This window comes from Micromonospora sp. DT46 (assembly GCF_049841735.1).
Classification (GTDB): Bacteria; Actinomycetota; Actinomycetes; order Mycobacteriales; family Micromonosporaceae; genus Micromonospora; species Micromonospora reichwaldensis.
In genome coordinates this window covers 296,635-411,977 of sequence record NZ_JBNCKW010000001.1, presented here as the reverse complement: position 1 = coordinate 411,977, position 115,343 = coordinate 296,635, and the positions used below count along the sequence as shown (strand labels likewise).

The window sequence follows — 115,343 nt, the reverse complement described above, 5'->3', positions numbered from 1 at the left end:
CGGTGCCCTTGACCTTGGCGATCCGGCGCAGGTTCTCGGCCACCCCGGCGTTGATGTCCACCACGTCGGCGTAGGCCGGGCCGACGGCGAGCTTCTCCATGTAGAAGACCGCGCTCGGATCGAACATCGCGCCCCGCTCGGAGACGGCGAGCACCGCCACCGCGTTCGGCATGCCCTTGCTCATCAGCGTGGTGCCGTCGACCGGGTCGACGGCGACGTCCACCTCCGGGCCGGTGCCGTCGCCGACGTGCTCGCCGTTGAAGAGCATCGGGGCGTTGTCCTTCTCACCCTCGCCGATCACCACGACGCCCCGCATGGGGATCGAGTTGATCAGCTTGCGCATCGCGTCGACGGCGGCTCCGTCGCCGCCCTCCTTGTCGCCCCGACCGACCCAGCGCCCGGCGGCCATCGCCGCGGCCTCGGTGACCCGGACCAGGTCGAGGGCGAGGTTGCGGTCGAGATCCTGTGGGATCCGCGTCCTGGTGTTCGTCATGACGGCTCCTCCTCGCGACGTTGCGGGGCGGCAGGGTGCGGCGTCGCCGCTGCCGGGTTTGTCGCTGATCCTCACACGATCGCTCACCCGACGCGGGGTCGGGGCGGTGATGGCCCGGATACGGCCGGTCGGGAGGCTGCGAAGATGGTGGGGTGGAAGCCGCACAGCCTGCCGAACGCGTACCCGCCGACTCGACGCCGCCGGACGGCCAGCCGCCGGTCGCCCCGACCCGGGCCGCCGCCGTACCGGAAGGGGAGCCGGCGCTGGTCGAACCCGCCGGCGCCCCCGGGGCGGCCCCGCCCGACGGCGGGGCGGAGACGGGCGAGCGGCCCGCGCCGCCGCCGGCGGTCGACACCCGCAAGTCGGAGCGCTCGCCGAAGGACATGGCGATCTCGCTGCTCGTGCTGCTGATCCCGATCGCCCTGCTGCTCGCCTTCTACCGGGGGTTCCTCGGCGGCGACCAGCCGACGACCGTCGACCCGGCGCCCGCCCTCGAATCGGCGCGGGCCGCCAACGCCTTCCCGGTCAGCGAGCCGGCGGGGCTGGACGACGGCTGGCGCACCGTCAGCGCGAACTTCCAGACCGTCGAAGGCGGGTCGAGCCTTCGCCTCGGCTACCTCACCCCGGAGGGGCGGGCCGCCCAGTTGGTGCAGAGCAGCGTGCCTCCGGAGCGGCTGCTGCCCACCGAGCTGACCGCCGAGGGGCAACCGCAGGGCCAGACGGACCTGGGCGGGCGTTCCTGGCAGCGGTACACCGCCCGCGGCAACGAACAGGCCCTGGTCCTGCTCGAACCGAACCGGACCGTGATCGTGGTCGGCGACGCCCGGGACAACGAACTGCGGCACCTGGCCTCGGCGATCCGGTAGCCCGCTTCCACGGCTGCCCCCCGGGTGTCGGTCGGATCGGCTACGCTGCCCCGGCTCACTGCCCGGCGGCTGAAGTCCGCCAGGTGCTTACCGTTTCGCGTGAAGAGAGACAACTGACTGTGAACATTCGACGGTGGAGCGTCGGCGTGCTCGCCGCCACCCTGCTCGTTCCCGGCCTGACTGCCTGCAAGGCGGACGATCCCGCGCCGACCGCCGCGGGCTCGGCAGCGTCGGCGGTGCCCGCCGACCCCAAGGAGGCGCTGCTCGCCTCCACCAAGGAGATCGAGAAGGGCAACTTCACCTTCACCCTCACTGGTGCCGGGCTGAGCGGCAAGGGCCTGGTGCACAAGCCCAGCAACAGCGCCCAGTTCAGCATGAAGTTCGACGACGAGTCCGGCGGCATGTCGATGGGCATGGAGCTGATCTACATCGAGCCGGACAGCTGGGTGATGCTCGACCTCGGCGAACTGGGCGCCATGATCCCGGGCGCGGAGAAGTGGAAGGGCAAGTACCAGCACCTCGACCAGTCCAAGGTCAAGGGCGCCGGCGAGCTCAGCCGCTACATGGAGGAAGTCGACCCGGCGGGCAGCGCGAAGCTGACCAAGGGCATCACCGAGGTGCAGAAGACCGCCGAGGGCAGCTACACCGGCAAGCTCGACGTGTCCGCCGCGGGCGACGCCGCCACCCTGGACGCCGACCTGGTCAAGGCCCTCGGCGCGCAGGCCAAGACGCTGCCCTTCACCGCCAAGCTGGACGCGGAGGGCCGGCTCACCGAGCTGGTGATCTCGGTGCCGGCCGCCGGTGAGACCAAGGCGCACGACATCAAGGTCACGTACGCGGACTACGGCAACGCCGCCGCCGCGCAGAAGCCGCCGGCGGACAAGGTGGTCGAGGCGTCCCCCGAGACGTACGAGATGTTCAAGAAGTAACAGCGACACGCGGAAACGGGGCGGCTCCGGCCGCCCCGTTTCCGCGTTCCGGGGTCACCCGTCCGGGGCAACCGGACATCCCGGTGATTGTGCGACGCGGCGACAGGGAACAGGAGTGGGGCGGACCCGGACCGGTCGCCCCGGCAGCCGGCCTCAGGGGGTTCGCGCGGCGCAGCCGACGTGGTGCGTCGCCCGGTTTCCGGCCGCCGCCAGGTGCGTCGGGTGACCCATGTGGGAGACACGTATGACTGTTCGACGCCTGAGCGCCGGCCTGGTGGCCGCCGCCCTCTTCACTCCCGGCCTGGCGGCCTGCAACTCCTCCGGGACCCCGACGGCGGGCTCGTCCGCCTCCCCGACCGTCTCGGCGTCCGGCACGCCCGCGCCCTCCGGCAGCGCGGCCCCGGCGTCCGGTGACGCCAAGCAGGCGCTGCTGGCCTCCACCCGTGAGATCAGCAACGGCAACTTCCGGTTCACCATGTCCGGCGTCGGCTCGACGGCCGAGGGACGGGTGCACGAGCCCACCCAGAGCGCCGAGATGCGGGTGACGATCGGCAAGCCGACCGACGACCTGTTCATGAAGCTCGACCTCGTGCACTACAAGCCGGACAGCTGGGTGAAGGTCGAACTCGGCGGCACGACCGCCAACAGCGTGCCGGGGGTGCAGAAGCTCAACCTCGGCAAGTACCAGCACCTGGACCAGACCCGGATCAAGGGCAACCGCAACCTCGGCTTCGACTTCGACAAGGTCGACCCCGCCGGCAGCGAGGTGCTGACGCAGGGCATCACGGAGGTACGCCAGACCGGCGACGGCGCGTACGCCGGCACGATCGACGTGTCGAAGGCGGCGGAGGCGGGTTCGGTGGACCCGACGGTGATCACGGCCCTCGGGGCGCAGGCGAAGTCGGTGCCGTTCACCGCGAAGCTCGACCCGCAGGGCCGGCTCAGCGAGATGGTCGTCCAGATCCCGGCCGCCGGCCAGAACCAGGCGCAGGACATCAAGATCACGTACTCGGACTACGGCAGCGCCACCGCCGCCCAGAAGCCCCCGGCGGACCAGGTCGTCGAGGCCCCCGCCGAGCTCTACAACCTCTTCAACTAACCCCGTTCCCCACCCCCGCGCTCCCGCCCGCGCCCCCGCTCCCGCCCGCGCCGATCATGCAGTTGTGGTGGGTGACACAAGGTGCAGAACGCCCTGTATCGCCCACCACAACTTCATGATCGCCGGGCGAGCGGGGGCGCGAGGCGCGAGCCGGGTCCCGAACGGAGCGCGAGCCGGGGTCCGGGCGGGGGCGCGGGCGGGGGAGGTCAGGAGGCGGGGTCCTGGCGGGCGGCGTCGATGCGGGCGCGGGCGCCGTCCAGCCAGCGCTGGCAGGTCTCGGCGAGCTTCTCGCCGCGCTCCCAGAGCGCCAGTGACTCCTCCAGCGTGGTGCCGCCGGTCTCCAGCCGCTCGACCACCGACGCCAGCTCGGCGCGGGCCTGCTCGTAGCTGAGCTGTTCGGCCTTCTTCTCGTCAGTCATCGCTGCCATCCCACCACATCGTGATCCCGTCGCCGTTCAGCGTCGACCGTCGCGGCCGGCCCGCCATCGTGTGTTCCGCTTCCGTTCAGCCGTCGACCGTCGCCGCCAGCTCGCCCTCGGCGAGGCGTACCCGGAGCGGGTCGCCCTTGCCCACCTCGGACGCGGCGCGCAGGACCTGGCCGTCGGCACGCTGGACGATCGCGTAGCCCCGGTCGAGGGTGGCGGCGGGGGAGAGGGCGCGCAGCCGGGCCAGGGTGTGCCGCAGGTCGTCGTCGGCGGCGGCGAGCCGGTGGTCCAGGCAGCGCCCCGCCCGCTGGCGCAGCCCGGTCAGGTCGGCGAGCCGCTGGTCGACCATCACCTGCGGGCGGGCCAGCACCGGTCGGGAGCGCAGACCGTCGAGCCGGTGCGACTCGCGGTCCACCAGGTTGCGCACCGCGCGTTCGAGGCGGTGCCGGGCCTGCCGGATGACGCGCACCTCCTCGGTGAGGTCCGGGACCACGCGCTTGGCGGCGTCGGTCGGCGTCGAGGCCCGTACGTCGGCGACGTAGTCGACCAACGGCGCGTCGGTCTCGTGGCCGATCGCACTGACCACCGGCGTGCGGCAGGCGAAGACGGCCCGGCAGAGCGCCTCGTCGGAGAAGGGCAGCAGGTCCTCGATGCCGCCCCCGCCCCGGGCGATGACGATCACGTCGACGGTCGGGTCGGCGTCCAGCACCTTGAGCGCGTCGACGATCTGCGGGACGGCACTCGGCCCCTGCACGGCCACGTTGACCGTGCGGAACTCCACCGCCGGCCAGCGCCGGCGGGCGTTGGTCAGCACGTCCCGCTCGGCGGCCGAGGCGCGACCCGTGATCAACCCCACCCGGTTGGGCAGGAACGGCGGCCGGCGCTTGCGCGCCCGGTCGAACAGCCCCTCGGCCGCGAGCAGCTTCTTCAGCTTCTCCAGCCGGGCCAGCAGCTCGCCGAGGCCGACCTGCCGGATCTCGTCGGCGCGCAGGCTCAGCGTGCCCCGGGCCGCGTAGAACTCCGGCTTGGCGTGCAGCACCACCCGGGCGCCCTCGCGCAGCTCAGGGGCGCCGACGTCCAGGACGTCCCGGTTGGTGGTGACCGTCAGGCTCAGGTCGGCCGACGGGTCCCGCAGCGTGAGGAAGACGGTGCTGGCGCCCGGTCGGCGGCTGATCTGCGCCACCTGCCCGTCCACCCACACCCAGCCCAGCCGGGCGATCCAGGCGCCGACCTTCTGGCTGACCACCCGGACCGGCCACGGCTCCTCGGACGTGCTCCGCCCCACCTCGCCTGTGCTCACCCGCCCACCCTACGGCCCGTCCCGGACAGTTCCGTGCGGCTCGGCCGGGGGTGGGCGGCGTGCGGCCGGCATCGCGCCGTGGTGGCGGTCGCGGCCCGTGTCGCCCTCCGGGACGGCACGTACGATGGGCGGGTGACTCAGGCTGAAGTGACGTCCCGGACCGGCAAGCGCGTGATCCTGGCCAAGCCCCGCGGCTACTGTGCGGGCGTGGACCGCGCGGTGCAGACCGTGGAGGAGGCACTCAAGCTCTACGGCGCCCCGATCTACGTACGCAAGCAGATCGTGCACAACAAGCACGTCGTGCAGACGCTGGAGGCCCAGGGCGCGATCTTCGTGGAGGAGAACGAGGAGGTGCCGGAGGGCGCCACCGTCATCTTCTCCGCGCACGGGGTGGCCCCGGAGGTCTACGAGCAGGCCCGGACCCGCTCGCTGCGGGCGATCGACGCGACCTGCCCGCTGGTCACCAAGGTGCACCAGGAGGCGAAGCGGTTCGCCGCCGAGGACTACGACATCCTGCTCATCGGCCACGAGGGGCACGAGGAGGTCATCGGCACCTCCGGCGAGGCCCCCGAGCACATCCAGCTCGTGGACGGCCCCGAGGACGCCGACCGGATCACCGTCCGCGACCCGAACAAGGTCGTCTGGCTCTCCCAGACCACCCTCTCGGTCGACGAGACGCTGGAGACGGTGGCCCGGCTCAAGAAGCGGCTGCCCATGCTCCAGTCGCCGCCGAGCGACGACATCTGCTACGCCACCTCCAACCGGCAGCACGTGGTCAAGGAGATCGCGCCCGAGTGCGACGTGATGATCGTCGTCGGCTCGGCCAACTCCTCCAACTCCGTACGCCTCGTCGAGGTCGCCCTGGACGCCGGGGCGCGCGCCGGTCACCTCGTCGACTTCGCGCACGAGATCGACGACGCGTGGCTGGAGGGAGCGCGCACGGTCGGCCTGACCTCGGGCGCCAGCGTTCCCGACCAGCTCGTCCAGGAGGTCCTCGCCCACCTCGCCGTGCGTGGCTTCACCGACGTCGACGAGGTGGTGACCGCCAACGAGCGGTTGACCTTCTCGCTGCCGCAGGAGCTCAAGCGGGACATGAAGGCCGCCGCCGCGGCCCGTGGCTGACCGGCGGGAACGGTGGGCGGTCCCGCTGCGTCAGACCAGGGTATGAGGACTCTTCGGCTCGCCGTCTCCGCGTTGGCCGTCTGCGTGGCGCTGAGCGCCTGCGGCGGGCAGGACGGTACCGGCGACACCCCCACCCCGACCCCGACGGGAGCGCAGCCGGTGACCAGCCCGCCCAGCCCTGATCCGAGCAGCCCCGCGGTCCCGCCGACCCCTGGCGACCCGGTGGACCCGACGGGGCCGGCCCTGCCCCCGCCCACGAGGCCCAGCGGCGGGCCGACGAAGACGCCGCCGGCCGGCGGCACCACCCTGAACGGGACCGTCACCTCCGGGGTGGAGCCCAACTGCCTGCTGCTCGACAACTACCTGCTGATCGGCGGCCCGCGTGACCTGCTGAAGCCGGGCGCCAAGGTCACGGTCACCGGCCGGGTCCAGCGCGACCTGCTCACCACCTGCCAGCAGGGCACGCCCTTCCTGGTCGAGACCGCCCGCCGGGGCTGACCGGCTCCGCCCGCAAGGGCTGACCGGACGGCCGTCCGCCGCACGTGGGTGTGCCTGCCCGCCAGGGGCGAGGGTGTCCGTCCGTGGCCGCGTCGGGCGGCCCGAGCCTCCTGCGTCGCGACGGACGTGGCGAGCGCGTCCGTCCGTGCTGTGTCGGGCGGCCCGAGCACCCCGCGTCGCGACGGAGGTCACCGCAACGGGCGGAGCCCGCCCCCGGGTGGGGACGGGCTCCGGTGTTCCGGTGCGGGACGGGTCAGTTCACGGCGCCGATGGAGACGGCACCGCGGCCGACGACCGCGCCCTCGGTGGTCACCACGGACAGCTCACCGAAGAGCGCCCGACCGGCGACCGGGGTGGACTGGGCGGTCACCGTACCGGTGAGGGTGGCGGTGGCGCCGTGGGCCAGGTTGAGCGGGGTGGCGGGCGCCGAGAGGGTGCCCAGCGCCGCCGCGGAGAACGAGTCCCGGTAGTCGTAGGCGGTGCTGCCACCGGCCCCGTCCACCGCGTAACCCTCGACGACCACCCGGTAGGTGCCCGCCGGCGGGTTGTTGATGGTCACGGCCTCCTCGGAGTCGCCGTCGGCGGCCCGACCGACCTCCGCGGTACCGCGGAAGACGTAGAGGTCGAGGTCGGCCGCGGCGCTGGCCGGGTTGCCGATCCGGGCGGTGAAGCGGGTCGCGCCCGCCGGCACCTCCACGGTGTACTCCTGCGACGTGCCCTCGGTGATGGTGGGCCGCTCAGCGTGGACGCTGGACAGCGGGCCGCCCTGACCGGTCACCGCGACCGGGCCGAAGGTGTTGGTCAGCGACCAGGTCACCGGGGTCGCCGCACCGGCGGTGACCGACGGCAGCTCGACCACGGCCGGCTCGACCGCGACACCCTGCACCCGCGCCGTGAGCTGGAACGGGTTGTTCAGCGACGGCGAGGTCCGACGGGACTCCACCTCGATCTCCCAGACCCCGGCGATCGGGTTCTGGTAGTCGCGCTCCTGCGGCTTGCAGGCGTTGGCGTCGGAGAAGTTGGTGTAGCAGGCGAGGCTGGAGGTGCTCTCCACCGGAACGCCGTACGGGTTGAAGGCGATGAACCGGGTCTGCGAACCGGTGGCGATGCCGGAGAGGTTCACCTGGAGGGCGCCCGTGCCCGGCGGAACCGTCACGAAGTACGAGGTGAAGCCGTTCCGGTCGACCGAGCCCTCGGTCGAGAAGGAGAAGTTCGGCTTCTTCACGTCGTTCGAGGCGACGACGACGGTGGAGACCTCGAAGTCGATCACCGAGGTGGCCGGGTCGTCGATCGTCATGATCGCGCCGTGCGCGCCAGCGGTGGCGGGCTTGGCGGTGACCGAGACGGTGACGGTCTTGTTCAGCGGGAGCGAGACGGTCTTCGGCGCCGTGAAGGTGCCGTCGTTGCCACGCAGACCCACGTTGTGCTTCACGGTGCCGGCCGGCCCGCTGGTACGGGTGACCTTGACCTGGTAGCTCTTCGACTGGCCGATCCGCTGCCCACCCTCGGTGGAGGCGCAACGGTTGTAGAGGCCGGTGCCCAGGTTCGGGGTGCCCAGCTGACCGGACAGGACGGTGCAGACCGGGGCCTCGGAGGTGTAGGAACGCGTCTCCACGCCCTTACGCAGCAGCTTCCACGCGCCCGGCACGTCGAACATGCCGTAGCCCTGGCCGTACGTCGGGACGTCCTTGATCGGCTTGGCCGAGCTGTAGATCGCCCGGCGCAGCGCGGCCGGGGTGACGCCCTTGTCGGTCGCCTTGGCGGCCGACAGCAGCAGCGCGGCGGCGCCGGCGGCCTGCGGGGAGGCCATCGAGGTGCCGTTCAGCATCGCGTAGCCCGGGGGCAGCGGGTAGCCGGCCTCGGGGACGGCGTTGCCGGGCTGCCAGGTCGGGGCGGTGGAGATGGCCGAGCCGGGGGCGGCGATGTTCGGCTTGATGCCGCCGTCCTCACGCGGGCCCCGGGAGGAGAAGTTGAACAGCGCGTTCTTCGTCTTCACCGCGGAGCCGTAGTTGGCCAGCCAGGTGTCCTTGCTGATGCTCGCCGCGACGCTGACCACGTTGGCGGCCACCGACGGGTCGCCGATGGTGTTCAGGCCCGGGCCGGAGTTGCCGGCCGAGATGAACATCTGCACGCCGTAGGTGGTGATCAGGTTGTTGTACAGCTCGGCGCGGGCGTTGTTGCCGTCGTTCAGCGCCGGCAGACCGCCGATCGACATGTTGACCACGTCGACCTTGCGGTTGATCACCAGGTCGGCCATGCCGGTGGTGAGGGCGGCGTAGGTGCAGCCGCCACCCCACGAGCAGGCCCGGGCGGAGACCAGCTTGGCACCGGGCGCGGCACCGTCGAAGGCGCCGTTGCCGAGCATGTCGTTGGCGGCGGTGATGCCGGCGACGTGGGTGCCGTGGGTGCTCTCGACGATGCCGATGTTGACGTAGTCCACCAGGCCGGGACCGCCGATGGGGGCGGTGTCCACGTCCTCGCGGTACTCGACCACGAACGGGATCCGCTCGACCACCGGGGTGGCCGGGTTGTCGGTGCCGAAGTGCCCGACGTCGAACTTCTCCTTGTACGGCCGCATCAGGGCGTCGTCGGTGAAGTCGTTGTTCTGGTTGACGTCCACCCAGATGTTGTGGGTGGCCGGGTCGTAGAGGATGCCGAACGTGTCGGTCCGGTCCCCGTCGCGGTTGACGTCACCCGCCGGGTCGCTGGCGGCCGTGATCGACTCGCTGAACCGGTTGAACCGGTAGGTGCCCGCCGGGGCCTTCCAGGTCGCGCCACCGGAGGTGAACGTCGGACCGGTCACCTCGGTGAGCATCGGGCGCCAGGTGGCGTCCTCGAACGGGTCCGTCGCGGTCACCCAGTCGACGATCTTGCGCTCGCCCGTGGTGGTCTTCTGCAGCGCCGGGTGACCGAGGTCCACACCGGAGTCCATGATGCCGATCGTGACGCCGCGGCCGTCCCACTGGGGGTTCTTGGCGACGAAGTCGACCGCGCCGATCTCGTTGGTCGGCATGTAAGGGTTGGCAGCCGGGGTGTCGGCCCCCGGGCCGGTCAGCGTCGTGGCCTGCTTCGCCGCCTTCTTGCCGGAGGGGGCGACCTCGGGCGTCGGGTCGGGCAGCTGGATGGTCTCGTCCAGGTCGACGGCGGAGACGCCGGGCAGCGTGGCCGCCTTGACCACCTTGGAGGTGGGGACCTTGGCCAGGACGTAGCCGATGCTGTCGTACCGCTCGGTGACGGCCGCGCCCAGGTTCTTGAGGTCGGCGGCGACGTCCTTCGCCTCGCCCTTCTTGGTGGCCACGATCAGGGTGACGGTCGGGGCCTTCTTCGCCTCCGCCTCGGCGAGCAGCTTGGCGTCGTGCGAGCCCAGCGCCTCCACAGGGGTGGCCTGGGACGCGTCGGGTGCGGCGGTCGGCGCGGCGCTCGCGGTGGCGGCACCACCGGCCACCGTCACCGCGCTGGCCGCCACGACCGACGCGAAGAGCGCGGCGGAGGTCCGCCGGCTCAGGTTTCGGGGTTTGCTCACGTTCTCTTTCCTCCAGAGAACAGGGCCCTCAGATGCAGGGCACGCGTGAGGCGAATCCTTCGCGCTGCCGCTGGTCACTGTCACTACCGTGGAGTTCGTTGTGACCACTTCGTGACATGGGTGAGCGTCCATTGTCACATCGGCGATGATAGGTATCGGCCGTCAGTCCAGTGCCGACCGACCGCTCGGCGCCCCGGCCTCAGCGTTTCCGAGAAGCTCCGGGGCCTGCGGCTGACGGGGCGCCAGCTCGACCTGCGCCGGCGCGGCCAGCTCCTGGTCGGAGACCCCGAGCTCGGCGAGCTTGCGGGCGCTGACCAGCACGCGCGCCTCCAACGACCCCACGGCCCGGTTGTACGCGGTCACCGCGCCGCCGAGCGACGAGCCGAGCTTGCCGACGTGCTCACCCAGGGTCGACAGTCGCCCGTAGAGCTCCCGGGCCAGCGAGTGCACCGCGACCGCGTTGCGCGCCAGCGCCTCCTGCCGCCACGAGTAGGCGACCGTACGCAGCAGCGCGACCAGGGTGGCCGGGGTCGCCAGCACCACGTTGCGGGCGAACGCGTGCTCCAGCAGCGTCGGGTCGCGTTGCAGCGCGACGTCGAGGAACGGGTCGGCCGGCACGAAGAGCACCACGAACTCCGGCGTGCTGTCGAACGCGGCCCAGTAGGTCTTGGCGGCCAGCGCGTCCACGTGTCCGCGCAGGTGCTTGGCGTGCGCGTCGAGGTGGGTGTCGCGGCCCCGCTCGTCGCGGGCCTCCATCGCCGTCAGGTAGGCGTCGAACGGCGCCTTGGCGTCCACCACCACCGACCGGCCACCGTGCAGCCGGACCACCAGGTCGGGACGGACCCCCTGGTGGTCGGTGGCGGCGGTGACCTGCTCCGAGAAGTCGCAGTGCTCCAGCATGCCGGCCGCCTCTACGATCCGGCGCAACTGGTGCTCGCCCCAGCGGCCCCGCACCTGGGGTGCGCGCAGGGCCGCCACCAGCTGCTTCGTCTCCGTACGCAGCTCGCCCGAGACCGTGCTCATGGAGCGGACCTGCTCGCGCAGCTCGGCGTACGCGTCGATCCGGTCGTGCTCCAGCTCGGCGACGCGCTGCTCGTAGCGGCGCAGCGTGTCGTGCAGCGGGGCGACGGCGCGGGCCACCGCCTCCTGGGACTGCGCGGTGGCCTCGTAGCTCAGCGCCCGCATGGACTGTTCGAGCCGGCCCTCGCCCTCCCGGGTGGCCCGCAGCGTGGCGTCCAGCCGGGCGATCTCGGTCGCCGAGCGGGTCCGGGCGGCGTACCAGCCCGCCGCGCCCCCGGCGGAGAGGCAGACGATCACCACGGCCAGCGTCGAGAAGTCCACCCCCGGAGCTTGCCAGACCGGCGCGCCGCGCGCCGCCGTGCCGCTCTCGTCGCACCCGCCGCCTTTGTCGCGGATGGACGTTGTGGCCGATCGTGCCGAGCGGCGCGGCGGGGTTTGGCCGTTCCGGGGCAGACAGGAAGCGACGACATGGCTCAGAGTGACGACAGGGCCTCGGAGGGAGACGGCATGGCTGGTCGGTTGCGTCCCGTACGGACACTCGTCGTGACGGCGGCGGGAGTCCTCCTCGCCGCCCTGGCCACGCCGGTCGCGGTGGTCGCCGCACCGCCCGGGGGCGCAGGCGGCTGGCGGGACCTCGGGACGCTGGGCGGCGACTGGAGCGTCCCCGTCGGGCTCACCGACTCCGGGCTGGTCCTCGGCGACAGCCAGACCGCCGACGGCCGCGTCCACGCGTTCGTGTGGCGGGACGGGACCCTGACCGACCTCGGCACGTTGGGCACGGACAGCCACGGCGTCGCCGTCAGCGAGCGGGGCGTGGTGGTCGGCACCACCGTCCTGGCCGACGGGCGGACCAGGCCGTTCCGGTGGCGCGACGGCGTCATGACCGACCTCTCCGCCGTCCACGGGCCGTCCTCGGCCCTCGGCGTCAACGAGCGCGGCGAGGTGATCGGCACGAGATACACCGACGACAGCGGCCAGTACGGCCGGGCGTTCCGCTGGCGCAACGGGATCAGCACGGACCTGCCCGGTCGCGGTGGCGACACCCTCGCGGCGGCGATCAACGACCGCGGCGATGTCGTCGGCTTCACCAACAGCGCGGACGGGTCCAGCACCGAGGCGGCGCTGTGGCGCGACGGCAGGCTGGTCCGGCTGACGCCGCCGGCCAGCGCGACAAGCATGGCCACCGGCATCAACGACCGGGGCCAGGTGGTCGGCACCATGCGGGTCGACGGCTCCGGATGGCACGCCTTCCTGTGGTACGACGGTGTCTTCACGGATCTCGGCACCCTCGGCGGCACCGACAGCTACCCGGTGGGCGTCAACGGACGCGGGCAGGTCGCCGGCAGCGCGCAGACCCCGACGGACATGCGCGCCGTGCGGTGGCACCACGGCGTCGTCACGAATCTGGGCACTCTCGGCGGCTCGTACAGCCAGGCCATGGCGATCAACGAGGCCGGCACCGTGGTCGGTGAGGCGACCGTCGCCAGCGGCGCGAAACACGGCGTGGCCTGGGTGTGGGGCCGCGGCGTCGACCTCGGCCCCCTGGATCTCGGCCGCTCCGGCGGCCGGGTGGGCTTCGTCAACGACCGGGGGCTCGTCGCCGGCCAACTGGCCGCCACCGGCGGCGACGTGCACGCCGTCGTGTGGAACCTCGGCCGACGACACTAGCCCGGCCGGAGACCGCTCCGGCCCGGGACTGCGCCCCGCCCCGGCCCGGGACCCGCCCCGGCCCGCCCCTGCCCTCGCCCGGCTGGGCCTGGCCCGGACATCCTCGGCCCTGCCTCCGATCCGCGCAGCCGAGCTGCGTCGATCGGAGGCGTGGCGCTGGCCTGGCCTGGGTAACGTCGCAGACATGAGATATCTGCCGCTGCTCATCCTCGTGGTGTTGCTGGTGGGTGCGGTCGTCTGGTGGCGTGGGGAGAGCGCCGCCCGGGCGGAGCGCCGCCTGGCCGACGCGCGGGCCGACGCCCAGCGCTGGTACGAGCGGCTCGGCGGCCAGGTGATGAACCTGCACGGCGACCACCCGGCCGTGCGCCAGGCGCTGGTCGACGCCGGGGAGCGTTACAACGCGGCCGGCAGCCAGCTGGAGCAGGCCCGCAGCGTCGAGCAGTACCGCCTGGCCCGGGAGACCGCGCTGGAGGGGCTGACATATGCCCGGGCGGCCCGCGTGGCGCTCGGCATCGACCCCGGCCCCGAGCTGCCCCCGCTGGCCGCCGCGCAGGGCGCCGGGCAGCTCACCCGGGAGCGCCAGGTCGACGTGCAGGGGCAGACCTTCAAGGCCGGCCCGCAGCCCGGCCGCGACACCCCCTACTACTACCCGGGCGGGCGCTACCAGGGCCGGCCGGTGCCGGCAGGCTGGTACTCCACCCCGTGGTGGAAGACCGCGCTGGGCGCTGGCGCGGGTGTCCTCGGCGGCGTGCTGATCGCCGACGCGCTCTTCTCGCCCGGCTTCGGCGACCCCGGGTACGGCTACGAGGCCGGCTACCAGGAGGGCTTCGGCGACGGCACCGGATTCGGCGAGCAGGGCGGCGAGGCCGGCGGCGGTGACTTCGGCGGCGGCGGGTTCGGCGGCGGAGATTTCGGGGGTGGCGACTTCGGCGGCGGTGACTTCGGCGGCGGCGACTGGTAGGGCCGACACCGACGGCAAGACTGGTACCGACAGCGCTGGCCGGCTCGGCGGTGCCGTGGGAAGGAAGGGCACCCTCCGCTGCGGGAAGCGCGGAAAGGTGCCCTTCCTCGCTGCTCAGCCCGTGTTGCGCATGCCGGCGGCGATGCCGTTGACCGTGGTCAGCAGCGCCCGCTCCAGCGCCGTACCGTCGCTCGGTGCACGCCGGCCGCCCGGCGCCGTGGCTACCGCCCGGCCCGCCGCCCCGGACTCCCGGTACTGGCGCAGCAGGGCGACCTGGAGGTGGTGCAGCGGCTCCAGGTACGTGTCGCGGACGGCCAGGGTGCGCTGGAGCACGGGGGAGTTCTCCAGCAGGGCCGGCGAGGAGGTCACCGCCAGCACCTCCTGCTTGGTCAGCTCGTACTCCTGCTCGATCTTGTGGAAGATCGGGTGCAGCTTCTTCGGCACCAGCGTCTCGACGTAGCGGCGGGCGATGCTCAGGTCGGTCTTGGTGAGCATCATCTCGACGTTCGACAGGAACGTGCGGAAGAAGTGCCAGTTGCGGTGCATCTCGGCCAGCACGTCCTCCAGCCCCGCCTCGCGGGCCGCGGCCAGGCCGGAGCCGACCCCGAACCAGCCGGGCACGATCTGCCGGGTCTGGGTCCAGCCGAACACCCACGGGATGGCGCGCAACCCGGCGAGCCCGGCCCCGGTGTTCGGCCGCTTCGCCGGCCGGGAGCCGATGTTCAGCGCGCCGAGCAGCTCCGTCGGCGTCGACGCCCAGAAGTACGCGGGCAGGTCCGGGTCCTCGACCAGCGACCGGTACGACCGGAAGGCCGAGTCGGAGACCGTATCCATCGCGGCGTCCCAGCGTTCCAGCATCTCGGCGGGCTGCCGGGGCGCGGTGTGCAGCAGGGTGGCCTGGAGCACCGCGGCCAGGGTCAGCTCCAGGTTCTCCCGCGCCAGCGACGGCAGGGAGTACTTGTCGGAGATGACCTCGCCCTGCTCGGTGACCTTGATCGCGCCGTCCAGGGTGCCGTACGGCTGGGCCAGGATCGCCTCGTGCGTCGGCCCGCCGCCGCGACCCACCGTGCCGCCGCGGCCGTGGAAGAGCCGCAGGTGTACGCCGTGCCGGGCCGCCACGTCGCGCAGCGCGCGCTGGGCCCGGTGGATGGACCACTGGCTGGTGGTGATGCCGGCCTCCTTGTTGGAGTCGGAGTAGCCCAGCATCACCTCCTGCACGTCGCCCCGCGCCGCCACCAGGGCCCGGTACGCCGGCAGCGAGAGCAGCTCGTCGAGGAGTTCGCCGCCCGTGTTCAGCTCGGCCGGGGTCTCCAGCAGCGGCACGAAGCCGATCCGGGACCGGCCGCTGTGCACGTCGACCAGGCCGGCCTCGCGCGCCAGCACCACGGCGGCGAGCACGTCGTCCACGCCGAGCGTCATCGAGACGATGTACGACTCGATGACCTCGTTGCCAAACCGGTCCTGCGCCTCGCGGATGGTGCCGAACACGTCGAACGTCTTGCGGGTCGCCTCGGTCAGCGGGGTGTCCAGCGTGGAGAGCGGCCGGCGACCGGTCAGCTCGTCGGCGAGCAGCTTCGTGCGTTCCTGCCGGCTCAGCGACGGGTAGTCGGAGACCTCGCCGACGGCCGCGTAGAGCTGGGCGAGCACCGCGTGGTGCGCCTCGGCGTGCTCCCGGACGTCCATGGTCGCCAGGTGCAGCCCGAACGCGGAGACCGTACGGATGGTCGAGGCGAGCCGGCCCACGGCGGTGAGCTGGCCGGCGTTGCGGGCCAGCGAGGCGCGCAGCAGTTCCAGGTCGGCGACCAGCTCGGCGGAGCCGCGGTAGTCCCGACCGGGCACGTGCGCGGTGCCCTGGCGCAGCCGCTGCCGGGTGTTGGCCAGCTTCGCCTTCACGCAGCGGGCCTTGAGCCGGTAGGGCTCCTCGGCGTTGACCCGGCGGAACCGGGCCGCCACCTCTGGCAGCGCGTCCAGGTCGGCGGCGAGGCTCGCGGAGAGGTCGAGCGACACCCCGCGCAGCCGCCGGGACACCGACACCTCGTCGATCAGGTGGTCCATCGCCTTCTCGGTGGCCGCGATGCCGTGCTCGTGCTGGATGGTCAGCACCTCGCGGGTCACCGCCGGGGTGACGAACGGGTTGCCGTCGCGGTCGCCGCCGATCCAGGTGCCGAAGGACAACGGCCGGGCGGTCGGGGAGGTCTCCACGCCGAGGGTGCGCAGCGTGTCGGCGAGGTCGTCGAGGACCTGCGGGGCGGCCTCGGCGTACAGGTCGCGCAGGTAGTAGATGGCGTTGCGGGCCTCGTCGGTCGGGTCCGGCCGGTCCAGCCGCAGCTCGTCGGTCTGCCACATCAGGTCGAGCAGTTCCGCGAGGCGGCGGTTGGCCGGGCCCTCGTCGCTGGCGCCGTAGAGGATCGCGTTCGCGGTCTCGGTGTCCAGTTCGTCGGCGATGGCGCGCAGCTTGGACAGGATCGACCGGCGGGCCGCCTCGGTCGGGTGGGCGGTGAAGACGGGCCGTACCGCCAGCCGCCGGGCCGCCGCGGCGATCTCCTCGGCCGGCACCCCGCGCTCGGCGATCATCTTGGCCGCCTGGTCCAGCCAACCGCCCTGCACCGCCCGGCGGCGCCGCAGCTCCCGGGCCCGGTGCACCTGCTCGGTGATGTTGGCCAGGTGGAAGTAGGTGGAGAAGGCGCGGGCCAGCTTGGTGCCGGTGGTGACGTCCAGGCCGGCGAGGCGCTGCGCGGCGGTGGGGGCGTCCGAGCGCACCTGGGCGCGGATCTCCTCGACGAGGTCGAGCAGCGGCCTGCCCTCCTGGCGGGCGAGGGTCTGCCCGAGCAGGGTGCCGAGGCGGCGGATGTCGGCCCGCAGGGCGGCGTCGGGGCCGTCGTGGTCGTGCTGGTCGGTCACGATGCGCTCCTTACGCGAGTACGAAGGACAGCGCTGTCCGACTCCCTGGATCGTATCCGCGTCCCCCGCAGGGAAGGAGGGGACCCTTGCAATCGTCTGCGGCAGAGGAAGGAGCCGTTCCTCGCGTCTCAGCCGGCGCGGGGCGCATCTTCGCTGGTGGGGCCGGGTGCGGTGCGTCGGCCGGCGCGACGGCGGGCCTGGAACGGGGTGGCGCTGAGCACACCCGCCACGCCCAGCGCCGTCCAGATGGTGAGCCCGGCGATGGGCCAACCGGTCGACCGGCGGTCGAAGTAGACGACGGACTTGAGCAGGTCGGTGGCGAGCCCCGGCACGTTCCAGCGGTGCATGCCGCGCAGCCAGGTCGGCAGGAACTCGGGGGCGTAGATGCCGCCGGAGCCGGGGTTGCCGAGCACGACCAGCAGCAGGATCACCAGCCCGGTGCCGAACAGCCCCAGCCAGCCCTGCACCGCCGAGGCGATCATCGCCGCCGCGAGGACCGCCAGCGTCCCACTCGCGGCGACGCCGAACAGGTCGTGGTCCCAGACGTCCAGGACGGGTCCCACCACGATCGCGCCGGCGGCCCCGAGCACCAGGCTGTAGCCGGCCAGCGCGGCGATCCGCAGCCCGGCGCGGCGCAGGCTGCGCGGGGCGGTGCCGTTGCCCAGGCCGAGCACGGTGGCGGCGAGGTAGCCGCCCAGTACGTACCCGACGGCCAGGTAGAACGGCACGAGCCCGCGCGGATCGGTCGCGGCCACCGGCACCTCGTCGGTGACCCGCAGCGGCATCTCCGCCTGCCGGGCGGCGGTGTCGAGGACCCGGACGACGACGTCGGTCGCGGCCGGCGCTGCGGCGCTCGCGGTGGTCAGCACCAGCCCGCCCTCGGCGCCGGTGGCGAGCACCCCGTACACCTCGCGGGTGAGCAGGCCGTCGTCGGCGGCGCGCGGGTCGGCGTACTCGACGGCGTCGAGGGTGTCGCTCTGGTTGCGTACGGCGGCGAGGACGGCCTGTGCCTTCTGGTCGCCGCGCACCACCCCGACCGGCACGTCGCGGGGCGTGGGACGGTGCAGCGCGCCGACGTACGCGGTGATGAACGCGGTGGCGAGCACCAGGGTGCCGAGCAGCAGCGCGGCGGTACGCGGCAGCCCGTCGCGCATCTCCTGGTCCACGCCGCCAGCCTAGGGCGGCTCGTGCCCGGAATGTGACGTTTCCCGGCCTGGGCCGCCGGTGCCGCATCGGTCAGGTGAGCTGGCAGCGGCCCGCGCTGTAGTGGGCGACCGCCGCCATGATCTCCGCCTCGGACCGGTCCGCGAAGTTGAGCGTGGCGACCAGCCCCGAGCCGTAGAAGGCGCTCAGGGCCGCGCTGTCGAGCGCCGTGAACGCCCCGAGGTGCTGGAGCGCCCGCGCGTCGCGTGGCGTGACCACCAGCATCTTCTCCAGGCTCCACCGGCGCCGGGAGATCCGCGCGACGCCCTCCCACGGCAGCCAGATCGCCTGGCCCCGGGTCGGCCGGGTGCGGATCCAGAGCCCGGCCGGGCCGAGCGCCAGCACCGGGCCGCCGGAACCGATCAGCCAGAGCTGGATCCCCAGCGGCAGGGCGACCAGGGCCAGCAGGCAGCCCACCACGCCGAGGATCGCGACCACGGACTGGGAGCGCAGCTGCGGATCGGACGAGTTCACCATGCCGAGACCGGCGCAGCAGGCGATCGGGAGGATGAGGACCAGCACCACCCCCATCATCAGCAGGCCGCGTTTCGCGACGTTGGGCCGTACCACGAAGGGCTGGTCCTCCGGGATGCGCCTGGTCACCGGCGGCGGCACGGGGCCTCCCCACGGGCCGCCGTGCGGTGGGCCGTGGTGGAAGGGCTGCGGCGGATGTCCGGCGGGGGTGCTCACGCGGCCTCCGAATACTCGATCAACTTCGGCGGGGCCAGCCTAGAGGCCGTCCGCCAGCGTCCCGGCGGGCCGGACCAGCGGAAAATCGCTGGAGCCGGTCGGTAGCGTCCGATCATGACGTCGCCGAGCTATCCCCCCAAGCCCCGACCGGGAGACCGGGTCGCGGTCGTCTCGCCGTCCGCCGGCCTGCCGGCCCTCTTCCCCCACGTGTACGAGTTGGGCCTGCGCCGGCTGCGCGAGGAGTTCGGCCTGGAGCCGGTGGAGTACCCGACCACCCGGGTACTCGGCGCCGACCCGCGCGACCGGGCCCGGGACCTGACCGCCGCCTTCGCCGACCCGACGATCGCCGCCGTGCTCGCCACGGTGGGCGGGGACGACCTGATCACGGTCACCCCGCACCTGGACGACGCCGTGCTGCGGGCCAACCCGAAGCCGTACTTCGGCTACTCCGACAACACCAACGTCCTCAACCACCTGTACCGGCTGGGCGTCGTGTCGTACCACGGCGGGTCCGTGCTCGTGCACCTCGGCCGGCCCGGCAGCCCGCACCCGCTGACCTTCGACTCGCTGCGCGCGGCCCTCTTCACCTCCGGCTGGTACGACCTCACTCCCGCGCCGCAGTGGGGCGACCGGCCGAACGACTGGCAGGACCCGGCGACGCTGGCCGACGAGCCGGAGATGCTCCCGGGCGAGGGCTGGCGCTGGCAGGGGCCGTCGACGGTGGTCGAGGGGCGCACCTGGGGCGGCAACCTGGAGATCCTGCACTGGCTGCTGGCCGCCGACCGGGTCCCTGACGCCGGGGACCTGGCCGGATCGGTGCTGATGGTCGAGACCTCCGAGGAGTTGCCCCCGGCCACCGAGGTGTTCCGGATCCTGCGCAACATGGGGGAGCGCGGTCTGCTCGCCGGCTTCCCGGCGGTCCTCGTCGGCCGGCCGAAGGCGTGGGACTTCACCCGGCAGCACACCCCCGACGAGCGGCGGGACTGGGCGGAGGCGCAGCGGGAGGCGGTCACCCGGGCGCTGGCCGCCTATTGCCCCGACGCGGTGGTGGTCTTCGACGTCGACCTCGGCCACACCGACCCGCAGCTGATCGTCCCGTACGGCGGCGAGATCCGCATCGACGCGACCACCCGACACATCTCGGTCCGCTACTGACCCACCCGCGCCTTGGCGTGCGCGCGTGCGAGCGCCCTGGTGATCAGGACGCCATGGACGTTAACTGGCCGTTTTAAGGTCCATGGCGTCCTGATCAGCATTGGCCGGGGCGGCGTTCCTGGATTGCGGCAGTTACCAGCCGGACAATTCGGGCGGGGTGCCGCAGTGCGTCGTCCGCGGTGAAGCGCAGCACCAACCAGCCCGCCGCGCGGAGTGCGTTGAGCCGAGCCACGTCGCGCTGGAAGTGGGTGCGTTCCCGGTGGTGGTCACCCTCGTACTCGATGGCGATTCGCCACCGGGGGTAGGCGAGGTCGACGCGGCCGAGGAAGACGCGTCCCCGGTGCGGGTGGGTGCCGTACACGTCGTGCTGCGCGGTCAGGGGTGGCAGACCGGCGTCGTGCAGGACGAGCCGGAGCCGGGTCTCCATGGGGGACTCGCTCAGCGGCTCGGCCAGCGTGAGCACCTCCCGCAGTTGGGCGGTGCCGGGCCAGCCGTTGTGCGTGTCCAGGTAGCTGCCCAACGCCGGGAGCTTGACCACCCGCCGATGCAGCAGCGCGTCCACCGCGACGAGCGCGTCCGTCCGGGGCAACTGCCGCCCGAGGTCGAAGGCCGTGCGGACGCCGGTGGTGACCGGCAAGCCGGCGAAGCGGGTGATCTCCCGGGCGGAGAACGACCGTTGGTCGACCGACACACGCCGAGTGGAGCGTCGGCGGGCCGTCGCCGGGAGCGTGACGAAGACCGGGCTCGCGTGTGGGAGGAGTTCCACGCCCCACAGGAATGCCGCGCTGAGACCGCTGATGGCGGCCCCCGCCGGCAGGGTGAGGGCAACGGCGTCGCACCACATCCGGTGGTCGTTCTCACGGTAACCGTCGACGTGGACGTAGAGGTCGGGCAGCAGCCGGCACCAGGACGGCCCACGGAGCATCCGCCACGTGACCAGGCCGGCGGCGACGGCCCGACTGCCGGAGAACGGGAGGAACGCCAACTCTCTGGGGACGCGCGGTGCCCGTGACATTCCGGCAGCCTGCTGTCACAGCCCGCCCGCGCGCCGACCCGAAGGTTGATCCCGGGCTGTCGACGTGGCCCTCGGTCGTCGATCAGGTGGGATTGAGGACCGCGAACGCCCGTACCGGGAAGGTGCCCATGCCGGCCACCATCGGTGGGGCGGCCGTGAACCGGAAGCCGGTCGGGGGCAGCGCGTCGAGCCCGGTCAGGTGCTCCACGATCGGGACGCCGGCGGCCAGCAGGGCGCTGTGCGCCGGTCGCTCGCCGGCCGCCGCCGGGCTCATGTCGTCGATGTTGATCGAGTCGATGCCGACCAGGGCGGCGCCCGCGTCGACCAGGGCCCGGGCGCCGTCGCCGGTGAGGTAGGGCGCCTCCGGCGCGCCGTACCGGTCCGTGCCGAAGTGCGCCGACCAGCCCGTGTGCAGCAGCACCGCGTGCCCGGCGACGTCGTACGGTGCCAGCAGCAGCCGGTCCACCGCGCGGGTGCCGGCCGGTACCCGGACCACGACGCCGGGCAGGTCGGCGAGGCGGTCCAGCGGGGTGCCGGCGAGGTCGGCGCCGTCGGCGAAGCGGTGGGCGGGCGTGTCCAGGTACGTGCCGGTGTTGGCGATCATGTCGATCCGCCCCACCTGGAACTCGGTGCCGGGGGCGTAGTTGGCGCGGGACGCCTCCCGGGTCAGCCATTCGGTGATCCGTGGCGCCGGCCAGCCCGGCAGGGTGGTCATGCCGTCGGTGACGACGTGGCTCAACTCGACCAGCCGTCGCCGGGAACTGTCCCCCGGGCCGGCGGCCACACCCCGGCCGCCCTTGTGCGGCTCCTCGATGATCGTCCGGCCGGTGATCCGTACCTCGGCCACCATCAGCAGCCCGAGGTGCCGGACGAACAGCGCCGCCAGTTCGTCGTCGGCGATGTCGCGGCCGGGAATGTCCAGACGGAACCCGTCCGTCCGCAGCCCGCCGCCGTTGGCGAAGGTGACCTCCGCGTCGAACTGTGCCCGCCACTGGTTGCCCATCAGCGCAGCCGATCACGGCCGGCCACCCCCGTCAAGATCCTTCGAACGGGCTGCCCCGTGCCCACCGGAGTGCCGTACAGGGGGGTGTACGGCACCACCGGCGGGCGGCGACGGCGCCTCGCCGTCGCCGAGGTCGCAGCCGGTTGGAGCTGCGGGCCTCCCCGAACAGGTCCGCGCACCCCGCGACCGCCGATCCGGCGGCTCGATCCCGGCTGACGGATTCCATCTTCGGCCGCCGGGCGGTCCGGGTCTTGAACATCGATGCTCGGTTGACCGCCAACTCAGAACCCGCGATCCGATCCGGCCCGACCGGCCCGACCCGACCAGCCCGACCCGGCCGACCCAACCCGACGGCCCGACCCGGCCGTCCAACCCGGTTCAAACGCAGGGACAGCGGGTGGGGGGTGAGGGCGGGGTCAGGTCCGTCGGGTTTGGGTGAGGAGTCGGCGCAGGTGGGCCGGGGGGTGGCCGACGTGGTCCCGGACCACGCGGGTGAGGTGGGCCTGGTCGGCGAAGCCGTGCTCCGCCGCCACCGCGCGCAGCGGCCGCTCGTCCGACTCGGCGAGGGTGTCCAGCACCGCCCGGACCCGCAGCCGGTTGCGGTAGGCGGTGAGGCTGCTGCCGGTGACCCGGTGGAACACCCGGCTCAGGTGGTGCGGGGAGGCGCCCACCTCGCGGGCCACCTCGTCGAGGCTGAGCGAGTAGTCGCCGGCGGTGAGCACCTCGCGGGCCCGGTCGGCCAGGCGACGGTGGGCGGCCTGGGTGGCGGGCCGCCGGCTGACCGCGCGTGCCAGGTCCGTCCCCGGCTCGTCCCGGGCACCGGTACGGCTGAGCACCTCGTCGAGGAAGCGGTGCAGCCGTTCCGCCATCTCGAAGTGGTCCAGTCCCCGCCGGAACTCCGCGATGAGCATCCGGTGTGCCAGGTCGAGCGACGCGTCGGAGGTGCCCTCCCAGCCGGCGGTCTCCAGCCAGCGGGTCCCGTCCGGGCGTTCGGCCAGCACCGCCGGGTCGACCTCCAGGCAGGTGTACGAGTCGCCGCAGCCCAGCGGGTGGGACACGGACATCTCGTCGCCCGGCCGGGTGAGCAGCACCGAGGTGGCGTCCGAGAACGCCGTACGACCGTTGAGCCGCCGCCGGTACGCCCCCGACCGCCCGAGGATGAGGTTGTAGTTCAGCTCGATGGCCGGTGTCGTCCAGCCGTGGTTCTCGACGATGCAGCGGACCTCGTAGATGAGGATCCCGTCCGGGTGACCCAGCATCCGCCACCGGGCCGGCGTGGTCTTCCGGCGTGGGTCGCTGCCGGTTCCCTCAGGCATCCGTTCTCCCCCCGGGTGGCCCTGCGCCGATTGTCGACGATCCAACCTACGCGGGGGCGGTTCGTCCGACCGGAGAGATAGTGTCGACCAGTGGCCCCCCGTCCAGCCGGACGAGGGGTGATCGTCGTGTCCTCCCGCTGGAAGTGATCCCATGCTCACCGGTCTGTTCTCCGCCGCCCTGGCCGACCCGGGGCTGGCCCGGGCACGTGACCTGGCGCGCTCCGGTGCCGCGCAGGTCGACGGCCTCGACATCACCGCGCCGGCCGCGCTGCGCCCGTTCGCGGTCGCCGCGGTCGCCGCCGACCAGGCCGGCGACGGCGGGCCGGGCGGTGGCGCGGGTCGTCCGGTGCTCGCCGTGACCGCCACCACGCGGGAGGCCGACGACCTGGCCGCCGCGCTGGGCAGCCTGCTCCCGCCCGAGCAGGTGACGGTCTTCCCGTCGTGGGAGACGCTGCCGCACGAGCGCCTGTCGCCCCGCTCCGACACGGTCGGCCGTCGGCTGGCCGTGCTGCGCCGGCTCGCGCACCCCGGTTCGGCCGACGCGCACGGTCGCACCGGCCCGCTGCGGGTGGTCGTGGCGCCCGTCCGGTCGCTGCTGCAACCGCAGCTCAAGGGGCTCGGCGACCTGGAGCCGGTGCAGCTCGCCGCCGGGCAGGAGGCCGACCTGGAGGAGGTCGCCCGCCGGTTGACCGACATGGCGTACGGGCGGGTCGACCTGGTCACCAAGCGGGGCGAGTTCGCCGTGCGCGGCGGCATCCTCGACATCTTCCCGCCCACCGACGAGCATCCGTCGCGGGTCGAGTTCTGGGGCGACGAGGTGGAGGAGATCCGCACCTTCGCCGTCGCCGACCAGCGCACCATCGAGCAGGTGCCGCAGCTGTGGGCGCCGCCGTGCCGGGAGCTGCTGCTCACCCCGTCGGTGCGCAAGCGGGCCGCCGCCCTCGCCGAGGAGCACCCGGAGCTGGCGGAGATCCTCGACAAGCTGGCCGAGGGCATCCCGGTGGAGGGCATGGAGTCCCTGGCCCCGGCGCTGATCGGCGCCGACTCGATGGAGCTGCTGCTGGACGCCATGCCGGCCGGCACCCACGTGCTCCTGTGCGACCCGGAGCGGATCCGCACCCGGGCGCACGACCTGGTGCGTACCTCCGACGAGTTCCTCCAGGCGAGCTGGGCCGCGGCCGCCGTCGGTGGCCAGGCCCCCGTCGACCTCGGCGCCGCCGCCTTCCGGACCCTGGGCGACGTACGCGCCGTCGCGGCGAAGCTGCGCCAGCCCTGGTGGACGCTGTCGCCGTTCGGGCTCGTGGAGGCCGAGGCCGCCCCGGCGCGGCAGCCCTGGGAGGACGGGCCGGAGGCGTACGACGTCACTCCCGACGACGCGATCGCGGTGACCCTCTCCGCGCAGCCGGCCCCGCTCTACCACGGCGAGACCGCCCGGGTGGTCGACGACCTCAAGCGCTGGACCGGCGAGGGCTGGTCGGTCGCGCTGGTCTTCGAGGGGCACGGCCCCGCCCAGCGGGCGGTCGAGGTGCTCCGCGACGCGGGCCTCGGCGCGCGGCTGACCGAGGAGATCCCGACCGCGCCCGCCCCCGGCGAGGTGCTGGTCGCCTGCGGCAGCCTGACCGGCGGCTTCGTCGACGAGGCGTCCCGGTTCGTGCTGCTCACCGGCAACGACGTCACCGGCGGGCGGGGCACCTCGACCCGCGACATGCGCAAGATGCCGAGCCGACGGCGCAACACCATCGACCCCCTGGAGCTGAAGGCCGGCGACCACGTTGTGCACGAGCAGCACGGCATCGGCCGCTATGTCGAGCTGGTGCAGCGCACCGTCAACGGGGCGTCGCGGGAATACCTGGTCATCGAGTACGCCCCGAGCAAGCGCGGCCAGCCCGGGGACCGGCTCTTCGTCCCCACCGACCAGCTCGACCAGCTCTCCCGCTACGTCGGCGGCGAGCAGCCCACCCTGCACAAGATGGGCGGCTCGGACTGGCAGAAGTCCAAGGCCCGGGCCCGCAAGGCGGTCAGGGAGATCGCCGCCCAGCTCATCCAGCTCTACGCGGCGCGCAAGGCGTCCAAGGGGCACAACTTCGGCCCCGACACGCCGTGGCAGCGGGAGCTGGAGGACGCCTTCCCGTGGCAGGAGACGCCGGACCAGCTCGCCGCGATCGAGGAGGTCAAGCGGGACATGGAGCAGACCGTCCCGATGGACCGGCTGATCTGCGGCGACGTCGGCTACGGCAAGACGGAGATCGCCGTCCGGGCGGCGTTCAAGGCGGTGCAGGACGGCAAGCAGGTGGCGGTGCTGGTGCCCACCACGCTGCTGGTGCAGCAGCACTACAACACGTTCGCCGAGCGGATGAGCCAGTTCCCGGTGACCATCCGGCAGCTCTCCCGCTTCCAGACGCCGAAGGAGGCGGAGCAGGCCCTGGAGATGGCCGCCGCGGGCACCGCCGACATCGTCATCGGCACCCACCGGCTGCTCCAGGCCGCCACCCGGTTCAAGTCGCTCGGCCTGGTCATCGTCGACGAGGAGCAGCGCTTCGGCGTCGAGCACAAGGAGCACCTGAAGACGATGCGCGCCTCGGTCGACGTGCTGAGCATGTCGGCCACGCCGATCCCGCGCACGCTGGAGATGGCGATCACCGGCATCCGGGAGATGTCGACAATCGCCACCCCGCCGGAGGAGCGGCACCCGGTGCTCACCTTCGTCGGTGCGCACGACGAGCGGCAGGTGGCCGCCTCCATCCACCGCGAGCTGCTCCGCGACGGGCAGGTCTTCTACCTGCACAACCGGGTCGAGTCGATCGACCGGACGGCCCGGAAGCTCCGCGAGCTGGTGCCCGAGGCGCGGGTCGCGGTGGCGCACGGCCAGATGGGCGAGGAGGCCCTGGAAAGGGTCATGGTCGGCTTCTGGGAGAAGGAGTTCGACGTGCTGGTCTGCACCACGATCGTGGAGTCCGGCATCGACATCCCCAACGCCAACACCCTGATCGTGGAGCGGGCCGACCTGCTCGGCCTGGCCCAGCTGCACCAGATCCGCGGCCGGGTCGGCCGGGGCCGGGAGCGGGCGTACGCCTACTTCCTCTACCCGCCGGAGAAGCCGCTCACCGAGCACGCCCACGAGCGGCTGGCGACCATCGCCCAGCACACCGAGCTGGGCGCCGGCATGTACGTGGCGATGAAGGACCTGGAGATCCGGGGCGCCGGCAACCTGCTCGGCGGCGAACAGTCCGGGCACATCGAGGGCGTCGGCTTCGACCTGTACGTGCGGATGGTCGGCGAGGCGGTCTCCGCGTTCAAGGGCGAGCGCCCGGAGGAGGAGACCGAGGTCAAGGTCGACCTGCCGGTCGACGCCCACCTGCCGCACGACTACGTCGCCGTGGAGCGGCTGCGCCTGGAGATGTACCGCAAGCTCGCCGAGGCCCGCGACGCCGACCGGCTGAGCGAGGTGGTGGCCGAGATGACCGACCGCTACGGCGAGCCGCCCGCGCCGGTGCAGAACCTCGTCGCCGTGGCCCGGTTCCGGCTGCTGGCCCGCCGCTACGGCCTGACCGACGTCTCCATGCAGGGCAAGCACATCCGGTTCGGTCCGCTGCCGCTGCCCGACTCGAAGCAGCTGCGGCTCAAGCGTTACCACCCCGACTCGGTCTACAAGCAGGCGCTCGACCAGGTCAGCGTGCCCCGGCCCAGCACCCGGCGGGTGGGCGGCGAGCCGCTGCGCGACCAGGCCCTGCTGGAGTGGTGCGCCCAGTTGCTCAAGGACGTCCTGGGCGAGCCGGCGACGGCGGGAGCCGCCGCGCGGTGAGTGGCGGTCGACGATGGCTGACCGGCAGCCGGCGGGTGAGCAGGGGGTGGGGACCCGGGCGCGCGCGGGGCGGGCGCGCGGGGAGACCGGTGGGCGGTGTCACGGCGGCCCCGGGCGGCATGAGAGAGTGACCGACATGCGTGCTCGCCGTCTTGTCGCCGTCGCCAGCGTGGCGCTCGGCCTCGTCGCCCTCTCCGGTTGCCGTGCCGAGCCCGGTGTCGCCGCCTACGTCGGTGACCTGCGGATCACCGAGGATGCCGTCACCGGGATCGTCGACGACCTGCGGGCGAAGAACCCGATGCCGACCGGGCAGCCCGAGGCGCCCGAGGCGCCCGAGGGGCAGCCCCCGGCGCAGGTGCCGCAGCTGCCCGACCGCGGCCAGATCGTCAGCATGCTCGTGTTGACCGAGGTCTGCGAGCGGCTCTCCGCGGACAAGAACTACCAGCCGCGCGGGCAGGTCGCGCCGGAGCAGGTCGCCCAGCAGTTGCGCCTGTCGCCCGACACCGGCTACGTGCGCCAGTCCGCCGAGCTCTACAACTGCCTGTCGGGGGTGCCGACCGGGGCACCGGCCGAGCCGACCGCGCAGGATCTGGCGGACGTGGTGGCGGCGGGCCGCAAGGCGGGCGCCATCCCGGCCGACGTGCCCGACGAGGCGGCCGCCCGCCAGCTCGACGGCGAGCAGTTGCGCGGCGCGCTGGCCACCCGCAAGTCGCTGGCCGACGCGGTCGCCGCGTACGACGTGACGGTCAACCCCCGCTACCGCCCGCTGGAGTTCCCCGTGCTGAGCTTCTCCGGCAACGCGCCGGCGGTGAGCGTGCCGCTGGGCGAGGCCGGCTCCAACGGGGTCACCGACGTCTCCACCCCGGATCCGCTGCCCACCGTCGCGCCCGAGGCGGCCGGCGGGACCCACAGCTGAGCATGCCGGCGCGGATCGTCCTGCTCGTCACCTCGCCCCGGCTGCCGGCCGGGCTGCTGACCGCCGCCGCGTGGGACGTCGTACGCCGGCATCCGGTGCTGGCAGGGGCGGAGAGCGAGCTGACGACGGCGGTCCGCGTGGCGGGCGCCGAGGTCACGGTGGTCGACGGCCGGGCGACGCAGGCGCTGCTCGACGCGGCGGCGTCGCACGGCGTCGCGGTGTGGCTGGCCGGCCCGGCCGGCGACGAGTCGCTGGCCCGCGAGCTGGGCCTGCGGCTGGCCCGCGAGCCCGGCCTGGCCGAGCTGGAGCTGATGTACGGCTCCTGGGACCCGCCGGGCGCCCGGCTGCTCGACGCGGTGGCGGTGATGGACCGGCTGGCCTCTCCCGGCGGCGATCCCTGGAAGCGCGCGCAGACCCACCGCAGCCTCGCCGGCTTCCTGATCGAGGAGTGCTACGAGGCGTACGACGCGATCAGCGCCGGGGACACCGACGCGCTGCGCGAGGAACTGGGCGACGTGCTGCTCCAGGTGGTGCTGCACGCCCGCCTCGCCGAGGAACTGCCCGAGGAGCAGCGGTGGACCGTCGACGACGTGGCCGGCGGGCTGGTCGACAAGATGGTCCGGCGCAACCCGCACGTCTTCGCCGACGCCGAGGCCGGCACCCTGGAGGAGATCGAGGCCAGCTGGGAGCGGATCAAGCGGACCGAGAAGGCGCGTGACTCGGTGCTGGACGGCATCGCGCTGAGCCAGCCGGCCCTCGCCCTGGCCGCCAAGATCCTCGAGCGCGCCGGGCGGGTCGGCCTCGCCGTACCGCCGCCCCTCGCGGATTCCCAGGTGGACCCGGAGGCGCGGCTCGGTGCCGGCCTGCTCGCCACGGTCGCGGCGGCCCGCGAGGCGGGCCTGGACCCGGAGGCGGCCCTGCGCCGCGCCGCCCTCGCCTACGCGGACGCGGTCCGCGCCGCCGAAAAGGCCTGAGTCGACCCGGTAGGGTCGGCGGGTGGAATCGTTTGTGCCGCTCGCGGAGCGGATCGTCGACGCGTTGCTGGAGAGCCGGCCGGGGGTCGCGACCTCCACCGGCGACCACCGTTACGACGACCGGCTGCCGGACCTCTCCGCCGAGGCGGTCGCGGCCGACCGGACCATGCTCAAGGAAGCCGCGGACGCGCTCGCCGAGCTGGACCCGGACGCGCTGGACGTCGAGGAGCGCGTCGACCACGCGCTGCTCACCTCGTTCGTGGACCGGGAGCTGTTCGAGTCCGGCGACATCCGCGCGCACGAGTGGGACCCGCTGCGGCACAACCCCGGGCCGCTGCTGCACGCGCTGCTCGCCCGCCCGTACGCCCCGGTCGACGTGCGACTGACCAGCCTGGCGGGCCGGCTCGCCGCCGTACCGGACGCGTTGGCGACCGCGCGCGCGACGCTGCGCGACATGCCGCGCATCCACGCGGAGACGGCGGTCGGGCAGTTCACCGGCGCGGCCGCGCTGATCCGCGACGAGGTGCCGGCGCTGCTCGCGCAGGCCCCCGCCCTGCACGACCGGGTCGAGCCGGCCGCCACCGCGGCGATCGCGGCGCTGGAGGAGTTCGTCGCGTGGCTGCGTCAGGGCCTGGCCGCCGACGCCGGCCCCGGGCGGGACCCGCGGCTGGGCCGCCGCCGCTGGGAGGCGCGGCTCTGGCACACCCTCGACACGGAGCTGGGGGCCGCCGAGATCCAGCGCCGGGCCTGGGCCAACCTGGACCGGGTCGGCGAGGAGATCCGCGCGGCGGCCGTCGAGCTGGTCGGCGGCCCCGCCGACGACGAGACGGTACGCCGGGCGCTGGACCTGCTGGCCGCCGAGCACCCGGACGACCACACCATCGTGGACCTCGCCTCGGTCACCCTGGACGAGGCGACCGACTTCGTGCGCGCCCACGACCTGGTCACCCTGGTCGACGACCCGTGCGTGATCCAGGAGATGCCCCAGTTCGCCCGGGGCGTGGCGGTCGCCTACTGCGACTCGCCCGGCCCGCTGGAGACGGCGGACGTGCCGACGTTCTACTGCATCGCGCCCACCCCGGCGGACTGGCCCGCGCACCGGGTCGAGTCGTTCTACCGCGAGTACAACGACCACATGATCCGCAACCTGACGGTGCACGAGGCGATGCCGGGGCACTTCCTCCAGCTCGCCCACGCCCGCCGGCACGTCGGCCCCACCCGGGTCCGCGCGCTGACCGAGTCGGGCCCCTTCATCGAGGGCTGGGCGGTCTACACGGAGGAGCTGATGGCCGGCCTCGGCTTCGGCGGCCTGCCGGTGCGGTTGCAGCAGCTCAAGATGCAGTTGCGGATGACCATCAACGCGCTGCTGGACCAGCTCGTGCACTGCGAGGAGCTGCCGGAGGCCGAGGCGATGGCGTTGATGACCGGGCGGGGCTTCCAGGAGGAGGGGGAGGCGGCCGGCAAGTGGCGGCGCGCCCTGCTCACCTCGACGCAGCTCTCGACGTACTTCGTCGGCTACAGCGAGGTGGCCGCGATCGCCGCCGCCCGCCCGGCCGGCGTGGCGGTACGCGAGTGGCACGACGCGATGCTCGCCCACGACTGCCCGCCCCCGCGCCACCTGCGCACCCTGCTCGGCGTCTGAGGACCGCCGGCGGGGTCGGTCACGAGCTGGCCGGGCGGCGGTCCACGACGCCGGCGTCGGGCGGCAGGTCGAACACCGCGCCGTCGACCGTCTCGCGGTAGCGGCTCAGTGCCAGCTCGACCTGGCGGCCGTCGACCAGGCCGGTGAAGCTGCCCAGCACCCCGTCGGTGGTCACGCAGGCGGTGAAGTCCCCGGCCGACTGCGCCACGTCGACGCAGGTGGCGTGGTGGCCGGCGAGGGTGGTGTCGCTCTGCTCGATCACCGCGTCCGGGTCCAGCGCGGCGGTGGTGAGCAGCCCCACGACGACCGGCGGCGTCACCAGCCCCCGCTGCTTGGCCTCGGTGAACATGGTCACCGTGGGCTTCGCGTTGGGCGCGGGCGGGGCCTCCAGGGTGCAGGTCGCGCGCCCGGCGCCGGTCTCGCAGCGGGTCGTCGCCTCCGGGGTGACGGTGAGCTTGCCGCCGGGCCAGGTGTAGGCGGAGCGGGCCGGGTCCTGGGCCTGGGCGATCGTGGCTGTCTGCCCGCCGGAGAGCTGGTAGTCGGCGGAGTAGGTCAGCTCCAGCGCCCGGTCGAGCCGGGCGGCCATGTCGTTCACCAGGTCGGACCGCCCGATCGTGCGGCCGGCGTCGTCGAGGGTCTGACAACCGGTCACCGTGAGCGACGCGATGACCGACACGGCGAGCATGCGGAGGGTGGTCGAGGCGGCGGGCATGGCGACCAGCCTGGCCGATCGGGCCAACCGCGCGCAAACCCGTTGCCGGTTGAGGCACGAGAATCCGGGAATGTCCGAGTAAAGCATTGCCCGGAGGCAGGTTTCGGGTCGGGCCGGCGAGCGCCCGGACCGCCCGCGTCCGAGCGTCGCCCGATACGCTGCGTTCAACAACTGCCTCAGCCGCACCGTCGCGGCCCATACCGGACCGGAACACACAAACGAGGAGCGACTCAGTGGCAACCATCGAGGGAATCGTCGCGCGGGAGATTCTGGACTCGCGGGGCAACCCGACCGTCGAGGTCGAGGTCGGGCTCGACGACGGCACGATCGCCCGGGCGGCGGTGCCCTCCGGCGCCTCCACGGGCGCCTTCGAGGCGATCGAACTGCGCGACGGTGACGCCGACCGCTACCAGGGCAAGGGCGTCGAGAAGGCGGTCTCGAACATCGAGGACAAGATCGTCGACGAGCTGATCGGCTACGAGGCCAGCGAGCAGCGGCTGATCGACCAGAAGATGCTCGACGTCGACGGCACGGACAGCAAGTCCGAGCTGGGCGCGAACGCCATCCTCGGCGTCTCCCTGGCGGTGGCCAAGGCGGCGGCCGGCAGCGCCGAGCTGAGCCTCTTCCGCTACCTGGGCGGCCCGAACGCGCACCTGCTGCCCGTGCCGATGATGAACATCCTCAACGGTGGCGCGCACGCGGACTCGAACGTCGACATCCAGGAGTTCATGATCGCGCCGATCGGCGCGCCCAGCTTCCGCGAGGCGCTGCGCTCCGGCACGGAGGTCTACCACGCGCTGAAGTCGGTGCTGAAGAAGAAGGAGCTCTCCACCGGCCTCGGCGACGAGGGCGGCTTCGCGCCGAACCTGCCCACCAACGCCGCCGCCCTGGACCTGATCGCCGAGGCGGTGGAGAAGGCCGGTTACCGGCTCGGCACCGACATCGTCTTCGCGCTCGACGTGGCCGCCACCGAGTTCTTCGACAACGGCACCTACACCTTCGAGGGCACCGCGAAGACCGCCGAGGAGATGAGCAACTACTACACCAAGCTCGCCGGCGACTACCCGATCGTGTCGATCGAGGACCCGCTGGCCGAGGACGACTGGACCGGCTGGCAGACGCTGACCGCCTCGCTCGGCGACCGCATCCAGATCGTCGGCGACGACCTGTTCGTCACCAACCCGCAGCGCATCGCCCGCGGCATCGCCGAGAAGGCCGCCAACGCGGTCCTGGTGAAGGTCAACCAGATCGGTTCGCTGACCGAGACCCTGGACGCGGTGGACCTGGCCCACCGGGCCGGCTTCAAGTGCATGATGAGCCACCGCTCCGGCGAGACCGAGGACACCACCATCGCCGACCTGGCGGTGGCCACGGGCTGCGGCCAGATCAAGACCGGTGCCCCGGCCCGCTCGGACCGGGTCGCGAAGTACAACCAGCTCCTGCGGATCGAGGAGGAGCTGGCCGACGCGGCGCGGTACGCCGGGGCGGGCGCCTTCCCGCGCTACCGTTCGGCCTGAGACGCGCGAGGCCTCGGGGGAGGGGTGTGACGATGCAGCAGCGCCGCACACCGGGCGGTCAGCGCCCCGCCCGTCGGCCGGGTCACACCGGCCGGCCGGGCGGGGCCCGGGGCGCCCGGGCGTCGGTCCGCGAGGGCGGCGTCCGCGCCGAGTCGCGGGCCACGGCCGGTCGCGCGCCGGGGGCGGCCCGGGGCGCGGAGGGCGTACGCTCCGCGAGCCGGCCCGCCGCGGCCCGTCGTACGGCCGCCGGCACCGTCAAGCGGCTCTCCGCACCCCGCTCCCGGGGCCTCACCGGGCGGGCCACCGTGCTCTTCGCGGTGCTGATCGCGCTCGCCCTGGCCTACACCTACCCGGTGCGCGTCTACCTGGACCAGCAGGCCGACATCGAACGGATGGAAGCCGCCCAGGCCGCCCAGCGGGAGGCGATCGAGGAGCTGTCCGAGCGGGCGGCCAAGTGGCAGGACCCGGAATACATCAAGATCCAGGCCAGGGAGCGGTTCTTCATGGGCCCACCGGGCGAGACGCTGCTGGTGGTGCTCTCCGACCCGGCGGGCGCCGCCCGGGACGCCGGTTCGTCCACGGCCCCGTCGGCACCCGTCACCCCCGCTTCCTGGTACGACACCCTCTGGTCGAGCGTGCAGGCCGCCAACGGCGAGCAGCCCGACCGGTGAGCAGCACCCGAGCATCGAACGAGAGATCAGCATCGTGACTGTCGTACCACCGCAGGAGCCGGCGGCGGACTCCGTACCCCCGCCGCGGCGCGAACCGGCCACCGAGGCCGACCTGGCCGCGGTGGCCGCGCAGCTCGGACGCCCGCCCCGGGGCACCCGGGCCGTGGCCCACCGCTGCCCCTGCGGCCTGCCGGACGTGGTGGAGACGACCCCGCGCCTGGCCGACGGCACCCCCTTCCCGACGCTGTTCTACCTGACCTGCCCCCGGGCGACGGCGGCATGCAGCCGGCTGGAGTCGGCGGGGTTGATGAAGGAGATGGCGGACCGGCTGGCCGCCGACCCGGAGCTGGCCACGCGCTACCGCGCCGCGCACGAGGACTACCTGGCCCGCCGGGACGCGATCGGCGAGGTGCCGGAGATCGCCGGAATCTCCGCCGGCGGGATGCCCGGCCGGGTGAAGTGTCTGCACGTGCACCTCGGGCACGCGCTCGGGGCCGGGCCCGGGGTGAACCCGTTCGGCGACGAGACGCTGGCGCTGGTGGAGAAGTGGTGGGCGGCCGGCCCGTGCGTGGACGTGCCGGCGGCGGACTGACCATGGCGGGCGCGGACGGGGGCGTGGCGGGGGCCGACGAGATCGTGGTGCGGCGGGCCCGCACCTCGGACGTGCGCGGCATCCGGCGGCTGGTCGACACCTACACCGACGACCGGCGGCTGCTCAGCAAGGCCACCGTGACCCTCTACGAGCACGTGCAGGAGTTCCGGGTCGCGGTCCGGGCCGGCGACGGCGCGGTGGTCGGCTGCGGGGCACTGCACGTGATGTGGGAGGACCTGGCCGAGATCCGTACGGTGGCGGTCGACCCCTCCTGCCGCGGGCGCAAGCTCGGCCACCGGATCGTCGCGGAGCTGATCGACGGCGCCCGCGAGCTGGGGGTGGCCCGGATCTTCGTGCTCACCTTCGAGACCCGGTTCTTCGGCTCGTTCGGGTTCACCGAGATCGACGGCGCGCCCGTGCCGCAGCCGGTCTACGAGCAGCTCCTGCGCTCGTACGACGAGGGCGTCGCCGAGTTCCTGGACCTGGAACGCGTCAAGCCGAACACCCTCGGCAACACCCGGATGCTGCTGCGCCTCTGACCGGCCCGGTGCGGGTGACCCGTGGCGCGCCCGCCGGCGGTGCGCCGGTCGCCGGCGTGCAGCGCAGCCGTCGCTGCCAGGTCCGTACGCCCTCGGTGAAGACGTCGGCGTAGCGGTCCTGCCCGCCGATGAAGGTGATCACCGAGACCGGTCGCCGGGGCACGTACGTCTCGGGGGCCGCTGTAGCCGCCGCTGACCACGCCGATCGCCGCGAAGAGCCTCTCGCCCTCGACGGCGGCCCGGAAGCTCATGTCCCCGCCGTTGGAGATCCCGATGAGGTAGACCCGGTCCGGATCAGCCCGCCACGTCCGTACGAGGTGGGCGGTGAGGTCCTTGAGGAAGCCGACGTCGTCGGTCGTCCCGCAGCAGGTACCGGCGGTCGGCCCCGCCGTGCGCCAGGGTGAGCCGGTGGTCGCCGGCGGCGGGGCGCTCGACGGCCCCCGAAGGCGACGGGGCCGGCGTGACCCGGGACTGACCCCGGTCCCCACCGCACGCCGTGGCGACGACGGCGAAGAGCACCCCGTCAGCACTGCCACCGTCCGTCGCACGCCCCGCCCCCTCCGTGACCCCGGTCCACACTGGATGGCCCCGCCTGAACGGGGCAACCCTTTCGGTCCAGGCCGAAGAGCGGCAGTCTGCTGGCATGCTCCGTCTCCGCCTGGGACTGGCGGACCTGTGCCGGGTCCGCTTCGCCGACCGCCTGCACCCGGTCGGCATGTCCCTGCTGGCCTGCCAGGCGCTGCACGACGCGGACACGGCCCGGATGACGCCGGGCCCCGCGGCGGACGCGGCCTCCGCGTCGGGTCCGGTCCGGTCCGCCGCCTCCGTGCTGCGGCACCTGCTTCCCGCGCGCGGGCGCCTGCCCGACTTCCTCACCCCGCTGGACGGCCTCGAATCGGTCGTCGCCGGTCTGGAGGCGATCCGGGCAGCCCCCGTCGGGCGCATCCGGGCGGAGGTCACCGCCGCGTACGCGCAGTTGCCCGCGACGCCGCTGCGCAGGCGGTTCGCCGAGGCCGACGGGGAGACGATGGACCTGTTCGGCCGGGCCCTGGGCACCTGGCACGACGCGGTGCTCGCGCCGCACTGGGCCGACCTGACGGAGGCGCACCGGCACCACGTGGCGGGGGCGACCGCGCAACTCGCCACGCACGGGTTGGACGGGCTGCTGAACGCGCTGCACCCGGCGATCCGATGGCAGGCGCCGACGCTGACGGTGCGGACCTGGTGGAGCGCCTCGCTGTCCGGCACCGGCCACGGCCTGCTCCTGCTGCCCTCGCCGCTGGCCGGCCCGCATCCCCGGGTGCTGGTGGAGCCCGGTCGGCCGGTGCTGGTGGTGTACCCCGCGCCGATGCCGCGCCTGATGAGGGCCACCACCCCCGATCCGCTGGGCCGCCTGCTGGGGGCGACCCGGGCGGCGGTGCTGCGCCGCCTCGCCGGCCCCGGCCGGCACACCACCACGGCGCTCGGCCGGGCCGTCGGAATCAGCACCTCCTCGGCGTCCGAGCACGCGGGGGCGTTGCGGGCGGCGGGGCTGGTCGCCAGCGTCCGGGACGGCGGCGCGGTGCTGCACCGGTTGACGCCGCTCGGCACCGAACTGCTGGACGCGGGCTACGCCGGGTCACCTGAGCGCGCCTGACGTAGGGTTGCTGCCGTGACGACGCGTGTGGCCGCCATCGACTGCGGGACCAACTCGATCCGACTGCTGGTCGCCGACCTGCCGGACGCCTCGGCGGGTCCGGAGGCTCCGCTGGCCGACCTGAGCCGACGGATGCAGATCGTGCGCCTCGGCCAGGGCGTCGACAAGACGGGGCGGCTGGCCCCGGAGGCGATCGAACGCACGCGGGTCGCGCTGGCCTCGTACGCCGCCGAGATCGAGAAGCTGGGCGCGGAGCGGGTCCGGATGTGCGCCACCTCGGCGTCCCGGGACGCCACCAACGCCGCCGAGTTCCGGGAGATGGTCGAGCGGACCCTCGGGGTCGCGCCCGAGGTGGTGACCGGCGACGAGGAGGCGCGGCTCTCCTTCACGGGCGCGGTGCGCGGGCTGCCCGCCGACGCGCGCGAGCCGTACCTGGTCGTCGACATCGGCGGCGGCTCGACCGAGTTCGTCGTCGGCACCCGCGCGGGCGGCGTCGAGGCGGCCATCTCGATGGACATCGGCTGCGTCCGGATGACCGAGCGGCACCTGCACGGCGACCCGCCGGGGCTGGACGAGGTCGCCGCCGCGCAGGCCGACATCGCGGCAGCGGTGGACCGCGCGCTGGAGGCCGTGCCGGGCCGGCAGGCCGCCACGCTGGTCGGGCTCGCCGGGTCGGTCACCACCGTGGTCGCGATCGCCCAGGGCCTCCAGGAGTACGACCCGAGCCGCATCCACCACGCCCGGGTGTCGTACGACGCGGTGGCCGCGACAACCGCCGACCTGCTCGGCAAGAGCCGGGAGCAGCGGCTGGCGATCCCGGTCATGCACCCGGGCCGCGCGGACGTGATCGGGGCGGGCGCCCTGGTGCTCCGGGTGATCATGGAACGGGCGGGGATGGACTCGGTGGTCGCCTCCGAGCACGACATCCTCGACGGCATCGCCTGGAGCCTCGTGTAGGCCTCGGCGTCCGTTCCCCACGCCCGCTGTCGCCACGGGCATGGGGTGCCGCCTGTGGCGGACCCCGAAGGGTCAGCGGAGCCGTTGCCGCGTGCCCGTCGCGGCGGAGCGGGCGATGGCGTCGATGAGCCGGTGGGTGCGTTCGGCGGTGCCGAAGTCCGGTTCCGTCGGGTGGCCGGCGGCCAGGTCCGCGTAGACCTGCCGCACAGGCTCATCGCGGAGTCACAGCACGACGCCGGGCTCGCGGCGGCCCTGACCGAGCAACTGGTCGGCCCCAGGGTCGCGGTCGCGAAGCAGCGGCTCGCGCGGGCCCAGCAGCAGGGTCAACTGCCCGTCGACGCGGACCTGCAGTTGATCGTCGAGCTGTTGTACGGCCCGGTCTACTACCGGCATCTCCTGCACCTCGGGCCGTACTCCCGCGACCGGCTGCGCGAACTGGTCGACCGGGTCCTCGACCGCTGGTCGTGAGCGTGCCGCCGTGAGGACGGGCGGTCGACGTCGTGGGTCAGGCGCCGGGCCGGGCGATCCCGGTGACGAAGCGGGACCAGGCGGCCGGGTCGAAGGAGAGCGCCGGGCCCGAGCGGTCCTTGCTGTCGCGTACGAGCACCACGCCGGGCAGGTTGTCGGCGACCTCCACGCACGAGGCGCCGCCGTTGTCGCTGCGCGTGGACTTGCGCCACCGGGCGCCGGTCAACTCCATGTCTTCGCCACTTCCTGCATCAGCACCAGCGACTGCCGTCGGGGCAGCGCCTCCGAGCGGACACTTTCCCACCTGCGGTGCAGGCTGGCAATCTCCTCGGCGCGATCCAGCACCTGGGCGCGCAGCGGGCTGTCGAGATGCGCCACCCAGCCCCCTTCGGCGTAGCCGGCGAGGATGAACGGCCCGGCAAGGCCCGGGTAGACACCGACCTCTGTCGGAACGATGTGCAGGTGCACATGCGGACGTGTGGCCAGTGAGATCAGATGGTCGAGCTGCTCCCGCATCACCCCGAACTGGTCGGCCACCGGCCGACGCAGGATGCCCTCGTCGAGAACCACGACCAGTTGCGGCGGCTGGGCGCGATCGAGGATCTGTTGCCGCTGGAGTCGTGCGGACACCCGCTGCTCGATCTGTTCCGGAGGATGAAGGCCACCGCCGCTGAGGACCGCGTGGGCGTACGCCTCGGTCTGGAGGAGGCCGGGCAGGACCGAGATCTCGAACCACCACAGCGTGGCTGCCTCCTGTTCGACGGCCACCCACGGCCGGAACCAGGCCGGCGCGGTCTCCAGGCTGACCAGCGGCAGGATCCGCCCGAGCAGGCCGCCGCTGTCGAGCGCCTCGTCCGCCCGGCGGACGAAGTCGAGCGAGGGCGTACGCCGGCCGATCTCGACCATGCCGACCAGCGAGCCGGAGTAGTTGATCCGCCGGGCCAGCTCCTCCTGGCTGAGCCCACGCTCGGCGCGCAGCCGCCGCAGCTCGCCGGCCAGCAGATCCAACGCCGACAGTTGCGATCCGGTCATCACACCTCGCTCACCTGGCCTCACGTGACGGGCCGCGCCGACCACCGTCGGGCGGTGCCCCGCGCGTGACTTCCGACCGTAGTCGGACGGTAACGAGAATGGGAACCGGCGTGGGCCCACAGTGCCCTCACAGCGCGAGCGAGGAGCGACGACGTGGCGATCCGAGGCCCCCACCCGGCGTGGTGCGTACCCGAGAGCGGCTGCGGAGCCAGCGCGCTGCACCTGTCCCGCCTGCGGCCCGTGGCGCCCCGCGGTGACGAGGTGATCCAGGTGCGCGCCGGGCTCTGGCTGATGGACGTCGGGCGGTTGCGCCCGTCCGGAGTGCTGCTGGAGCTGTCCGCCGGCGACGAGCCGGAGCGTTGGCCGATCGACCTCGCGCAGGCTCGCGCGTTGGTGCACGTACTCCGGGATCTGCTGCGGACCGCGGACGACGCGGCCCGCCGCGCGGCCTGATCCGGCATCCGTTCCTCGTGCCCGATGTCGTTGACGCTACTGTGCATTGCGCACTAGTGTGCAATGCGTGGACACCACACAACTGCTGAAGGGCGTGCTGGATCTCGCGGTCCTCGCCGTGCTCCGCGAGGAGGACGGCTACGGCTACGACATCCTGCGCCGGCTGCGCGACGCCGGGTTGGAGGAGGTCGGCGACGCCTCGGTCTACGGCACGCTGCGCCGGCTCTACGCCGCCGGCCTGCTGACCACCTACGTCGTGCCGAGCGAATCCGGCCCGCACCGCAAGTACTACTCCCTCAACGCCGCCGGCCGGGACCAGCTCACCCGCTCCGGCAAGCTCTGGCGCTCGTTCGCCACCACCATGGACGCACTGCTCGACGATCGGGGGATGGCGGCATGACCGTCACGGAGCAGGAGATCGCGGACTACGCCGCACGGGTCCGGGCCGCGCTGGCCGACCTGCCGCCGGCGCAGCGCGACGAGTTGACCGAGGACCTGCCGGAGCACCTCGCCGAGGTCGCCGCCGAGGCCGGCGGCTCGCTGGTCGACCGGCTCGGCGAGCCCGAGGCGTACGCGGCCGAGCTGCGCGTCGCGGCCGGGGTCGGCGCCACCAGCGGCGGCGGGCGCCGCAACCGTCGCCTCGGTGTCGCCGTGGACCGGCTCCGCGCCCGGGCGCACCGCTGGGACGTCCAGCTTGGACCACCCCTCGGGTACGCCTCAGCGAGCGAGTTCCTCCGGTTGCTCCGGCCGGCGTGGTGGGTGCTGCGGGGCTACCTGGCCGCCATGCTCGTCACGGTGGTCACGACCGGCGACACGTTCGGTGTGCTGCCCGAGCTCAACGGCAGCCTGCTGGCCGGCCTGGTGCTGCTCGCCGGCAGCGTGCTCGCCTCGATCTGGCTCGGCCACCACACGCCGGGCCTGACCCGGCCCAAGCGGCGGGTGCTGCACGTCGGCACGGCGGTGCTGGTGATCTTCGGGCTGGTCGGCCTGGCGGACATGAACGACCGGGTCGGCAGCGGCGACCTCGACTACGAGCAGATCTCGATCGACGGCCGGTACGACCACATCCGCGACGTTTTCGTCTACGACCGGCAGGGCCAGCTGGTGGAGAACGCCCGGCTCTTCGACCAGAACGGCGACCCGATCCGGCTCGGTCGTCCGATGTGCCCGAACCCGCCGGACCTGAACCTGGCCAACGCGCTGCTGCGCCCGTACCCGTACTGCCCGGAGTTGGCGCCGTTCGGGCCCCGGCCGGGCGCGAGCACCCCGCCTCTGCTGAACCCGCCGGGGCTGTCCGTACCCGCCCCCTCGGAGGCCGCGCCCGCACCGGGCGGCAACCCGACCCCGACGCCCACGCCGACCGGCACCTCGACCCCCGCGCCCGCATCGACGGGCATGCCGGCCGGCACCCCCGCGCCGAGTCGGACGTGAACAGGATCATGGAATGAAGCTGGGAAATAGCTGAACGGATGAGTCCAGCGGGGCAACGGCTGTCGGTCCCGGTCGCTACGGTGTCGTCTGCTCACTCACCCCCCGGAAGGAAAACGCGTGTCAGAGCAGGTCGCACCGCCCCCCGCGCCGGACGCCGCCCAGCCCCCGTCGGCCGTCCAGGCGCCGCCCCCGGCGGAGCCCCAGGCCGAGAAGTCCGGTTCCAAGAAGCTGCTCGGCATCGTGGGCGCGATCGTCGTGTTCCTGGTCGTCGCGGGCCTCAAGTTCGGCATCGGCTCGGCGATCGGCAACTTCTTCAACAAGGACGAGACCGCTGAGGCCAAGGTCGGCGACTGCATCGCCGAGCTGCCCGAGGTGACCGGCACCAAGGAGGAGAAGGTCGACGGCGCGAAGGTCGTCGAGTGCACCTCCACCGACGCCGTCTACAACGTGGTCGGCCGCGTCGACGGGCAGACCCAGGCGCAGGCCCGCTCCGGCGAGGCGTGCGGGCAGTACATCAAGGAGGGCCAGGAGGGCTACGTCTACTACAGCATCGAGCCGGGCAAGACCGGCTACCTGCTGTGCCTGACGAAGAAGGCCTGATCCCCCGGCACGACAGGACCGCCGACGGCGGCGCGGACATCGTCCGCGCCGCCGTCGGCGTCCGTGGCTAGGGCGTAGACAGGAGGTGTATGCCACTGTTCCGGCGTCTTCCCCGGGGCGCTCACGGCGTGGCAGGCTACCGACACGTAGCAACACTGTGCGACCAGCCAACGATGACTGACCGCTAGGAGGACGGCCGATGGGCGAGATGGTGAGCTACCGCGGCAACGGGGGGACGAGCGAGGGGTATCTCGCGATACCCTCCGGCGGTGCGACCAGCCCTGCGGTCATCGTCATCCAGGACTGGTGGGGCCTGGTGCCGCACGTCCGGGCGGTCGTGGACCGCTTCGCCGAGGCCGGTTTCGTCGCCCTCGCCCCGGACTTCCGCCACGGCGGCCCGGCCAGCAAGCCGAGTGAGCCCCGGCAGATGCTGAACAGCCAGCAGATGGACGAGGCGGCGGCGGACATCGCCGGCGCGGCCGACTACCTCGCCAGCCGGCCCGAGGTCGCCGGCAAGGTGGGCTGTGCGGGCTTCTGCGCCGGGGCGAGCCTGGCCCTCTGGGCGGCGACCCGGTCCGAGCGGATCGTCGCCACCACCGCCTTCTACCCCCGGCTGCCGTGGGACGGGATGCGCCCCGAGTGGCCCGACTACGCGGGCAAGGCGGCGCTCATCCACTGCTCCGAAGAGGACGGCACCTCCGCCGCCGACGGCGTACGCACCGTCCGCCGCGCCATCGAAACCTCCGGCGGCACCTGCCAGGTCCACGACTACCCCGGCACCTCGCACGCCTTCTTCAACGAGGACCGGCCGGAGAACTTCGACCAGCGCGCCGCCGCCACCGCCTGGGCCCGCACCCTCGAACTCTTCCGGGCCAAGCTTGGCTGAGCCCCGTACGCCCGACGAGGTGGTCGCCCGCGCCGCGCGGGCGACCGGCCTGGCCGACCTCGACGCCGCCGTCAGCGACTGCTTCGCCTGCCCGCGGCTGGTGCGGTGGCGCGAGGAGGTGGCCCGCGTCCGCCGGGCGGCCTTCCGGGACCAGGAGTACTGGGGCCGGCCGGTGCCCGGCTTCGGCGTCCCCGACGCGCGCATCGCCATCCTCGGCCTGGCGCCCGCCGCGCACGGCGGCAACCGCACGGGCCGCATCTTCACCGGCGACCGGTCCGGCGACGTCCTGTTCGCCGCGTTGCACCGGGCCGGGCTGGCCAACCAGCCGACCAGCGTCGCCGCCGACGACGGGCTGACCCTGCGCGACCTGCGGATCTTTTCCGCCGTGCGCTGCGCCCCGCCGGACAACAAGCCCACCCCCGAGGAACGGGACACGTGCGCGCCGTGGCTGCACCGCGAGGTGGCGCTGATCCGGCCCACCCTGCGCGTCGTGGTCGCGCTGGGAGCGTTCGCCTGGGCCTCGTGGTGGCCGGTGCTGCGCCAGGTGTACGGTCTGCGCCCGCCCAGCCCGCGACCGGCGTTCGGCCATGGGGCACACTGGTCCGGCACGGGCGCACCGGCGCTGCTCGGCTGCTACCACGTCAGCCAGCAGAACACCTTCACCGGGCGGCTGACACCAGGGATGCTGGACGATGTGTTCGCCCGGGCGAAGCAACTGGCCGGGGCGGACTGAGGCGTGGGGGCGGTGGCGATGACGGACGGAACGCGTCGAGTCGTGGGACACGCCCCGGCGACCCGGAGGTAGCCTTCGATGGAATTCAGCGCCCTGCGCAGGTGGTGGCCGGTCGCGGCGGTGGTGCTCCTGCTGGCCGTCGCCGCGTTCTCGTCCGCCCACTCGTCGATCGGCGCCAGCCGGATCCCGCCCGCCGCCGACAGCATCCCGTACGTGCCGGAATATCCGAGCGCCGAGCCGGCCGAGTCGATCCCCGTCGAACCAAGGGACGCCGGCCAGGCCACCCAGGCGTCGATCCCGCAGTGGATCGCCACCGTCGCCATCGTACTGCTCGGGCTGGCGATCCTCGTCGTCTTCGGCTATCTCACCTGGACGTTGGTCCGGGGCGCGATACGCCGCACCACCCGGGCGCTGCCAACGCAGCGGTCCCGGCGGACACCCGAGGGCACCGCCCGCGAGGTGGCCGCCGCCCTCGACGCCGGCCTGGAGGAGTTGGACGACCGCGACACCGATCCGCGTACGGCGGTGATCGCCTGCTGGGTGCGCCTGGAGCAGGCCGCCGCCGGGGCCGGCGTGCCCCGGCTGGCCGGCGACACCCCCACCGACCTGGTCACCCGGCTGCTGCGGGGCGACCCGTCGGTGGGCATCCCGGCCATCGCCAGCGCCGACGTGCTGGCCGAGTTCGCCCACGTCTACCGCGAGGCCCGCTACGCCACCCGTGAGGTCGACGAGCGCACCCGCGACCAGGCCCGGGCGGCGCTGCGCCGGCTGCGCGGCGAGTTGACCGTCGCGGTCGCCGACGACACGGAGGTGCCGGCGTGACCGGGGCACCCACCGGCGTGACCGGGGCGCGGCCGGCGCCCGCCCGACGTGGCGAGGTGACGCCGTGAGCAGCACCAGCATCGACGACCTGCTGAGCGTCGAGGACGAGCGACCGGCACGCGCCGAGCCCCGGCGGGGCGGGCGGGTCGGTCGGGTGCTCCGTCCCCTGGCCGGCGTCGCGGCCGTCGTGATCGTGCTGGTCGCCGGCCTGCGCCTGGTGGGCCTGCGGGTCTCGCTGCCGATCCTCGTGGCCGGGGTGGTCGCGCTGTTCGTGGTGCGTCGCGTCGTCGCCGCCCTCACGCCCCCGCCCCCGCCCCGCGGCGGCGGCCGGGCCCCCGTCTCCGACGACGACGGCACCTGGAACTGGGGCGCCAGGGACGCGCTGCGCACCGCGATCAACGGCTGGGAACTGCCGCTGGACTGGTCGGCCACCCGGCCCGAACGCTTCACCACCGTGATCCTGCCCCGGCTCGGGGAGTTGGCCGACGAGCGGCTGAGCCAGCGGCACGGCGTGACCCGCGAGTCGGATCCGGCCCGGGCCCGGGTGCTGCTGGGTGACCAGCTGTGGAAGTTCCTGGAGACCCCGCCTCGCCGCACCCCGTCGCCGCGCAACCTCGCGGCGATCGTCGCCGAACTGGAGAGACTGTGATGAACGACGTGGACCGCAGCATGCCCGCCGCCGAGGTCGGCCCCCTCGCCCGGTCGGTGCTGGAGGCGGTCGGTCAGGTCGTCGTCGGCAAGCGGGACGCGCTGGAACTGGTGCTCGCCGGCATCCTGGCCGGCGGCCACGTGCTGCTGGAGGACCTGCCGGGCCTCGGCAAGACGCTGACCGCGCGGTCCTTCGCCCAGGCGCTCGGGCTGGACTTCCGCCGGCTCCAGTTCACCCCCGACCTGCTGCCCGCCGACGTGACCGGTTCGTTCCTGTACGACCAGCGCAGCGGCGACTTCTCGTTCCGGGCCGGGCCGGTCTTCACCAACCTGCTCCTCGCCGACGAGATCAACCGGACCCCGCCGAAGACCCAGTCGGCCCTGCTGGAGGCGATGCAGGAGAAGCAGGTCTCGGTGGAGGGCGTGACGTACAAGCTGGACGAGCCGTTCCACGTGCTGGCCACCGCCAACCCCATCGAGTACGAGGGCACGTACCCGCTGCCGGAGGCGCAGCTCGACCGGTTCCTGCTCCGGGTCTCCTTCGGCTACCCCGAAGCCGAGGAGGAGTGGGAGGTGCTGCGCCGGCGGATGTCCCGCCGCCGCGAGGAGGCGGACATCAAGCCGGTGGTCGACGCGGCGACCCTGCGCGCCATGCAGGCCGCGCTGGAGGACGTGGTCGTGGAGGACTCCGTCGGCCGCTACATCGTCGCGCTGACCGCCGCCACCCGGGAACACCCGTCGGTGCTGGTCGGCGCCTCGCCGCGCGGCTCGCTGGCGCTGCTGCTGCTGTCCCGCGTACGGGCCGTCATGGCCGGGCGCGACTACGTCGTCCCGGAGGACGTCAAGGAGGTCGCGGCGCCCGCCCTGGCACACCGGATCACGTTGCGCCCCGAGATGTGGCTGCGCCGCGTCGATCCGTCCTTCGTGGTCGGCGAGGTGCTGGAGGCGACCCCGGCCCCCGCCAGCGGCGCGCTGCCCAGCTACGCCGCCGGGCACTGATGGTCGCGCCCGCCGTGTCGCCCCGCGAGTCGCCGCCGCAGGAGCCGGAGCCCGCGACCGGCTGGGTGCCCACGTGGGCGCTCGGCCGGGCGGTGCTCCTCACCGGGCTGCTGCTGATCGCGGGGGTGCTGCTCGGCCGGGTGGACCTGGTCGTGCTGGCCGCCCCGTTCGCGCTGGGCACCGCGTACGCGCTGCGCCGCCGGCCGACCGCCCTGCCGCAGATCTGGATCTCCGCCGACGAGGGGCACCTGGTCGAGGGCGGCGAGCTGACCGGCACGGTCACCGTCGGCAACCCGGACCTGATCGACTACGACGTGGCGGTGGTGCGCAGCCGGGTCTCGCCGTGGCTGCGGGTGCAGCAGGTGACGATCGCCGGGGCGACCACCGCGTCCGGGGCGGCTTCGGCCGTCGCCCCGTCCGTCGCCGACCGGCCGTTCGTGACCGCCGTCCCGACGGCGGCGGCCGTGGACCTGGAGCTGACCGGCACGGCGCTGCGCTGGGGCCGGCACCCCATCGGCCCGGCGGGCGCCCGGGCGGCCGCCGCGCAGGGACTGCTGGTCTCCCGCGCCGTGATCGCCGAGCCGTCCCGGTTGCGGGTCTACCCGAGGACCGAGCCGTTCGACGCCGTCGAGGCGATGCCCCGGGCCGCCGGCCTGGTCGGCGCGCACCACTCGCGCCGGCCCGGCGAGGGCGGCGAACTGGCCGGCGTACGGGTCTTCGCCCCGGGCGACCGGCTGCGCCGGGTCGACTGGCGGGTGTCGCTGCGGGCCCGGCAACTGCACGTGGCGGCCACCCTCTCCGACCGCGACGCCGAGGTGGTGCTGCTGCTCGACGTGCTCGCCGAGGCGGGCCGTTCGGGTGGGGTGTCCGGGGCCGCCTCCGTGCTGGACACCACAGTCCGGGCCGCCGCCGCGATCGCCGAGCACTACCTGCACCGGGGCGACCGGGTGTCGATGCTCGAGTACGGCCCGGCCGCCCGCCGGCTGCGTCCCGCCGCCGGCCGCCGGCAGTACCTCACGGTCCTGGAGTGGCTGCTGGAGGTGCGGGCGGAGCACTCCCCGCACGAGCCGTACGACCAGGTGTTCGGGCCGCAGTTGCTGTCGGCGGACGCGCTGGTGGTGGTCCTCACCCCGCTGCTCGACGAGCGGTCGGCGCAGATGCTGGCCCGGCTGGCCCGCTCCGGGCGGTTCGTGGTCGCGGTGGACACCCTGCCGGCGGACCTCACCCCGCCGAAGGACCGGGGCTGGGCCGAGGTGGCGTACCGGCTGTGGCGGCTGGACCGGGACACCATGATCGGGCAGCTGCGGGAGCACGGCGTGCCGGTGGTGCGGTGGGCCGGCGCGGGCAGCCTCGACGAGGTGCTGCGGGACGTGGCCCGCCTGGCGACCGCCCCGAGGGTGGCCCGGTGAGCGCGGTCACCGAACGGGCCAGGGCGTTGCGGTACGCCGCCGCCCGGATCAGCCTGACGCCGCTGCTGGTGCGCGCTGGCATCTTCCTCACCGTGCTGGTCGGCCTGCTGCTCGCGTACCCGTCGCAGGTGCTGCTCGGGCGGCCGCTGCTCGCCCTCGTGGCGGTGGCGGTCCTGCCGGCGGTCGGGCCGCGCCGGCTCTGGCCGACCTTCGCGGCGCTGGTCACGGTCGGCGGCTGGCTGATGGCCACCGACGGGTACGGCCGGCCGATCGCCCTCTGGCGGCTGCTCGCCGTGGCGGCGGTGCTCTACCTCACCCACACCCTCTGCGCGCTGGCCGCCGTGCTGCCGTACGACGCGGTGGTCGACCCGAACCTGATCGTGCGGTGGCTGGCCCGGGCCGGTGCGGTGCTGCTGGCCACCTTCGTCCTCGGCGTCCTGCTGGTCGAGGTCGGCAGGCTCGGTGGTGACGCTGGACACCAGGCGGCGACGGTGGTCGGTCTGCTCGTGGCGGTGGCGGTGGCGGCGTTGCTGGGGTGGCTGCTGCGCCGCAGGTGACAGCCCTTTTTCGGGGTAGTCATGCAGGTCACAGGGGTTGTGCTCCGTCACAGAGAAGGGGCGCGAGCGGGATTAGCCGGGCCGCGCGGGGAAAGATAGATGACGTGAACCCGAAGCGGATCCTTGTGGTGGGTGCCGGGCACGTCGGTCTCTACGCGGCCCTGCGCCTGTCGAAGAAGCTCAGTTCCCGTGAGGCCGAGGTCGTCGTGGTGGACCCTCAGCCCCACATGACCTACCAGCCGTTCCTGCCGGAGGCGGCGGCCGGCAACATCTCGCCCCGGCACTCCGTGGTGCCGCTGCGGCGGGAGTTGCGGCGGTGCAAGGTGGTGGCGGGCGCGGTGACCCGGATCGACCACCACCGCAAGACCGCCGTGGTGCAGCCCATCAGCGGCCCCACCCGGGAGATCCCGTACGACCACGTGGTCGTCGCCCCGGGTTCGGTCTCCCGGACGCTGCCGATCCCCGGCCTGCACGAGCAGGGCATCGGCTTCAAGACCATCGGCGAGGCCATCTACCTGCGCAACCACGTGCTGGACCGGCTCGACGTGGCCGCCGCCACGCCGGACCCGGCCGTCCGCCGGTCGGCGCTGACCTTCACCTTCGTCGGCGGCGGGTACGCCGGCATCGAGGCGCTCGCCGAGATGGAGGACATGGCCCGGGACGCCCTGAAGTACTACCCGGAGCTCAAGCCCGAGGACATGCGCTGGGTGCTGGTCGAGGCGACCCAGCGGGTGCTGCCCGAGGTCGACCGGGACATGGGCGCCTACACGGTGCAGCAGCTGCTCAAGCGGAACATGGACATCCGGCTGGACACCCGCCTGGAGTCCTGCCTCGACGGGGTGGTGAAGCTCTCCGACGGCGACAGCTTCCGCTCCGACACCATCGTCTGGACGGCCGGCGTGAAGCCGTCGCCGATGCTGGACGCGACGGACTTCCCCCGCGACGAGCGGCGGCGGGTCACCTGCCTGCCGACCCTCCAGGTGGTCGACGGCGACCGGGTGGTCGACGGCGCCTGGAGCGCCGGTGACTGCGCGGCCGTGCCGGACCTGACCAAGGAGCCGGGCAACTACTGCTCGCCGAGCGCCCAGCACGCGGTCCGCCAGGCCGCCCGGATGGCCGACAACATCGTCAACGTCGTCCGTGGCCGGGAGCCGGTGGAGTACAAGCACAAGCACGCCGGCAGCGTCGCCAGCCTCGGCCTGCACAAGGGCGTGGCCCAGGTGTACGGGATCAAGATGACCGGCTGGCCGGCGTGGTTCATGCACCGGACGTACCACATGAGCCGGATCCCGTCGTTGAACCGCAAGGTCCGGGTCGTGGTCGACTGGTCGCTGGCGTTCTTCCTGAAGCGCGAGGTGGTCGCCCTCGGCCAGCTGCACGATCCGCGCGAGGAGTTCGCCGAGGCGTCCCAGCCGGTCGGCGCCGGCCGCGCCTGACGGAGCACGCGAAGCCCTCTCCGCCTGCGGCGGAGGGGCTTTTCGCGCGTTCAGCGGGTGCGGGTCAGACGCGCCAGGTCCAGGCGTCGGCGATTCGGGTGGCGGGGCCGTAGAGCTGCTCCAGCGTGCCGCGAAGGCTGTCGGCGTGCGGGGTGCCGTCGGCCAGCGCCACGCAGGAGGCGCCCCAGAACTCCGCGTCCTCCGCGGCCTGCCGGCGCTGTTCGTCCCCGATGACGGGTTGCCCGCCGCGCCTGCCGACCTCGGCCAGCAGGGCCGACGTGGGCTGCGCGTAGGTGCCCATCGCCGCCGTGCCGCCGCGACCGTAAGGGCCGATGAAGAAGCCCTCCGGCATGCCGAACGCCGCGTCGGCGGCGGTCGCCCAGCGCATCGGCCATGGTTGCTTGGGCGTGGCGAGCGGCACCGGCACCAGCACTCCGCCCGGCTCGACGCACTGGCGCCAGTGCCCGCCGGTGACGAACTCGGGCAGCGGCGGGCGCTCGGCGGTGGGCAGCGGGGTCGGCAGCAGCGGCAGCAGCGCCACGCCGACCGCCGCCGGCACCAGGCGGCGGGCCAGGCCGGTGCCGCGCAGCGCCCGGTCGACCGCCAGCACCAGCAGCGTGGCGATGAGCGGGAGCACCGCGAGGGCGAACCGCATCGGCAGCGCACCGTCCACCACGGGCAGCCCCGAGAGCAGGGCGTACGGGCCCGGGACGGCGGTGCGTTCGCCGTCGACGACCACCCGGGGACCGAGCGACAGCGCCCCCGTGACGAGCGTGCCGACCACGCACGCGGCGACCAGCGGGCGACGGCCCAGCCAGAGCGCGTAGGCGGCGGCGACCAGCAGCAGGGGCAGCCCGAGGAAGGTGTTGTACTCGGCCGGCCCGGTGGTCAGCCGGGCAGCCCCGTCGCCGCCCGCGATCGACAGCGGCGAGACGGTCCACCAGCTGCGCAGGTCCGCCGAGAAGTAGTGCGGGCTGAACATGCCGTCCGAGACGCCCTGCGGGCCGGCGAACTGGAACCACAGCGGCCAGGCCAGTACGACCAGGGCCAGCCCGGCGGCGAGCATCATCCCGGCGGCGAAGCCGGGCAGGGCGCGGCGGGCCAGGTTCCGGTCCGCCACCGCGTAGGTGACCGCCATCACCAGCAGCGTGATCGCGCAGAGGAAGAGCACCTCCTCGCCGACGAAGACCTGCGCGGTGACCGCCGCCGCCAGGCCGACGGCCGAGCTGACCACCCGCCGGCGGTCCGGCCCGTCGGCGGTGCCCGCCGGGTCGGCGGCCCGCAGCATGCGGACCACCAGCCAGACGATCAACGGCACCAGCCACTGCGCGGTCATGTGCAGGTGGCTGTTGGACTGCGAGACCATCCCCGGGCCGAACCCGCAGAGCGCCGCCCCGAGCGCGGCGGCGAGCCGGCGGGCGCGCAGGACCCGGGTGAAGAGCAGGTACCAGGCGATCGCGGTGCCGGCCAGGTTCGCCATGGCCAGCAGGGCGAAGGTCACCGGCGCGCCGAACGACAGGGTCACCGGGGCCAGGAGCACCCCGAGCGCGATGACCGTGGTGTTGGTCATCAGGTTGACCCCGTCCGGCGCGTTGAGCCGCCCGGTGAGCAGGTCGAAGTCGCCGAGCAGCGCCCGCGAGTCGACGGCGAGGAACCACTCGTAGAGGGCCTGGTCCTCCGGGTTGAGCGCCAGGACCCGGGCCGCCGGGTCGGGCCAGAGCCCGTGGGTGAGCCAGCCGGCCAGCGCCACGAAGAGCAGCACGACGGTGACGTCCGCCCGGCGACGGTGGACGGCGGTCAGCAGGCGCGCCGGCCGGAGCCGGCGGGACGGCCGGTCGACGGCGAGGACAGCCTGGTCAGGGACGGCGTCGGGGGCCGTGGGGGCTGCGCTGCTCACGGTCTCGACCCTAGTGCGACCCGCCCGCCGGGGTACGCCGGGTCGCCGCCGACCCGCTACCGTGACACTGCACCACGCGTGTCGACCCGCGCGGTGTCACCCGCCCGGGTGGTGGAACGGCAGACACGGCCGCCTTAAAAGCGGCTGCCGCAAGGCGTGCGGGTTCGACCCCCGCCCCGGGCACGCCGCACTCTCAGCTTCCGCTCAGCTTGGCGATCTCCACGGGACTGTCCTGGGCGTTTACTCTTGGGGGTGCACGTTCACGTGCAACGACCCCCTGAGGGAGGCCTGACAGTGAAGACTTCGAACCCGGTGCTCGCCCGGCTCGGCCAGGCGGCCGAGCGGGAGCGCTCCGCCGGGTACGCCCCGACCGGGCCGTACGGACAGCCCGGCTATCCACAGCAGTACCCGACGGAGGCCGGCTACCCGGCGGCCCCGCCGACCGTCAACACCATGTCGATCGACGACGTGGTGGTCAAGACCGTCACGCTCCTCGGCATCCTCGGCATCTCCGCCGCGGCCGCCTGGGTGCTGGTGCCCGACGCGCTGCTCGGCGCGGCCTGGATCGGCGCGGCGGTGGTCGGCCTGGTCCTCGGCCTGATCATCTCGTTCTCCCGGATGGCGAACCCGGCGCTGGTCGTCGCGTACGCCGTCGTCGAGGGCGTCTTCGTCGGCATGGTCAGCAAGTTCTTCAACTCGCTCTACGACGGCATCGTGGTCCAGGCGGTGACCGCCACGTTCGGTGTCTTCTTCGTGATGGCCATGCTCTACAAGGCGAAGGTCATCCGGGCCACCCCGAAGTTCGTCAAGGGCATGATCGCCGTGATGGCGGGTCTCTTCGCCGTCATGCTGATCAACCTCGTGTTCGCGCTCTTCGGCGTGAACACCGGCCTGCGCGACGGCAGCCCGCTGGCGATCGGGTTCAGCCTGGTCTGCATCGTGGTCGCCTCGCTGAGCTTCGTGCTCAGCTTCAAGGAGGTCGAGGACGGCGTCCGGATGGGGCTGCCCCAGCGCTACTCCTGGGTCGCCGCCTTCGGCATCCTGGTCAGCCTGGTCTGGCTCTACATCGAGATCCTGCGCCTGCTGAGCTACTTCCAAGGCGACGACTGACAGTCGCCCGCGACCGACCGGCGCCCGCCCCCGCATCCGCGAGGGCGGGCGCCGTCGTCTACCCCCGCCCGCCCCACCCCTCGCTCGCTCCCCCCGCTCGCCCCCACCCCCACTCGCCCCGATCTCCGCGCGAACCGTCCCTGGGCCCGGCCCTCGCCCCACCCTGGCCGCCGATCCCGCCCAACCCTCCAGCCCCGCAGCCCTGCCCCCACCTCTCGCCGTCGATCATGCAGTTGTGGTGCCCCGCGAAAGGGGCGAAAGCGCCTCAGTCGCCCACCACAAGTCCATGATCGACGGACCGGACCGGACCGGACCGGACCGGACCGGACCGGACCGGACCGGGCTGGGCTGGGGCGGGCTGGGCTGGGGCATGCCGGGGCCGGGGCAGGGCGGGCCGGGGCCGGGCGGGGCCGGGCGGGGCCAGGGCATGCCGGGGCGGGGCCAGGGCGGGGCCAGGGCAGGCAGGACCCGGGCGGGCAGGGCGGGGTCGGGGTGCGGGGCGGGGAGGCGGGGCGGGGGTTCGTAGACTTTGGGTGTGGGTGGTGGGGAGTTGGGGCGGGCGGTGGAGTTGTTGGTGCGCCAGGTCGGGCACTGGCAGCAGCCCCGCTGGGCGGCCACGGCCGCCGGTGGCAACGTGTCCCGCGCCGATCTCGTGCACCGGCTGGTGCAGGAGATCGCCAACCTGGCCGCCGACGTCGAGGGCGGACCCCGGCGGACGGTGCCCCGGCTCGACAACGACCTGGCGCTGCCCGACCAGCTCCGGGTGGTGGCCGCCGACCTGGTCGCCGCCGCCGCGCCGCCGGAGGTGCTGGCGCGGGCCGCCGCCGAGGTGACGGCGACCCGCGACGTTCTCTAGGGCGACGGCAACCCGCGACGCTCTCTAAGGGTGACGGCGACCCGCGACCCTCTCCAGGGGTGACGGCGACCCACAGCCCGCCGGAATTCACCATGACCGACGACCGCGTCCGGGCTCCGGCCGGGCGGCGAGGTCCGCTCGGGACGACCCCGGCGCCCGGCCGGGCAGCCCGTGGTGGCGCCGTCCGCTCAGCTCAGGCGCTCGACGACCATGGCCATGCCCTGGCCGCCGCCCACGCACATGGTCTCCAGGCCGATCGTCTTGTCGTGCCAGTCCAGGGCGTTGAGCAGGGTGCCGGTGATCCGGGCACCGGTCATGCCGAACGGGTGCCCGACGGCGATCGCGCCACCGGCGACGTTCAGCTTCTCCAGTGGAATGCCGAGCTGGCGGTACGAGGGGATCACCTGCGCGGCGAACGCCTCGTTGATCTCCACCAGGTCGACGTCGTCGATGGTCATGCCGGCCCGCTTGAGCGCCTGCCGGGTGGCCTCGACCGGGCCGAGGCCCATGATCTCCGGCGAGAGGGCGGTCACGCCGGTGGAGACGATCCGGGCCAGCGGCGTGATGCCGAGGTCCCTGGCCCGCTGGGCGCTCATGATCACCACGGCGGCGGCGCCGTCGTTCAGCGGGCAGCAGTTGCCGGCGGTGATGCGACCGTCCGGACGGAACACCGGCTTCAGCCCGGAGACGCCCTCCAGGGTGACCCCGGCGCGCGGGCCGTCGTCGGTGCCGACCACCGTGCCGTCCGGCGTGGTGACCGGGGTGATCTCCCGGGCCCAGAAGCCGTCGGCGATGGCCTTCTCGGCGAGGTTCTGGCTGCGTACGCCGAACTCGTCCATGTCGGCGCGGGTCACGTCGTACACCTGGGCCAGGTTCTCGGCGGTCTGCCCCATGGTCAGGTAGATGTCCGGCAGCTCGCCGGCCTCGCGCGGGTCGGTCCAGACCGGGGCCCCGCCCTGCGCGCGGGCCTTGGAACGCTCGGCCGCGGCGGCGAAGCGCGGGTTCTCCCAGCCGCCGCCGACCAGCGCCTGCGCCTCCTTCGGCAGCCCGTCTGAGTTGCCGCGGGCGTACCGGGAGACGGTCTCCACGCCGGCGGAGACGAACACGTCGCCCTCGCCGGCCCGGATCGCGTGCATCGCCATCCGGGTGGTCTGCAGCGACGACGCGCAGTAGCGGGTGAGCGTCGCGCCGGGCAGGGTGTCCAGGCCCATCAGGGTGGCGACCACCCGGGCCATGTTGAAGCCCTGCTCGCCGCCGGGCAGACCGCACCCCAGGTAGAGGTCGTCGATCTCGGTCGGGTCGAGCTGGGGAACCTTGTCCAGGGCGGCCCGCACGATGGTCGCGGCGAGGTCGTCCGGGCGGACGTCGCGCAGGGAACCCTTGTGTGCCCGGCCGATGGGGGAGCGGGCGGTGGCGACGATGACGGCGTCGCGGGACGACTCAGTCGGCATGAACCAACGTTAACCCGTCGGTAACTTCGGGCGGAAGCTGCCCGCCGGCCGGGAAATGTCACGCCCGGCGGGACAGCGGGGACAGCCGGCGGGTCACTGCCGGGAGGCGACCGCCGCGGCGGCGGCGACGGCCGGCAGCAGGGCGTGCGCCCAGACCCGGTAGCCGTCGGCGGAGGGGTGGTAGCCGTCGTGGCACAGCGTCCCGGCGTCGGCCCGGAACACGGCGCCGGTCTCGGTGGCCAGGTCGACCACCGTGCCGCCGGCGTCGAGCACCGCCGCCGCCTGGGCGCGGGCCACCCGCCGCCCCGACCAGCCGACCACGTTGCGCAGCGGCGGCGCGATGGCGCGTACGGCGCCCAGGTCGGGGCACGTGCCGACGACCACCTCCACCCGGGCCTCGCGGAGCCGGTGCACGGCCGCCCCGAGGTAGGCGGCGGCCTCCACCGGGCGACGCAGGGTGGTGGCGTCGTTCGCCCCGATCAGGATCACCGCCACGTCGGGGCGCTCGCCGAGCAGCGCCCGGGCCACCTGGGTGGCCAGGTCGGTCGAGCGTGAGCCGGAGACGCCGACGCTGGACAGGTGCACCCGGCGACCGCTCGGGCCCTCGGCGAGCAGGTTGGCCAGCTGCCCGCCGATGGTCTCGTCGAGGCGGCCGACCCCGACGCCGAGGGCGGACGAGTCGCCGAGCAGCACCAGGCGCAGCGGCGGCGCGTCGGCCCGCCCGACCGTGGCGCGCAGGGCGAGCGCCAGCTCCGGCTGGGCGTACCGGCGGTGCCGGGCGGCGAAGGCCTGACCGGCGAGGACGGCGGCGCCGCCGACCGTGCCGGCGATGAGGCTGAGCGTCGCCGCCCGGCCCAGTCGATTGGCGAGCCCCGAGGGGATGAAGCGCTCGCTCATGCCAGTCCCTCCAGTGTGGGTGAGTCGGCGGCGGGGCTGGGCTGCGGCGCCGCGCCGACACCGAAGAAGGCCCGTCGGCGCAGTTGCGCCCACCGGCCGGCGGGGCCGCGCTCGCGCCCCCTGACCCGGGTGCCGCTGACCTCGGTGCCCGCGTGGCGGGCCGCCTCCTGGGCGGCCTGCGGCAGCGAGCGCACGCCCTCGTCCCGGACGAGGGTCGGGCGGCGTTCCTGCCCCGCACCGAGCGCGGACAGCACGGTCGGCAGCAGGGCGGCGGCGGCCATCGCGTAGCCCTCCGCCGAGGGGTGGAAACGGTCCCAGGCGAACATCCGGGTCGGCTCCGCCGTGAACCGGGGACCGAGCAGGTCGCCGAGGGAGACCGTCCAGCCGCCGGCCTCGACCACGGCCACCGTCTGGGCGGCGGCGAGCTGCCGGCTCCAGTGCCGGGCCAGCCACCGCAGCGGCGGCTGGATCGGCCGGATCGCGCCCAGGTCGGGGCAGGTGCCGACGACCACCTCGCAGCCGGCCGCGCGCAGCGTGCGGACCGCGTCGACCAGGTAGCGCACCGCCAGGGCGAACGGTGCGCGGTTGGTCACGTCGTTGCCGCCGATCAGGATCACCGCGACGTCGGGCTGGCACTCCAGCGCCGCCTCCACCTGGTGCCGCAGCACCGCCGAGATGGCGCCCACCACGGCGAAGCGGTGCAGCCGGACGGGGCGTTGCAGGCGGCGGGACAGCCCGGTGGCGAGCAGGGCGCCGGGCGTCTCCCGGCGGCGGTGCACGCCGTAGCCGGCGGCCGACGAGTCGCCGAGCACGACGACGGTGACCGGCGGGCCGGGCAGCTTCGCGCCGTAGACGCCGTCGCAGCGCGGCGGGGGCGCCTCGGCCATCGGGATCGTGCGGCGGGCCTGCCGGGCCTGCCCGAGGAGCACGCCGCCGGTCGCCACCACGGCCGCGGCGGTGGCGCCCGTGCCGATCGCCGCGAGGCGGGCGACCTGCCGGGCGCGCTGCCAGCGCTGACCAACCGGGACGACGGAACCAGCGACCCCCATACAGCGACATTATCGCGCCGGCACGACACACCGCTGTCGTCGTGTCGGCTCGCGGGTGCCTGGAAGGCGACGCTCCTGGGTACCTGTACGGGTGACCGGGGGACGGTTGCGCGGGCACGCCACCCTGGCACGTGGAGAGGGGCCGAACATGGGGAAGACATTGAAGCGCACGGCGGCGTTCAGCGCGCTGGCCCGGGCACTCGCGGCCGGGTCGCGGGGCGGGCCGTCGCTCGGGGCGCGGCTTGGCGCGCTGCCGCGGATGATCCGGGCCACCACCCGGGGGGAGTACGACGGCGGCCTGCGGCTGGCCCTGATGACCGCGGCGACGGCGTACATCGTCTCGCCGGTCGACCTGCTTCCCGAGATCCCGCTGGCGATCTTCGGGCTGGCCGACGACGCGGTCATGGTGACCTGGCTGGCCGGCAGCGTGCTGGCCGAGACCGAGCGGTTCCTGGAGTGGGAGGCCCGGCGCAGCTCGGTGATCCCCGGACACGTGGCGTCCTGAACCCACGTACCCTGGGGCGTCGAGAAGACGTCTGCCCGGCCGCCGCCGGCGGCGCCGGAGGAGAAGGGCACAACGAGGTGCGGTACTACGACAACGTCGTCGAGCTGATCGGCAACACCCCGCTGGTACGGCTGCGCAACGTCACGGCCGGGATCCAGGCCACCGTGCTGGCGAAGGTGGAGTACCTCAACCCGGGCGGCTCGGTGAAGGACCGGATCGCGCTGCGGATGGTGGAGGACGCGGAGAAGGCGGGCATCCTCCAGCCGGGCGGCACGATCGTCGAGCCGACCAGCGGAAACACCGGCGTCGGGCTGGCGCTGGTGGCGCAACTGCGGGGCTACAGGTGCGTCTTCGTCTGCCCCGACAAGGTCAGCCAGGACAAGCAGGACGTGCTGCGCGCGTACGGCGCGGAGGTGGTGGTCTGCCCGACCGCCGTCGCGCCGGAGGACCCGCGCTCCTACTACAACGTCTCCGACCGGCTGGCCCGGGAGATCCCCGGCGCGTGGAAGCCGAACCAGTACAGCAACCCGGCCAACCCGCGCTCGCACTACGAGACCACCGGCCCCGAGCTGTGGGAGCAGACCGGGGGCGAGCTCACCCACTTCGTGGCGGGCGTCGGCACCGGCGGCACCATCTCCGGCATCGGGCGCTACCTGAAGGAGGCGTCGGAGGGGCGGGTCAAGGTCGTCGGCGCCGACCCGGAGGGTTCCGTCTACTCCGGCGGCACCGGCCGGCCGTACCTGGTCGAGGGTGTCGGCGAGGACTTCTGGCCGGAGACGTACGACCGGGGTGTCGCCGACGAGATCATCGAGGTCTCCGACAAGGCGTCCTTCGAGATGACCCGGCGGTTGGCGCGCGAGGAGGGGCTGCTGGTCGGCGGCTCCTGCGGGATGGCCGTCGTGGCCGCCCTGGAGGTGGCCCGCAAGGCCGGCCCGCACGACGTGGTCGTGGTGCTGCTGCCGGACAGCGGCAAGGGCTACCTGTCCAAGATCTTCAACGACACCTGGATGGCCCGGTACGGCTTCCTGGACAACTCGGGCACCGAGCCGACGGTCGCCGACGCGCTCGCCGGCAAGCCGGGCGGCCTGCCCGAGCTGGTGCACGTGCACCCGACCGAGACGGTCCGCGACGCGATCGACTACATGCGCGAGTACGGCGTCTCGCAGCTCCCGGTACTCAAGGCCGAGCCCCCGGTGGTGACCGGCGAGGTGGCCGGCTCGATCGCCGAGAAGGACCTGCTCGACGCGCTCTTCACCGGCCAGGCGCACCTGCACGACACCATCGAGCGGCACATGGCCGAGCCGCTGCCGATGATCGGCGGCGGGCAGCCGGTGAGCGAGGCGGTCGGCCTGTTGGAGAAGTCCGACGCCGCCCTGGTGCTGGTCGACGGCAAGCCGAAGGGCGTCCTCACCCGGCAGGACCTGCTGGCCCACCTCGGCGCCCGCTGACCCGGACGACGTCCGCACGAGGGCCCTTCCCCGCCCGGGGAGGGGCCCTCGCCGTGCCTGCCGCGCCCGAGCCGGAGGGCAGGCACCCCGCCGCTCTGAGCCCTCGGGCGTACCGGAGCTGGGACGTGACCGCCGGGCCGATGTGCTCGTCGCGTTCAGTGCCGGTGGGGGTCCAGCCGCCGCGCTCGTAGAAGCGCCGGGCGTGCGCGTTGTCCCGCAGCACCCAGAGGACCGCGCGGGACCAGCCGCGGGCGCGCATGGCGTCCAGGGCATCGACCATCAGGGTGCGCCCGGTGCCCCGGCCGCGTTCGGCGGGTTCGAGGTGGATGGCGTTGAGCAGGCCGGTCACCGGGTCGCCCTCGTCGTCCGGGCCGAGATAGCTGAAGCCGACCAGCCGGCCGGCGCGCTCGGCCACCGTCATCCGGTGCTCGTCCCGCTCCCACGTCCACCGCTCGGTCCAGTACGCGCCCATCGCCTCGGGCGTCGGGTCGGCCAGCGCCCGCGCCGGCAGGAAGGACGCGTAGGCGGCGACCCGGGAACGCTGGTGCAGCGCGCCCACCGCCATCAGGTCGTCGACGGTGGCGGGGCGCAGGGTGACCGTCACCCGGCCGAGGCTACCCGCCGGGGCGGAACCTGCACGGTCGTCAGGTCCTCGGCGATCACCAGGTCGCCGTCGAAGTGCGCGCGGGCCTCGTCGGCGAAGCGGGCCGGGTCGGCGTACCGCTGGGAGAAGTGGGTGAGCACGAGCCGGCGTACGCCCGACTCAGCCGCCACCCGCGCGGCCTGGCCCGCCGTGAGGTGCCCGACCTCGGCGGCCAGCGCGGCCTCCGAGTCGAGGAACGTCGACTCGATGACCAGCAGGTCGGCGTGCTCGGCGAGGGCGTACACCCCGTCGCAGAGGCCGGTGTCCATGACGAAGGCGAACCGCTGCCCGGGCCGGGGCACGCTCACCTCGTCGCGGGTGACGCGGCGCCCGTCGACGTCGAGGTGGCCGACGCGGATCAGCTCCCCGACCGCCGGCCCGGCGATGCCGTACGCGGCCAGCCGCTCCGGCAACATCCGGCAGCCGTCCGGCTCGACGAGGCGGTAGCCGTACGTCTCGATCGGGTGCCGCAGCCGGCGGGCCTCCAGCGTGCCGACACCCAGCGTGATGCGCTGCCCGTCGGACTCGATGGGCTCGACGCGCAGCTCGGCGGTCTCGTGGAAGCTGGCGGCGTGCCGCAGCCGCGCGAAGTATTCCGCGCCGCCGGCCGGGAAGTGCACCGCCACCGGGTGCGGCACCCGGTCGAGGGAGAGCCGCTGGATGGTGCCGGGCAGGCCGAGGCAGTGGTCGCCGTGGAAGTGGGTGACGCAGATCCGGGTCAGGTCGGTGGCGGTGACCGTGGTGTGCAGGAGCTGCCGCTGGCTGCCCTCGCCCGGGTCGAAGAGGATCACCTCGCCGTCCCAGCGCAGCACGTACCCGTTGTGGTTGCGCTGCCGGGTGGGGGCCTGGCTGGCCGTCCCGAGCACCACCAGCTCGCGCATCGACACGGTGACCTCCGGCTGCGTCGGCCAACCGGCCTGCGGAAAGGGTCGACCCCCGGGGCTTCCGTGCTCGCGCACGGGCCGGCTGGACTGGGCCGGCACCCCGGGGGTCGGGTGGCTGTCGTGGTTTCGCCGCACCGCTGCCACACGGTCTCGACGATGGTGCTGTGTTGCCCGCCTCGCGGCGGACGGTTTCACTGTCGAGGACAGCGGCTAGCGGACAGCCACCTCACGAGTCCGATTGCTATACAAGTCTGGACCACCTCCTTTCCCGTGTACCGCCACGCTATCCAGCCCGCGCGCCGCCGGCAACGGATTTCGATCACACAGCGCCGGGGAATGGCGGGCCGGCGCTCAGGTGTTCTCGGCGATGCCGATCGGGCCCTCGCGGGGGCCCTCCTCGCTGGCCGGCTGCACGGCCAGCGACGGGAAGTCGGCCAGGTCGCCCTCCGGCTCGGCGTCCCACTCGGGGAAGACCAGGTCGCTCTGGAGGTAGAGGCAGAGCAGCTGGGTGAGCTGGCGCAGGCCCTCCAGGTGGGTGCGCTCGTGCCCGTGGGTGGCGTCCACGCCGAAGCCGAGCAGCGCCACCCGGGCGTGCGCGCCGGCCTCCACCGCCGCCGCCACGTCCGAGCGGTAGTACTCGAAGACGTCCCGGACCAGGTCCACCCCGTGCTCGGCGGCGATCGAGGCCAGGTTGCGGGTCAGGTGGTAGTCGAACGGGCCCACGCCGTCGCCCATGGCCAGCGTGGCCGCGTCCTCGCGGGACTGCTGGCCGGGCGCCACCACCGCGGCGTCCACGGAGACGATCTCCGCCACGTCGGGGTCGAGCCCGTGCGACGCCCCGTGCCCGATCTCCTCGGTCACGGTGACCAGCAGGTGCGCGGTGACCGCCGGGCGTACGCCGGCGTCGACCATCGCCTTGAGGGCGGTGAGGACCGCCGCCACGCCGGCCTTGTCGTCCAGGTGCCGGGACTTGACGTACCCGCTGGGGGTGATCGTCGGGTTCGGCAGGAACGCCACGAAGTCGCCCGCGTCGATGCCGAGGGCGCGCAGTCCGGCGATGTCCTCGACCGGCTCGTCGACCCGGACCTCGACGTGCTGCCAGCCGACGCCCTGGAGGTCCACGTCGTCGTTGTAGCGGTGGCCGCTGGCCTTGAGCGGCAGCACCTGGCCGGTGATCACCCGCTCCAGGTCGTCGGTGAAGATCCGCACGTGCGCGCCCTCGGCGAACCGGGCGCTGTGCGTACCGATCGTCTTCAGCTCCAGCCGGCCGTTCTCCTTCAGCCGCTTCACCATGCCGCCGATGGTGTCGGTGTGCACCACGATCGCCCGGTCGGCGCCCGTCGAGCGGGGGCCGGGCAGGCAGGCGCTCAGCGCGCCGCGGCGGGTCAGCGTGGAGGGGATGCCGAGCGCGGAGAGCCGCTCGCCGACGTACTGCTGCACGTGGTCCGTACGCCCCGACGGGCTCGGGATCTCCAGCAGCTCCACCAGCACCTGGCGCAGGTAGTCCAGGTCGATCTCCAGGGGCCTCGGGCTCACGCGGCACCTCCCGGGCCGGCCGGGGTCCAGAGCCGCTGCGGCGCCCGGGTGCCGGGGAAGAGCAGGTCCACGAAGCGCTCGGCGGTCGGCTGCGGTTCGTGGTTGGCCAGGCCGGGCCGCTCGTTGGCCTCGATGAACACGTGCTCCGGGTGGTCCGGGGCGCCGACCAGCAGGTCCAGCCCGGTGACCGGGATGTCCAGCGCCCGGCTGGCCGCCACACACGCCTCGGCGATCGCGGGGTGCAGCTCGGCGGTGACGTCGTGGATGGTGCCGCCGGTGTGCAGGTTCGCGGTCCGGCGTACGGCCAGCACCTGCCCCTCGGGCAGCACGTCGTGCAGCTCGTGGCCGGCCTCGGCGAGCACGTCGCGGGTCATGTCGTCGAGCGGGATGCGGGACTCGCCACCGGTGGCGGCGGCCCGACGGCGGCTCTGCCGCTCGATCAGCTCGGCGATGTCGTGCACCCCGTCGCCGGTGATCGAGGCGGGGCGCCGGACGGCGGCGGCCACCACCTCGTGGTCGATGACGACGACGCGCAGGTCCTCGCCGGCGCGCATCTCCTCGATCAGCACGTCGGGGCAGAACCGGGCGGCCAACTCGACGGCGGCGGCCAGCGCCTCGGGAGTGCGTACGCCCACCGTGATGCCGTTGCCCTGCTCGCCGCGCGCCGGCTTCACCACCACCCGGCCGACCTCGGCGAGGAAGGCGACGTCGTCCTCGCCGCCGGTGGCGGTCCGGCCGCGCGGCACGGAGAGCCCCGCCTCGGTGAGGATCCGGCGGGTGACCCGCTTGTCGTCGCAGCGGCTCATCGCCACCGCCGAGGTCAGCTCCGACAGCGACTCGCGGGTCAGCACGGTCCGCCCGCCGCTGCTCAGCCGCAGCTCACCCCAGGCGGGGTCGGTGACCTCCACCCGGATGCCGCGCCGCATCGCCTCGTCGGCGACGATCCTGGCGTACGGGTTGAGCTGGTCGTACCCCTCGGGCATGGCGGGCAGGAAGAGCCGCTCGTTGATCGGGTTCTTCCGCTTCACACAGAGCGTCGCCGTCCGGTAGAAGCCGAGCCGCTCGTAGAGCCGGATCGCCCCGCCGTTCTCGGCGAGCACGGACAGGTCCACGTACGCCCGGCCCCGCTCGACCAGCCGGGCGGCCAGCGCGGTGATCAGCGCCTGGCCGGTGCCCGGCGGCGCGGTGTTGAAGTCGACGGTGAGGCACCACAGGCTGGCGCCGTTCTCCGGGTCGTCGAAGACCGCGACGTGGTCGACGCCGGTGATGGTGCCGACGATCTCGCCGGTGGTGTCCTCGGCGACCAGGTGCAGGAACCGGTCGGTGCGCGCGTTGGCGACGAGCACGTCGACCCCGGCGGTGACCATGCCGTTGCGGGCGTAGATCCGGTTGACCGCGTCCGCGTCGGCGGCGTCGGCCAACGGGCGGATGGTCAGCCCCGGCACGTCGCCGTCGCCGGTCGGACGGTCACCGTCGAGCGGCAGCCGGTAGGTCAGCGACGGATCGATGAACAGCTCGTCGGGCAGCCGGGACACCAGCACGTGCGGGTCGCGCAGGTAGATGCAGATGTCCCGGGAACCGGCGGCCTCGGAGCGCAGCACGGCGGCGACGGCGGCCTGGTCGACGAAGGTCTGCCCGAAGACGAGCCGCCCCCAGCCGCAGTCCAGCACCACGTCGGTGTCGCCCTCCCGGGTCGGCGGCTCCGCCGGCTCCGGCGCCATCGGATCGCCGCCGGGGCCCACCCGCTCCCGTCGCCGGCTGTTGCGCGACCGGTCGGTCCGGGCCGCGCCGGTCGCCAGGGTGTCGGTCACGGTGAGTCGATTCCGTGGCTCTGGAGCCACATTTCCAGGAGTCCGAGTTGCCACAGCTTGTTTCCGTTCAACGGGGTCAGTTCGGCGTTCGGGTCGGCGAGCAGGGCGTCGACGTAGTCGGCGCGGAACAGGTCGCGGCGGCGGGCCTCGGGCGCGGAGAGCGCGTCGCGTACCCGGTCGAGGAGCTTGCCCTCCAGGTGGGTGAGGCCGGGTACGGGGAAGTAGCCCTTCGGCCGGTCGATGACCTCGTGCGGCAGCACCCGGCGGCCGATCTCCTTGAGCACGCCCTTGCCGCCCTGGGCCAGCTTCAGCTCCGGCGGGCAGCTCGCGGCGAGCTCGACGAACTCGTGGTCGAGGAACGGCACGCGGGCCTCCAGCCCGTGCGCCATCGTCATGTTGTCCACCCGCTTGACCGGGTCGTCGGTCAGCATGACCTGGGTGTCGATCCGCAGGCCGGCGTCGACGGCGGTCTCCGCCCCGGCGCGGCCGAGGTGCGCGGCCACGAACTCCCGCGCCGGGTCGCCGTCGGTCAGCCAGGCCGGGTTCAGCACCCGGGCCAGCCCGGCCGCGTCCCGGTCGAAGAAGGCCCCGGCGTACGTGTCGAGCGCCCGGTCCCGGCCGACCCGGGCGAGCGGCGGGTACCAGTGGTAGCCGCCGAGGATCTCGTCCGCGCCCTGGCCGGACTGGACGACCTTGACGTGCTGCGACACCACCTCGCTGAGCAGGTAGAACGCCACGCAGTCGTGGCTGACCATCGGCTCGGACATCGCGGCGACGGCCGCCTCCAGCGGCGGCACCAGGTCGGCGGCGGCCACCCGGATCTGGTGGTGGTCGGTGTCGAACGTCTTCGCGACGAGGTCGGAGTAGCGGAACTCGTCGCCCTCCCGGCCGCCGACCGCGTCGAAGCCGATCGAGAAGGTGGACAGCCCGCGCTGGCCCTCGCCGGCGAGCAGGGCGACCACCAGGCTGGAGTCCAGCCCGCCGGAGAGCAGCACGCCGACCGGCACGTCGGCGACCATCCGCCGCCGTACGGCCGTGGTCAGCGACTCCAGCAGGGCGTCCTGCCAGTCCTTCTCGGACCAGCCGGCCCGCTCGACGGAGCGGGTGAAGGACGGGTCCCAGTAGACCCGCTCGGAGGTGCGGCCGTCCGCCTCGTAGACCCGTACGGTCGCCGGGGGCAGCTTGGTGACGCCGCGCAGGATGGTGCGCGGCGGCGGCACGATGCTGTGGAAGCTCAGGTAGTGCGCGAGCGCGACCGGGTCGATGCCGGTGTCGACGCCGCCCCCGGCCAGCAGCGCGGGCAGGGTGCTGGCGAAGCGCACCGCGCCGGGCGTCTCGGCCAGGTAGAGCGGCTTGATGCCGAGCCGGTCCCGGGCCAGCACCAGCCGGCCGGTGTCCCGCTCGCTGATCGCCACGGCGAACATGCCGATCAGGTGGTCGACGAAGTCGAGCCCCCACTCGGCGTACGCCTTGAGCACGACCTCGCTGTCGCCGGAGGAGAAGAACCGGTGGCCCTTGGCCTGGAGTTCCTCGCGCAGCTCGCGGTAGTTGTAGATGCACCCGTTGAAGACGCCGGTCAGTCCCGCACCGGGGTCGACCAGCGGTTGCCCGCTCGCGGCGGAGAGGTCGATGATCTTCAGGCGGCGGTGTCCGAGGGCCGTCGGGCCCTGGGCCCAGACGCCGCTGTCGTCGGGCCCCCGGTCGCTCATCGTGGCCGCCATGCGCTCCACCGCTGCCACGTCGGCGCGTGAGCCGTCACGGCGGAACTCTCCCGCAAGTCCGCACATGCCAGGCAATGCTGCCAGAGGGAAACGAGGATTGCCCGTTGAGCTGATAACAGTTTCTTGAAGTTTTGCTACACTGCGCGATTCCGTCACAGCACGTGTCGGCTCCGGTGGCGGACCGCGTCAGGAGTGGCGGATGGGGCGGTTTCCGCCCGGCGGCGGATGTGATCGATTGCTCAGTCTCGGAAGCGCCGAGGCCGGCGCGACAGGTGCCGCGCCGGCCTCCGTGACGGTGCCGGTGGTCCCGCCCCGAGCGGGGTTCAGCCCGAGGTGCGGGCGACGCCGACCGGGCAGCTCAGCCCGTTCGGGCCGTGGTCGCCGTGTCGACTCCCCACTCACTCGTCACCGGGTTGCGGGATGTGGCCGAACCGTCGGACCTCCTGGGGCCAGCCGCATGCTTCCGCGAGCCTGCCGGCCCACATCCGGGCCGTTTCCACGTCGGCCACGTCCACCACGGTCAGCCCGCCCAGCCACTCCTTGGTCTCGACGTAGGGCCCGTCGGTGAACACCAATGAGCCGCTCGTGGCGTCGGCACTGAAGACGGGGGTGTCCCCTTCCTCCAGGCCCCCGGCGAACACGTACGCCCCGGCCGCCTTCATCTCTTCCACGACCGCCATGGCGAGTGGCCCCCGCGCGCGGAACCACTCCTCAGTGTGGTCACCCACCCACTGCTGGTTGAAGTAGATGAGGTACTCGGCCATGTCTGCTCCCTAGTCTCGGGCGGACCTTTGTCTGCCACCATCTCCGCTACGAACGGCGTCGAGCGGATACGACACTCGGGCGGGAGATTTCCACCTCGATGTCGGCGGGGGAGCGGTGGCGACCGGCTCTGTCCAGGAGGCTAGTGCAGGTCGGACGGCACCCGGGCGACGCCGACCGGGCAGCTCAGCCCGTTCGGGCCGTGGTTGCAATAACCGTTCGGGTTCTTCGTGGGCGCCAAATACTGCTGGTGCATGTCCTCGGCGAAGTAGTACTCGCCGAGCCGGTCGATCTCGGTGGTGATCTCGCCCTTGCCGGCCCGCGCCACGATCGGTGCGAACGCGTCCCGGGACGCCTGGGCGGTGGCGAGCTGCTCGTCCGTGGTCACGTAGATCGTCGACCGGTACTGGGTGCCCACGTCGTTGCCCTGGCGCATGCCCTGGGTCGGGTCGTGGTTCTCCCAGAAGACCTTCAGCAGGTCCTCGTAGCTGATCGTGGCGGGGTCGTAGACCACCTGGACCACCTCGGCGTGCCCCGTCATCCCCGAGCACACCTCCTCGTACGTCGGGTTCGGCGTGATGCCGCCCGCGTAGCCGGCGGACGTGGTGATCACACCCGGCAGCGTCCAGAACAGCCGCTCGGCGCCCCAGAAACAGCCCATGCCGAACACGGCCACCTGGGCGCCTTCCGGGAAGGGACCCTTGAGCGGGGTGCCCAGCACCTCGTGCCGGTCCGCGATCGGCATCGCGATCAGGCGACCCGGCAGGGCCTGGTCGGAGGTGGGCAGTTCGGCCTTCATGCGGCGCAGGAACACGGTGGGACTCCTCTCGTAACTCTCCCAGCGTGCAACACCGCCGGATCCGCCTTCCTTACCCGCTCCACCCACACTCAGGCGACCGCCGCCCAGGAGAAGGTCACAGCCGTCCCCCGGGTAGCGGTGGCGCGCTCGGGCCGGTCACGCCTGCCACCCGCTCCGTCACTCCTGGTGACATGGCCCGCTGGCCGCGCCTCCCTCGCCTCACCCGCTTTGCTCTGCATCCCTATATGCAACAGTCACGCTGGGTGGTGACTGGTGCTGTCGCGGCGGCGCGGGCGTTTCGTGTCGTGGCAGGTCAGTGGCCTGGTGCGGATATGGCTGCAGAGCAAAGGGCGCGAGATGGCACCCCGAGCGGCCTGGGCGCCCGTCGCAGAGCGTGACGCATGGTCATCGTTACTGTATGTGACGAAGGGTGTCGAGAGGTGCGCGTCAGGGGAGTCCTGCCGCCCGCCACGCCTGCCCCGCTTCGCGTGGGCTGTCGCGTTCGCCCCGGTTCTCCGCCCGCTCCGCCCGCCTCCGGGCGGCTGGGGCGCGTCAGAGGGCTGCGGTGATGCGGGCGGCGTAGGTCTCGGCCTCGGCGTCGTCGGCGTAGCGGGTGCGCGGCCAGAAGAAGCCGCGCAGGCCGTCGCCCTTCGTGCGTGGCACGACGTGCGTGTGCAGGTGCGGGACGGACTGGGAGACCTTGTTGTTCATCGCCACGAACGTCCCGCCGGCCTCCGTGCCGGTCTCCACGGCGACCGCGAGCCGCCGCACCAGGCCGAAGTAGCCGGCCAGCGCCTCGGCGGGCAGGTCGGCCAGGGCGATCAGGTGCGTGCGCGGCACCACCAGCACGTGCCCCTTGAAGACCGGCCGGGTGTCCAGGAACGCCACCCCGTCGGGCTCGTCGGCGACCCGGAAGGCGGGAGTCTCGCCGGCCACGATCCCGCAGAACACGCACCCGCTCATCCGTCCAGGCTATGCCGGCCGCCCGGATGGGAGACGCCCCCGCGCCGGCCCGCCGCCGTGGGCGCGGACCCGACAGCACCGTTCCGTTCCAGCCTTCGGGACGGGGGATTAGCCTCACGGGATGAGTCACGGCTTCGACACGCTCGCCATCCACGCCGGCCAGGACCCCGAGGCCCGCACCGGCGCGGTGATCCCACCGATCTACCAGACCAGCACCTACGCCCAGGACGCCGTCGGCGCGCCCCGGCTGGGCTACGAGTACAGCCGCTCCGGCAACCCGACCCGCGACGCCCTCCAGGAGTGCCTCGCCGCGCTGGAGGGCGGCCCGGTCGGGCTCGCCTTCGCCAGCGGCCTGGCCGCCGAGGACACCCTGCTGCGTACCGTCTGCAAGCCGGGCGACCACGTGGTGATCCCCGACGACGCGTACGGCGGCACGTACCGGCTCTTCGCCCGGGTGGCCGAGCGCTGGGGGCTGGACTTCACGCCGGCGAAGGTCTCCGACCCCGACGCGATCCGGGCCGCCGTCGAGCCGGGCCGGACCCGGATCGTCTGGGTGGAGACGCCCACCAACCCGCTGCTCGGCATCGCCGACATCGCCGCGCTGGCCGGCGTCGCGCACGACGCGGGCGCCCTGCTGGTCGTCGACAACACGTTCGCCTCGCCGTACCTCCAGCAGCCGATCGCGCACGGCGCGGACGTGGTGGTGCACTCGACCACCAAGTACATCGGCGGCCACTCCGACGTGGTCGGTGGCGCGCTGGTCGCGGCCGACGCCGGGCTCGGCGAGGAGCTGCGCTACCACCAGAACGCGATGGGCGCGATCAACGGGCCCTTCGACGCGTGGCTGACCCTGCGCGGCATCAAGACCCTGGGCGTACGCATGGACCGGCACTGCGACAACGCCGAGCGGATCGCGGCCTATCTGGACGGGCACGCCAAGGTCGGTCAGGTGATCTACCCGGGGCTGCCCGCGCACCCGGGCCACGAGGTGGCCGCGAAGCAGATGCGCCGCTTCGGCGGCATGATCTCGTTCCGGGCCGCCGGCGGCGAGGAGCACGCCGTCGAGATCTGCAACCGGACGAAGCTCTTCATCCTCGCCGAGTCGCTCGGCGGCGTGGAATCCCTGATCGAGCACCCGGGCCGGATGACACACGCAAGTGCTGCCGGCTCGCCGCTTGAAGTTCCCGGCGATCTCGTGCGACTGTCTGTCGGCATCGAAACGGTCGACGACCTGCTCGCCGATCTGGAGCAGGCGCTGGGCTGACCGCTGGCTGGGAGGGTGGCCGTGCAGGACATCATGCCGACCTGGGTGGGGGCGACCGCCAAGCAGATCGCCCGGGGCGTACGCCGGGGCGACGTCACGGCCACCCAGGTCGTCGCCGACCACCTGGACCACATCGCCCGGGTCGACGCCGACCTCGCCGCGTTCCGCACGGTACGCGGCGGGGAGGCGATCACCGAGGCGGAGAAGGTCGACGAGCAGGAGGACCTGGCCAACCTTCCGCTGGCCGGGGTGCCGGTGGCGGTCAAGGAGAACACCGCCGTCGCCGGGCTGCCCACCTGGAACGGGTCGGCGGCGGTGCGTACGCCGGTGGCCGAGGCCGACCACGAGGTGGTCCGGCGGCTGCGCGGTGCCGGCGCGGTGATCCTCGGGGTGACCCGGATGCCGGAGCTCGGCCTCTGGGGCCTCACCGACGACGAGACGGCCGTGACCCGCAACCCCTGGGACACCCGGCGTACCCCCGGGGGCTCGTCCGGCGGCGCGGCCGCGGCCGTGGCCGCCGGCCTGGTGCCGATCGCCCACGGCAACGACGGCCTCGGCTCGATCCGCATCCCGGCGGCCTGCTGCGGCCTGGTCGGGCTCAAGCCGGGCCGGGGCGTGGTCCCGTGCCAGCTCGGCGCGGACGACTGGTTCGGGCTGACCGAGCACGGCATGCTGACCAGCACGGTCGCCGACGCGGCCGTCGGATTCTCGGTGCTGGCCGGCCGCCGCCCGGACAAGCTGGTGCCGCCGCAGCGGCTGCGGGTGGGCGTCTCGCTCCGCTCGCCCGTGCGGGGCGTGCACGCCGACGCGCCCAACCGGGACGCGGTCGCCGCCGCCGGGCGGCTGCTCGCGGGCGCGGGCCACGACACCGTGCCGGCCGATCCGGTCTACCCGACGGCCCTGGGCCTGCAGGGCATCGCCACGTGGTTCGCCGCGGCGGCCGCCGACGTCCGCGCCGCCGGGTTGGACCGGCGCGGCCTCCAGCGGCGCAGCCGCCGGCACGTCGCTCTCGGCGAGTGGGCGCAGCGGCGGGGATACGTCCGGGAGGCCGACCGGGCCGCCTGGCGTGAGCGGTCGATCGGCTTCTTCGCCGACCACTCGATCGACCTGCTGCTCACGCCGGCCCTGGCGACCGTGCCACCGGAGGCCGACGGCTGGTCCGGCCGGTCCTGGCGGGCCAACATGCTGACCAGCATCCGGTACGCCCCGTTCGCCGCGCCGTGGAACATTGCCGGCCTGCCTGCGCTGGTGGTGCCGGTCGGCCGCCGCCCGGACGGGCTGCCGGTCGCCGTGCAGCTGATCGGCCCGCCCGGCAGCGAGCTGCTGCTGCTCGGCATCGCCGGCCAGTTCGAGATGCAGGCACCCTGGTCCCGGCACGCCCCCGGCTACCCGCGGATCCCCGCCCCCGTCTGAGGGGTGGCGTGCCGCGCGTCGGCGCGGGTGGCGGGTGGCACGATCAGGGCATGACGGAACTGGTCGGTCTCGCCGACGTACGGGCCGCGCGGGAACTTCTCGCCGACGTCGTCCGCACCACCCCGCTGGAGCCCTCCCGGCCGCTCAGCGCGGCGCTGGGCGGGCCGACGTGGCTCAAGTGCGAGAACCTGCAACGCGCCGGCTCGTACAAGGTGCGCGGCGCGTACGTGCGGATCTCCCGGCTGTCGGAGGCGGAGCGGGCCGACGGAGTCGTCGCGGCGAGCGCCGGCAACCACGCCCAGGGTGTCGCGCTCGCCGCCGGCCTCGTCGGTACGCACGCCACGGTCTTCATGCCGGTGAACGCGCCCCTGCCGAAGGTCGCCGCCACCAAGGGCTACGGCGCCCAGGTCGAGCTGGTCGGCAACACCGTCGACGAGTCCCTGGTCGCGGCGCAGAACTACGCCGAGCGGACGGGCGCGACGCTGATCCACCCGTTCGACCACCGGGACGTGATCGCCGGCCAGGGCACGGTGGCACTGGAGATCCTCGAACAGTGCCCCGAGGTCAGGACGATCATCACGGGGGTGGGCGGCGGCGGGCTGGTCTCCGGCATGGCGGTGGCGGCCAAGGCGCTGCGGCCCGACGTGCGGATCATCGGGGTGCAGGCCGCCGGCGCCGCCGCCTTCCCGCCCTCCCTGGTGGCCGGCGAGCCGGTACGCCTCCCGTCGTTCGGCACCATCGCGGACGGCATCGCCGTCGGCCGGCCGGGGGAACTCACCTTCACCCACGTCCGCAAGCTGGTGGACGAGATCGTCACGGTCTCCGAGGAGGACATCTCCCGGGCGCTGCTGATGCTGCTGGAGCGGGGCAAGCAGGTGGTGGAGCCGGCCGGCGCGGTGGGCGTGGCCGCGCTGCTGGCGGGCGTCGTCGAGGTGCAGGCGCCGGTGGTGGCGGTGCTCTCCGGCGGCAACATCGACCCGCTGCTGATGCTGCGGGTGATCGAGCACGGCCTCGCCGCCGCCGGACGCTACCTGCGGGTGACGGTGCGCTGCTCGGACCGCCCCGGCCAGCTCGCGTCGCTGCTCGGCGAGATCGCCGAGCACCGGGCGAACGTGGTGGACGTGGAGCACCAGCGGGCCAATCCGCACCTGCGCCTGGGCGAGGTGGAGGTGGCCCTGTCGGTGGAGACCCGGGGGGTCGAGCACTCCGACACGCTGATCAGCGCGTTGCGGGCCAGCGGCTACCAGGTGGTCTTCGCCGGCGAGGCGTGACACCGGGACCGGTGCCACGCCTCGCGGGGTCGCTCGTCGTCGCCCGGCCGGATCGGCGCTCGGGCGGCCGTGTCGCCAGCCCGGGCCGCCCCGGCCCGGCGGCGGGGGCTCAGCCGGAGAACGGCTCGAAGCTGACCACGGTCACCTTGATGTCGGCCCCGCTGGGGGCGGTGTAGGTGCAGGTCTGGCCGGCCCGGCCGCCCAGGATCGCCTGGCCCAGCGCCGACTCCGGGCTGTAGACCGTCAGCTCGGTGGTCGACGCGATCTCCCGGGAGCCGAGCAGGAAGGTCTCGGTGTCGTCCTTGTCATCGTCGAAGTAGATCGTCACGACCATGCCGGGCGACACCGCGTCGGCGGCCTGCGCCCCGCCCACCTTGGCGGTGCGGAGCAGCTCCTTGAGGTAGAGGATGCGCCCCTCGGCCTTGCCCTGCTCCTCGCGGGCGGCGTGGTAGCCACCGTTCTCCCGCAGGTCGCCCTCCTCGCGGCGGGCGTTGATCTCGGCGGCGATGACCGGCCGGTTGGCGATCAGCTCGTCGAGCTCGCCCTGGAGCCGGTCGAACGCGTCCTGGGACAGCCAGGTGGCGGGCGCCTCGTTGCCAGTGGACACAGGCGTTCTCCTCGTTCGTGCGTGCTGGCTGACAGGTGAACTTCCAAGTTACCAGTGCGGTACGACACCGGGCGCGCTCGAACACCGGCGGTACCCCCGGTGCCCGGGCCGCCGAGGCTGTCCGGGCCGCGCGCCCGAGCCCGCGCCGTGGCCGCTCAGCCCGCGGGCCGGCAGCGCAGCACCTCGCCGACGAAGGGGCGGGCGGTGGTGGCCAGCCGGTGCTGCGCGGTCACCTGCCGCTGGTCGGGCCGGGCGGTCACCGTCACCTCTTCCCGGCCCACCTCGGCGCCGTCGCGGTCCCGGGCGCGCAGCAGGCAGACCGCCGAGCCGCCCTTCGGCACGGTGACCCGGAAGTCGACAAGCACCTGGCTGTCGGTGATCCCCGTGTAGGTGATCACCTCGGCGTCGTAGTTCGGGTCGCCGTACTGCCGGTAGAGCCGCACCGCGACCAGGGTCATGACCGCGACCAGGGCGACCACCAGCAGCGCCACCAGCAGCGGCCGGCGCCGCCCGGGCTCCCGGCGGCGGCCGTACCGACCGGGCGGGAAGGCCGGCGCGCCCGGCGGAAGTGTGGCGTGCGTCTCGGTCACCGGCGGGTATCTCCTGGCGTCGTTGTCGGGGGCATCGGCAAGAATGGCAGGGTTCCATCTTCCCAGCCCGTCACGTCGTCAAATATGACAGGTCGGCACCGGCAGGTCCCGGCGCGGGGGGAAGATTCCGGCAGGTCAGCCGGGCGGTCCCGCGGGGGGTCCGCCGGGGCCAGAGACGAGGAGCGCCGACGTTGGCAGAGCAACTGCGACTGATGGCCGTCCACGCACACCCCGACGACGAGTCGAGCAAGGGCGCCGCGACCATGGCGAAGTACGTCGCCGAGGGCGTGGACGTCCTGGTGGTCACGTGCACCGGCGGCGAGCGCGGCAGCGTGTTGAACCCGAAGATGGACCGACCGGACGTCTGGGCCAACATCGCCGACGTCCGCCGGGCGGAGATGGACGCCGCGCGGGCGATCCTCGGCGTCGAGCAGGCGTGGCTCGGCTTCGTCGACTCCGGCCTGCCCGAGGGCGACCCGCTCCCGCCGCTGCCCGAGGGCTGCTTCGCCCTCCAGGACGTCGAGGTGGCCGCCGGCCCGCTGGTGCGGCTGATGCGCCAGTTCCGTCCGCACGTCGTGACGACGTACGACGAGGAGGGCGGCTACCCGCACCCCGACCACATCATGACCCACAAGGTCAGCGTGGCCGCGTTCGAGGCCGCCGGCGACCCGGAGCGCTATCCGGAGCTGGGCGAGCCGTGGCAGCCGCTCAAGCTCTACTACGACATCGGCTTCTCCCGGGGCAAGATCATGGCGCTGCACGAGACGCTGCTCGCCGCCGGCCTGACGTCGCCCTACGAGGAGTGGATCAAGCGCTGGGAGGACCGCACCGACAAGGGCCCCCGGATCACGACCCGGGTCGAGTGCGCCGACTACTTCCCGGTCCGCGACGACGCGCTGCGCGCCCACGCCACCCAGATCGACCCGGACGGCTTCTGGTTCCAGGTGCCGATGGAGATGCAGCGGCGGGCGTGGCCGACGGAGGACTTCGAGCTGGTGCGCTCGCTGGTCGACAGCCCGCTGCCCGAGTCGGACCTCTTCGCCGGGGTGCGCGAGACGGCCCATGCCCGCTGATCCGGGCCGGGGCTACCCTGGTCACCAACCGCACACCGGAGGAACGCCATGCTGACCGCCGCAGAGGTGCTCGCCCAGAACAACTTCGGGGACACCCGCACGGGTGGCCTGGCCGGGCCGATGGGCCTCTTCCTCATCCTCGTTCTGGCCACCGCCACCGTCCTGCTGATCCGCAACATGAACTCCCGGCTGCGTCGGCTGCCCGACCGGTTCCCCCAGCAGGGCCCGCCGGCGACCCCCGACCAGGCGGACGCGGCAGTCGTCGATCCGACAGAAGGTGCGCTGACGCAGGATTCATCCTCCGCCGCTCCCACCGGGCGTCAGCAGCGTCGCAACGGCTAGTCCGCCCATGATTCACGTCGAACCCGGTCGTCGCCCCCTGTTGCGGCCACCGGGTTTGCCTTAGCCTCTCGCCGGGGGGACCAAGAGTTCCCGAGCCGTGCGCGGGAGGGGGCGCCGATGACCACCACACCACCGGTCGCCCGTCGTACCGGCGAGCGGCCCGCAGGCGGAGCGGCCCGGTGACCTCCGGCAGGGCCGGCGAGTCGACCGACCGGGTCGAAGCCCGCGGCACCCCCGCGCGGCTGCTCCTGCTCACCGCTGCCGTCGCGCTGACCGCGCTGGTCGCCGCCGGGCTGGGGTGGACCGCCCCGACCCACCTTCCCGCCGACGACCCGCTCGGCGGGCCGGCCCGCTTCGGCCTCGCCGTCGCCGTGTTCGCCGTCGCCCAGTTGGCCCGGCTGCGCTTCCGCACCGCCGCCGGGATGGTGAGCATCACCTGGGGCGAAGCCGCGCTGATCATCTGCCTTTACCTGACGCCCACCGGCTGGCTCCCCTCCGCCGCGCTCCTCGGCGCCGCGCTCGCCTGGTCGGCCATGTCGCTGCTCGGCGACCGGCGGCCGGTGCTGGAGGTCGTCCGGATCACGGCGTCGCTGACCGCCGCCACCGCCCTGGCCGTCTCCGTCGCCACCGTGCTCGGTGAGCCGCTGCTGGCGACGCCGACCCCGGCGCTCGCCCTGGCCGTGCTCGCGGGCTCGGTCGCCTACCTTCTCGCCACCGCCTGGCTCGGCGGCGCCACCCTGGCGCTGCGGCACGGCATCCCCGTGGCGCCGCCGCTGCTCGCCGCGCTGCGGGGCAAGCTGCTGATGTTCGTCGGGAACGTGGCCGTCGGCCTGGTCGTGGTGGCACTGCTGGAACTCGACGCGCGCTGGCTGCTGCTGCTCCCGCCGCCGCTCTGGCTGCTCCAGCAGACCTACCGGCACCGGCTCCGCGCCGACCAGGAGCGGCGCACCTGGCGGGCCTTCGCCGAGGCCACCGCCGCGCTCAACCAGCTCGACGAGCGGGGCGTCGCCACGGCCGCCGTGACGGGCGCGCTGACCCTGTTCAACGCCGAACTCGTCGACGTCGACGTGGCCCGGGGCGACGGCCGGTGGCGGCGCTACCGGGGCGACCCGGGCGGCCAGCTGGTCGACCGGGAGGTCGCACCGCCCGGCCGGACCGAGCCGGAGGACCACGAGCTGGTGCGTACCCTCTCCGTGGGAGCCTCCCGGGTGGGCGAGCTGCGGGTCCGGTTCCCGCGCTGCGCGCCACCCAACGCCCGGGAACGCGACGCCGTGGCCGCGTTCGGCGACGCGCTCGCCGCCGCGCTGCACGACGCCGCGACCCACCGCGAGCTGCGCCTGGTCACCGCCCGCTCGTCGTACGAGGCGGTGCACGACCAGCTCACCGGGCTGGTGAACCGGTCGGCCCTGCTCAGCAAGGGCGACCAGGCGCTGCGCCAGCTCGCCCACGACCACCCGGTGGCGCTGCTGCTGCTCGACATCGACCAATTCAAGGAGGTCAACGACACCCTCGGGCATGCGGCCGGCGACCAGCTGCTGCGGTTGACCGCCAACCGGCTGGGCGCCCTCGCCCGCCCCGGGGACCTGCTCGCCCGCCTCGGCGGCGACGAGTTCGCGCTGCTGCTGACGTCGGTCCCGGTGATCGGCGACCGGGCCGCCCCCATGGCGTACGCGCTGCGGCAGGCCCGCGAGATCGCCGAGCGGCTCGCCGCGCCGACCGAGGTGGCCGGGGTGCGGATGTCCGTCGAGGTCTCCGTCGGGGTGGTGGTCGCCGACGCCGGCACCGCCGACCTGACCGAGCTGCTGCGCCGGGCCGACATCGCCATGTACCAGGCCAAGGAGGGCGGCGGCAGCGTCGCCGCGTACGACTCCGCCCGGGACGCCGCCAGCACCGACCAACTGGCCCTGCTGGCGGAGCTGCGCGAGGCGCTGAAGACCGACGACCAGCTCGTGCTGGCGTTGCAGCCGGCGGTCGACCTGACCACCGGCGCCCCGACGGGGGTGGAGGCGCTGATCCGCTGGCGGCACCCGCGCCGGGGCTGGCTCGGGCCGCACGACTTCATCCGCCCGGTGGAGAACAGCGAGCAGCTCGGCACCTTCACCCGCTACGTGCTGGACAAGGCGCTCGCCGTCGCCGCCGGCTGGGCCCGCGACGGGCTCGACGTGCCGATCTCGGTCAACCTGTCGGCGCGCAGCCTGCTCGACCCCCGCCTGCCCACCGAGATCGCCGACGCCCTGCGCCGGCACCAGGTGCCGCCGGACCGGCTGGTCCTGGAGATCACCGAGACGGTGGTGATGAGCGAGCTGGAGGTCATCGACGAGGTGCTCGCCACCCTGCGGTCGATGGGCGTGCAGCTCGCCGTCGACGACTTCGGCACGGGCTTCTCGTCGCTGACGTTCCTCACCCGGATCGCGGTGGACGAGCTCAAGGTGGACCGTTCCTTCGTGATCCGGATGGCCGACTCCCCGGAGGCGGCGGCGATCGTACGGACCACCGTCGGCCTCGCCCACGAGCTGGGGCTACGGGTGGTCGCCGAGGGCGTGGAGACCGCCGAGCAACGCCTCGCGCTGGCCGAGCTGGGCTGCACGGCCGCCCAGGGCTACCACTTCTTCAAGCCGATGCCGGCCGACAAGATCGGCGCGGTCCTCGGCACCCTGCTCGACGAGGCCCGCCCCAACGTCTTCCCGCTGCGCGCCGACGGCGCCTCCTGACCCCACCCGCCGCACGGCCGGTCCACGTCGGAGCGCGGGCGGGCGCGTCACCGGGTGGTTATGGTCGTCGGGTGAACCGACTCGCTGACGCCACGAGCCCGTACCTGCTCCAGCACGCCGACAACCCGGTCGACTGGTGGCCGTGGTGCGACGAGGCGTTCGCCGAGGCGAAACGCCGGGACGTGCCGGTGCTCATCTCGGTCGGCTACGCCGCCTGCCACTGGTGCCACGTGATGGCCCACGAGTCGTTCGAGAACGAGCAGGTCGGCGCGCTCATGAACGACGACTTCGTCTGCGTCAAGGTGGACCGCGAGGAACGCCCCGACGTCGACGCCGTCTACATGACCGCCACCCAGGCGATGACCGGGCAGGGCGGGTGGCCGATGACCGTCTTCGCCACGCCCGACGGCACCCCGTTCTTCTGCGGCACCTACTTCCCCCGGGCGAACTTCATCCGGCTGCTCCAGTCGGTCGCCGCGGCCTGGCGGGACCAGCGCGACGCCGTCGTCCAGCAGGGCGCCGCCGTGGTCGAGGCGATCGGCGGCGCGCAGGCGGTGGGCGGGCCCACCGCGCCGCTGGACGCCGCGCTGCTCGACGCCGCGGCCGACCAGCTCGCCAAGGAGTACGACGAGGTGAACGGCGGTTTCGGCGGTGCGCCGAAGTTCCCGCCGCACATGAACCTGCTCTTCCTGCTGCGGCACCACCAGCGCACCGGCTCGCCGCGCAGCCTGGAGATCGCCCGGCACACCTGCGAGGCGATGGCCCGGGGCGGCATCTACGACCAGCTGGCCGGCGGCTTCGCCCGCTACTCCGTCGACGGGCACTGGACCGTGCCGCACTTCGAGAAGATGCTCTACGACAACGCGCTGCTGCTGCGGGCGTACACCCAGCTCTGGCGCCTGACCGGCGATTCCCTCGCCGCCCGGGTCGCCGCCGAGACCGCCGCGTTCATGATCGACGACCTGGGCACCCCCGAGGGCGGCCTGGCCTCCGCCCTCGACGCCGACACCGAGGGCGTCGAGGGGCTCACCTACTCCTGGACGCCGGCCCAGCTCGTCGAGGTGCTGGGGGAGGACGACGGCCGCTTCGCCGCCGACCTGTTCGCGGTCACCGACGAGGGCACGTTCGAGCACGGCACGAGCGTGCTGCGGCTGGCCCGGGACGTCGACGACGTCGCCCCTGAGGTGGCCGCCCGGTGGGAGCGGATCCGGGCCCGGCTGCGCGAGGTCCGCGACGCCCGACCCCAACCGGCCCGCGACGACAAGGTGGTCGCCGCCTGGAACGGGCTCGCGGTCACCGCGCTGGTCGAGCACGCCGCGCTCACCGGGGATCCCGTCACCGCCGCCGCGGCGGTCCGGATCGGCGAGGTGCTGGCCGACCGCCACATCGTGGCCGGGCGGCTGCGCCGCGTATCGCGCGGTGGCGTCGTCGGCGAGCCGGCCGGGGTGCTGGAGGACCACGGCTGCGTGGCCGAGGCGTTCTGCGCCCTGCACCAGCTCACCGGGGAGGGCCGCTGGCTGACCCTGGCCGGTGGACTGCTCGACGTCGCGCTGGAGCGGTTCGCCGCGCCGGGCGGCGCCTTCTACGACACCGCCGACGACGCCGAACGCCTGGTCAGCCGCCCCGCCGACCCCACCGACAACGCCACCCCGTCCGGGCGCTCGGCGATAGTCGCGGCGCTGGTCGCGTACGCGGCGCTGACCGGGGAGACCCGCTACCGGGAGGCCGCCGAGGCCGCCCTGTCGACCGTGGCGCCCATCGTCGGCCGGCACGCCCGGTTCACCGGCTACGCGGCCACCGTCGGCGAGGCGCTGCTCTCCGGGCCGTACGAGGTCGCGGTGGTCACCGACGAGCCGACCGGGGACCCACTGGTCGCGGCGGCACACCGGCACGCCCCGCCCGGCGCGGTGATCGTGGCGGGCCGCCCGGGCCAGCCCGGGGTGCCGCTGCTCGCCGACCGGCCGATGGTCGACGGGCGGCCCACCGCGTACGCCTGCCGGGGTTTCGTCTGCGAGCGCCCGGTGACGACGGTGGACGACCTGGTCGCCCAGCTCGGCCGGCGCTGACGCTCTCACCCGGCCCTGAGGCTTCCGGCCGTCGCTCAGGCTGCCGCTTGGGTGCGGGGGTGCCTCCGGTCCGTGCCGGTGCTCACGGCCAGAGTTGCTCGCGTTCCCAGCCCGTGCCGGTGCGGCGGTAGCGCAGCCGGACGTGCCGGCGCTGCGCGTCCGCCTGCCAGAACTCGACGAGGTGCGGCGCGACCGCGTAGACGGTGTGCGTCTTGGCGACCAGATCGGGGTCGGTGGCCAGCCGCTTCCGGATCCGGGCCAGCTCGCGGTCCAACTCGGCGCGGTCGGTGAGCACGTCGCTCTGCCGGCCGGCCAGTCCGGCCATCCGTGACCCTTCGGGCCGTGCCAGGAAGTCGGCCCGGGAGACGTCGGGGTCCGCCGGGGCGGCGATTCCCCGCACCCGGACCTGGCGGCCCTGCTCGCGCCAGTGGAAGCTGAGCGCGGTCCGGGGGTTCTCGGCGAGCTGGCGGCCCTTGGCGCTGGCCGAACTGGTGGCGAAGTGCCAGCCGGCCTCGTCGAGGTCCTTCAGGATCAGCACCCGGGCGTCCGGCATGCCGTCGGCGTCGACGGTGGAAACGGTCATCGCGTGCGGCTCGTCGACGCCCGCGTCGATCGCACCGGCCATCCACTCGACGAAGAGGGCCAGCGGCTCGGCCGGGGCGGCGGCAGGATCGAACGACGGCATGTCGTGCGCGAGCACCGGCAGGCCACGGAGCAGACTGCGAATCGTCATGCCATGATCCTTTCAGCAGCGGGGGTGGGTGTTCGATGCGCCATCCGGCGGCGCAGGTGGCGGGGCGTCCCGATAGGCTGGCGCCGCTATGGATTCCCGTACCGGTCTGCCCGTTGTCGGCATGGTGGGCGGCGGCCAGCTGGCCCGGATGACCCACCAGTCCGCGATCGCCCTCGGCCAGTCGCTGCGCGTGCTCGCGCTGGCCCCCGACGACGGCGCCGCGCTGGTCGCCGCCGACGTCCAGTACGGCGACCACACCGACCTCGCCGCGCTGCGCACCTTCGCCAAGGCCTGCGACGTGGTCACCTTCGACCACGAGCACGTCCCCACCGAGCACATCCGCACGCTGGCCGCCGAGGGCGTGAAGCTCTTCCCACCGGCCGACGCGCTGCTGCACGCCCAGGACAAGCGGGTCATGCGGGAGCGGCTCGGCGAGCTGGGCGCGCCGAACCCGGCGTGGCGACCCGTCGCCGAGCCCGCCGACCTGGTGGCGTTCGGCGACGAGATCGGCTGGCCGGTGGTGCTCAAGGCGGCCCGCGGCGGGTACGACGGCCGGGGCGTCTGGATGGTCGACGACGTGGCGCAGGCCGAGGAGCTGGCCACGACCCTGCTGGCCGGTGGCACCCGGCTGATCGTCGAGGAGCGGGTGCCGCTGCGCCGGGAGCTGGCCGTGCAGGTGGCGCGCTCGCCGTTCGGGCAGGTCGCCGCGTACCCGGTGGTCGAGACGGTGCAGCGCGACGGCATCTGCGTCGAGGTGCTCGCCCCCGCACCGGGCCTGCCGGAGGAGCTGGCGGTCGCCGCCCAGCAGCTCGCCATCGACCTGGCCACCGCGCTCGGCGTGGTCGGCCTGCTCGCCGTGGAGCTGTTCGAGGTCGCCGACCGGGCCGCGCCCGGGGGTAGCCGGATCGTGGTGAACGAGCTGGCGATGCGGCCGCACAACTCGGGGCACTGGACCATCGAGGGCGCACGCACGTCGCAGTTCGAGCAGCACCTGCGGGCGGTGCTCGACTACCCGATGGGCGACACCTCGCTGACCGCTCCCGTGGTGGTGATGGCGAACGTCCTCGGTGGCGAGCCGGGCGGGATGTCGATCGACGAGCGGCTGCACCACCTCTTCGCGGCCGAGCCGGGTGCCAAGGTGCACCTCTACGGCAAGCAGGTGCGGCCCGGCCGCAAGATCGGGCACGTCACGGTGCTCGGGGACGACCTGGACGACGTACGGACGCGGGCCGCGCGAGCCGCCCGCTGGTTGCGGGAGGGGCGGGCGTGAGCTTGCGGGCCCCGCAGTCGCGAGTGAGAGGCAGGCACGCGTGAGCACCGTTGGACTGATCATGGGCAGCGACTCGGACTGGCCGACGATGAAGGCCGCTGCCGAGGTGCTGGACGAGTTCGAGGTGCCGTACGAGGTCGAGGTCGTCTCGGCGCACCGTACCCCGATCAAGATGATCGACTACGGGCGCGCCGCAGCCGACCGGGGCCTGAAGGTCATCATCGCCGGGGCGGGTGGCGCCGCCGCCCTGCCCGGGATGGTCGCCTCGGTCACCCCGCTGCCCGTGATCGGCGTCCCGGTGCCGTTGAAGCACCTCGACGGGATGGACTCGCTGCTCTCCATCGTGCAGATGCCGGCCGGCGTGCCGGTGGCCACCGTGTCGATCGGCAACGCCCGCAACGCCGGGCTGCTCGCCGTCCGCATCCTGGCCGCCGCCGACCGCGCCCTGCTCGACCGCATGTCGGCCTACCAGGCCGACCTGGAGCAGTTGGTCGCCGAGAAGGACGCGGCCCTGCGCGCCTCTCTCGCCTGACGTCTCCGCGCCGGCCGGACCCTGGGACTCGTCGCTGTGGGTGACGGACGCCGGGGTTGCGCAGGGTTACGGTGACGGCTCGGGGAGCCAACTCCTCCTCCGCCCCTTTGCTCTGCATGCCTCCGCGCACCAGCGCCCTGAGCTGGGGTTTTCGCACAGTCACGGTGGTTGACGCCTCAAGCATTCGTCACGCACGGTGACTGTTGCATCGATGGGTGCAGAGCAAAGGGGAGACGGGGCATGTGCCCGGTCGAGCCGAGGAGTCACGCTACGTGTTCTCCGGATCGGTGATCCAATCGGTGATCCAACGGCCGGCCTCTCGACGGGGCCAATCAGCAGTGGCAACTGATCGCGGGGGACGGACCCCCGCCGATCTCATCGCATGCCGCGCAGGGCCGTCTGGAGGCGTTCCTGGGCCCGGCGCCGGCGTTCGTTGCTCGCACCGAGCGCCAGCAGCAGGATGCCGACGGGGATCAGGGCCAGCCACGGGCCCAGGCTGAACAGGGCGTGCACCGCCGCGATCGCCGTCACGGCGGCGCCCACGATCACCGGCGCCTGCTGCTGGCTCATCGACCCGAAGACGAGGACGGCCACGGCGCCGAGCAGCAGCAGCACCTGGCGCAGCGTGCTGGAGTCGGTGGCCAGCACGATCGCCAGGGTCGGCACGAACGCGGCGACCAGCGCGGGCCCGTACGCGACCCAGCTGCTCAGGTCGGGCCGGTGCCGCAACTCCAGCACGCCGACGAGCAGGGCGAGTGCCGCGAAGGGCAGCGTGTAGGCCTCCGGCAGCGCCACGTCGGCCACCCGCATCAGGATCCACCAGGCGGCGATCTCGCAGACCACCACCGCCCAGAACAGGATGCGCCGCTCCACCGGCCGGCGGCCCGGTCGGGTCGCCGCCACGCCCAGCACCGCACCCCAGGCGGCCAGCAGCGCCGCGATGTGCCGGGGCGAGTCGAACGCCAACGCCAGGGCGATCAGGGCGGCGGCGTACCCGCTCCACTCGACGGTGGCCGCCTCCCGCTGGGCCTCGGGGCGACGCAGCCGGGGCAGGGTCGCGGCGAACACCTGGAGGGCCGCGCCGACCGCCAGTACGCCGAACGCGGACCAGACGGCCGCGAGGCCGGCCACCAGGCCGGCGGTGAGCACGAAGAGCTGCGCCATCAGCGAGGCGAACAGCCAGCCGAGGATGCGCGCCCGCTGGGTGGTGCCGAAGATCGCGGCCACCGCGCCGACGCCGACCGCGCCGCCCAGGGTGAACAGGGTCAGCTCCCGCGTCGCCAGGCCGCCGACCAGGCCCGCGCTTCCGGCGGCCAGGCCGATGGCGAAGACGAGCACCCGGGCCAGCCGCAGCGAGCGGGCCCGCTCGGCCAGCGGCGGGGGCGGGGTGAGCGCCAGGCCCAGCATCGAGATGGTGAACACGGACAGCGCCGCCAGGGTGCTCGCCGGCCAGCCGTTGCCGAGCGAGACCGGGGTGATCAGCAGGGTGACGGCGGCGCCGGGCAGCACCACCGGCACGGCCCGGGAGCGTCGCCCGCCGCTGAAGCCGGTGGCGGCCAGCGCGGCGGTCGCGGTGAGCAGCAGCGCGGTCAGCACGTGGGTCGCGTCGACCGCGTCGGGGGGCGGGGTGAGCAGCTCCGGCGGCGGCCCCTGCCAGACCCGGCCGAGACTGCGGTGCGGGTCGACCAGGGCGACGACCAGGGACGGCGCGATCGACACCAGCGCCAGGGCGGTGGGCAGCGCGGCGGCGGCGAGCGCACCGGCGGCGGGGCTGACCCGCCAGCGGCGCCGCGTGCCGTCGTCCGGCAGTCGCCGCAGCGCGCCGTCGAGCAGCACCGACCAGCGCCGGACCGGCTGGGCCGCGCCGACCGGCGGTTCCGTCGCGCCCCGCACCAGCTCGGCGAGCACCCCGAGCAGGGCCGCCGCGGCCGCGTAGACGCCGACGGGCATGCCGGCGGGGACGGCGGCCAGGGCGCTCACCGTGGCGCCGCCGACCACCGCCGCGCTCGCCCAGGGCAGGTACTGCGGGATCCGTCGCCGGACGGCGGCCACCGCCGCCAGGCCCAGGCTCGACGCGGCCAACGCGGCGGTGAGCAGCACCTCCGGCGCGCGCCCGAACTCGGCCGCAAGCGCCGCGACGGCGCCCGGGAACGCGAGCAGCGCGGCACCGGCTGCGGCGCCCCCGATCTGGGCGAGGTGCGGCGGCATCCCCTCGGTCTCGATGTCCTCCACCAGCGGCACGGCCAGCGACCGGGCCAGCGCCGCCACCACGATGCCGATCAGCGCGATGCTGCCAAGCGCCAGCGCGGTGGTCCACGGCCGGACCAGTCCCGCCCCGGCGGCGTGCAGGGCGACGACACCGGCCACGACCGCCCGGGACAGGCCGGCGCGGGGGTCGACCGCGGCCACGGCGGCTGCCCCGAAGACCGTGGCGACCATGCCGCCGACCAGGACGGGCGACCACCACGGCAGGTCGAACGCGGCCGGCGCGCCGATCGTGGCGAGCACGGCCGCCGCGCCCGACACGTCGTACTTCCACGGTGGCGGCAGCAGGACGGCGGCGGCGACGCCGAGCAGGGCCAGCGCGACCGGGGCCTGCCACGTCGACCCACCTGTCGGCCCGGCCGGCCAACCGGTCAGGTCACCGGCCCAGATCGGGCCCGGGGTGGCGAGCACCCCCAGGCCGCCCCGCAGCGCGCTCCAGCCGGCCAGCAGCCCGATCAGCACGCCGCCGACGGCGAGGCCGACGATCGGCCCCCGTCGCCACTCCTCCGGCATGGCCCGGGCGGCCACGGCCACCACCAGCACCAGCGCGGCGGCGACGGCGAGCTGCCCGCCGGGGGCGAGCACGGCCGCGATCCGGGCCAGGGTGGCGATCAGGGCGGCGGTCACCGCCGCGGCGGCCAGGTCGGAGCCGTCCAGGGTGAGGTCGGAGCGCCGGCCGGCGTCGATGGGACCGGCGAACACCACCATCGCGGCGGCGACGAGCAGCAGGCCGCCGACCCAGGCGTCGGCGGCGGTGGCGCCCGGGGCCCCGAAGGCGGCGGCGGTGACCGTGACCGCGCCGAGGGCGGTACCCACCGCCAGCGGCGTCGGGATGCGACGCTGGGAGACCTGCACGATGGCGGCGTGCCCGAGGGTGACGCAGACCGCCAGGAAGCTGGCCGCGAGCACCGGGACGGTGACCTCGCGCAGGCTCGCCGGGGTGGGCGTCGGGTCGACCGGCACGGTCGCGGCGACGAAGGCGGCCACCGCGCCCGGCAGCGCGAACGCCGCGCCCCCGGCCGCCCAGGCCGAGACGGTGTCGGCCGCCGCCGGGGCGAGCCGCATCCGGGGCGCCACGGCGACCAGGACCCCGGCGGCGAACAGGGTGAGCAGGACCGCGGTGGTCAGCGCCGGCCGGGCCAGTCCCGCGCCCGCGCCGAACAGGCCGACGCCGGCGGCGGTCGCCGCGTGCGCCAGCGCCGCGCGTTCGGTGCGGGCGGAGAGCCCGACCACCCCGATGCCGACCGCCGTCAGCACCATCGGCCAGGGCGCCACCGCCCAGCCGAGACCGAACGACGCCGGTACGGCGAGCGCGGTCAGCGCCGCGCCGACCACGGCGAACTCCCGGCGGATCTCGGGCGGCAGGGCCAGCACCGCGGCGACGGTCAGCAGGAAGGCGCTCGCGGCGAGCTGCCAGGCTGCCGGTCCGACGGCCGCCGACAGCTCGGCCGGGTAGCGGTCCAGGTCGGCCGCCCAGGCCGGCAGCGCGGCCCGGACGGGGGCGACCCCGGCGCGCAGGGCGCCCCCGGCGACCACCACCCCACTGACCGTGAGCGCCACCGCCGAGGCGAGCTGCGGCCCGCGGCGGGCCGCCTCCGGCACCGCCCGCACGGCCAGCCCGGTCAGCGTGATGACCGCCGCGATCAGCAGCAGCGCCCGCCCGGGGAACGCCACCGAGGCGATCCGGCTCAGCGCGCCGATCACGGCGAGGGTGAAGATCCCGGCGCCGAGGTCGGGCAGCGGCGGCCGGCGCAGCACCAGCGTCCCGGCCAGCCCCACCGCGGCGGCCAGCAGCAGCACCACGCCGGCCCCGGTGGCGACCGGCACGGTGCCCGCGCGGAGCAGGGCGGAGACGGCGTACGCGAGGGCGAGGGCGACCGCCACCCCGTGCAGCACCCAGGTCAGCTCGCGCAGCCACGGCACCGGGCGGGCGGCCGGCACCCGTTCGTGCGCCGGCAGCCCGCCGTCGACCACCTCGCCGACCTCCTCGGGCGCCCCCTCCGGCCGGCTGTCGGCGCGGCGCTGCCGGGGCGTGGCCGGGGACCCGGCGGGTGCCGCCGAGGGCCCGGGCAGGTCCCGCCGGACCGGCCGCTCCACGGTGACCGCGGACCGCGCCAGCCAGAGGTCGAGCAGGGCCACCGCGGTCAGCACGAGCGCCCAGCCGGCCGGGCCGGTGATCCGGTCGGACGCCAGCAGCGGCAGCACCGGCTGCGCGGCCAGCACCGTGGCGAACCGGGGCGCGCGCAGCCCCGTCCAGCCCGCGTAGCCGAAGGAGACGCCGGCGGTGACGGCGAAGATGACGCCGGCGAAGATCGCGCCCGAGGCGCCGCCGTTGCCGATCCGGTCCACCGCCCACAGCGCGTACCCGGCGAGCGGCACCAGGAGCAGGCCGACTGCGGAGATGGTCTCGGCGGTCGAGGTGAGCCCGCGCCGGGCCAGCACCGGCGGGGCGAGCAGCATCAGCACGGTCGCGAGCAGCAGGATGCCCAGCCGGGCCAGCGCGTCCATCGAGCTGGTGGCCACCGCGGCGAAGACCACGGCGGCGACCCCGAGCAGCAGCGCGCCGAGCCCGAGGGGGATGTTCTGCACCTCGCGGGAGGACGCCTCCGGGGGGTGCTCCGGGTCGTCGGCGTCGAGCCAGGTGGCGGTCGACGTCGGGGGCGGCGGCGGGTCCTCGGGGGCGGCCGGGGTGCCCTGCCGGGGGACCCGGGGCGGGGCGCCGGTGGCGGCCGTGGGCGGCCGGCGGCCCGGCCTGCGGCGCAGCACCCGACGGGGGCGGGTGGCCTGCTTGAGACGTTCCTCACCGGCGTGGGCGAGGATGTCCCGCTGGAAGAGCGCGGCCTGCATCTTGGCGGCGATCTGCCGCTGCTCGCTGGCGATGGCGGCCTCGCGGGCCTTCATCTCCGCGATGGAGCGCTCGATCTCCGCCAGGTGCTCGACCCACTGTGGCTGGTGCGCACCGCAGTGCGGGCAGCTGGCGGCCGGTTTGATCTCCCGGCCGCACGAGGAGCACTGAAAGCTCGCCACGACACCCCTCCACCCGCACTGTGGACTCCCACCTTGGCAGCATGCCCAATGTGGGCGCGGATTTCGACAGTTGTCGGCGGGTCCGGGGCAAAGATCGTCCACGCGTACGGCGAACGGCCGGTCGCGGAGCGTGCTCCGCGACCGGCCGTCGGTCGTCGATCGTCAGGGGCGGCCCATGCCGCGGTACTCCCAGCCGGCCTGCGTCCACAGTGCCGAATCCAGGCAGTTGCGGCCGTCGACCACCTTGCGTCCGGCGGCCAGCTCGCCGAGGGCCACCGGGTCGGCGTTGCGGAAGTCGGCCCACTCGGTGAGTACGCAGACCAGGTCAGCCCCGGTCACGGCCTCGTTGATGCCGGGCTCGTAGACCAGCTCGGGCGCCACGGCGCGCGCCCGCTCCATGCCCTGCGGGTCGTAGACGTGTACGTCGGCGCCCGCCTTGCGCAGCAGCGAGGCGACGGAGAGCGCCGGCGCGTCGCGTACGTCGTCGGTGTTGGGCTTGAAGGTCGCGCCGAGCACGGCCACGCGCGTGCCGGAGAGATCCGGTCCGGCGGGCCCGGAGCGGCGGCCGAGCAGCTCGGCGGCGAGCTGGACCACCCGGGTCCGGCGGCGCAGGTTGATCAGGTCGACCTCGTGCAGGAAGCGCAGCGCCTCCCCGGCGCCCAGCTCCTGGGCGCGGGCCTGGAACGCGCGGATGTCCTTGGGCAGGCAGGCGCCGCCGAAGCCGAGCCCGGCCTGGAGGAACCGGTTGCCGATGCGCGGGTCGAAGCCGATGGCCCGGGCGAGGTGGGTGACGTCGCCGCCCGAGGCCTCGCAGACCTCGGCCATCGCGTTGATGAAGGAGATCTTGGTGGCGAGGAAGGCGTTCGCGGCGACCTTGACCAGCTCGGCGGTGGCGAAGTCGGTGACCACCAGGGGCACCTCGCGGTCCTCGGTGGCAGCCAGGTCGAAGACGCCCTTGTGGGCGGCGTAGAGCATGCCGTTGGCCCACTCGCTCTTGACGCCGACGACGATCCGGTTGGGCCGCAGCACGTCGTCGACGGCGAAGCCCTCCTGGAGGAACTCGGGGCTCCACGCCACCTCGACGCCCAGGTCGGCGGGGCTGTGCTTGCTGACCAGCTGCTCCACCCACTCGGCGGTGCCGACCGGCACTGTCGACTTGCCGACGATCAGCGCCTTGCGGGTCAGGTGCTGGGCCAGGCTGGTGACCGACGCCTCGACGTACGACAGGTCGGCGCCCATCCCGTCGGCGCGCTGCGGCGTGCCGACGCAGATGAAGTGCACGTCACCGAAGTCGGCCACCTCGGAGATGTCCGTGCTGAACCGCAGCCGCCCGGCCGCCAGGTTGCGCTTGAGCAGCTCGTCGAGCCCGGGCTCGTGGATCGGCACCTCGCCGGCGTTGAGCATGGCGATCTTGTCGGCGTCGACGTCGAAGCCGAGGACCTCGTAGCCGAGTTCCGCGTAGCAGATGGCGTAGGTCGCGCCGAGATAGCCGGTGCCCAGGAAGGTCACCCGCGGTCGCTGCGCGCCGGAGGGGGGCGTCACCGCGGCGATGGCGGGCATCGGCTGGGTGTTGGGGTACGGGATCGTCACGCCTGTCTTCTCCGCTCGCGCTGGCGTCGCGTCGTCGCGTCGCGTTCTGCTGCGGCGCCTGGGCGGGCACCGGAGGGACTCTAACGTCTGCCTGTTCCATCGTCGCCGGGCGGCGTCGGCGCTCCGCCACGTCCAAGGCTACGCGGCGGTAACATGACCCCGAACCGGGTCGCTATCCTTCAGTCTGCGCCGTCGGCGGTCAGGAGACGCTACAGACTGCGCATGATAGCGGTGAAGGGGAGGGGCCGACATGGCCGCAGAGCAGTCGTTCGACGTCTACCGGTTGCCCGAGGAGCACGAGGCGATCCGGGAGGCGGTCCGTGAGGTCTGTGCGGCCAAGGTGGCGCCGCACGCCGCCGAGGCGGACGAGACCGGCGAGTTCCCGAAGGCGTCGTACGACGCGCTGCGGGCCGCCGACTTCCACGCACCGCACGTCCCCGTCGAGTACGGCGGTGCGGGCGCGGACGCCCTGGCCACGGCCATCGTGATCGAGGAGGTGGCGCGGGCCTGCGCCTCGTCCTCGCTGATCCCGGCGGTCAACAAGCTCGGCACCATGCCGCTGCTGCTGGCCGGTTCCGAGGAGCTCAAGCGGCGCTACCTGACCCCGGTGGCGGCGGGCGAGGCGATGTTCTCGTACTGCCTCTCCGAGCCGGAGGCCGGCAGCGACGCGGCGTCGATGACCACCCGCGCGGTGCGTGACGGCGATCACTGGGTGCTCAACGGCGTGAAGCGCTGGATCACCAACGCCGGGGTGTCGGAGTTCTACACCGTCTTCGCGGTGACGGACCCGTCGGCCCGGTCCCGGGGCATCTCCGCCTTCGTGGTCGAGAAGTCCGACGCCGGGGTCAGCTTCGGCGCCCCGGAGAAGAAGCTCGGCGTCAAGGGCTCGCCGACCCGCGAGGTCTACCTGGACAACGTCCGGATCCCCGCGGACCGCATGATCGGCGCCGAGGGCACCGGCTTCGGCACCGCCATGAAGACCCTGGACCACACCCGGGTCACCATCGCCGCGCAGGCCATCGGCATCGCCCAGGGCGCGCTCGACTACGCCAAGGGGTACGTCCAGGAGCGCAAGCAGTTCGGCAAGGCGGTCGCCGAGTTCCAGGGCGTGCAGTTCATGCTCGCCGACATGGGCATGAAGCTGGAGGCGGCCCGGCAGTTGACGTACGCAGCGGCCGGCAAGTCCGAGCGGGGCGACGCCGACCTGACCTACTTCGGCGCGGCGGCCAAGTGCTTCGCCTCGGACGCGGCCATGGAGATCACCACCGACGCCGTGCAGCTGCTCGGCGGCTACGGCTACACCCGGGACTACCCGGTCGAGCGGATGATGCGGGACGCCAAGATCACGCAGATCTACGAGGGCACCAACCAGGTGCAGCGCATCGTGATGGCCCGCCAGCTCCTGAAGGGCTGAGCCGGTCGGCGGGCGGGCCGGTCGTCCGGCCCGCCCGCATCCTCACCCGGCTCCCGGCGCGCGTGCGGCCGGGGCGTCACCGGATCTCGGTCGTCGTGTCCTCTTCCGGCCGGTTGCCGGTGCGCGGCGGCGCCGACCACGGCGACCCCCCGCCGGTGCGGCGCGGCAGCGGCTCCGTCGGCGTCGGGTCCGGGTAGCCGAGGCTCGGCGGGGCGGTGTCCCGGTCCGTCGGCTCGGCCGGCGGCCAGTCGGTCAGCGTGAAGTCGTTGCGCTCCGGCCCCTCGGCGGGCGCCGGCGTCGGCTCGACCGCCGGTCGGGGCCAGCGCCGCCAGCGCTGCCCGCTGAAGGTGGCCACGACCAGCAGCAGGCCGATCAGGAAGAGCGTGCCGTTCTCCACGGGCAGGTGCAGCGGCAGGGGGTCGCCGAAGACCTTCCAGCCGTCCGGGATGCGGTCCCGCACCTCGAAGGGCGCGACGAACATCGCGACGTACGGGGTGGCGAGCAGCAGCCCGGCCACGAGCGGGCCGAGCGGTGACGTGCGCAGCGTGCCGAGCAGGCCGAGCAGGACCCCGCCGACGGCGAGGTAGACGGCGGGCTCGATGAGATTGGCCGAGTTCGACGTGCCGATCTCGACCCAACGGTCGACGGTGCCCGCCGACCCGTCCTGCCCGAGGGTGACCAGCACCCACGTGACGGGCGCCACCACCAACCCCGCGAGGAAGCTCCAGAGATGTCGCATCCGCGCACCGTACCGTTTTCGACATGACCGAGCACCCCTCCACCGCGCCGGCCGGCAAGCCGACCTCCTACTCCCGGGTCACCCTGAGCCGGATCATGACCGCGGTCGACGTCAACCTGTACGGCACCGTGCACGGCGGGGTGCTGATGAAGTTCATCGACGACGTGGCGGGGGCCGCCGCGGCCCGGCACAGCGGCGGCACGGCGGTCACCGCGGCCATCGACGAGATCGTCTTCACCGAGGCCGTCCGGGTCGGTGACCTGCTGCACGCGCACGCCCAGGTGAACTGGACGGGGCAGACCTCGATGGAGGTCGGCGTCCGGGTGGTGGCCGAGCGGTGGGACTCGGCCGAGGACGAGCCGGTGCGGGTGGCCACGGCGTACCTCGTCTTCGTGGGCGTCGACCTCGGCGGCGCGCCGCGGGCGGTCCGGCCGGTGCTGCCGGAGGGCCCGGAGGACGAGCGCCGGTTCCGGGAGGCGGAGATCCGCCGCGCCCACCGGCTGGCCCGCCGTCGCGCCATCCAGGCCCACCGCGCCGGCTGACCGGGTGCAAGGAAGGGCCCCTTCCTCTCTACTGAGAGCGTCAGGAAGGCGCCCTTCCTGACGCGGCACACACAGCAGGGCGGTAGGGCATGTGGGTTCGGCACGTGCGCCGACGGAGGTCGGGTGCGGAGAATGGCGCTCTGAGGTAGGGCAAGATGGCGCCACGGCCCATTTCACAGTGTCGTGCGGGGCCAGGGGAGGGTGGAGCAGTGGGTGACGTGCTGTGGACGCCGCCGGCGGACGTACGCGAGCGGTCCCGGATCGGAAGCTACCTGCGCTGGCTGCGTGAGCACCGGGGGCTGGACTTCGCCGACTACGACGAGCTGTGGCGCTGGTCGGTCACGGACCTGGACGCGTTCTGGCGGTCGGTCTGGGACCACTTCGAGGTGGTCGCGCACACCCCGCCGACCGCCACGCTGAGCGGCCGGGAGATGCCCGGGACCAGATGGTTCCCCGGCGCCACCCTCAACTACGCCGAGAACGTGCTGCGGATGCCGGGCCTGGCCGACGACGACCCGGTCGTCATCGCGCACGGCCAGACCCGGGCGCCGGTCACCCTCACCGCCGCCGAACTGCGCGAGCAGGTCCGCCGGGTGGCCGCCGGGCTGCGCCGGCTCGGCGTCACCGCCGGCGACCGGGTCGCCGCCTACGCGCCCAACATCCCCGAGACGTACGTGCTGCTGCTCGCCACCAGCAGCCTGGGCGCGATCTTCTCCTCCTGCGCGCCGGAGTTCGGCACCCGCAGCGTCACCGACCGGTGGCAGCAGATCGAGCCGAAGATCCTCGTCGCGGTGGACGGCTACCGCTACGGCGACAAGCCGGTCGACCGGCGCGGCGAGGTGGCCGCGATCCGGGCCGCCCTGCCGTCGGTGAAGCACACCGTCGGCATCGCCTACCTCGACCCGGCCGGGGATCCGGCCACCGCGCCGTCCGGCGACGCTCCGGACCGGCCGGCGGGCGCGTTCGAGGGAGCGCTGGCCTGGTCGGAGCTGGCCGCCGACACCGACGAGCCGCTGACCTTCACGCCGGTCCCCTTCGACCACCCGCTCTACGTGCTCTACTCCTCCGGCACCACGGGGCTGCCGAAGCCGATCGTGCACGGCCACGGCGGCATCCTGCTGGAGCACCTGAAGATGCTCGCCCTGCACCACGACCTGGGCCCGGCGGACCGGTTCTTCTGGTTCACCACCACCGGCTGGATGATGTGGAACTTCCTGGTCTCCGGGCCGGCGGTGGGCGCGGCGATCGTGCTCTTCGACGGCAACCCGGGCCACCCCGACCTGGGCGCCCTGTGGCGGCTGGCCGGGGAGACCGGCACCACGTACCTCGGCACGTCCGCGCCGTTCCTACTGGCCTGCCGCAAGGCCGGGCTGGTGCCGAAGGAGACCGCCGACCTCTCCGCGCTGCGTGGGGTCGGCTCGACCGGCGCGCCGCTGCCCGCCGAGGGCTTCACCTGGGTGTACGAGACGGTCGGCGACGACCTCCAACTCCAGTCGCTCTCGGGCGGCACGGACGTCTGCACGGGCTTCGTCGGCGGCGTGCCGCTGCTGGCGGTGCACGCCGGTGAGATCACCTGCCGGGCGCTCGGCGCCAAGGTGGAGGCCCGTTCGGCCGACGGCACGCCGGTCGTCGGTGAGCTGGGCGAGCTGGTGATCAGTGAGCCCATGCCGAGCATGCCGGTCGGCTTCTGGAACGACGCGGACGGCACCCGCTACCGGGAGGCGTACTTCGACCTGTACCCGGGCGTCTGGCGGCACGGCGACTGGATCACCATCAACGACCGGGGCGGCTGTGTGATCACGGGCCGTTCCGACGCCACCCTCAACCGGGGCGGCGTGCGGCTCGGCACCGCCGAGTTCTATTCCGTGGTCGAGGGGCTCGACGAGGTCGTCGACTCGGTGGTCGTGCACCTGGAGGACGACGAGGGCGGCGCCGGTGAGCTGCTGCTGTTCGTGGTGCTCGCCGAGGGCCTGGAGCTGGACGACGCGATGCGGAAGAAGATCTGCCGCGAGCTGCGTACGGCGCTGTCGCCCCGGCACGTCCCGGACGAGATCCACCAGGTACGGGCCGTGCCGCGCACCCTGTCGGCGAAGAAGCTGGAGGTGCCGGTGAAGAAGATCCTCACGGGCACCCCGGTGGACTCGGCGGCGGCCAGGGGCGCCCTGGCCAACCCGGAGTCCCTCACGGCCTTCGCCACCCTCGCCCAGACCCGCACCCCCCGCCCCTGACCCGCACTCCATCCCGCTCCCGCCCCGGCCGCGCGTTCGCCGCCCCGGCCGCGCGTGGCCGCCCCGGCCCGTGCGTCGCTGCCCCGGCCGCGCATCACTGCGCCGGGGGGCGTCGATCATGCAGTTGTGGTGCCCCGCGAAAGAGGCGTAACGACGTCTTCCGTCCACCACAACTCCATGATCGACGCCGAGGTGGGACGGGGCGGCCGAGGTGGGGTGGGGCGGGCTGGGTGTGGGTGGGAGGGGTGGGGCGTCAGGGGAGAGGGCGGGTCACCCGTTCCGTGGTGGTGCGGGTGGGGAGGGTGGACGGGTCGAGGTTGGCGCAGAGGACCGTGGTGGCGGTGGCGGTCAGCGGGGCGAGCAGCCAGTCGACCGGATCGGGATACCTCCCCGTGTCGATCAGGACCCGGTCGCCGGACGCGATGCCCAGTTCCGTGGCGCGGGCGGTCGCGCGGCCCAGCAGCGCCGCCTCGCCCGGGCCGCCGGGGGCGTACGGGCTGAAGTGGTCGCCGTGGGCGCGTACCTCCGACACGTAGTCGGCGAAGCCGGGCGGCACCTGCCGCATCGGCAGGGCGAACGGGTCGAGGGCGAGGACGTACCGCTCGCCCGCCGACCAGGCGTCCGCCTCGGCCACCCGGGTCGCGGCGGTGAAGAGCACGTCCACGTCGCCCGGCGTGTCGGCGACGGTCAGCCCCGCCGACCAGCAGCCGAGCAGCACCGCGGCGGTCTGCCAGTGCGGGGGCAGCAACACCCCGGCGACGTCGCCGGGGCCCACGGCCACCTCGTTGACGAGCAGGTTGGCCGTCTTGGCCACCCAGTTCGCCAGCGTGGCTCCGGAGAGTTCGGTCCGTTCGCCTGTGGCGTCGTCGTACCAGGTCAGCAGCGGTCGGGTCGGGTCGGTCGCGATCGCGTCGGCGAAGACCCGGGCAATGTTGTCGGCCATCGGCGCGAACGATACGCGCCCGGCGGCCGTACTCGATGACAGCGAGAAGTCGGCGTACCGTCGGGTCGCAGTCAGCGTCCGCGCCGGGCTCCGGCGTAGGCTTGCCGGAGTGTTGTTCCCCACAGTTCCGTCAGTTCAAGGAGTCGCCCCGTGACCGCCGGCCGCCCGCCCCGCGTGCTCATCGACGCCACGAGTGTCCCCGTCGACCGTGGTGGTGTCGGTCGATACGTCGACGGCCTGCTCGGGGCCCTCGGCAAGGTGTGCGGATCGGGGGTGGACTTGGCCGTCGTCTGCCTGCGTACCGACCTGGAGCGCTACACCCGGATGCTGCCCGGTGCGGAGATCGTCCCGGCCCCGGCGGCCGTCGCGCACCGCCCCGCCCGGCTCGCCTGGGAGCAGACCGGCCTGCCGCTGCTCGCCCAGCAGGTGGGCGCGCAGGTGCTGCACTCGCCCTTCTACACCTGCCCGCTGCGCGCCGGCTGCCCCGTCACGGTGACCGTGCACGACGCGACGTTCTTCACCGAGCCGGAGCACTACGACAAGTCGCGGCGCACCTTCTTCCGCAGCGCGATCAAGACCTCGCTGCGCCGCGCCAACCGGGTGATCGTGCCGAGCAAGGCCACCCGGGACGAGCTGATCCGGCTGCTCGACGCGGACCCCACCCGGATCGACGTGGCCTACCACGGCGTCGACCACGCTGCCTTCCACGCGCCCGGCGACGAGGAGAAGGCCCGGGTCCGGGCCCGGCTGGGGCTCGGCGGCACCAACTACGTGGCCTTCCTCGGGGCCAAGGAGCCGCGCAAGAACGTGCCGAACCTGATCCGCGGCTGGGCCCGCGCGGTGGCCGACCGGGCGGATCCGCCGGCCCTGGTGATCGCCGGGGGCCAGGGGCACGACGACGACATCGACCGTGCGGTGGCGGAGGTCCCGTCGCACCTGCGGCTGCTCCGTCCCGGCTATCTCCGCTACGCGGACCTGCCCGGCTTCCTCGGCGGGGCGCTGGTGGCCGCCTACCCGTCCTACGGGGAGGGTTTCGGCCTGCCGATCCTGGAGGCGATGGCGTGCGCCGCCCCGGTGCTCACCACGCCCCGGCTGTCGCTGCCGGAGGTGGGCGGCGACGCGGTCGCGTACACCAGCGAGGCGCCCGACCAGATCGCCACGGACCTGGCCGCGTTGCTCGACGACGAGCAGCGGCGGTTGTCCCTGGCCAAGGCCGGGTTCGACCGGGCCAAGGAGTTCACCTGGGAGTCCAGCGCCGAGGTGCACATCGCCGCCTGGAGCCGGGCCCGGGCCTGACCGCCGTGGCCGGCGGCGCGAGAATGCGTCCCCGGTCAGGCGAATCGGGCATGATGTGCGGGTGATCTACGCCGTGATCCCGGCGGGTGGCAGTGGCACGAGATTGTGGCCACTGTCCCGCGCCGGCCATCCCAAGTTCCTCCACCCGCTGACCGGCTCCGCCGCCTCGCTGCTCCAGGCGACGGTGGACCGGCTGGGTCCGCTGACCACCGCCGAACGCACCCTGGTGGTCACCGGGACCGCGCACGTGACGGCGGTGGCGCGCCAGCTCGCCGGGCTGCCGGAGGAGAACATCCTGGTCGAGCCCTCGCCCCGGGACTCGTGCGCGGCGATCGCCCTGGCCGCCGCGGTCATCGCGCGGCGCGACCCGGAGGCGGTGATGGGCTCCTTCGCCGCCGACCACCTGATCGGTGACCCGGAGCGCTGGCGGGAGGTCGTCCGGGAGGCGGTACGCGGCGCCGAGCAGGGCCTGCTGATGACGGTCGGCATCACCCCGACCCGGGCCGAGACCGGCTACGGCTACCTCCAGACCGGCGACCCGGTCGACGGTGGCCCGCTGCGGCCGGTGGCCGAGTTCAAGGAGAAGCCGAGCGCCGAGGTCGCCGAGGCTTACCTCCGCTCTGGGCGGCACCTCTGGAACGCCAGCATGTTCGTGTGGCGGGTCGACGTGTTCCTCGCCGAGCTGGCTCGCCAGCAGCCCGCCCTGCACGCCGGGATCGTCGCGATCGCCGAGGCGTGGGGCACCGAGGAGCAGGACGACGTGCTCGGTACGGTCTGGCCGACGCTGCCGAAGATCTCCGTCGACTACGCGGTGATGGAGGGCGCGGCGACCGCCGGCCGGGTGGCGACCGTGCCGGGCGACTTCGGCTGGAACGACGTCGGTGACTTCCACACCCTGGGCGAGGTACTGCCCGCCGACGCGGACGGCAACGTGGTGCTCGGCGCCGACGCCAAGCCGGGGGTGCTGCTGCGGGACAGCGCCGGACTGGTGGTGGTGCCCCACTCCGGGCGGCTGGTGGCCGCCGTCGGCGTGCGCGACCTGGTCATCGTCGACACCCCGGACGCGCTGCTGGTCTGCCCCCGCGACCGGGCGCAGGACGTGAAGAAGGTCGTCGACGAGCTCAAGGAACGGGGCGAAGAGGGGCTCGTCTGAGCGTCGCCAGGGCCGGGGCGACCAGGTGCGCCGTCCCGCCGGCCAGCGGCTCCGGCAGCCGGTCCGGCGGGAACCAGCCCAGCGCCTCGGACTCCTCGCTGACCCGCTCCACGGCCCCGGGCGGGGCGAGCACGGCGAAGCGCACGTCGTAATGCAGCGAGCCGCCCTGGCAGCTCACCGGGTGGATGTCGACGTCGATCGGGACGGGGTCGATCAGCAGGCCGGCGATGCCGGACTCCTCGCCGGCCTCGCGCAGGGCGGCGGCGGCGAGGGTCCGGTCGGCCGGCTCGCAGTGGCCGCCGAGTTGCACCCACCGCCGGAACTTGCCGTGCAGGCAGAGCAGCACCCGCGACCCGGTGGCGTCGAGCACCAGCGCGCTCGCCGTGACGTGCCCGGGCCGGTGCGCCCGGCTCATCGCCACCGGCCCGGCGGCCAGCAGCGCGACCGTCCGGTCGCGGGCCTCGGCGGCGGCCGGGCCGGTCGGCTCCCACCGGCTCAGCGTCGCGACGGCGTCGGCGTGCAGGGCCGCGTACACCTCGGCGTGCCGCGCCTCGTCCGTCTCGGCGGGCGCGGCCGCGTGCGGCTCCGCGTCCGTCGGTCGGGAGGCGGCGGTGGGGAAGTCGGCCATGTCGACACTGTACGAGCCGACGCTTCGTACCCTGGCCCGGTGACCCTGCGACTGTTGGAGTTCGTCGTGGCCGGCAACGAGGCCAGCGACCTGCTGCCGGTGCGCTCCGTGCCGCTGCTGCGGGCGCACGGTGCCCGGCGGGGCTTCTGGACCGTGCTCGACGAGGGGCCGGTGGAGCACTGCCTGGCCCTGCTGCTGGAGCTGGACGACGGCCGCTGGGTCGCCCACCACGTGGCCGCCGACGCCGGGGCCGAGAACGGCCGCACGGAGGACGGCGAGGCGCTCGCCCACCACGACGGCTGGGTGTACGTTTTCGGGTCCCACTTCGGTTCGAAAGCGGGACCGCTGCGCCCGCGACGCGCCTTCGTGGCCCGGTTCCGCGAGGACGACGCGGCGGCGGGCACCCTGCCGGTGCAGGTGGTGCGCAACCGGTTCCGGCTGCACCGGGCGGTCAACGACGCCCTGCTCGCGGCGGCTTTCACCCCGCTGCCGCCGGGCGAGCGGGTGCGGGCCCGGTTCATCGGGGAGACCGTCGCCCGGGGCACCGCCCGGTCGAAGGGCTGGGTCAGCCGGCTCGTCCCCGACGACCTGCCGCTGAACGTGGAGGCGGCGGCCTTCACGCCGGCCGGCGGGGTCCTGCTCGGACTGCGGTTCCCGGTCACCGCCGACGGCGAGCCGATCCTGGTCGAGCTGACCGGTGTGCCGGAGATGTTCGACCCGGCGCCGAGCTGGCCGCGGGCGGCGGGGGCGTACGTCCTGACGGGGGTGACGCCGCCCGGCGCGCTGGCCGGCTTCCGGGCGATCACGCCCACGGAGGACGGCGGCTACGCGGCGATCGTCGGGTCGATCGACGCGCTGGGCAAGGGCTCGGTGCTGCTCGACGACCATCCGACCGGCGGCGAGGTCACCTCCCGGCACGTGCGGTTTCCCGCGCCCGGCGACAAGCACCTGGTCCCCGGTGAGCTGGTGGCCGACCTGGCGCCGTTCCACCACGTGGAGGGGGTGGCCGAGTGGGACGGGCAGAGCTTCTACGTCACCGACGAGGACCATCGGGTGGCGCTCTGGGTCGCCTGAGCTGTGGTGGACCGGCGGCCGGACGACACCTCCGCGGAACACGGCCGCAGACCCTCGTGGTGCCGCCCGGTCGCCGGTCTCTCCCCGTCCCCCGGGTGCCCGTTTCCAGGCGCGTCGGGTGACGTGCCCGCCCCCGTGTACGGGCAGTGAGAGCATGCCGAACGGCCCCCGGAGGCGTCGAGGTTTTTCAGTCCACGCTTAAAGACGGAGATAAGTGCCGGCCAGGTACAGTGCAAACGGTTGCCAGGCATCCCCTCTGCCGGGCGACGCGGGAGCCGTCCATGCTGAAGATCTACTTTTCCGCCGAGGACATCCTCCGGACCCGGGTGGCTCCGGCGGCGGATCCGGTGTGGGAGCTGGTTCTCAGCCTGCACCTGCTGCCCGGCCGTGGCCGGGATCCGCTGCTGGCGGGCTGGCGGCGTAGCGTCACGCGAGGGCTGCGCGAGGTCAGTGACTCGGCGGGACTGCGCCTCCTGCTGACGCTCAACCCGCCCCGCGGCTACTTCCCCGACTTCCTCACCCCGTACGAGAGCGTTTCGGGGTTCGACGCCGGCATGGAGGCGGTCCGCAGCACCCCCACGGCCCTGCTGCAACGCGACCTGGCGCTGCTCGCCGCCAACAGTGCCCTGCCCGTCGGCGCCGGGGCGCTGGCCCGGGGGGAGCCGGACATCCTGCGCGGTCTGACCGGCGCGATGGAGCGCTACCGGGGCCTGGCGATCGACCCGTACTGGACCCGGATCCAGGCCGCGGTGGAGGCCGACCGGTCGCGGCGGGCCCGCGCCCTGCTCGACGGCGGGGTGGAGGGGCTGCTGGCCAGCATGCGGCCCGCCATGCGCTGGGAGGCCGGCATGCTGGAGATCCGCGACTACCCGCACAGCCGGGAGCTGCACCTGGGCGGGCGCGGCCTGCTGCTGGTGCCGTCGTTCTTCTGCGCGGCCACGCCGGTCGCCCTGCTCGATCCGGCGCTGCCCCCGGTCCTCGTCTATCCGGTGGACCGGCTCGGCGGCCTGCTGCCGGCCCCCGGCGAGGGCGGCGGCCCCGGTGCGTCGGATCCGGGTCGGGAGGCGCTGGCCGCGCTGCTCGGCCGGACCCGGGCCGCAGTGCTGGCGGCCAGCGACGACGGCTGCACCACCGGCGAGGTGGCCCGCCGGCTCAACATCTCGGCCGCCGCCGCGAGCCAGCACACCACCGTGCTGCGCAACGCCGGCCTCCTGGTCAGCCAGCGCGACCGCAACACCGTCCTGCACACCCTGACCCCGTTGGGGCGGGCGATGCTCAACTCCTGAGCGCGCCCGGTGCCGTCAGCCGGCTCCCGGGCGGGCGACGGCTGGTCGCGGTGCCCCTGCCGCCCGGGTGCCGTCAGAGGGCGAGCGCGGCGCTGGCGGTGGTGCCCGGGGGCGGGGGGAGCAGCAGGGAGGCGACGCCCTCGGCCGCCAGGGCGGTGCGGAGGCGTTGCAGGTCGGCGCCGAAGCGGACCAGGTCGACCGGGCCGGCCGGGGTGGCCGGGGATCCGAGCACCAGCGTCGTCGCGTCCGCCGGCCAGCCGGGCACCCGGGAGGTCAGCCCGGCGTGGGCCTCCTCGTCGGGGACCAGGCTGAAGACCGTGCCGGGGGCGACCACGCCCGCGACCGTGCCGATCGCCCGGCGTACGGCCTCCGGGTCGGGCGGGCTCGGGTTGGGGCCGTCCGCCAGGGTGGCGGCGGCGGCCAGCCCGGCGGCCCTCGCCTCGGCGGTGCCCAGCGAGAAGAGGTCCATCGACGCGTCCCGGACCAGCGCCGACGCGCCGACGCCGTCGTCGGGCCGGGGCGCGGTGAGGTAGCCGCGCACCACCGCGACGGGCATCTGGTCACACTTGCCCTTGATCAGCTCGCCCGCGCCGGCCAGCTCGTCCACCACCGCCATCTGGGTGAGCTGGAGCTCGTTGCCGTACGGGTCGACCTCGCCCCGGTGGTCGCGGATCGCGTCCATCCCGGCGACACCGAGCGCGACGTCGGTGAGCCCGTTGCGCCAGGGCCGGCCCATCGTGTCGCTGACGATCACCGCGACGTCCACGCCGTGGCGCTCGCGCAGGGCGGCGCGCAGCGCCCGGGCGGAGGCGTCCGGGTCCTCGGGGAGCAGCACCAGCCGGGTCTTGTCGACGTTCGAGGCGTCGATGCCGGCCGACGCCATCACGAAGCCGTGGTGGGTCTGCACGATCCGGGTCGCGCCCCGGGTGGCCACCACCCGCGCCGTCTCGGCGGCCAGCACCTCGTCCCGCGCGGCGAGCCGCTCGGGCCCGTCCGCCGGGACGTCGACGAGGCGCCCCTCCGCCTTCGAGACGATCTTGCTGGTCACGACCAGCACGTCGCCGTCGCGCAGCCAGGGCGCGGCGGTGGCGATCAGGCCCGCCAGGTCGTCGCCCTCGGACACGTGGCCGATGCCCGGCACCGGCAGGATCTCAAGCCTCACGTCAGCTCCAGCGCGGCGCGGACCATGGCCGCCGTCGCCGCCTCGTCGGTCATCCGCAGCGGTGCCGCGCGGACCGTCACCTCCGGCACCACCGCGCCGGCGTCCTCCTCGGCGACCAGCCAGCCGTCGAGCAGCCCGCCGGCCGACCGGCCGCCGTAGAGCCGGCCCACGCCGGCCGCGCTGCACTCCACCCCGAGCACCGCCAGGCAGCGGTCGGCCATGCCGCGCACCGGCGCGCCGCCGATGATCGGCGACACGCCGACCACCGGCGCGGGGCCGTCGGCGACCGCCTCGCGCAGCCCGGGCACGGCCAGGATCGGGGCGACGCTCACGACCGGGTTACTCGGCGCGATCAGCACCACGTCGGCCCCGGCGACGGCCTCCAACACGCCGGGCGCCGGCCGGGCGGCCTCCGCGCCGACGAAGACGAACCTGTGGGTGGGGACGTCGCCGCGGTGGCGTACCCACCACTCTTGGAAGTGGATCGCCCGCTGGCCGCCGTCGAGCTCCACCACCACGTGCGTCTCGAGCCGGTCGTCGGTCGCCGGCAGCATGCGTACGCCCGGCTGCCAGCGGGCGGCGAGCGCCTCGGTGACGGCGTGCAGCGGGTAGCCGGCGTTGATCATCGTGGTCCGCACCAGGTGGGTGGCGATGTCCTTGTCGCCGAGCCCGAACCAGCTCGGCTCGGCGCCGTACGCGGCCAGTTCCTGCTTGACCGTCCAGCTCTCGCCGACGCGCCCCCAGCCCCGCTCCGGATCCGCGCCGCCACCCAGCGTGTACATCACGCTGTCCAGGTCGGGGCAGACCTTGAGCCCGTGCAGGAGCAGATCGTCGCCGACGTTGACCACGGCGGTCACCTCGGCGCCGACCTCCCGGGCGTACGCACGTACGCCGACCAGGAAGCGAGCACCTCCGATGCCGCCCGTCAGAACCACGATGCGCATGCGCCCATCCTCGCGTACGGGCCGCCTCCGGTCCGCGTGTGGGCCGGGAGACTAGGCTCACGTCGGCAACTGTCCGCATTCGCCCCGAGGGGGATCCCGTGACCAGCCCCGCCGAGCCCGCGTCCACCGACGCGACGCAGGCCAGCCAACTGACCAAGCCGCTGCGTGAACTCGCCGCGTTCGTGCTCCTCGGCGCGAACGCCGTGTTCCTCTTCGTCGGCCTGATCCGGCTGGTGACGCCCACCGAGTACAGCACGATCGGGGGCCGGGCGGGCAGCGCCTTCTTCGCCTTCGTCGGCGTGGAGTCGGTGTTCCTGCCGCTGCTGGCCGTGCTGCTCGCCACGCACGTGAAGCCCCCGGTGCCGAAGGCGAAGCTGATCACCCAGGTCGCCCTGGGCGAGTACGCCTTCAGCGCGCTGTTCGGCGGGCTGACCTTCCTCTTCTGGACGGTCGACCGGCTGGCCGAGGGCGAGATCCTCGACGCCTTCCTGGGCCTGCTGAGCCGCGTGGCCTGGCTGGCGCTGTTCGCCGTCGCCGCGTACGTCGTGTTCAAGGTCTGGCGCACCCTCTACTACGTGCCGAAGCCGAAGCCGCAGCCCGGCGTGTACGGCCAGCCGCAGCCCGGCTGGCCCCAGCAGCAGGGCGGCTACCCCGTCCCGGGCCAGCAGGTCCCCGGCCAGCAGGTCCCGGGTCAGCAGGTTCCCGGTCAGCAGGTCCCGGGTCAGCAGGTTCCCGGTCAGCAGGGCGGCTGGCAGGCGCCGGGCCCCTACGGCGCCCCGTACGGTCAGCAGCCCGCGCCGTACGCCGGCGGCCCGCAGCCGGGCTCGCCGTTCGCCCCGCAGTCCGCGCCCCCGGCCGCTCCCGCCCCGCAGTCCGCGCCCCCGGCCGCTCCCGCCCCGCAGTCCGCGCCCCCGTTCGGCCAGCCGCAGAGCGCCCCGCCGTTCGGCCAGCCGCCCTCGGCCGACCCGACCCAGGCGATCCCGCGCCAGCCCGTCGAGCCGGCGGAGCCCACCCAGGCGATTCCGCGTCCCGCCGCCGACGAGACCGACCGGACCCAGCGCATCAACCCCGGCGAGAGCCCCGACGCCCCGCGCTGACCGCGACCCCGCCTCACCCGAGCGCCCCGCACGGCTCCCGTGCGGGGCGCTCGCCGTCCTGCCCCCACTGCCCCCGCCCACCCCCACTGCCCCGCCCACCCCCACTGCCCCTGCCTGACCTCCACTGCCCGGCCCACCCCCACTGCCCCTGCCTGACCTCCACTGCCCGGCCCACCCAACTGCCCCGCCCCACCCAACTGCCCCGCCCCAGGCCGTTGATCAAGAGGTTTTAGCCTGCAAAGGGTGCTCGCTGGGGCCAAAACCTCTTGATCAACGCCCCGGGGCCGCCCCGGAGCCGCGCCCGGCAGCCGCCCCGGAGCCGCGCCCGGCAGCCGTCCCGAAGGCGCGCCCGGCAGCCGTCCCGGAGGCCGCCCCGGAGGCGCGAGGGGGAGTGGGAGCCGGGGTCGGCGTGGGAGTGGCGTGGGGGGTGGGGTGCGCTGGGTCACCGTGTGGGCCGGGTGGGTGAGGTGGGATGGGGCGGATGAGCGCCTAGGCTGGGCGGATGGTTGATCGCACCGTGCCCGGCCCGACCGATGCGAGCGTGCGGCGGGCACTGCACCGGGCCGCGAGCGGGCGGGCGCTCGACGTCGACGAGGCCGCCGCGCTGCTGGCCGCCCGGGGCGGGGCGCTGGACGAACTGCTCGACGTGGCGGGCGCCGTGCGCGACGCCGGGCTGCGCGAGGCCGGGCGGCCGGGCGTGGTCACGTACTCGAAGAAGGTCTTCATTCCTCTCACCCGGCTGTGCCGGGACCGGTGCCACTACTGCACCTTCGCGACCGTGCCGCACCGGCTGCCGGCGGCCTTCCTCGACCGGGACGAGGTCCTCGCCATCGCGCGGGCGGGCGCGGCGCAGGGCTGCAAGGAGGCCCTGTTCACGCTCGGCGACCGGCCGGAGGAGCGCTGGCCGGCGGCCCGGCAGTGGCTGGACGAGCGCGGCTACGACTCCACCCTGGACTACCTGCGCGCCTGCGCGGTGGCGGTGCTGGAGGAGACCGGGCTGCTGCCGCACCTGAACCCGGGCGTGCTCTCCTGGTCGGAGTTGCAGCGGCTCAAGCCCGTCGCGCCCAGCATGGGGATGATGCTGGAGACCACGGCGACGCGGCTGTGGTCGGAGCCGGGCGGCCCGCACTTCGGCTCGCCGGACAAGGAGCCGGCGGTACGGCTGCGGGTGCTCGACGACGCGGGCCGGGTCGGCGTGCCCTTCACCACCGGCATCCTGATCGGCATCGGCGAGACCCCGGCCGAGCGGGTCGACGCGATCTTCGCGATCCGCCGGGCGCACCGCGAGTACGGCCACCTCCAGGAGGTGATCGTGCAGAACTTCCGCGCGAAGCCGGACACGGCGATGCGCGGGATGCCCGACGCCGAACTGCGCGATCTGGCCGCCACGGTGGCGGTGGCCCGGGTGCTGCTCGGGCCGAAGGCCCGGATCCAGGCCCCGCCGAACCTCATCGCGGGCGAGTACGACCTGCTGCTGCGCGCCGGCATCGACGACTGGGGCGGGGTGTCCCCGCTGACCCCGGACCACGTCAACCCGGAGCGCCCCTGGCCGCAGATCGACGAGCTGGCCCGGCACACGGAGAAGTCCGGCTTCACCCTGCGCGAGCGGCTGACGATCTACCCCGAGTACGTGCGGGCCGGCGATCCGTGGCTGGATCCGCGCCTGTTGCCGCACGTCGGCGCGCTGGCCGATCCGGCGACCGGGCTGGCCGTCGAGGCGGCCCGACCGGTGGGCCGGCCCTGGCAGGAGCCCGACGAGACGTACGGCGGCCGGACCGACCTGCACGCGACCATCGACACCACCGGGCGCACCGGTGACCGGCGCGGCGACTTCGACCACGTCTACGGCGACTGGGCGGAGGTGGCCGGCAAGGTCACCGCCGGGGCCGGGGGCGGGACCGACGGCGACCTGCGGGCCGGGTTGCGGCTGGCGGCCGACGACCCGGCGGCGCTGCTGGAGCCCCGGCACGCCGACGCCGCGCTGGCGCTGTTCGCCGCCGACGGGCCGGCGCTCGACGAGCTGTGCCGGCTCGCCGACGACGTCCGCCGGGCGGCGGTCGGCGACGACGTGACGTACGTGGTCAACCGCAACATCAACTTCAGCAACGTCTGCTATGTCGGGTGCCGGTTCTGCGCCTTCGCCCAGCGGGAGCGGGACGCCGACGCGTACCGGCTGTCGGTGGACCAGGTCGCCGACCGGGCCGAGGAGGCGTGGGCGGCCGGTGCCAGCGAGGTATGCCTCCAGGGCGGGATCGACCCGAAGCTGCCGGTGACCGTCTACGCCGACCTGGTCCGGGCGATCAAGGCGCGGGTGCCGGGGATGCACGTGCACGCGTTCTCGCCGATGGAGATCGTCACCGCCGCCGCCAAGGCCGGCGTGCCGGTGCGGGAGTGGCTGACCGGGCTGCGCGAGGCCGGCCTGGACACCATCCCGGGCACCGCCGCCGAGATTCTCGACGACGACGTGCGCTGGGTGCTCACCAAGGGCAAACTGCCGGCCGCCGCCTGGGTCGACGTGGTCGGCACGGCCCACGAGCTGGGCATCCGGTCCAGCTCCACCATGATGTACGGCCACGTGGACCACCCCGGGCAGTGGCTCGCGCACTTCCGGGTGCTGGCCGGGTTGCAGGACCGTACGGGCGGCTTCACCGAGTTCGTGGCGCTGCCGTTCGTGCACACGAACGCGCCGATCTACCTGGCCGGCATCGCCCGCCCGGGGCCGACGTGGCGGGAGAACCGGGTCGTGCACGCGATGGCCCGGCTGCTGCTGCACGGCCGGATCGACAACATCCAGTGCTCCTGGGTGAAGCTCGGCGACGAGGGTACGGCGGCGATGCTGCGGGGCGGCTGCAACGACCTGGGCGGCACGCTGATGGAGGAGACGATCTCCCGGATGGCCGGCTCCGGCAACGGCTCGGCCCGTACCGAGGAGCAGTTGATCGCCATCGCGACGGCCGCCGGACGACCGGCCCGCAGGCGCACGACGGCGTACGGCAGCCCTCGTCCATAGCGGACGTCGCGCGGCACGCCGCCGGCCTGACTCGTCCGCCTCGCCCGTACCGCCTGGTGGGACGAGCGGCCATCGGTGGGCGGGATTTCTGTCGCAAGTGGAGGGACAGCCGGATCCGTCCGGCGCAGCAGCGTGTTGGTGGCCCGCCGCGATTCGGGGTACGCGGGCGCACCGCCGCGCCGCGTCCACATCGTGGGCGCAGCGCCGTCGGCGTTGCCGGCTCGGCGGGCGGTCGGCGGCAACTCGGGTTAACCTGTGCCCCACCAAGATCAACGAATCGCGGTGGGTGACTTCCGAGCGTCCTCATCGGCCTTCCCTGTGCGGTCGGCGGGGAAGCGCCACGGGAGAAAACTCGGGCAACTCGCCGGAGAGGGCGTTACTCGGCCGGGGTCTGAATCGATAGGGCAGGTTGCGAGGCCGGGTGGCCGGGTGGCCGTCCGGAGTGTTGTCGGGAGGACGACTCCATTATCAAGTTCAGCTTGACGGCGCACGCATTACACGCGTGTAATTTGAATGGGGTTGTTCGCACGGAACGCAACAAATCGGGACCGTACGGACAAGCACGCCTTCCGCGTGGGGGGTTGCAGCGGCGATGACGCCGGTGCGCGACAAGGAGGCATCTGATGGACGGCCAGCTTGAGGTGGCCGACCTGCTCGGAAACGCGCCGGAGTGGCAGGAGCGGGCGCTTTGCTCCCAGACCGATCCGGAGGCGTTCTTTCCCGAGAAGGGCGGCTCGACCCGCGAGGCGAAGCGGATCTGCTCGCGCTGCGAGGTGAAGACGGAATGCCTCGAATACGCTCTCGGCCACGACGAGCGGTTCGGGATCTGGGGCGGGCTCTCCGAGCGGGAGCGGCGCAAGCTCAAGCGGCGGGTCGCCTGAGCTTTGCCGGGCCGGGGCGGTGGGGGCCGCCCGGCTCAGGCCAACTCGTCGGGGTCCACCCCGAGCAGATTGGCCACCTGTTCGATGATCACGTCGTGCACGAGATCCGCGAGGTCCTCGCGGTCCATCGCCCGGAACTCCAACGGCCGGCGGTAGAGCACGATCCGCGGGGGCACCTCCTGCCGGCCGGGGCGACCCGGCAGCAGCCGGGCGAGCGGTACCTCGCCGTCCTCCAGCACATCGGAGTCGTAGACGTTGAGGTCCGGCGGAACGTCCTCCACAGCGAACTCGACCCCGGCCAGTTCCTTGGCGAACCGCCGTTCGAGGGTCTCGACCGTGTCCAGCACCAGATCGTCGAAGATCTCCGCCTTCGTACGCGCCAACGGCACCGTCGCCGGCACCAGCCGCCCGCGCAGGCCGCGCCCGTGCCGGTCGCGGTGGGCGCGCCGGCCGGGGCCGGGGCGGCGGTGTTCCGGGCTCGTCATGAGGAAAGGTTAGCGCCCGCACCGACCTGGCCTGCGGCAGCGCCGCTGGCGCGGCGCGGCGCGGTCGGCATCCGCGGGGTGGCGCTCGCCCGCCCGGGGGCCGGCCGGTGCGCAACCGGCCGAATTGTGATCACCGTGACGGGCGTGTCGCAACGCGAAGCAGTGCGCCGGACCCGGTAATGGAGATACCCTGCCGCCGTGAGGTCACCACGGCGCTGCTCCCGTAACGGCTGCCCCCGGCAAGCGGTCGCCACGCTGACCTATGTCTACAACGAGTCGACAGCGGTGGTCGGCCCCCTGGCGGCGTTCGCCGAGCCGCACACGTACGACCTATGTGAACCGCACGCCCGGAGCCTGACGGCGCCGCGCGGCTGGGACGTGGTCCGGCACGAGGGCGAGTTCGAACCCCCGCCGCCCACCACCGACGATCTGGTCGCCCTCGCCGAGGCCGTCCGCGAGGCCGCCCGCCCGGTGGCTCCGCGCCCGCCCGAGGACGACCAGACCGTCAACTCGACCCCCCAGACGGGCCGCCGGGGTCACCTCCGCGTCATCCCCCCGAACCACTGACCCGCCGCTCCGGCGGAGGTCGCGGGGCGCCGAGGCGTCCGCGCTGACTCGACAGCCTGCCGGCCGAGGTGCGGGCGGCAGGGACCGGACCGTTGCGCCCCACTCGTTCCGCAACCCGGTCCGGGTGCAGCCGCGTAGGCATGTCCAGGGCCTTTTCCGGGCGGTCGTCGGCCACCTCGGATGCGCGAAACAGATCCCGCCGCGACACGCCGGCAGCGTCACGACAAGGGCACTCAGCGTGGCTACCGTGCGCCCCAGTGTGATCGCGGGCGCGGGAGGTCGGATGGTGAACGAGGTACTTCGGGTGGCGATGGCCGAGAAGGGCGAGACCGCCGAGTCGCTGGCGGAGAAGGTGGGTGTCGACCCGAAGACGGCGGGGCGGTGGCTCGCCTCGGGGCGGATCCCGCACCCCAGGACCCGGATCGCCGTCGCCGAGGTCCTCGGGCGCGACGCCGCCGAGCTGTGGCCCGAGCCGTTCCGCCGCCGTGACCTGCCGTGGTTCCGGCCGTGGGCCGAGCTGGAGCAGGACGCCGTCTCGATCAGGTCGTACGAACCATCGCTGGTGCCGGGCCTGCTCCAGACCGAGAAGTACGCCCGCGCGGTGCTGGCGACCGGCGGCCTGCTCCCGGCGGCCGAGGTGGACGAGATCGTGGGCGGCCGGCTGGCCCGGCAGGCGATCCTGGCCCGGGACGCCCCGCCCCAGCTCGTCGTCGTGATCGACGAGGTGGTGCTGCGCCGGCGGGTGGGGGACCGGGCGGTGATGGCCGGGCAGCTGGCCCACCTGCTGGCAATCGCCGCGCAGGAGCACGTGCAGGTGCGGGTGATCCCCGCCGAGACGCCGTGGCACACCGGGCTCGCCGGGCCGTTCGCCCTGATCCGCCTGCCCGACGGCGCCGAGACGGCCTATGTGGACAACCAGCTTCGCGGTCAGGTGGTGACCGAGAGTGCCGACGTTGCTAGCCTGGGCGCGAGATGGGAGAGCGTCGCCGGCGAGGCGCTGCCGCGACGCAAGTCGATCGAGCTGATCGGGGAAGTGGCGACGACATGGACATGACCGACGCCCGCTGGCGCACCGCGACCCGCAGCAGCAACAACGGTGGAAACTGCGTCGAGGTGGCCGACAACCTGCCCGGTCGGGTGCTCGTGCGGGACAGCAAGGACCGCGCCGGGGGCGTGCTCACCTTCGCGCCGCACGCCTGGCTGGCGTTCGTCGGGTCGGCCGGCCGGCACGGGCGCGCCGGCTGATCGGGGCGGTGCCCCAGGCGTACGCCTGCCCGCGCAGCGTGCGGCGGACGAACGCCGCACCGGCGGGACAGGGCCGCCACCGCGACGATCCGCATCGCTCCCGTGGTCGAGCAGGATGTGGTCGCGTCATCGCCCTTCGCGCACGCTGATACCCGCCGTCCGTCGTCGCCGTCGGCCCATGCCAATATCTGTCGTTCACCGCACCTGACGTCCCGCCGGCGCGCCACTCCCGCCTGCCCGCCGACGATGACCCAGAGGAGTCGTCACATGCGAACTCCCCTCCGGCCCCTCACCCGGCGTGGGCTGCTGACCGGCGCCCTCGGCTCGGCGGCGCTGCTGGCGGCGGGCGGCTCGCTGGCCGGCTGCGGCACCGAGGCCGCCACCCAGACGGAGGCCGGCTGCGTCAGCGAGGACCTGTCCGGCACCGAGAAGACGCTGACGTTCTCCAACTGGCCGCAGTACATGGACGTGGACGACGCCGACGCCGCCAAGCGGCCCACCCTGGACGCGTTCGTCGCGAAGAGTGGCATCCGGGTCGCCTACACCGAGGACATCAACGACAACAACGAGTTCTTCGGCAAGGTGCAGCACCAGCTCGCGGGATGCCAGCCCACCGGGCGGGACATCATGGTGCTCAGCGACTGGCTGACGGCGCGGATGATCCGGCTCGGCTGGGTCCAGAAGCTCGACCCGTCGAAGCTGCCCAACGTCCAGGCCAACCTGCTGTCCTCGCTGCGCAACCGCTCCTTCGACCCCTCGGACCACCTCGCCATCCCGTGGCAGTCGGGCCTGGCCGGTCTCGCCTACAACGGCCGGGTCGCCAGGGAGATCCGTACGGTCGACGAGCTGCTCACCCGCCCCGATCTCAGGGGCAGGGTGACCGCGCTGGCCGAGATGAGCGACACCATGGGCCTGCTGCTCCAGTCGAACGGCCACGATCCGGCGTACTTCAGCGACGCCCAGTTCGACGACGCGCTCGCCAAGCTGAAGAAGGCCGTCGACTCGGGCCAGATCCGCCGGTTCACCGGCAACGACTACGCGCCAGCGCTCGCCAAGGGCGACATCGCCGCCTGCATCGGCTGGTCCGGCGACGCCATCCAGCTCGGCTTCGAAGACGACAAGATCAAATTCGTCGTACCCGAGTCCGGGGCGATGCTCTGGTCGGACAACATGCTGGTGCCGAACAGGGCCACCCACAAGGGCAACGCCGAGAAACTCATCGACTACTACTACCAACCGGCGGTCGCCGCCCGGCTCGCGGCGTACGTCAACTACATCTGCCCCGTCAAGGGTGCGCAGGCCGAGATGGAGAAGATCGACCCGGCGCTGGCCGCCCACCCGTTGATCTTCCCCGACGACGCCATGCTCGCCAGAACGGCGGTCTTCATGGCGCTGGACGAGAAGCAGGAGCGCGAGTACGAGAGCAAGTTCCAGCGGGTCATCGGGGCGTGAGCGGGATGGGCGGGACGACTGCGGAACGCGGGAGCCCGGCCGGCGACCTGCGGCTGGCGAACCTCACCAAGCGGTTCGGCGGCGTCACCGCGGTGGACGACCTCAACCTGACCGTCCCGCAGGGCTCGTACTTCGCCCTGCTCGGCCCGTCCGGCTGCGGCAAGACCACCACGCTGCGGATGATCGCCGGCCTGGAGGAGCCGACCGGGGGGCAGGTGCTGCTGGGCGAACGGGACGTCACCCGGCTGCGCCCGCACAAGCGGCCGGTGAACACCGTCTTCCAGAGCTACGCGCTCTTCCCGCACCTGGACGTCTTCGAGAACGTGGCGTTCGGCCTGCGCCGGCGGGGCATCCGCTCCGTCGACGACGAGGTCATGGGCATGCTCGCGCTGGTGCAGCTCGACGACCACGGCCGCCGCCCCGCCGAGCTGTCCGGCGGGCAGCAGCAGCGCGTCGCGCTGGCCCGCGCCCTCGTCAACCGCCCGCAGGTGATGCTGCTGGACGAGCCGCTCGGTGCGCTGGACCTGAAGCTGCGCCGGCGGATGCAGCTCGAACTCAAGCGGATCCAGACCGAGGTCGGCATCACGTTCGTGCACGTCACCCACGACCAGGAGGAGGCCATGACGATGGCCGACACCGTCGCGGTGCTGAACGCCGGGCGGATCGAGCAGCTCGGCGCCCCCGCCGACCTCTACGAATACCCGGCCACGGCGTTCGTGGCGAACTTCCTCGGCCAGTCCAACCTGCTCGCCGGCGAGGCGGCCGGCGCGACCGGAGAGGAGGTGGCGGTGTCGGCGCACGGCCGCCGCTTCTCGGTGCCCGCCGGCCGGGCCCGGGTCGACCGGGGGCCGGTCCACCTGGGCGTACGCCCGGAGAAGCTGCACCTGGTCGACTCCGTCGACCAGGTCCCCGCCGGATGCCAGCACGTCACCGGGATCGTCACCGACGCCTCCTACGTGGGGGTGAGCACCCAGTACCTGCTGCGCACCGGCTGGGGTGGCGAGCTGACCGCGTTCGTGGCCAACAGCGGCACGGCCCGTCCGCTGCCCGTGGGCACGGAGGCGGCGGCGTACTGGGAGCCACGGCACGCCTTCCTGCTGCCCCGGGAAGCCGGCGGGCAGGACCGGACCGCTCCGGCGCGGGACGAGCCGGTCGGCGCACCCTCGTGAGCGCCCCCGCGCGCCTGCCCAACGATGCCGCCCAGCCGTCGGCACCCGGACCGCCCCGCCCGCCCGGGCGGCACCGGCTCCTGCCGTACCTGCTGCTGCTGCCCGCGGCGGCGTGGCTGCTCGTCTTCTTCGCGGTGCCACTGCTTCAACTCGCCGCCGCCAGCCTCTACGACCCCGCCGGCTCGCTCGCCACCGGGTACGCCATGACGTGGGCCTTCGGCAACTACCCGGACGCGCTCGCCGCGTACTGGCCGCAGTTCGGGCGGTCCTTCGGCTACGCGGGCGCCGCGCTGGTGCTGGCGCTGCTGGCCGGCTACCCGCTCGCGTACGCCATCGCGCGCAAGGCCGGCCGGTGGAAGAACCTGCTGCTGGTCTGCGTGGTCGCGCCGATGTTCACCAGCTTCCTGGTGCGCACGCTGGCGTGGAAGACCATCCTGTCGGACAACGGCTGGCTCGTCGGGCTGCTGCGCGACGTGCACCTGCTTGCCCCCGACGGCCGGCTGCTGGCCACCCCCGTCGCGGTCGTGCTCGGCCTGACGTACAACTTCCTGCCCTTCCTGGTGCTGCCGCTGTACGCGAGCCTGGAGCGGCTCGACCCCCGGCTGCTGGAGGCGGCCGGCGACCTCTACGCCGGCCCGCTGCGGACGTTCCGCCGGGTCACCCTGCCGCTCTCCATGCCCGGCCTGGTCGCCGGCACGCTGCTGTTCTTCATCCCGGCCAGCGGCGACTACATCAACGCCGAACTGCTCGGCACCCCCAACGAGTACATGATCGGCAACGTCATCGACTCGGCGTTCCTGGTCCGGCTGGACTACCCGCAGGGCGCGGCGCTGTCGTTCCTGCTGATGGCGGCAATCCTCGCGGTGGTCTTCGGCTACCTGCGCCGGACCGGCCCGGAGAAGGTCCTGTGAGCGCGAGGAGTGCAGCGCAGCGGAGCCCCGCAGTCGCGAACGAGAGGTTGGCACCGTGAGTGCGCGGATCTTCCGCTGGCTGGCCGATCGTTGGGTGGCGGGCGTGGCGCTGCTGGTGCTCGGTTACCTCCTCCTGCCGATCGCCGTGGTCGCCGCCCTCTCCTTCAACCGCCCCTCCAGCCGCCTGTCGTACGACTTCGACCAGTTCACCCTCGACAACTGGCGCAACCCGTGCGCCACCTCCGACATGTGCGACGCGGTGGTGCGCAGCGTCCAGATCGGCTTCATCGCGACCGTGGTCGCCACGGTGCTCGGCACCCTGATGGCGTTCGCACTGGCGCGGCACCGGTTCCGTGGCCGTTCCGGGATCGACGTGCTGATCTTCCTGCCGATGGCCACTCCCGAACTGGTGATGGGCACCTCGCTGCTGGCCCTCTTCGTCTCCGCCGGGGTGCCGCAGGGCTTTTGGACCGTCGTCGTCGCGCACGTCATGTTCTGCCTGTCGTTCGTGGTGGTCACCGTCAGGGCGCGGCTGGCCGGGATGGACCCCCGGCTGGAGGAGGCCGCGATGGACCTCTACGCGAGCGAGTGGCAGACCTTCCGGCGGATCACCCTGCCGCTGGCGCTGCCCGGCATCGTGGCCGCCGCGCTGCTCGCGTTCTCGCTCTCCTTCGACGACTTCATCGTCACGAACTTCAACGCCGGCACCACCGTCACGTTCCCCATGTACGTCTGGGGCGCCGCCCAGCGGGGCATCCCGCCCCAGGTCAACGTCATCGGCACCGCCATGTTCCTGCTCGCGCTACTACTGGTGCTCCCCGCCACCCTACGAACGCGCCGACCCAAAAGAACCCCATAACCCCCGCCCCGCCCGCCCCGCCCGCCCTGCCCGCCCTGCCCCGCGCGGTCGATCATGCAGTTGTGGTGCCCCGCGAAAGGTGTGAATGCGGGCGTTCTGGTCACCACAAGTGCATGATCGACGGAGCTGTGTGCGCGTGCAGCCCGCCGTACGAGGGGCGAGCGGCGTTGCCGTCACGTCGGTCGTGGAGCCGGGGCCGCTCGGGCTAGCACGCGCCAGGGGTGAGGTGGGGGTTTTCCACAGAGGGGGCGTTGTCCACAGGGGCATCAGGGCGGGTGGTGCGAGTGGGGCGCGCTCGGCAGGGTGACTGGTCATGGCAGAGGGGCTGTACCGGTATCCGGAGCTGATCTCCGTGGGGCTGAGTCGGGCGCAGGTGAGACGGAGCGTCGACACGGGGCGTATCCACCGGCTGTCGAGGGGCGTCTACGGTCCAACGGTCGACCGAGGCCAGCAACTGACGGCGATCTTCAGGAGGCTGCCGAACGGGGTCGTGGTCGGCTTTCAGACCGGCGCCCGGCTGCACGGCTTCGGAGCCGAGCCCAGCGACGACGTCCACGTGATCGTGCCGGCCGGGCTCGTCGTACCTCGTATCCGGGGCGTCGTGACGCACGAGTCCGTGCTGCCGGTCCAGGAGCCGGTTCTGCTGGAAGGGGTACCTTGCGCGCCTGCGGCCCGGTGCGCTGTCGATCTGGCCAGGTCGCAGCATCGGATGAACGCCCTGCCGCTGCTCGATCGGTGCCTGCGCGTGGGTGCCTGTCGGCCTGACCAACTCCGGACCGAGGTGACGCGGCATGCCCGGCTCCGGGCCGTGTGCCAGGCGCGACAGTTGATCGACCTCGCGGACCCCAGAGCGGAGTGCCGCCAGGAGAGTCAGCTCCGGCTCCTGCTGATCGACGGCGGATTGCCTGCTCCGGACCCCCAACTGTGGGTGCGGGACGAAGACGGCATCTGCATCTACCGGCTGGACCTCGGCTATCGGAAGCGTCGCATCGGCATCGAGTACGAGGGGAGTTCGCACCTCGACCGTGAGCGCCTCCGCCACGACCGCTCCCGCATGAACTGGCTCGCCGCCCATGGCTGGCGCATGCGTTACTTCACCGACCTGGACCTGTACCGCCGCCCTGCCTACATCATCTCCACGATCGCGGCGCTCTTCGCCTCCTGATCTGGACCGGGGTGCTCGACGGGGCATAGTTCGTGGTCAGGGCAGCGCTTGGCGGTACCCGCGGTGGGTCTAACCCTGCCGCCCTAGCGGCCACAGCTGGATCTGGTACCGCTCCGCCGCCTCGGGAACGAGCCGTCTCATCTTGTCCAATGCGGCGGCGAACTCCTCCGTGCCAGCCTGCGCCATCTCGAACCGGTCGAGGACCTCGTTGTGGTTGTAGGCGATCACCCGCGCGCCGTATCGGCCCGCACCCGACGGCAGCACGATGCCGCACCGAACTGGGGAGTCGAGCGACTCGTCGATGCGCCAACAGTTGTCCGGAAAGTCCACGACACCCTCGAACGCGAAGTCGAACGGGCGCTGCTCCGGCAGGATCCACGGCATCCGTGACCAGGTCTCCACCGACACGAAAGCCCGGCTGACCTCGGTTGCTGTACGCACCCCGACGGCGCTGGCGGCGAACCCGACCCCGTCAGCGAAGGCCAGTCGCCCTGCTTCCGAATGATCCCGCTGCGCGTTCGCACCGTGGGAGTACAGGCAGAACATCATGTACGACGCCGAGACGACTGTGTCCAGTTTGGAGGTAAGAATGGGCACTCCCCAAGAATGCCGACTCGTGGCCCGTAGCAAGGCAGCGGCACCTGGCAGGACGGGTCGATCATGCATTTGTGGTGCCTGACGAAAGGGGTAAATAGTGGCATTCCGCCCGCCACAACTGCATGATCGCCGGGCCGGGCCGGGCCGGGCCGGGCCGGGCCGGGCGCCGGGGTGGGGTGGGGTGGGGTGGGAGGAAGAGGGCCCCTCGCCAGGCGGAGCGTGGCGAGGGGCCCTTCGTGCGGCCGTGCCTGGAGCTGACGGTCCCTAGAGGGTCAGGGTCCAGCCGTCGATGTAGCCGGTGTCGCCGGAGGCGGCGTCCTGGACGCGCAGGTTCCAGGTGCCGTTACGGGTCTCCGTGGAGAGGTTGACCGTGTAGGTCTGGTTGATGTTGTCGGCGGAGCCGCCGGTGCGGTTGTGCAGGGTGTAGGCGCTGCCGTCGGGGGCGACCAGGCTGACGACGAGGTCACCGACGTAGGTGTGCACGATCTGCACGGCGACCTTGCTGGTCGACGAGGCGGTACCGGTGCAGCCGGCGATCGCGATGCTGCTGGTGACCGTCGCGTTGTCGTTGACGGTGACGTTGTTGGCGTTGGTGCCGGTGCAGTTCGTCGTGCCGGAGCCGCCCAGGTTGAGCGTCCAGCTGTTCACGTAGCCGGTGTCGCCGGCGCCCGCGTCCTGGACCCGCAGCTTCCAGGTGCCGTTGGCGACCTCGGAGGAGAGGTTGACCGTGTAGGTCTGGTTGATGTTGTCGGCGGAGCCGCCGGTGCGGTTGTGCAGGGTGTAGGCGCTGC

Annotated in this window: 98 protein-coding genes, 1 tRNA gene and 4 pseudogenes (1 of these 103 running past the window's edge); 64 read left to right on the top strand and 39 right to left on the bottom strand. The window is 73.7% G+C overall.

What is annotated here, in order from left to right; genetic code table 11:
- Positions 1-493 carry the 5' portion of a class II fructose-bisphosphatase gene (gene glpX, locus ACLQ20_RS01845; protein WP_151455779.1) on the bottom strand. Its footprint begins 539 nt before the window's first position, so 493 of the gene's 1,032 nt are visible here — the first part of the coding sequence; it begins with the start codon at positions 491-493; the stop codon falls past the left edge of the window.
- A 152-nt stretch (positions 494-645) separates the two neighbouring features.
- Between glpX and ACLQ20_RS01840 the strand changes: the two genes are divergently transcribed.
- The 3 genes from ACLQ20_RS01840 (at position 646) to ACLQ20_RS01830 (ending at position 3,387) form a co-directional block, all read left to right on the top strand.
- Positions 646-1,359 carry a DUF4245 domain-containing protein gene (locus ACLQ20_RS01840; protein WP_358115467.1) on the top strand — a complete coding sequence of 238 codons (714 nt, stop codon included), beginning with the start codon at positions 646-648 and terminating at the stop codon, positions 1,357-1,359.
- Positions 1,360-1,478: 119 nt separating this feature from the next.
- Positions 1,479-2,288: a hypothetical protein gene (locus ACLQ20_RS01835; RefSeq protein ID WP_225852319.1), complete on the top strand. Its 810-nt coding sequence runs from the start codon at positions 1,479-1,481 to the stop codon at positions 2,286-2,288.
- A 244-nt stretch (positions 2,289-2,532) separates the two neighbouring features.
- A complete protein-coding gene (locus ACLQ20_RS01830) occupies positions 2,533-3,387 on the top strand; it encodes a hypothetical protein (RefSeq protein WP_151455777.1) in 855 nt (284 codons plus the stop codon).
- Positions 3,388-3,593: 206 nt separating this feature from the next.
- Here the strand turns inward: ACLQ20_RS01830 and ACLQ20_RS01825 are convergent, their stop codons facing one another.
- Together ACLQ20_RS01825 and xseA are read right to left on the bottom strand one after the other, a co-directional pair.
- Positions 3,594-3,806, bottom strand: coding sequence for an exodeoxyribonuclease VII small subunit (locus tag ACLQ20_RS01825; protein ID WP_151457736.1), 213 nt, complete (start codon positions 3,804-3,806; stop codon positions 3,594-3,596).
- 85 nt (positions 3,807-3,891) lie between these two features.
- A complete protein-coding gene (gene xseA / locus ACLQ20_RS01820; RefSeq protein WP_311414055.1) occupies positions 3,892-5,058 on the bottom strand; it encodes an exodeoxyribonuclease VII large subunit in 1,167 nt (388 codons plus the stop codon).
- Between the two features lie 186 nt (positions 5,059-5,244).
- Between xseA and ACLQ20_RS01815 the strand changes: the two genes are divergently transcribed.
- Together ACLQ20_RS01815 and ACLQ20_RS01810 are read left to right on the top strand one after the other, a co-directional pair.
- Positions 5,245-6,234 carry a 4-hydroxy-3-methylbut-2-enyl diphosphate reductase gene (locus ACLQ20_RS01815; protein ID WP_425853956.1) on the top strand — a complete coding sequence of 330 codons (990 nt, stop codon included), beginning with the start codon at positions 5,245-5,247 and terminating at the stop codon, positions 6,232-6,234.
- A gap of 42 nt (positions 6,235-6,276) precedes the next feature.
- Positions 6,277-6,732, top strand: coding sequence for a hypothetical protein (locus ACLQ20_RS01810; RefSeq protein ID WP_327030488.1), 456 nt, complete (start codon positions 6,277-6,279; stop codon positions 6,730-6,732).
- A 253-nt stretch (positions 6,733-6,985) separates the two neighbouring features.
- Here ACLQ20_RS01810 and ACLQ20_RS01805 read toward each other — a convergent pair whose 3' ends face one another.
- Positions 6,986-10,255: a S8 family serine peptidase gene (locus ACLQ20_RS01805; protein ID WP_425853955.1), complete on the bottom strand. Its 3,270-nt coding sequence runs from the start codon at positions 10,253-10,255 to the stop codon at positions 6,986-6,988.
- Positions 10,256-10,417: 162 nt separating this feature from the next.
- Complete coding sequence (locus tag ACLQ20_RS01800; RefSeq protein WP_327030490.1) at positions 10,418-11,596, bottom strand: DNA recombination protein RmuC; 1,179 nt, start codon at positions 11,594-11,596, stop codon at positions 10,418-10,420.
- A gap of 186 nt (positions 11,597-11,782) precedes the next feature.
- On the opposite strand from ACLQ20_RS01800, the gene ACLQ20_RS01795 reads away from it, so the two are divergent.
- Both ACLQ20_RS01795 and ACLQ20_RS01790 read left to right on the top strand, forming a co-directional pair.
- Complete coding sequence (locus tag ACLQ20_RS01795) at positions 11,783-12,943, top strand: hypothetical protein (protein ID WP_327030491.1); 1,161 nt, start codon at positions 11,783-11,785, stop codon at positions 12,941-12,943.
- 184 nt (positions 12,944-13,127) lie between these two features.
- On the top strand, positions 13,128-13,904 hold the full coding sequence (locus tag ACLQ20_RS01790; protein ID WP_327030492.1) for a hypothetical protein: 777 nt from the start codon (positions 13,128-13,130) through the stop codon (positions 13,902-13,904).
- 114 nt (positions 13,905-14,018) lie between these two features.
- Here ACLQ20_RS01790 and ppc read toward each other — a convergent pair whose 3' ends face one another.
- The 3 genes from ppc to ACLQ20_RS01775 all read right to left on the bottom strand — a co-directional run bounded on the left by ppc (position 14,019) and on the right by ACLQ20_RS01775 (position 18,623).
- Complete coding sequence (gene ppc, locus ACLQ20_RS01785; RefSeq protein WP_327030493.1) at positions 14,019-16,805, bottom strand: phosphoenolpyruvate carboxylase; 2,787 nt, start codon at positions 16,803-16,805, stop codon at positions 14,019-14,021.
- A 128-nt stretch (positions 16,806-16,933) separates the two neighbouring features.
- Complete coding sequence (locus tag ACLQ20_RS01780) at positions 16,934-17,971, bottom strand: hypothetical protein (RefSeq protein ID WP_358115484.1); 1,038 nt, start codon at positions 17,969-17,971, stop codon at positions 16,934-16,936.
- 70 nt (positions 17,972-18,041) lie between these two features.
- Positions 18,042-18,623, bottom strand: a complete 582-nt coding sequence (locus ACLQ20_RS01775; RefSeq protein WP_327030495.1) for a hypothetical protein — start codon at positions 18,621-18,623, stop codon at positions 18,042-18,044.
- 189 nt (positions 18,624-18,812) lie between these two features.
- Here ACLQ20_RS01775 and ACLQ20_RS01770 point away from each other — a divergent pair, with 189 nt between their 5' ends.
- Positions 18,813-19,853 (top strand): S66 family peptidase, encoded by a 1,041-nt coding sequence (locus ACLQ20_RS01770; RefSeq protein ID WP_358115490.1) that lies wholly within the window; start codon positions 18,813-18,815, stop codon positions 19,851-19,853.
- Positions 19,854-19,947: 94 nt separating this feature from the next.
- Here ACLQ20_RS01770 and ACLQ20_RS01765 read toward each other — a convergent pair whose 3' ends face one another.
- The 3 genes from ACLQ20_RS01765 to ACLQ20_RS01755 all read right to left on the bottom strand — a co-directional run bounded on the left by ACLQ20_RS01765 (position 19,948) and on the right by ACLQ20_RS01755 (position 23,187).
- Complete coding sequence (locus tag ACLQ20_RS01765; RefSeq protein WP_358115493.1) at positions 19,948-20,868, bottom strand: endonuclease domain-containing protein; 921 nt, start codon at positions 20,866-20,868, stop codon at positions 19,948-19,950.
- A gap of 82 nt (positions 20,869-20,950) precedes the next feature.
- Positions 20,951-21,871 (bottom strand): cyclase family protein, encoded by a 921-nt coding sequence (locus ACLQ20_RS01760; protein WP_327030498.1) that lies wholly within the window; start codon positions 21,869-21,871, stop codon positions 20,951-20,953.
- A gap of 416 nt (positions 21,872-22,287) precedes the next feature.
- Positions 22,288-23,187 carry a helix-turn-helix domain-containing protein gene (locus tag ACLQ20_RS01755; protein ID WP_192581608.1) on the bottom strand — a complete coding sequence of 300 codons (900 nt, stop codon included), beginning with the start codon at positions 23,185-23,187 and terminating at the stop codon, positions 22,288-22,290.
- A 151-nt stretch (positions 23,188-23,338) separates the two neighbouring features.
- Here ACLQ20_RS01755 and mfd point away from each other — a divergent pair, with 151 nt between their 5' ends.
- The 4 genes from mfd (at position 23,339) to ACLQ20_RS01735 (ending at position 30,521) form a co-directional block, all read left to right on the top strand.
- A complete protein-coding gene (gene mfd / locus ACLQ20_RS01750) occupies positions 23,339-26,989 on the top strand; it encodes a transcription-repair coupling factor (protein ID WP_425853954.1) in 3,651 nt (1,216 codons plus the stop codon).
- Between the two features lie 136 nt (positions 26,990-27,125).
- Entirely contained in the window at positions 27,126-27,905 is a 780-nt protein-coding gene (locus tag ACLQ20_RS01745; protein WP_358115499.1) for a hypothetical protein, read from the top strand.
- 2 nt (positions 27,906-27,907) lie between these two features.
- Positions 27,908-28,879, top strand: a complete 972-nt coding sequence (locus ACLQ20_RS01740; RefSeq protein WP_327030501.1) for a nucleoside triphosphate pyrophosphohydrolase — start codon at positions 27,908-27,910, stop codon at positions 28,877-28,879.
- 22 nt (positions 28,880-28,901) lie between these two features.
- On the top strand, positions 28,902-30,521 hold the full coding sequence (locus ACLQ20_RS01735) for a DUF885 domain-containing protein (protein ID WP_151456302.1): 1,620 nt from the start codon (positions 28,902-28,904) through the stop codon (positions 30,519-30,521).
- Positions 30,522-30,540: 19 nt separating this feature from the next.
- Here ACLQ20_RS01735 and ACLQ20_RS01730 read toward each other — a convergent pair whose 3' ends face one another.
- Positions 30,541-31,233, bottom strand: coding sequence for a hypothetical protein (locus ACLQ20_RS01730; protein ID WP_151456303.1), 693 nt, complete (start codon positions 31,231-31,233; stop codon positions 30,541-30,543).
- A gap of 233 nt (positions 31,234-31,466) precedes the next feature.
- Here ACLQ20_RS01730 and eno point away from each other — a divergent pair, with 233 nt between their 5' ends.
- The 7 genes from eno (at position 31,467) to ACLQ20_RS01695 (ending at position 37,613) form a co-directional block, all read left to right on the top strand.
- Positions 31,467-32,750, top strand: coding sequence for a phosphopyruvate hydratase (gene eno / locus ACLQ20_RS01725; RefSeq protein WP_151456304.1), 1,284 nt, complete (start codon positions 31,467-31,469; stop codon positions 32,748-32,750).
- 32 nt (positions 32,751-32,782) lie between these two features.
- A complete protein-coding gene (locus ACLQ20_RS01720; protein ID WP_151456310.1) occupies positions 32,783-33,421 on the top strand; it encodes an FtsB family cell division protein in 639 nt (212 codons plus the stop codon).
- 34 nt (positions 33,422-33,455) lie between these two features.
- Positions 33,456-34,013, top strand: coding sequence for a DUF501 domain-containing protein (locus ACLQ20_RS01715; RefSeq protein WP_327030502.1), 558 nt, complete (start codon positions 33,456-33,458; stop codon positions 34,011-34,013).
- A gap of 2 nt (positions 34,014-34,015) precedes the next feature.
- A complete protein-coding gene (locus ACLQ20_RS01710; protein WP_151456306.1) occupies positions 34,016-34,552 on the top strand; it encodes an amino-acid N-acetyltransferase in 537 nt (178 codons plus the stop codon).
- Positions 34,553-35,195: 643 nt separating this feature from the next.
- Entirely contained in the window at positions 35,196-36,188 is a 993-nt protein-coding gene (locus tag ACLQ20_RS01705; RefSeq protein WP_425853953.1) for an ArsR/SmtB family transcription factor, read from the top strand.
- A gap of 27 nt (positions 36,189-36,215) precedes the next feature.
- Positions 36,216-37,145, top strand: a complete 930-nt coding sequence (locus tag ACLQ20_RS01700; protein WP_425854236.1) for an exopolyphosphatase — start codon at positions 36,216-36,218, stop codon at positions 37,143-37,145.
- Between the two features lie 132 nt (positions 37,146-37,277).
- On the top strand, positions 37,278-37,613 hold the full coding sequence (locus ACLQ20_RS01695; protein ID WP_327030503.1) for a TetR-like C-terminal domain-containing protein: 336 nt from the start codon (positions 37,278-37,280) through the stop codon (positions 37,611-37,613).
- Between the two features lie 37 nt (positions 37,614-37,650).
- On the opposite strand, the gene ACLQ20_RS01690 is transcribed toward ACLQ20_RS01695, so the two are convergent.
- A complete protein-coding gene (locus ACLQ20_RS01690; RefSeq protein WP_425853952.1) occupies positions 37,651-37,845 on the bottom strand; it encodes a DUF397 domain-containing protein in 195 nt (64 codons plus the stop codon).
- Positions 37,836-38,645, bottom strand: coding sequence for a helix-turn-helix domain-containing protein (locus ACLQ20_RS01685; RefSeq protein ID WP_425853951.1), 810 nt, complete (start codon positions 38,643-38,645; stop codon positions 37,836-37,838). The genes ACLQ20_RS01690 and ACLQ20_RS01685 overlap by 10 nt, the downstream gene beginning before the upstream one ends.
- Positions 38,646-38,798: 153 nt before the next feature.
- Here ACLQ20_RS01685 and ACLQ20_RS01680 point away from each other — a divergent pair, with 153 nt between their 5' ends.
- From ACLQ20_RS01680 to ACLQ20_RS01625, 12 genes are all read left to right on the top strand, one after another.
- Positions 38,799-39,098, top strand: a complete 300-nt coding sequence (locus tag ACLQ20_RS01680; RefSeq protein WP_327030507.1) for a hypothetical protein — start codon at positions 38,799-38,801, stop codon at positions 39,096-39,098.
- A 67-nt stretch (positions 39,099-39,165) separates the two neighbouring features.
- Positions 39,166-39,498: a PadR family transcriptional regulator gene (locus tag ACLQ20_RS01675; RefSeq protein WP_089001967.1), complete on the top strand. Its 333-nt coding sequence runs from the start codon at positions 39,166-39,168 to the stop codon at positions 39,496-39,498.
- Positions 39,495-40,529: an HAAS signaling domain-containing protein gene (locus ACLQ20_RS01670; RefSeq protein ID WP_425853950.1), complete on the top strand. Its 1,035-nt coding sequence runs from the start codon at positions 39,495-39,497 to the stop codon at positions 40,527-40,529. Before ACLQ20_RS01675 ends, ACLQ20_RS01670 begins: the two co-directional genes overlap by 4 nt.
- 117 nt (positions 40,530-40,646) lie before the next feature.
- A complete protein-coding gene (locus tag ACLQ20_RS01665; RefSeq protein WP_327030509.1) occupies positions 40,647-41,129 on the top strand; it encodes an LppU/SCO3897 family protein in 483 nt (160 codons plus the stop codon).
- A gap of 199 nt (positions 41,130-41,328) precedes the next feature.
- On the top strand, positions 41,329-42,015 hold the full coding sequence (locus tag ACLQ20_RS01660) for a dienelactone hydrolase family protein (RefSeq protein WP_151457706.1): 687 nt from the start codon (positions 41,329-41,331) through the stop codon (positions 42,013-42,015).
- A 19-nt stretch (positions 42,016-42,034) separates the two neighbouring features.
- Entirely contained in the window at positions 42,035-42,748 is a 714-nt protein-coding gene (locus tag ACLQ20_RS01655) for a uracil-DNA glycosylase (protein WP_425854234.1), read from the top strand.
- Positions 42,749-42,826: 78 nt separating this feature from the next.
- Entirely contained in the window at positions 42,827-43,570 is a 744-nt protein-coding gene (locus tag ACLQ20_RS01650; RefSeq protein ID WP_425853949.1) for a DUF4129 domain-containing protein, read from the top strand.
- Positions 43,571-43,634: 64 nt separating this feature from the next.
- Positions 43,635-44,219 (top strand): hypothetical protein, encoded by a 585-nt coding sequence (locus tag ACLQ20_RS01645; RefSeq protein ID WP_327030510.1) that lies wholly within the window; start codon positions 43,635-43,637, stop codon positions 44,217-44,219.
- Positions 44,219-45,217 (top strand): AAA family ATPase, encoded by a 999-nt coding sequence (locus ACLQ20_RS01640; RefSeq protein WP_151457016.1) that lies wholly within the window; start codon positions 44,219-44,221, stop codon positions 45,215-45,217. The genes ACLQ20_RS01645 and ACLQ20_RS01640 overlap by 1 nt, the downstream gene beginning before the upstream one ends.
- A complete protein-coding gene (locus ACLQ20_RS01635; RefSeq protein ID WP_425853948.1) occupies positions 45,217-46,626 on the top strand; it encodes a DUF58 domain-containing protein in 1,410 nt (469 codons plus the stop codon). The genes ACLQ20_RS01640 and ACLQ20_RS01635 overlap by 1 nt, the downstream gene beginning before the upstream one ends.
- A complete protein-coding gene (locus ACLQ20_RS01630) occupies positions 46,623-47,183 on the top strand; it encodes a hypothetical protein (RefSeq protein ID WP_151457018.1) in 561 nt (186 codons plus the stop codon). Before ACLQ20_RS01635 ends, ACLQ20_RS01630 begins: the two co-directional genes overlap by 4 nt.
- A 104-nt stretch (positions 47,184-47,287) precedes the next feature.
- On the top strand, positions 47,288-48,619 hold the full coding sequence (locus ACLQ20_RS01625) for an NAD(P)/FAD-dependent oxidoreductase (RefSeq protein ID WP_151457019.1): 1,332 nt from the start codon (positions 47,288-47,290) through the stop codon (positions 48,617-48,619).
- A gap of 64 nt (positions 48,620-48,683) precedes the next feature.
- Here the strand turns inward: ACLQ20_RS01625 and ACLQ20_RS01620 are convergent, their stop codons facing one another.
- Positions 48,684-50,516 (bottom strand): hypothetical protein, encoded by a 1,833-nt coding sequence (locus tag ACLQ20_RS01620; RefSeq protein WP_425853947.1) that lies wholly within the window; start codon positions 50,514-50,516, stop codon positions 48,684-48,686.
- A 102-nt stretch (positions 50,517-50,618) separates the two neighbouring features.
- Between ACLQ20_RS01620 and ACLQ20_RS01615 the strand changes: the two genes are divergently transcribed.
- The 3 genes from ACLQ20_RS01615 to ACLQ20_RS01605 all read left to right on the top strand — a co-directional run bounded on the left by ACLQ20_RS01615 (position 50,619) and on the right by ACLQ20_RS01605 (position 52,482).
- Positions 50,619-50,699: transfer RNA gene (locus ACLQ20_RS01615), tRNA-Leu, on the top strand.
- 111 nt (positions 50,700-50,810) lie between these two features.
- Positions 50,811-51,626 carry a Bax inhibitor-1/YccA family protein gene (locus ACLQ20_RS01610; protein ID WP_132233456.1) on the top strand — a complete coding sequence of 272 codons (816 nt, stop codon included), beginning with the start codon at positions 50,811-50,813 and terminating at the stop codon, positions 51,624-51,626.
- Positions 51,627-52,161: 535 nt separating this feature from the next.
- Positions 52,162-52,482 (top strand): hypothetical protein, encoded by a 321-nt coding sequence (locus tag ACLQ20_RS01605; RefSeq protein WP_425853946.1) that lies wholly within the window; start codon positions 52,162-52,164, stop codon positions 52,480-52,482.
- A 188-nt stretch (positions 52,483-52,670) separates the two neighbouring features.
- Here the strand turns inward: ACLQ20_RS01605 and ACLQ20_RS01600 are convergent, their stop codons facing one another.
- The 3 genes and pseudogenes from ACLQ20_RS01600 to ACLQ20_RS01590 form a co-directional block, all read right to left on the bottom strand.
- Entirely contained in the window at positions 52,671-53,933 is a 1,263-nt protein-coding gene (locus ACLQ20_RS01600) for an acetyl-CoA C-acetyltransferase (protein WP_132233460.1), read from the bottom strand.
- 93 nt (positions 53,934-54,026) lie between these two features.
- On the bottom strand, positions 54,027-54,830 hold the full coding sequence (locus tag ACLQ20_RS01595) for an SGNH/GDSL hydrolase family protein (RefSeq protein WP_132233462.1): 804 nt from the start codon (positions 54,828-54,830) through the stop codon (positions 54,027-54,029).
- Positions 54,819-55,879 (bottom strand): annotated as a pseudogene (locus ACLQ20_RS01590) (SGNH/GDSL hydrolase family protein); the annotation flags it as partial. The gene ACLQ20_RS01595 and the pseudogene ACLQ20_RS01590, both read right to left, overlap by 12 nt.
- Positions 55,880-56,027: 148 nt before the next feature.
- On the opposite strand from ACLQ20_RS01590, the gene ACLQ20_RS01585 reads away from it, so the two are divergent.
- Together ACLQ20_RS01585 and ACLQ20_RS01580 are read left to right on the top strand one after the other, a co-directional pair.
- Positions 56,028-56,384: a YkvA family protein gene (locus tag ACLQ20_RS01585; RefSeq protein WP_101414212.1), complete on the top strand. Its 357-nt coding sequence runs from the start codon at positions 56,028-56,030 to the stop codon at positions 56,382-56,384.
- 77 nt (positions 56,385-56,461) lie between these two features.
- Complete coding sequence (locus ACLQ20_RS01580; RefSeq protein ID WP_425853945.1) at positions 56,462-57,832, top strand: cystathionine beta-synthase; 1,371 nt, start codon at positions 56,462-56,464, stop codon at positions 57,830-57,832.
- 97 nt (positions 57,833-57,929) lie between these two features.
- Here the strand turns inward: ACLQ20_RS01580 and ACLQ20_RS01575 are convergent.
- The 8 genes and pseudogenes from ACLQ20_RS01575 to ACLQ20_RS01540 form a co-directional block, all read right to left on the bottom strand.
- A pseudogene (locus tag ACLQ20_RS01575) lies at positions 57,930-58,436 on the bottom strand (GNAT family N-acetyltransferase); the annotation flags it as partial.
- Positions 58,433-59,362 carry a ribonuclease Z gene (locus tag ACLQ20_RS01570; protein ID WP_151454230.1) on the bottom strand — a complete coding sequence of 310 codons (930 nt, stop codon included), beginning with the start codon at positions 59,360-59,362 and terminating at the stop codon, positions 58,433-58,435. The pseudogene ACLQ20_RS01575 and the gene ACLQ20_RS01570, both read right to left, overlap by 4 nt.
- A gap of 348 nt (positions 59,363-59,710) precedes the next feature.
- A complete protein-coding gene (locus ACLQ20_RS01565) occupies positions 59,711-60,895 on the bottom strand; it encodes an osmoprotectant NAGGN system M42 family peptidase (RefSeq protein WP_151454229.1) in 1,185 nt (394 codons plus the stop codon).
- Entirely contained in the window at positions 60,892-62,706 is a 1,815-nt protein-coding gene (gene ngg, locus ACLQ20_RS01560; protein ID WP_425853944.1) for an N-acetylglutaminylglutamine synthetase, read from the bottom strand. The genes ACLQ20_RS01565 and ngg overlap by 4 nt, the downstream gene beginning before the upstream one ends.
- Positions 62,703-64,493, bottom strand: a complete 1,791-nt coding sequence (locus ACLQ20_RS01555) for an N-acetylglutaminylglutamine amidotransferase (RefSeq protein WP_151454227.1) — start codon at positions 64,491-64,493, stop codon at positions 62,703-62,705. The genes ngg and ACLQ20_RS01555 overlap by 4 nt, the downstream gene beginning before the upstream one ends.
- 332 nt (positions 64,494-64,825) lie before the next feature.
- The gene (locus tag ACLQ20_RS01550; RefSeq protein ID WP_151454226.1) at positions 64,826-65,191 is read right to left on the bottom strand and encodes a YciI family protein; all 366 of its coding nucleotides are present in this window, start codon (positions 65,189-65,191) and stop codon (positions 64,826-64,828) included.
- A gap of 140 nt (positions 65,192-65,331) precedes the next feature.
- Complete coding sequence (gene msrA / locus ACLQ20_RS01545; protein WP_151454225.1) at positions 65,332-66,003, bottom strand: peptide-methionine (S)-S-oxide reductase MsrA; 672 nt, start codon at positions 66,001-66,003, stop codon at positions 65,332-65,334.
- Between the two features lie 537 nt (positions 66,004-66,540).
- Complete coding sequence (locus ACLQ20_RS01540) at positions 66,541-66,951, bottom strand: HIT family protein (RefSeq protein WP_327030517.1); 411 nt, start codon at positions 66,949-66,951, stop codon at positions 66,541-66,543.
- Between the two features lie 121 nt (positions 66,952-67,072).
- Between ACLQ20_RS01540 and ACLQ20_RS01535 the strand changes: the two genes are divergently transcribed.
- Genes ACLQ20_RS01535 through ilvA form a run of 3 tightly spaced genes read left to right on the top strand, consistent with a single transcriptional unit; the run spans position 67,073 to position 70,899 of the window.
- A complete protein-coding gene (locus tag ACLQ20_RS01535) occupies positions 67,073-68,215 on the top strand; it encodes a cystathionine gamma-synthase (protein WP_121396518.1) in 1,143 nt (380 codons plus the stop codon).
- A 15-nt stretch (positions 68,216-68,230) separates the two neighbouring features.
- The gene (locus ACLQ20_RS01530) at positions 68,231-69,628 is read left to right on the top strand and encodes an amidase (protein ID WP_327030518.1); all 1,398 of its coding nucleotides are present in this window, start codon (positions 68,231-68,233) and stop codon (positions 69,626-69,628) included.
- 50 nt (positions 69,629-69,678) lie between these two features.
- Positions 69,679-70,899, top strand: coding sequence for a threonine ammonia-lyase (gene ilvA, locus ACLQ20_RS01525; protein WP_151454222.1), 1,221 nt, complete (start codon positions 69,679-69,681; stop codon positions 70,897-70,899).
- A gap of 109 nt (positions 70,900-71,008) precedes the next feature.
- Here ilvA and greA read toward each other — a convergent pair whose 3' ends face one another.
- On the bottom strand, positions 71,009-71,506 hold the full coding sequence (greA, locus tag ACLQ20_RS01520) for a transcription elongation factor GreA (protein ID WP_132233490.1): 498 nt from the start codon (positions 71,504-71,506) through the stop codon (positions 71,009-71,011).
- Positions 71,507-71,661: 155 nt separating this feature from the next.
- On the bottom strand, positions 71,662-72,096 hold the full coding sequence (locus ACLQ20_RS01515) for a DUF4307 domain-containing protein (protein ID WP_151454221.1): 435 nt from the start codon (positions 72,094-72,096) through the stop codon (positions 71,662-71,664).
- A 191-nt stretch (positions 72,097-72,287) separates the two neighbouring features.
- Between ACLQ20_RS01515 and mca the strand changes: the two genes are divergently transcribed.
- From mca to ACLQ20_RS01490, 5 genes and pseudogenes are all read left to right on the top strand, one after another.
- Positions 72,288-73,169, top strand: a complete 882-nt coding sequence (gene mca, locus ACLQ20_RS01510; RefSeq protein ID WP_151454220.1) for a mycothiol conjugate amidase Mca — start codon at positions 72,288-72,290, stop codon at positions 73,167-73,169.
- 48 nt (positions 73,170-73,217) lie between these two features.
- Positions 73,218-73,511 (top strand): hypothetical protein, encoded by a 294-nt coding sequence (locus ACLQ20_RS01505; protein ID WP_151454219.1) that lies wholly within the window; start codon positions 73,218-73,220, stop codon positions 73,509-73,511.
- 248 nt (positions 73,512-73,759) lie between these two features.
- Positions 73,760-76,222 (top strand): putative bifunctional diguanylate cyclase/phosphodiesterase, encoded by a 2,463-nt coding sequence (locus ACLQ20_RS01500; protein ID WP_425854232.1) that lies wholly within the window; start codon positions 73,760-73,762, stop codon positions 76,220-76,222.
- A gap of 71 nt (positions 76,223-76,293) precedes the next feature.
- Positions 76,294-77,524 (top strand): annotated as a pseudogene (locus ACLQ20_RS01495) (thioredoxin domain-containing protein); the annotation flags it as partial.
- A 59-nt stretch (positions 77,525-77,583) separates the two neighbouring features.
- Positions 77,584-78,288: pseudogene (locus ACLQ20_RS01490) on the top strand (hypothetical protein); the annotation flags it as partial.
- 82 nt (positions 78,289-78,370) lie between these two features.
- On the opposite strand, the gene ACLQ20_RS01485 reads toward ACLQ20_RS01490, so the two are convergent.
- Entirely contained in the window at positions 78,371-79,021 is a 651-nt protein-coding gene (locus tag ACLQ20_RS01485; protein ID WP_151454216.1) for a pyridoxine/pyridoxamine 5'-phosphate oxidase, read from the bottom strand.
- 88 nt (positions 79,022-79,109) lie between these two features.
- Between ACLQ20_RS01485 and ACLQ20_RS01480 the strand changes: the two genes are divergently transcribed.
- Positions 79,110-80,291, top strand: a complete 1,182-nt coding sequence (locus tag ACLQ20_RS01480; RefSeq protein WP_327030521.1) for a 5-(carboxyamino)imidazole ribonucleotide synthase — start codon at positions 79,110-79,112, stop codon at positions 80,289-80,291.
- 40 nt (positions 80,292-80,331) lie between these two features.
- A complete protein-coding gene (gene purE / locus ACLQ20_RS01475) occupies positions 80,332-80,823 on the top strand; it encodes a 5-(carboxyamino)imidazole ribonucleotide mutase (RefSeq protein WP_132233504.1) in 492 nt (163 codons plus the stop codon).
- 375 nt (positions 80,824-81,198) lie between these two features.
- Here the strand turns inward: purE and ACLQ20_RS01470 are convergent, their stop codons facing one another.
- Both ACLQ20_RS01470 and ACLQ20_RS01465 read right to left on the bottom strand, forming a co-directional pair.
- Positions 81,199-86,115 (bottom strand): SCO7613 C-terminal domain-containing membrane protein, encoded by a 4,917-nt coding sequence (locus tag ACLQ20_RS01470; RefSeq protein WP_327030522.1) that lies wholly within the window; start codon positions 86,113-86,115, stop codon positions 81,199-81,201.
- A gap of 162 nt (positions 86,116-86,277) precedes the next feature.
- Positions 86,278-87,705, bottom strand: a complete 1,428-nt coding sequence (locus ACLQ20_RS01465) for a UDP-glucose dehydrogenase family protein (RefSeq protein ID WP_151457237.1) — start codon at positions 87,703-87,705, stop codon at positions 86,278-86,280.
- 250 nt (positions 87,706-87,955) lie between these two features.
- Between ACLQ20_RS01465 and ACLQ20_RS01460 the strand changes: the two genes are divergently transcribed.
- Positions 87,956-89,119: an acyl-CoA dehydrogenase family protein gene (locus tag ACLQ20_RS01460; protein ID WP_132233510.1), complete on the top strand. Its 1,164-nt coding sequence runs from the start codon at positions 87,956-87,958 to the stop codon at positions 89,117-89,119.
- A 76-nt stretch (positions 89,120-89,195) separates the two neighbouring features.
- Here the strand turns inward: ACLQ20_RS01460 and ACLQ20_RS01455 are convergent, their stop codons facing one another.
- Positions 89,196-89,858: a hypothetical protein gene (locus ACLQ20_RS01455; RefSeq protein WP_327030523.1), complete on the bottom strand. Its 663-nt coding sequence runs from the start codon at positions 89,856-89,858 to the stop codon at positions 89,196-89,198.
- 23 nt (positions 89,859-89,881) lie between these two features.
- Here ACLQ20_RS01455 and ACLQ20_RS01450 point away from each other — a divergent pair, with 23 nt between their 5' ends.
- Both ACLQ20_RS01450 and ACLQ20_RS01445 read left to right on the top strand, forming a co-directional pair.
- Positions 89,882-90,400, top strand: coding sequence for an acyl-CoA thioesterase (locus ACLQ20_RS01450; RefSeq protein ID WP_132233514.1), 519 nt, complete (start codon positions 89,882-89,884; stop codon positions 90,398-90,400).
- A gap of 209 nt (positions 90,401-90,609) precedes the next feature.
- Positions 90,610-92,628 (top strand): acetoacetate--CoA ligase, encoded by a 2,019-nt coding sequence (locus ACLQ20_RS01445; RefSeq protein WP_425853943.1) that lies wholly within the window; start codon positions 90,610-90,612, stop codon positions 92,626-92,628.
- A 253-nt stretch (positions 92,629-92,881) separates the two neighbouring features.
- On the opposite strand, the gene ACLQ20_RS01440 is transcribed toward ACLQ20_RS01445, so the two are convergent.
- Positions 92,882-93,571: a TIGR03089 family protein gene (locus ACLQ20_RS01440; protein WP_425853942.1), complete on the bottom strand. Its 690-nt coding sequence runs from the start codon at positions 93,569-93,571 to the stop codon at positions 92,882-92,884.
- A gap of 150 nt (positions 93,572-93,721) precedes the next feature.
- On the opposite strand from ACLQ20_RS01440, the gene ACLQ20_RS01435 reads away from it, so the two are divergent.
- A complete protein-coding gene (locus tag ACLQ20_RS01435) occupies positions 93,722-94,867 on the top strand; it encodes a glycosyltransferase family 4 protein (RefSeq protein WP_151456826.1) in 1,146 nt (381 codons plus the stop codon).
- A 61-nt stretch (positions 94,868-94,928) separates the two neighbouring features.
- Entirely contained in the window at positions 94,929-96,020 is a 1,092-nt protein-coding gene (locus ACLQ20_RS01430; protein ID WP_151456825.1) for a mannose-1-phosphate guanylyltransferase, read from the top strand.
- On the opposite strand, the gene ACLQ20_RS01425 is transcribed toward ACLQ20_RS01430, so the two are convergent.
- Complete coding sequence (locus tag ACLQ20_RS01425; protein WP_151456824.1) at positions 95,989-96,648, bottom strand: NUDIX hydrolase; 660 nt, start codon at positions 96,646-96,648, stop codon at positions 95,989-95,991. The two genes, ACLQ20_RS01430 and ACLQ20_RS01425, sit on opposite strands and share 32 nt — an antisense overlap.
- A 39-nt stretch (positions 96,649-96,687) precedes the next feature.
- Here ACLQ20_RS01425 and ACLQ20_RS01420 point away from each other — a divergent pair, with 39 nt between their 5' ends.
- Positions 96,688-97,722 carry a hypothetical protein gene (locus tag ACLQ20_RS01420; protein ID WP_358115564.1) on the top strand — a complete coding sequence of 345 codons (1,035 nt, stop codon included), beginning with the start codon at positions 96,688-96,690 and terminating at the stop codon, positions 97,720-97,722.
- Between the two features lie 281 nt (positions 97,723-98,003).
- Positions 98,004-99,008 (top strand): ArsR/SmtB family transcription factor, encoded by a 1,005-nt coding sequence (locus ACLQ20_RS01415; RefSeq protein WP_327030527.1) that lies wholly within the window; start codon positions 98,004-98,006, stop codon positions 99,006-99,008.
- A gap of 73 nt (positions 99,009-99,081) precedes the next feature.
- Here the strand turns inward: ACLQ20_RS01415 and ACLQ20_RS01410 are convergent, their stop codons facing one another.
- Together ACLQ20_RS01410 and cofD are read right to left on the bottom strand one after the other, a co-directional pair.
- The gene (locus ACLQ20_RS01410) at positions 99,082-100,170 is read right to left on the bottom strand and encodes a coenzyme F420-0:L-glutamate ligase (RefSeq protein WP_425853941.1); all 1,089 of its coding nucleotides are present in this window, start codon (positions 100,168-100,170) and stop codon (positions 99,082-99,084) included.
- Positions 100,167-101,114: a 2-phospho-L-lactate transferase gene (gene cofD, locus ACLQ20_RS01405; RefSeq protein WP_151456820.1), complete on the bottom strand. Its 948-nt coding sequence runs from the start codon at positions 101,112-101,114 to the stop codon at positions 100,167-100,169. Before cofD ends, ACLQ20_RS01410 begins: the two co-directional genes overlap by 4 nt.
- A gap of 98 nt (positions 101,115-101,212) precedes the next feature.
- Here cofD and ACLQ20_RS01400 point away from each other — a divergent pair, with 98 nt between their 5' ends.
- From ACLQ20_RS01400 to ACLQ20_RS01390, 3 genes are all read left to right on the top strand, one after another.
- A complete protein-coding gene (locus tag ACLQ20_RS01400) occupies positions 101,213-102,211 on the top strand; it encodes a hypothetical protein (RefSeq protein ID WP_425853940.1) in 999 nt (332 codons plus the stop codon).
- A 502-nt stretch (positions 102,212-102,713) separates the two neighbouring features.
- The gene (locus tag ACLQ20_RS01395; RefSeq protein ID WP_327030530.1) at positions 102,714-105,221 is read left to right on the top strand and encodes a bifunctional FO biosynthesis protein CofGH; all 2,508 of its coding nucleotides are present in this window, start codon (positions 102,714-102,716) and stop codon (positions 105,219-105,221) included.
- A gap of 623 nt (positions 105,222-105,844) precedes the next feature.
- Positions 105,845-106,102, top strand: coding sequence for a WhiB family transcriptional regulator (locus tag ACLQ20_RS01390; RefSeq protein WP_088980572.1), 258 nt, complete (start codon positions 105,845-105,847; stop codon positions 106,100-106,102).
- Between the two features lie 35 nt (positions 106,103-106,137).
- Here the strand turns inward: ACLQ20_RS01390 and ACLQ20_RS01385 are convergent, their stop codons facing one another.
- Positions 106,138-106,587, bottom strand: coding sequence for a metallopeptidase family protein (locus ACLQ20_RS01385; protein WP_089001916.1), 450 nt, complete (start codon positions 106,585-106,587; stop codon positions 106,138-106,140).
- 198 nt (positions 106,588-106,785) lie between these two features.
- On the opposite strand from ACLQ20_RS01385, the gene ACLQ20_RS01380 reads away from it, so the two are divergent.
- The 8 genes from ACLQ20_RS01380 to ACLQ20_RS01345 all read left to right on the top strand — a co-directional run bounded on the left by ACLQ20_RS01380 (position 106,786) and on the right by ACLQ20_RS01345 (position 113,955).
- Positions 106,786-107,154 (top strand): DUF3499 domain-containing protein, encoded by a 369-nt coding sequence (locus ACLQ20_RS01380; protein ID WP_132233538.1) that lies wholly within the window; start codon positions 106,786-106,788, stop codon positions 107,152-107,154.
- 286 nt (positions 107,155-107,440) lie between these two features.
- The gene (locus tag ACLQ20_RS01375) at positions 107,441-108,208 is read left to right on the top strand and encodes a helix-turn-helix domain-containing protein (RefSeq protein ID WP_358115572.1); all 768 of its coding nucleotides are present in this window, start codon (positions 107,441-107,443) and stop codon (positions 108,206-108,208) included.
- Entirely contained in the window at positions 108,199-108,399 is a 201-nt protein-coding gene (locus tag ACLQ20_RS01370) for a DUF397 domain-containing protein (protein ID WP_358115575.1), read from the top strand. Before ACLQ20_RS01375 ends, ACLQ20_RS01370 begins: the two co-directional genes overlap by 10 nt.
- 267 nt (positions 108,400-108,666) lie before the next feature.
- Complete coding sequence (locus ACLQ20_RS01365) at positions 108,667-109,851, top strand: polyamine ABC transporter substrate-binding protein (protein ID WP_151457481.1); 1,185 nt, start codon at positions 108,667-108,669, stop codon at positions 109,849-109,851.
- Between the two features lie 5 nt (positions 109,852-109,856).
- Positions 109,857-111,020 (top strand): ABC transporter ATP-binding protein, encoded by a 1,164-nt coding sequence (locus ACLQ20_RS01360; RefSeq protein WP_425853939.1) that lies wholly within the window; start codon positions 109,857-109,859, stop codon positions 111,018-111,020.
- Positions 111,017-111,931, top strand: coding sequence for an ABC transporter permease (locus ACLQ20_RS01355; protein ID WP_327030532.1), 915 nt, complete (start codon positions 111,017-111,019; stop codon positions 111,929-111,931). The genes ACLQ20_RS01360 and ACLQ20_RS01355 overlap by 4 nt, the downstream gene beginning before the upstream one ends.
- Positions 111,932-111,986: 55 nt before the next feature.
- Complete coding sequence (locus ACLQ20_RS01350) at positions 111,987-112,790, top strand: ABC transporter permease (RefSeq protein WP_225852527.1); 804 nt, start codon at positions 111,987-111,989, stop codon at positions 112,788-112,790.
- Positions 112,791-113,103: 313 nt separating this feature from the next.
- Positions 113,104-113,955: a hypothetical protein gene (locus ACLQ20_RS01345; protein ID WP_425853938.1), complete on the top strand. Its 852-nt coding sequence runs from the start codon at positions 113,104-113,106 to the stop codon at positions 113,953-113,955.
- 69 nt (positions 113,956-114,024) lie between these two features.
- Here ACLQ20_RS01345 and ACLQ20_RS01340 read toward each other — a convergent pair whose 3' ends face one another.
- Together ACLQ20_RS01340 and ACLQ20_RS01335 are read right to left on the bottom strand one after the other, a co-directional pair.
- Positions 114,025-114,552, bottom strand: coding sequence for a hypothetical protein (locus ACLQ20_RS01340; RefSeq protein WP_425853937.1), 528 nt, complete (start codon positions 114,550-114,552; stop codon positions 114,025-114,027).
- A gap of 264 nt (positions 114,553-114,816) precedes the next feature.
- A partial coding sequence (locus ACLQ20_RS01335) for a proprotein convertase P-domain-containing protein (protein WP_425853936.1) occupies positions 114,817-115,343 on the bottom strand: 527 nt, incomplete at its 5' end.

What these genes read in the sequence shown, in the direction of transcription:
- ACLQ20_RS01385 (WP_089001916.1), bottom strand. Translation starts at nt 106,587, where the DNA reads ATGACGAGCCCGGAACACCGCCGCCCCGGCCCCGGCCGGCGCGCCCAC.
- ACLQ20_RS01450 (WP_132233514.1), top strand. Translation starts at nt 89,882, where the DNA reads ATGACCGAGCACCCCTCCACCGCGCCGGCCGGCAAGCCGACCTCCTAC.
- ACLQ20_RS01685 (WP_425853951.1), bottom strand. Translation starts at nt 38,645, where the DNA reads ATGACCGGATCGCAACTGTCGGCGTTGGATCTGCTGGCCGGCGAGCTG.
- ACLQ20_RS01455 (WP_327030523.1), bottom strand. Translation starts at nt 89,858, where the DNA reads ATGCGACATCTCTGGAGCTTCCTCGCGGGGTTGGTGGTGGCGCCCGTC.
- ACLQ20_RS01345 (WP_425853938.1), top strand. Translation starts at nt 113,104, where the DNA reads ATGGCAGAGGGGCTGTACCGGTATCCGGAGCTGATCTCCGTGGGGCTG.
- ACLQ20_RS01365 (WP_151457481.1), top strand. Translation starts at nt 108,667, where the DNA reads ATGCGAACTCCCCTCCGGCCCCTCACCCGGCGTGGGCTGCTGACCGGC.
- ACLQ20_RS01595 (WP_132233462.1), bottom strand. Translation starts at nt 54,830, where the DNA reads ATGAGCGAGCGCTTCATCCCCTCGGGGCTCGCCAATCGACTGGGCCGG.
- ACLQ20_RS01480 (WP_327030521.1), top strand. Translation starts at nt 79,110, where the DNA reads ATGGATTCCCGTACCGGTCTGCCCGTTGTCGGCATGGTGGGCGGCGGC.
- ACLQ20_RS01795 (WP_327030491.1), top strand. Translation starts at nt 11,783, where the DNA reads ATGGCTGGTCGGTTGCGTCCCGTACGGACACTCGTCGTGACGGCGGCG.
- ACLQ20_RS01690 (WP_425853952.1), bottom strand. Translation starts at nt 37,845, where the DNA reads ATGGAGTTGACCGGCGCCCGGTGGCGCAAGTCCACGCGCAGCGACAAC.
- ACLQ20_RS01635 (WP_425853948.1), top strand. Translation starts at nt 45,217, where the DNA reads ATGGTCGCGCCCGCCGTGTCGCCCCGCGAGTCGCCGCCGCAGGAGCCG.
- ACLQ20_RS01550 (WP_151454226.1), bottom strand. Translation starts at nt 65,191, where the DNA reads ATGGCCGAGTACCTCATCTACTTCAACCAGCAGTGGGTGGGTGACCAC.
- ACLQ20_RS01415 (WP_327030527.1), top strand. Translation starts at nt 98,004, where the DNA reads ATGCTGAAGATCTACTTTTCCGCCGAGGACATCCTCCGGACCCGGGTG.
- ACLQ20_RS01710 (WP_151456306.1), top strand. Translation starts at nt 34,016, where the DNA reads ATGGCGGGCGCGGACGGGGGCGTGGCGGGGGCCGACGAGATCGTGGTG.
- ACLQ20_RS01770 (WP_358115490.1), top strand. Translation starts at nt 18,813, where the DNA reads ATGACGTCGCCGAGCTATCCCCCCAAGCCCCGACCGGGAGACCGGGTC.
- ACLQ20_RS01705 (WP_425853953.1), top strand. Translation starts at nt 35,196, where the DNA reads ATGCTCCGTCTCCGCCTGGGACTGGCGGACCTGTGCCGGGTCCGCTTC.
- ACLQ20_RS01670 (WP_425853950.1), top strand. Translation starts at nt 39,495, where the DNA reads ATGACCGTCACGGAGCAGGAGATCGCGGACTACGCCGCACGGGTCCGG.
- ACLQ20_RS01825 (WP_151457736.1), bottom strand. Translation starts at nt 3,806, where the DNA reads ATGACTGACGAGAAGAAGGCCGAACAGCTCAGCTACGAGCAGGCCCGC.
- ACLQ20_RS01585 (WP_101414212.1), top strand. Translation starts at nt 56,028, where the DNA reads ATGGGGAAGACATTGAAGCGCACGGCGGCGTTCAGCGCGCTGGCCCGG.
- ACLQ20_RS01760 (WP_327030498.1), bottom strand. Translation starts at nt 21,871, where the DNA reads ATGGGCAACCAGTGGCGGGCACAGTTCGACGCGGAGGTCACCTTCGCC.
- ACLQ20_RS01390 (WP_088980572.1), top strand. Translation starts at nt 105,845, where the DNA reads ATGGACGGCCAGCTTGAGGTGGCCGACCTGCTCGGAAACGCGCCGGAG.
- ACLQ20_RS01640 (WP_151457016.1), top strand. Translation starts at nt 44,219, where the DNA reads ATGAACGACGTGGACCGCAGCATGCCCGCCGCCGAGGTCGGCCCCCTC.
- ACLQ20_RS01395 (WP_327030530.1), top strand. Translation starts at nt 102,714, where the DNA reads ATGGTTGATCGCACCGTGCCCGGCCCGACCGATGCGAGCGTGCGGCGG.
- ACLQ20_RS01730 (WP_151456303.1), bottom strand. Translation starts at nt 31,233, where the DNA reads ATGCCCGCCGCCTCGACCACCCTCCGCATGCTCGCCGTGTCGGTCATC.
- ACLQ20_RS01740 (WP_327030501.1), top strand. Translation starts at nt 27,908, where the DNA reads ATGCCGGCGCGGATCGTCCTGCTCGTCACCTCGCCCCGGCTGCCGGCC.
- ACLQ20_RS01600 (WP_132233460.1), bottom strand. Translation starts at nt 53,933, where the DNA reads ATGCCGACTGAGTCGTCCCGCGACGCCGTCATCGTCGCCACCGCCCGC.
- ACLQ20_RS01460 (WP_132233510.1), top strand. Translation starts at nt 87,956, where the DNA reads ATGGCCGCAGAGCAGTCGTTCGACGTCTACCGGTTGCCCGAGGAGCAC.
- ACLQ20_RS01425 (WP_151456824.1), bottom strand. Translation starts at nt 96,648, where the DNA reads ATGGCCGACTTCCCCACCGCCGCCTCCCGACCGACGGACGCGGAGCCG.
- ACLQ20_RS01370 (WP_358115575.1), top strand. Translation starts at nt 108,199, where the DNA reads ATGGACATGACCGACGCCCGCTGGCGCACCGCGACCCGCAGCAGCAAC.
- ACLQ20_RS01790 (WP_327030492.1), top strand. Translation starts at nt 13,128, where the DNA reads ATGAGATATCTGCCGCTGCTCATCCTCGTGGTGTTGCTGGTGGGTGCG.
- ACLQ20_RS01830 (WP_151455777.1), top strand. Translation starts at nt 2,533, where the DNA reads ATGACTGTTCGACGCCTGAGCGCCGGCCTGGTGGCCGCCGCCCTCTTC.
- ACLQ20_RS01765 (WP_358115493.1), bottom strand. Translation starts at nt 20,868, where the DNA reads ATGTCACGGGCACCGCGCGTCCCCAGAGAGTTGGCGTTCCTCCCGTTC.
- ACLQ20_RS01485 (WP_151454216.1), bottom strand. Translation starts at nt 79,021, where the DNA reads ATGACGATTCGCAGTCTGCTCCGTGGCCTGCCGGTGCTCGCGCACGAC.
- cofD (WP_151456820.1), bottom strand. Translation starts at nt 101,114, where the DNA reads ATGCGCATCGTGGTTCTGACGGGCGGCATCGGAGGTGCTCGCTTCCTG.
- ACLQ20_RS01650 (WP_425853949.1), top strand. Translation starts at nt 42,827, where the DNA reads ATGGAATTCAGCGCCCTGCGCAGGTGGTGGCCGGTCGCGGCGGTGGTG.
- ACLQ20_RS01660 (WP_151457706.1), top strand. Translation starts at nt 41,329, where the DNA reads ATGGGCGAGATGGTGAGCTACCGCGGCAACGGGGGGACGAGCGAGGGG.
- mfd (WP_425853954.1), top strand. Translation starts at nt 23,339, where the DNA reads ATGCTCACCGGTCTGTTCTCCGCCGCCCTGGCCGACCCGGGGCTGGCC.
- ACLQ20_RS01535 (WP_121396518.1), top strand. Translation starts at nt 67,073, where the DNA reads ATGAGTCACGGCTTCGACACGCTCGCCATCCACGCCGGCCAGGACCCC.
- ACLQ20_RS01720 (WP_151456310.1), top strand. Translation starts at nt 32,783, where the DNA reads ATGCAGCAGCGCCGCACACCGGGCGGTCAGCGCCCCGCCCGTCGGCCG.
- ACLQ20_RS01505 (WP_151454219.1), top strand. Translation starts at nt 73,218, where the DNA reads ATGCTGACCGCCGCAGAGGTGCTCGCCCAGAACAACTTCGGGGACACC.
- ACLQ20_RS01540 (WP_327030517.1), bottom strand. Translation starts at nt 66,951, where the DNA reads ATGAGCGGGTGCGTGTTCTGCGGGATCGTGGCCGGCGAGACTCCCGCC.
- ACLQ20_RS01555 (WP_151454227.1), bottom strand. Translation starts at nt 64,493, where the DNA reads ATGTGCGGACTTGCGGGAGAGTTCCGCCGTGACGGCTCACGCGCCGAC.
- ACLQ20_RS01360 (WP_425853939.1), top strand. Translation starts at nt 109,857, where the DNA reads ATGGGCGGGACGACTGCGGAACGCGGGAGCCCGGCCGGCGACCTGCGG.
- ilvA (WP_151454222.1), top strand. Translation starts at nt 69,679, where the DNA reads ATGACGGAACTGGTCGGTCTCGCCGACGTACGGGCCGCGCGGGAACTT.
- ACLQ20_RS01440 (WP_425853942.1), bottom strand. Translation starts at nt 93,571, where the DNA reads ATGGCCGACAACATTGCCCGGGTCTTCGCCGACGCGATCGCGACCGAC.
- ACLQ20_RS01755 (WP_192581608.1), bottom strand. Translation starts at nt 23,187, where the DNA reads ATGCCTGAGGGAACCGGCAGCGACCCACGCCGGAAGACCACGCCGGCC.
- ACLQ20_RS01810 (WP_327030488.1), top strand. Translation starts at nt 6,277, where the DNA reads ATGAGGACTCTTCGGCTCGCCGTCTCCGCGTTGGCCGTCTGCGTGGCG.
- ACLQ20_RS01745 (WP_358115499.1), top strand. Translation starts at nt 27,126, where the DNA reads ATGCGTGCTCGCCGTCTTGTCGCCGTCGCCAGCGTGGCGCTCGGCCTC.